Source organism: Streptomyces bugieae (assembly GCF_036352915.1).
GTDB classification, from domain to species: domain Bacteria; phylum Actinomycetota; class Actinomycetes; order Streptomycetales; family Streptomycetaceae; genus Streptomyces; species Streptomyces endophytica.
This window is the reverse complement of sequence record NZ_JAZBJP010000022.1, coordinates 55,732-137,413: the sequence shown is the minus strand read 5'-3', so window position 1 is coordinate 137,413 and position 81,682 is coordinate 55,732. Positions and strand designations below refer to the sequence as shown.

The 81,682-nt window shown below is 71.9% G+C and carries 69 protein-coding genes and 1 pseudogene (1 of these 70 cut by a window edge); 22 read left to right on the top strand and 48 right to left on the bottom strand.

The genetic code is table 11. The features are described from left to right. Positions 1–448 precede the first annotated feature (448 nt). On the top strand, positions 449–1,660 hold the full coding sequence (locus V2J85_RS27610) for an amino acid deaminase/aldolase (RefSeq protein ID WP_261957206.1): 1,212 nt from the start codon (positions 449–451) through the stop codon (positions 1,658–1,660). Positions 1,661–1,697: 37 nt separating this feature from the next. Here the strand turns inward: V2J85_RS27610 and V2J85_RS27605 are convergent, their stop codons facing one another. The 4 genes from V2J85_RS27605 to V2J85_RS27590 all read right to left on the bottom strand — a co-directional run bounded on the left by V2J85_RS27605 (position 1,698) and on the right by V2J85_RS27590 (position 6,619). Next, a complete protein-coding gene (locus V2J85_RS27605; RefSeq protein ID WP_261952471.1) occupies positions 1,698–2,966 on the bottom strand; it encodes an HAD family hydrolase in 1,269 nt (422 codons plus the stop codon). Positions 2,967–3,078: 112 nt separating this feature from the next. Beyond that, complete coding sequence (locus V2J85_RS27600; RefSeq protein ID WP_261952470.1) at positions 3,079–3,864, bottom strand: 3-oxoacyl-ACP reductase; 786 nt, start codon at positions 3,862–3,864, stop codon at positions 3,079–3,081. Then, positions 3,861–5,240 (bottom strand): aldehyde dehydrogenase family protein, encoded by a 1,380-nt coding sequence (locus tag V2J85_RS27595; RefSeq protein WP_261952469.1) that lies wholly within the window; start codon positions 5,238–5,240, stop codon positions 3,861–3,863. Before V2J85_RS27595 ends, V2J85_RS27600 begins: the two co-directional genes overlap by 4 nt. 11 nt (positions 5,241–5,251) lie before the next feature. After that, complete coding sequence (locus tag V2J85_RS27590; protein ID WP_261952468.1) at positions 5,252–6,619, bottom strand: glutamine synthetase family protein; 1,368 nt, start codon at positions 6,617–6,619, stop codon at positions 5,252–5,254. A gap of 73 nt (positions 6,620–6,692) precedes the next feature. On the opposite strand from V2J85_RS27590, the gene V2J85_RS27585 reads away from it, so the two are divergent. The 3 genes from V2J85_RS27585 (at position 6,693) to V2J85_RS27575 (ending at position 9,879) form a co-directional block, all read left to right on the top strand. Then, the gene (locus tag V2J85_RS27585) at positions 6,693–7,430 is read left to right on the top strand and encodes a FadR/GntR family transcriptional regulator (protein WP_261952467.1); all 738 of its coding nucleotides are present in this window, start codon (positions 6,693–6,695) and stop codon (positions 7,428–7,430) included. Positions 7,431–7,701: 271 nt separating this feature from the next. Next, the gene (locus tag V2J85_RS27580; protein WP_261957205.1) at positions 7,702–9,141 is read left to right on the top strand and encodes an amino acid permease; all 1,440 of its coding nucleotides are present in this window, start codon (positions 7,702–7,704) and stop codon (positions 9,139–9,141) included. A gap of 39 nt (positions 9,142–9,180) precedes the next feature. Then, entirely contained in the window at positions 9,181–9,879 is a 699-nt protein-coding gene (locus V2J85_RS27575) for a gamma-glutamyl-gamma-aminobutyrate hydrolase family protein (protein ID WP_261952466.1), read from the top strand. Between the two features lie 9 nt (positions 9,880–9,888). Here the strand turns inward: V2J85_RS27575 and V2J85_RS27570 are convergent, their stop codons facing one another. Both V2J85_RS27570 and V2J85_RS27565 read right to left on the bottom strand, forming a co-directional pair. Continuing rightward, positions 9,889–10,239 (bottom strand): SH3 domain-containing protein, encoded by a 351-nt coding sequence (locus V2J85_RS27570; RefSeq protein ID WP_330823065.1) that lies wholly within the window; start codon positions 10,237–10,239, stop codon positions 9,889–9,891. Between the two features lie 36 nt (positions 10,240–10,275). Then, positions 10,276–10,932 (bottom strand): helix-turn-helix transcriptional regulator, encoded by a 657-nt coding sequence (locus V2J85_RS27565; RefSeq protein ID WP_330823064.1) that lies wholly within the window; start codon positions 10,930–10,932, stop codon positions 10,276–10,278. A gap of 102 nt (positions 10,933–11,034) precedes the next feature. Here V2J85_RS27565 and V2J85_RS27560 point away from each other — a divergent pair, with 102 nt between their 5' ends. Both V2J85_RS27560 and V2J85_RS27555 read left to right on the top strand, forming a co-directional pair. Continuing rightward, on the top strand, positions 11,035–12,156 hold the full coding sequence (locus V2J85_RS27560) for an aryl-sulfate sulfotransferase (RefSeq protein ID WP_261952463.1): 1,122 nt from the start codon (positions 11,035–11,037) through the stop codon (positions 12,154–12,156). A gap of 3 nt (positions 12,157–12,159) precedes the next feature. Beyond that, positions 12,160–13,467 (top strand): uracil-xanthine permease family protein, encoded by a 1,308-nt coding sequence (locus tag V2J85_RS27555; protein WP_330823063.1) that lies wholly within the window; start codon positions 12,160–12,162, stop codon positions 13,465–13,467. On the opposite strand, the gene V2J85_RS27550 is transcribed toward V2J85_RS27555, so the two are convergent. Then, positions 13,434–14,390, bottom strand: coding sequence for a LysR family transcriptional regulator (locus V2J85_RS27550; RefSeq protein ID WP_261952461.1), 957 nt, complete (start codon positions 14,388–14,390; stop codon positions 13,434–13,436). The genes V2J85_RS27555 and V2J85_RS27550 overlap by 34 nt on opposite strands. An 86-nt stretch (positions 14,391–14,476) precedes the next feature. On the opposite strand from V2J85_RS27550, the gene V2J85_RS27545 reads away from it, so the two are divergent. Then, complete coding sequence (locus V2J85_RS27545) at positions 14,477–15,619, top strand: TDT family transporter (protein WP_330823062.1); 1,143 nt, start codon at positions 14,477–14,479, stop codon at positions 15,617–15,619. An 18-nt stretch (positions 15,620–15,637) separates the two neighbouring features. Here V2J85_RS27545 and V2J85_RS27540 read toward each other — a convergent pair whose 3' ends face one another. The 4 genes from V2J85_RS27540 to V2J85_RS27525 form a co-directional block, all read right to left on the bottom strand. Further along, the gene (locus V2J85_RS27540) at positions 15,638–16,360 is read right to left on the bottom strand and encodes a helical backbone metal receptor (protein WP_261952459.1); all 723 of its coding nucleotides are present in this window, start codon (positions 16,358–16,360) and stop codon (positions 15,638–15,640) included. A 46-nt stretch (positions 16,361–16,406) separates the two neighbouring features. Continuing rightward, positions 16,407–16,835 carry a hypothetical protein gene (locus V2J85_RS27535; protein WP_261952458.1) on the bottom strand — a complete coding sequence of 143 codons (429 nt, stop codon included), beginning with the start codon at positions 16,833–16,835 and terminating at the stop codon, positions 16,407–16,409. 135 nt (positions 16,836–16,970) lie between these two features. Then, positions 16,971–19,568, bottom strand: coding sequence for an ABC transporter permease/substrate binding protein (locus V2J85_RS27530; protein WP_330823061.1), 2,598 nt, complete (start codon positions 19,566–19,568; stop codon positions 16,971–16,973). Beyond that, positions 19,561–20,820, bottom strand: a complete 1,260-nt coding sequence (locus V2J85_RS27525; RefSeq protein WP_330823060.1) for a quaternary amine ABC transporter ATP-binding protein — start codon at positions 20,818–20,820, stop codon at positions 19,561–19,563. The genes V2J85_RS27530 and V2J85_RS27525 overlap by 8 nt, the downstream gene beginning before the upstream one ends. Positions 20,821–21,048: 228 nt before the next feature. Between V2J85_RS27525 and V2J85_RS27520 the strand changes: the two genes are divergently transcribed. Next, entirely contained in the window at positions 21,049–21,963 is a 915-nt protein-coding gene (locus V2J85_RS27520; RefSeq protein WP_330823069.1) for a 5'-3' exonuclease, read from the top strand. A gap of 83 nt (positions 21,964–22,046) precedes the next feature. Further along, positions 22,047–22,904, top strand: a complete 858-nt coding sequence (locus V2J85_RS27515; protein ID WP_261952455.1) for a siderophore-interacting protein — start codon at positions 22,047–22,049, stop codon at positions 22,902–22,904. A gap of 100 nt (positions 22,905–23,004) precedes the next feature. Here the strand turns inward: V2J85_RS27515 and V2J85_RS27510 are convergent, their stop codons facing one another. Further along, a complete protein-coding gene (locus V2J85_RS27510) occupies positions 23,005–23,640 on the bottom strand; it encodes a MerR family transcriptional regulator (protein WP_330823068.1) in 636 nt (211 codons plus the stop codon). Positions 23,641–23,886: 246 nt separating this feature from the next. On the opposite strand from V2J85_RS27510, the gene V2J85_RS27505 reads away from it, so the two are divergent. The 3 genes from V2J85_RS27505 to V2J85_RS27495 all read left to right on the top strand — a co-directional run bounded on the left by V2J85_RS27505 (position 23,887) and on the right by V2J85_RS27495 (position 26,900). Next, positions 23,887–24,807: a hypothetical protein gene (locus tag V2J85_RS27505; protein ID WP_419836841.1), complete on the top strand. Its 921-nt coding sequence runs from the start codon at positions 23,887–23,889 to the stop codon at positions 24,805–24,807. Next, complete coding sequence (locus V2J85_RS27500; protein ID WP_330823058.1) at positions 24,804–25,271, top strand: ABA4-like family protein; 468 nt, start codon at positions 24,804–24,806, stop codon at positions 25,269–25,271. The genes V2J85_RS27505 and V2J85_RS27500 overlap by 4 nt, the downstream gene beginning before the upstream one ends. 510 nt (positions 25,272–25,781) lie before the next feature. Continuing rightward, entirely contained in the window at positions 25,782–26,900 is a 1,119-nt protein-coding gene (locus tag V2J85_RS27495) for an LLM class flavin-dependent oxidoreductase (RefSeq protein WP_330823057.1), read from the top strand. A gap of 75 nt (positions 26,901–26,975) precedes the next feature. On the opposite strand, the gene V2J85_RS27490 is transcribed toward V2J85_RS27495, so the two are convergent. The 11 genes from V2J85_RS27490 to V2J85_RS27440 all read right to left on the bottom strand — a co-directional run bounded on the left by V2J85_RS27490 (position 26,976) and on the right by V2J85_RS27440 (position 38,463). Next, the gene (locus V2J85_RS27490) at positions 26,976–29,792 is read right to left on the bottom strand and encodes a DEAD/DEAH box helicase (protein ID WP_330823056.1); all 2,817 of its coding nucleotides are present in this window, start codon (positions 29,790–29,792) and stop codon (positions 26,976–26,978) included. Between the two features lie 156 nt (positions 29,793–29,948). Next, a complete protein-coding gene (tatC, locus tag V2J85_RS27485) occupies positions 29,949–30,911 on the bottom strand; it encodes a twin-arginine translocase subunit TatC (RefSeq protein WP_261952448.1) in 963 nt (320 codons plus the stop codon). A 78-nt stretch (positions 30,912–30,989) separates the two neighbouring features. Further along, the gene (gene tatA / locus V2J85_RS27480; RefSeq protein ID WP_261952447.1) at positions 30,990–31,286 is read right to left on the bottom strand and encodes a Sec-independent protein translocase subunit TatA; all 297 of its coding nucleotides are present in this window, start codon (positions 31,284–31,286) and stop codon (positions 30,990–30,992) included. A 247-nt stretch (positions 31,287–31,533) separates the two neighbouring features. Beyond that, positions 31,534–31,749, bottom strand: a complete 216-nt coding sequence (locus V2J85_RS27475) for a hypothetical protein (RefSeq protein ID WP_261952446.1) — start codon at positions 31,747–31,749, stop codon at positions 31,534–31,536. Positions 31,750–31,765: 16 nt separating this feature from the next. Further along, positions 31,766–32,038, bottom strand: coding sequence for a hypothetical protein (locus tag V2J85_RS27470; RefSeq protein ID WP_261952445.1), 273 nt, complete (start codon positions 32,036–32,038; stop codon positions 31,766–31,768). A 70-nt stretch (positions 32,039–32,108) separates the two neighbouring features. Beyond that, positions 32,109–33,059, bottom strand: coding sequence for a helix-turn-helix transcriptional regulator (locus V2J85_RS27465; protein WP_030801811.1), 951 nt, complete (start codon positions 33,057–33,059; stop codon positions 32,109–32,111). A gap of 21 nt (positions 33,060–33,080) precedes the next feature. Continuing rightward, complete coding sequence (locus V2J85_RS27460) at positions 33,081–34,073, bottom strand: helix-turn-helix transcriptional regulator (RefSeq protein WP_261952444.1); 993 nt, start codon at positions 34,071–34,073, stop codon at positions 33,081–33,083. 154 nt (positions 34,074–34,227) lie between these two features. Next, the gene (locus V2J85_RS27455) at positions 34,228–34,602 is read right to left on the bottom strand and encodes an FKBP-type peptidyl-prolyl cis-trans isomerase (protein ID WP_261952443.1); all 375 of its coding nucleotides are present in this window, start codon (positions 34,600–34,602) and stop codon (positions 34,228–34,230) included. 69 nt (positions 34,603–34,671) lie between these two features. After that, on the bottom strand, positions 34,672–35,697 hold the full coding sequence (locus V2J85_RS27450) for an FKBP-type peptidyl-prolyl cis-trans isomerase (protein ID WP_261952442.1): 1,026 nt from the start codon (positions 35,695–35,697) through the stop codon (positions 34,672–34,674). Positions 35,698–35,832: 135 nt separating this feature from the next. Continuing rightward, positions 35,833–37,194: a Pup--protein ligase gene (gene pafA / locus V2J85_RS27445; protein ID WP_030414300.1), complete on the bottom strand. Its 1,362-nt coding sequence runs from the start codon at positions 37,192–37,194 to the stop codon at positions 35,833–35,835. Between the two features lie 9 nt (positions 37,195–37,203). Beyond that, positions 37,204–38,463, bottom strand: a complete 1,260-nt coding sequence (locus V2J85_RS27440; RefSeq protein WP_261952441.1) for an MFS transporter — start codon at positions 38,461–38,463, stop codon at positions 37,204–37,206. 124 nt (positions 38,464–38,587) lie between these two features. On the opposite strand from V2J85_RS27440, the gene V2J85_RS27435 reads away from it, so the two are divergent. Beyond that, the gene (locus V2J85_RS27435; protein ID WP_261952440.1) at positions 38,588–39,664 is read left to right on the top strand and encodes a LacI family DNA-binding transcriptional regulator; all 1,077 of its coding nucleotides are present in this window, start codon (positions 38,588–38,590) and stop codon (positions 39,662–39,664) included. Between the two features lie 44 nt (positions 39,665–39,708). Here V2J85_RS27435 and prcA read toward each other — a convergent pair whose 3' ends face one another. The 6 genes from prcA to arc form a co-directional block, all read right to left on the bottom strand. After that, complete coding sequence (prcA, locus tag V2J85_RS27430) at positions 39,709–40,575, bottom strand: proteasome subunit alpha (protein WP_330823055.1); 867 nt, start codon at positions 40,573–40,575, stop codon at positions 39,709–39,711. Between the two features lie 63 nt (positions 40,576–40,638). Then, positions 40,639–41,484: a proteasome subunit beta gene (gene prcB / locus V2J85_RS27425; protein WP_261952438.1), complete on the bottom strand. Its 846-nt coding sequence runs from the start codon at positions 41,482–41,484 to the stop codon at positions 40,639–40,641. Continuing rightward, the gene (locus V2J85_RS27420) at positions 41,436–41,678 is read right to left on the bottom strand and encodes an endonuclease domain-containing protein (protein ID WP_410011172.1); all 243 of its coding nucleotides are present in this window, start codon (positions 41,676–41,678) and stop codon (positions 41,436–41,438) included. The genes prcB and V2J85_RS27420 overlap by 49 nt, the downstream gene beginning before the upstream one ends. A gap of 75 nt (positions 41,679–41,753) precedes the next feature. Next, the gene (locus tag V2J85_RS27415) at positions 41,754–41,972 is read right to left on the bottom strand and encodes a ubiquitin-like protein Pup (protein ID WP_030414306.1); all 219 of its coding nucleotides are present in this window, start codon (positions 41,970–41,972) and stop codon (positions 41,754–41,756) included. Between the two features lie 190 nt (positions 41,973–42,162). Then, positions 42,163–43,674, bottom strand: a complete 1,512-nt coding sequence (gene dop, locus V2J85_RS27410; protein WP_341483633.1) for a depupylase/deamidase Dop — start codon at positions 43,672–43,674, stop codon at positions 42,163–42,165. A gap of 274 nt (positions 43,675–43,948) precedes the next feature. Then, positions 43,949–45,715, bottom strand: a complete 1,767-nt coding sequence (gene arc, locus V2J85_RS27405) for a proteasome ATPase (RefSeq protein ID WP_261952436.1) — start codon at positions 45,713–45,715, stop codon at positions 43,949–43,951. Positions 45,716–45,964: 249 nt separating this feature from the next. Between arc and V2J85_RS27400 the strand changes: the two genes are divergently transcribed. Further along, positions 45,965–46,258, top strand: coding sequence for a ferredoxin (locus V2J85_RS27400; RefSeq protein WP_030801836.1), 294 nt, complete (start codon positions 45,965–45,967; stop codon positions 46,256–46,258). Between the two features lie 60 nt (positions 46,259–46,318). Here the strand turns inward: V2J85_RS27400 and V2J85_RS27395 are convergent, their stop codons facing one another. The 3 genes from V2J85_RS27395 to V2J85_RS27385 all read right to left on the bottom strand — a co-directional run bounded on the left by V2J85_RS27395 (position 46,319) and on the right by V2J85_RS27385 (position 49,592). After that, the gene (locus tag V2J85_RS27395; RefSeq protein WP_330823067.1) at positions 46,319–46,891 is read right to left on the bottom strand and encodes a hypothetical protein; all 573 of its coding nucleotides are present in this window, start codon (positions 46,889–46,891) and stop codon (positions 46,319–46,321) included. 417 nt (positions 46,892–47,308) lie between these two features. Next, on the bottom strand, positions 47,309–48,256 hold the full coding sequence (locus tag V2J85_RS27390; RefSeq protein ID WP_261952435.1) for a tRNA (adenine-N1)-methyltransferase: 948 nt from the start codon (positions 48,254–48,256) through the stop codon (positions 47,309–47,311). A gap of 82 nt (positions 48,257–48,338) precedes the next feature. Then, complete coding sequence (locus tag V2J85_RS27385) at positions 48,339–49,592, bottom strand: site-2 protease family protein (protein WP_261952434.1); 1,254 nt, start codon at positions 49,590–49,592, stop codon at positions 48,339–48,341. A gap of 176 nt (positions 49,593–49,768) precedes the next feature. Here V2J85_RS27385 and V2J85_RS27380 point away from each other — a divergent pair, with 176 nt between their 5' ends. Then, positions 49,769–50,722 carry a RecB family exonuclease gene (locus tag V2J85_RS27380; protein ID WP_330823054.1) on the top strand — a complete coding sequence of 318 codons (954 nt, stop codon included), beginning with the start codon at positions 49,769–49,771 and terminating at the stop codon, positions 50,720–50,722. A gap of 151 nt (positions 50,723–50,873) precedes the next feature. Then, on the top strand, positions 50,874–51,545 hold the full coding sequence (locus tag V2J85_RS27375) for a response regulator (protein WP_018087782.1): 672 nt from the start codon (positions 50,874–50,876) through the stop codon (positions 51,543–51,545). Between the two features lie 158 nt (positions 51,546–51,703). Here the strand turns inward: V2J85_RS27375 and V2J85_RS27370 are convergent, their stop codons facing one another. From V2J85_RS27370 to metH, 4 genes are all read right to left on the bottom strand, one after another. Next, complete coding sequence (locus tag V2J85_RS27370) at positions 51,704–53,302, bottom strand: ABC transporter substrate-binding protein (protein ID WP_261952433.1); 1,599 nt, start codon at positions 53,300–53,302, stop codon at positions 51,704–51,706. Positions 53,303–53,391: 89 nt separating this feature from the next. Then, entirely contained in the window at positions 53,392–54,999 is a 1,608-nt protein-coding gene (locus tag V2J85_RS27365) for an ABC transporter substrate-binding protein (protein WP_330823053.1), read from the bottom strand. Between the two features lie 374 nt (positions 55,000–55,373). Further along, positions 55,374–56,087, bottom strand: a complete 714-nt coding sequence (locus tag V2J85_RS27360; RefSeq protein ID WP_261952431.1) for an HAD family hydrolase — start codon at positions 56,085–56,087, stop codon at positions 55,374–55,376. Between the two features lie 222 nt (positions 56,088–56,309). Beyond that, positions 56,310–59,819, bottom strand: a complete 3,510-nt coding sequence (gene metH / locus V2J85_RS27355) for a methionine synthase (RefSeq protein ID WP_261952430.1) — start codon at positions 59,817–59,819, stop codon at positions 56,310–56,312. A 263-nt stretch (positions 59,820–60,082) separates the two neighbouring features. On the opposite strand from metH, the gene V2J85_RS27350 reads away from it, so the two are divergent. The 5 genes from V2J85_RS27350 (at position 60,083) to V2J85_RS27330 (ending at position 65,882) form a co-directional block, all read left to right on the top strand. Then, positions 60,083–60,847, top strand: coding sequence for an IclR family transcriptional regulator (locus tag V2J85_RS27350; RefSeq protein ID WP_261952429.1), 765 nt, complete (start codon positions 60,083–60,085; stop codon positions 60,845–60,847). Positions 60,848–61,071: 224 nt separating this feature from the next. Continuing rightward, positions 61,072–61,860 (top strand): MIP/aquaporin family protein, encoded by a 789-nt coding sequence (locus tag V2J85_RS27345; protein WP_030801859.1) that lies wholly within the window; start codon positions 61,072–61,074, stop codon positions 61,858–61,860. A 47-nt stretch (positions 61,861–61,907) separates the two neighbouring features. Then, complete coding sequence (gene glpK / locus V2J85_RS27340) at positions 61,908–63,449, top strand: glycerol kinase GlpK (RefSeq protein WP_261952428.1); 1,542 nt, start codon at positions 61,908–61,910, stop codon at positions 63,447–63,449. Between the two features lie 13 nt (positions 63,450–63,462). Then, positions 63,463–65,067, top strand: coding sequence for a glycerol-3-phosphate dehydrogenase/oxidase (locus tag V2J85_RS27335; RefSeq protein ID WP_330823052.1), 1,605 nt, complete (start codon positions 63,463–63,465; stop codon positions 65,065–65,067). A 143-nt stretch (positions 65,068–65,210) separates the two neighbouring features. Beyond that, entirely contained in the window at positions 65,211–65,882 is a 672-nt protein-coding gene (locus tag V2J85_RS27330) for a FadR/GntR family transcriptional regulator (protein ID WP_261957199.1), read from the top strand. 79 nt (positions 65,883–65,961) lie between these two features. Here the strand turns inward: V2J85_RS27330 and V2J85_RS27325 are convergent, their stop codons facing one another. The 8 genes from V2J85_RS27325 to V2J85_RS27290 form a co-directional block, all read right to left on the bottom strand. Further along, positions 65,962–66,750, bottom strand: coding sequence for an SDR family oxidoreductase (locus V2J85_RS27325; protein ID WP_330823066.1), 789 nt, complete (start codon positions 66,748–66,750; stop codon positions 65,962–65,964). Positions 66,751–66,945: 195 nt separating this feature from the next. Beyond that, entirely contained in the window at positions 66,946–67,779 is an 834-nt protein-coding gene (locus tag V2J85_RS27320) for an amidohydrolase family protein (RefSeq protein ID WP_330823051.1), read from the bottom strand. Continuing rightward, entirely contained in the window at positions 67,779–68,807 is a 1,029-nt protein-coding gene (locus tag V2J85_RS27315) for an aldo/keto reductase (protein WP_330823050.1), read from the bottom strand. The genes V2J85_RS27320 and V2J85_RS27315 overlap by 1 nt, the downstream gene beginning before the upstream one ends. A 12-nt stretch (positions 68,808–68,819) precedes the next feature. After that, positions 68,820–69,854: an ABC transporter permease gene (locus V2J85_RS27310; protein WP_261952424.1), complete on the bottom strand. Its 1,035-nt coding sequence runs from the start codon at positions 69,852–69,854 to the stop codon at positions 68,820–68,822. Continuing rightward, positions 69,851–71,416 carry a sugar ABC transporter ATP-binding protein gene (locus V2J85_RS27305; RefSeq protein WP_330823049.1) on the bottom strand — a complete coding sequence of 522 codons (1,566 nt, stop codon included), beginning with the start codon at positions 71,414–71,416 and terminating at the stop codon, positions 69,851–69,853. The genes V2J85_RS27310 and V2J85_RS27305 overlap by 4 nt, the downstream gene beginning before the upstream one ends. Next, on the bottom strand, positions 71,413–72,465 hold the full coding sequence (locus tag V2J85_RS27300) for a sugar ABC transporter substrate-binding protein (protein ID WP_330823048.1): 1,053 nt from the start codon (positions 72,463–72,465) through the stop codon (positions 71,413–71,415). Before V2J85_RS27300 ends, V2J85_RS27305 begins: the two co-directional genes overlap by 4 nt. Before the next feature lie 46 nt (positions 72,466–72,511). Then, positions 72,512–73,279 (bottom strand): SDR family NAD(P)-dependent oxidoreductase, encoded by a 768-nt coding sequence (locus V2J85_RS27295; protein WP_330823047.1) that lies wholly within the window; start codon positions 73,277–73,279, stop codon positions 72,512–72,514. Beyond that, the gene (locus tag V2J85_RS27290) at positions 73,276–74,601 is read right to left on the bottom strand and encodes an enolase C-terminal domain-like protein (RefSeq protein ID WP_261952420.1); all 1,326 of its coding nucleotides are present in this window, start codon (positions 74,599–74,601) and stop codon (positions 73,276–73,278) included. Before V2J85_RS27290 ends, V2J85_RS27295 begins: the two co-directional genes overlap by 4 nt. 306 nt (positions 74,602–74,907) lie before the next feature. Between V2J85_RS27290 and V2J85_RS27285 the strand changes: the two are divergent. Beyond that, positions 74,908–75,756: pseudogene (locus tag V2J85_RS27285) on the top strand (PAC2 family protein); the annotation flags it as partial. Positions 75,757–75,951: 195 nt separating this feature from the next. On the opposite strand, the gene V2J85_RS27280 reads toward V2J85_RS27285, so the two are convergent. From V2J85_RS27280 to V2J85_RS27265, 4 genes are all read right to left on the bottom strand, one after another. Beyond that, complete coding sequence (locus V2J85_RS27280) at positions 75,952–78,978, bottom strand: NPCBM/NEW2 domain-containing protein (protein WP_330823046.1); 3,027 nt, start codon at positions 78,976–78,978, stop codon at positions 75,952–75,954. A 170-nt stretch (positions 78,979–79,148) separates the two neighbouring features. After that, positions 79,149–80,378, bottom strand: a complete 1,230-nt coding sequence (mshC, locus tag V2J85_RS27275; protein WP_261952417.1) for a cysteine--1-D-myo-inosityl 2-amino-2-deoxy-alpha-D-glucopyranoside ligase — start codon at positions 80,376–80,378, stop codon at positions 79,149–79,151. Positions 80,379–80,509: 131 nt separating this feature from the next. Beyond that, positions 80,510–81,391 (bottom strand): SCO1664 family protein, encoded by an 882-nt coding sequence (locus V2J85_RS27270; RefSeq protein ID WP_410011333.1) that lies wholly within the window; start codon positions 81,389–81,391, stop codon positions 80,510–80,512. 5 nt (positions 81,392–81,396) lie between these two features. Beyond that, on the bottom strand, positions 81,397–81,682 hold the end of the coding sequence (locus V2J85_RS27265; protein ID WP_261952415.1) for a DUF3090 domain-containing protein. The gene runs 305 nt beyond the window's last position; the window shows 286 of its 591 coding nt (coding positions 306–591); the start codon falls outside the window, past its right edge — the gene reads right to left on this strand; the stop codon is at positions 81,397–81,399.

Below are 81,682 nucleotides of genomic sequence, written 5' to 3'. Positions count from 1 at the left end.
CGGGGGCGCCTGCGGGGGGACGGGCGGGTCGGCCGGGGACTGGCGGCGCAGGACGGTCGTGCGCGGGTCGTCGTCCGGCTCCGGTGTCGCGGCCGCCGCGGGCTGCCCGGGCGGCCGCGGGGGTATGGGCGGGACGTGCCGCGGATCGGCGAAATCTGCGTCGGTGCTCACCCGCGCTCCCCCTTGCGCCGTGGCCCCCGACCCCCGATCCGCAATCGGGGCAGGGGGGTTGCTATCCGGACAACACGCCGCTGACCTGCTGGTGGCGGTGTCGGGCCACTCTACGGGCTGGCGCCGCCGGTGCTCCAACCCTCCCCGAGCTCTGAAGGTACCCCCGATCGCTGCCGTGTCCGCTCTGTCGGGATCTCACCCCTTACCCGGCGAGGGGGTGCCTCTCACACCCTTTTGGCGGTGGGGGGCGGTCTGGCAGGCTGCGGCCATGTCCCAGCTGACAGCCGATGCGTATGGCGACAAAGCCTCTTATGACCGGGCAACCGCCCATCTCGACGCGCCGCTGGCCGTCGTCGACCTGCGGGCGTTCGACGCCAACGCGGCCGATCTGGTGCGCCGCGCGAAGGGGAAGCCGATCCGGGTGGCGAGCAAGTCGGTGCGCTGCCGGGCCCTGCTGGAGCGGGTGCTGGCGCGGGACGGCTTCGCCGGGATCATGAGCTTCACGCTGGCCGAGTCGCTGTGGCTGGCGCGCTCGGGCTTCGAGGACGTCCTGCTCGCGTACCCGTCGGCGGACCGGGCGGGGTTCGCCGAGCTGACCGCGGATCCGAAGCTCGCGGCCGCGGTGACGGTGATGGTCGACGATCCGGCGCAGCTGGCGCTGATCGACGCGGCCCGGCCCGCGGGGCGCGGCGGCGAGGAGGTCCGGGTGTGCCTGGAGCTGGACACCTCGTACCGGCTGCTGGGCGGGAAGGTGCGCTTCGGTGCCCGGCGGTCGCCGCTGCGGGAGCCGTCCCAACTGGCCGCGCTGGCCCGGACGGTGGCGCGCCGCCCCGGTTTCCGGCTGGTGGGGCTGATGGCGTACGAGGGGCATGTGGCGGGGGTGGGCGACGAGGTCGACGGCAAGCCGGTGTTCTCGCGCACGGTCCGGATGATGCAGGCGGCGGCGCGCAAGGAGCTGGCGCAGCGGCGCTGGGAGGCCGTACGGGCGGTGCGGGCGGTGGCGCCGCGGCTGGAGTTCGTCAACGGCGGCGGGACCGGCAGCGTGCAGCACACGGCCGCGGAGGCGGCGGTCACCGAGGTCGCGGCGGGTTCCGGGCTGTACGTGCCGCGGCTGTTCGACAACTTCCGCTCGTTCAGCGGGCGTCCGGCGGCGCTGTTCGCCCAGCCGGTGGTGCGCCGGCCGGGGCCCGGTGTGGTGACGGTGCTGGGCGGCGGCTATCCGGCGTCGGGGGTGGCGGGCGCGGACCGGCTGCCGGTGCCGTATCTGCCGGCCGGGCTGCGCTACGACCCGCAGGAGGGGCCGGGCGAGGTGCAGACGCCGCTGCTGGGGGCGGCCGCGGACGGGCTGGCGATCGGCGACAAGGTGTGGTTCCGGCACGCCAAGGCCGGGGAGATGTGCGAGCGGTTCGACGCGCTGCAACTGGTCGACGGGGACCGGGTGGTGGACACCGTGCCGACGTACCGCGGGGAGGGCCGCACCTTCCTCTGAGCGGTGCGGCCCTCCCGTTGCGGTGACGTCCGCCGGGTCAGTACACGGTGTCCTTCTGGTCCGGGATCACCGAGCCGTCGGCGCGGTGGATCGGGCCGAGGGTGCCGTCCGGCCGGGTGTAGCCGGCGCTCGCGCAGGGGTACGGGTCGGCCTTGCGCGGCTTGGGCTCGATGAACATCGGGTTGACGATCCAGCGGTGGTCCGCGTTGTCGTACGCCCGGCACATCAGCTCGGTCTTGTTGCGGTTGATGGCCAGGTGACCGGCGGTGGCGTCGCCGACGAAGGTCACGTCGGTCTCGGCGTCACCGGCCGAGAAGGCGGGGCGGTGCGCCCGGTCCTGCTGCTGCCAGGCCTTGGCGCCCTTGACGTGGAAGATCTCCTGGTTGATCCAGCAGCGCTTGCCGTCCATGTACGTCAGGACCTCGCCGTGGGTGTCCTTGACGTCGCCGCAGCCCTGCACGCCGGTGGTGAGCTTGCCGTCGCGGACGAGGTTGCGGATGCCGATGGTGTGGGCGCGGTCGATGCCCACTCCGGGGGCCCAGGCGCGGACCAGCGGCTCGGCGGAGGCGGAGACGATGTAGACGTCGAAGCCGGCCTTCTGGAGGGTGCCGATGAGGTCGCGCTGCTGGTCGTAGTAGCGGACGTAGCCGGCCCACTTGTGCGTGCCGACCGTCTGCTCCGTGCCGATCGGCGCGGCGAGGTTCTCCTTGCGCGCCTCGGCGGCGTACGAGGTCAGGGCCTGCGGAGTGTGCCCGGCGAAGAGCTGGGTGATCCAGACGTACGAGGGGACCGTGCGCCGGTGGTTCCACTCCCCCGCGAACGCCTCCTTGCCGCCGGAGGTCTTCTCGTCGCTGTAGACGTCGAGTATCTCGTCGGTGCAGTCGGTGTCGGTCGACGTGGGCAGCGGGTGGCCGGCGGGCACGGAGGTGCCGCAGGCCTTGGTGAGCGCGTCGGCGGCGTCGTCGGTCAGCCACTTGTTCGTGGCCTTCCAACTGGCCGGGCGCAGCACCTTGTCGTGGCGGAGCATCCAGGCCAGCGTGGCGTCGGAGATGTCGTTCTTGACGACGGTGTTGTCCCAGTCGAAGGTCGCGACCGGCCGCGCTCCGCCGGCTCCCGAGCAGCTGCCGCGCTCGTCGATCATCTTCTGCAACTTGGCGCGGTTGTCGCCGTACCAGCCCTTGGAGACCTGGAGGGTGGGACAGCGGTGCGGGGTCGGCGCTGCCGTGGCCGTCTGGGCGACCGCGACGCCGCCTCCGACGACCGCGAGGGCAGCACCGGCTGCCAGCCAGCGACGCTTGGTGAGCATGGACGTAACTCCTGTCGAACGAAGGATCGAAGGCGGACGCTAGCGTACGGCGGCCGGACGTCGCACGACATCCGGCCGCCGCGGCGCTTACGCGGAGGTGAACAACGAACGATCACACCGGCGTGACGTACGCCCCCGCGATCCCTCCGTCGACCAGGAATTCGGCCGCGTTGACGAATGACGAGTCGTCACTGGCCAGGAAGGCGACCGCGGATGCGATCTCCTCGGGCTCGGCGAACCGGCCGACCGGGACGTGCACCAGGCGGCGCGCGGCGCGCTCCGGGTCCTTGGCGAACAGCTCCTTGAGCAGCGGGGTGTTGACCGGCCCGGGGCACAGGGCGTTGACCCGGATGCCCTCGCGGGCGAACTGCACGCCCAGTTCGCGGGACATCGACAGCACGCCGCCCTTGGAGGCGGTGTAGCTGATCTGGGAGGTGGCCGCGCCCATGACGGCCACGAAGGAGGCGGTGTTGATGATGGAACCCTTGCCCTGCCGCTGCATGTAGGGCAGGGCGTGCTTGCAGCAGAGGTAGACCGAGGTGAGGTTGACCTCCTGGACGCGCTTCCAGGCGTCCAGGCCGGTGGTGAGGATGGAGTCGTCGTCGGGCGGCGAGATGCCGGCGTTGTTGAAGGCGATGTCGACCGAACCGTAGGTGTCGAAGGCGGTCTTGTAGAGCGCCTCGACCTGCTCGGAGTCGGTCACGTCGACCTGGACGAAGATGCCGCCGACCTCTTCGGCGGCGGCCTTGCCGGCCGCCTCGTCGATGTCGGCGCAGACGACGTGGGCGCCTTCGGAGGCCAGTCGGCGGGCGGTGGCCAGCCCGATGCCGCTGCCGGCTCCGGTGATCACGGCGGTACGGCCGACGAGGCGGCGGCACACTGCGGTCTGGTCGGTCACTTGCTCTCCTCGGTGCTGATGAAGATGTTCTTGGTCTCGGTGAAGGCGGTGAGCGCGTCCGGGCCGAGCTCGCGGCCGAGGCCGGACTGCTTGAACCCGCCGAAGGGGGTCCAATAGCGCACGCTGCTGTGGGAGTTGACGGAGAGGTTGCCGGCCGCGACGGCCCGCGAGACGCGCAGCGCCCGGCCGACGTCGCGGGTCCACAGGGAGCCGGAGAGGCCGTAGTCGGTGGCGTTGGCGATCCGGACCGCGTCGGCCTCGTCCTCGAAGGGGATGGCGACCGCGACCGGGCCGAAGATCTCCTCGACGGCGGTACGGTCCCCGGGGCGGCCCTCCAGGACGGTGGCCGGGTACCAGAAGCCCTTGCCCGCGGGGGCCTCGCCGCGGATGGCGGCCGGGGCGTCCTCGGGGACGTAGGACCGTACGCGCTCGCGCTGGGCGGCGGAGATCAGCGGGCCCATCTTGGTGGCCGGGTCGGCCGGGTCGCCGACGGTGAACGCCTTGACCGCGGGCTCCAGGAGTTCCAGGAAGCGGTCGTAGACGCTCCGCTGGACGAGGATGCGGCTGCGGGCGCAGCAGTCCTGGCCGGTGTTGTCGAGGAAGGAGCCGGGGGCGGCGGCCGCGGCGGCCTCGAGGTCGGCGTCGGCGAAGACGATGTTGGGGCTCTTGCCGCCGAGTTCGAGGGTGAGCCGCTTGGTCTGCGCGGCGCAGCGGGCGGCGATCTGCCGGCCGGTGGCGGTGGAGCCGGTGAAGACGACCTTGGCGACGCCGGGGTGGTCGACGAGTGCGGTGCCGGTGACCGGGCCCTCGCCGGGCAGGACCTGGAAGAGGTTCTCGGGGAGTCCGGCCTCCAGGGCGAGCGCGGCGAGCCTGAGCGCGGTGAGCGGGGTGGTCTCGGCGGGCTTCAGCAGCACCGCGTTGCCGGCCGCGAGGGCGGGGGCGGTGCCCCAGGCGGCGATCGGCATCGGGAAGTTCCAGGGGGCGATCACGGCGACCACGCCGAGCGGTTCCTGGACGGTGATGTTGAGGCCGCCGGCGACCGGGATCTGGGTGCCGGTGAGCCGCTCCACTCCCCCGGCGGCGTAGTGCAGCAGGTCGCGGACGTTGCCCGCCTCCCACTGCGCGTTGCCCAGGGGGTGGCCGGCCTCCTTCAGCTCCAGTTCCGCGAGCTCGGGAAGGTGGGCGTCGACGACGTCGGCGAAGCGGCGCAGGAGGCGGGCGCGGTCGCCGGGGGCCACCGCGGCCCAGGCCTCCTGGGCGCCGGCTGCCCGGCGGACCGCGGCGTCGACCTCTTCCGGGGAGGTGGTGGGGACGGTGGCCACCACTTCCTCGGTGGCCGGGTTGAGGATCTTCAGCTCGTGCGAACCATTGGACACAGCGTGGTTCCTTACATGCGCTCGAAGGAGCGGAAGCGCTCCCAGTCCGTGACGGCGGCGTCGTAGGCGTCCTGTTCGACGCGGGCCATGTGGCGGTAATGCGCGACGACCTCGTCGCCGAAGGCCTCCCGGGCGATCGGGCTGTGCTCCCACAGCTCGGCGGCCTCGCGCAGGGTGGTGGGGACGTGCGCGGCGTCGCCGGTGTAGGCGTTGCCGGTGGTGGCGTCGGGGAGCTCCAGCTCGTGCTCGATGCCGTAGAGACCGGCCGCGACCATGCCGGCGACCGCGAGGTAGGGGTTGACGTCACCGCCGGGGAGGCGGTTCTCCAGGCGGTGGGCGCGGCCGTGGCCGACGACGCGCAGCGCGCAGGTGCGGTTGTCCGGGCCCCAGGCGACGGCGGTGGGCGCGAAGGAGCCGGGGCGGAAGCGCTTGTAGGAGTTGATGTTGGGGGCGTAGAGGAGCGTGAAGTCGCGCATCGCGGCGAGCTGGCCGGCGAGGAAGTGGCGCATGGTCTGCGACATGCCGTACGGGCCGCTGTCGTCGGCGAGGACCGGCTGTCCCTGCTCGTCCTGGAGCGAGAGGTGGATGTGACAGGAGTTGCCCTCGCGCTCGTCGTACTTCGCCATGAAGGTGAGCGCCATGCCCTCCTGGGCGGCGATCTCCTTGGCGCCGGTCTTGTAGATCGAGTGCTGGTCGCAGGTGGTGAGCGCCTCGTCGTAGACGAACACGATCTCGTGCTGGCCGAGGTTGCACTCGCCCTTGGCGGACTCGACGGTCATCCCGGCGGCGCCCATCTCGTTGCGGATGCGCCGCAGCACGGGCTCGACCCGGCCGGTGCCGAGGACGGAGTAGTCGCCGTTCCACTGGTTGGCGGGGTTCATGTCGCGGTAGCCGCGTGACCAGGCGTCCTCGTAGGAGTCCTTGAAGAGCATGAACTCCAGCTCGGTCCCGGCGAAGGCGCGCCAACCGCGAGCGGCGAGGCGGTCCAGCTGGCGACGGAGGATCTGCCGGGGTGAGGCGACGACCGGGGAGCCGTCGTGCCAGGCGAGGTCGGCGGTGATCAGGGCGGTGCCGGGGTTCCAGGGGGTGCGGCGCAGGGTGCCGGTGTCGCCGTGCATGGCGAAGTCGCCGTAGCCGCGTTCCCAGGAGGACATCGCGTAGCCGTCGACGGTGTTGAGGTCGACGTCGACGGCGAGGAGGTAGTTGCAGCCCTCCGTGCCGTGTTCGAGGACGGTGTCGAGGAAGTATCGGGCCGCGAACCGCTTGCCCTGGAGCCTGCCTTGCATATCGGTGAAGGCGAGGACGACAGTGTCGATCTCCCCGGCGTCGACGAGGACCCTGAGCTCCTCGACGGAGAGCGGGGGCGTGCGGTCTGCCACGGTATTGCCTCCTGTCACTGCATCCGGAGGTCATAAGGTAGGCACACGAACCATTGATTGGGAAGAGGTGGCGATGGACGGGACGGACGACCGGCTGGCGCCGGTGCTGCGGCCGGTGCGCGCCGGCAACGGCTTCGAGGAGGCGCTGGAGCAGATACTCCAGATCGTCCGGCTCGGCCTGGTCCCGCAGGGCGAACGGCTGCCCGCGGAACGGGAGTTGGCCGAGCGGCTGCAGATCAGCCGGGTCACCCTGCGCGAGGTGCTCAAGGTGCTCCAGGACGAGGGCCTGGTGGAGAGCCGGCGCGGCCGGTACGGCGGCACGTTCGTCCGGGTGCGCACCGAGAACCACGGCGAGGCCGAGCTGCGCCGCCGGATCGAGAAGATCGACGTCGAGGACACCCTGCGGTTCCGGGAGGTGCTGGAGGTGGGCGCGGCCGGGCTGTGCGCGGCCCACGGGCTGGCCGACGAGCAGGCCGGACGGCTGCGCGAGGCGCTGGCCGCGACGCAGGACGCGCCGCTCGCCGACTACCGCCGGCGCGACACCCTCTTCCACCTCACCCTCGCCGAGCTGTCCGGCTCGCCGTCGCTGGCCGCGCAGTACGCCGCCGTCCGGGCGACCGTCAACGACCTGCTGGACTGCATCCCGCTGCTGGTGCGCAACCTGGAGCATTCGCAGACCCAGCACGCGGCGCTGGTGGAGGCGGTACTGGAGGGGGACGCGGACGGGGCGCGCGAGGTGATGCGGGAGCACTGCTGCGGGACCGCGGCGCTGCTGCGCGGCTTCCTTGCGGGGGGTTTGCGCCACCCGTGAGGTTCTCGAAACCCGCCCGTTACGAGATTTTCCCGCCGGGGTCTTGCGCTCAGCCGACCTGAAGACAAAGGTATCGCCCCATACCTTTATTGCGGGGCTGGTAGCGGTTCGCCGACGGCCGTACCCGCCGCGGATCATCGAGGCCCTCGGAGGCGTGGTGTCCATCAACGAGCACGCGACGAACGCAGACCAGGAACAGCAACCCCCTCAGCGCTCCAGCGACGAACAGCGCCTCCACGAGCTCGGATACGCCCAGGAGCTGGCCCGCTCGATGTCGGCGTTCTCGAACTTCGCCGTCTCTTTCACGATCATCTCGGTCCTCTCCGGCTGTCTGACGCTGTACGGCTTCGGCATGAACACGGGAGGGCCCGCCCTGATCACCTGGGGCTGGCCGCTGGTCGGCCTCATGACGCTGTTCGTGGGCCTGGCGATGGCCGAGGTCTGTTCCAGCTACCCGACGGCGGGCGGCCTGTACTACTGGGCGGCGAAGCTGGCCCCCTCGCACGGCCCGGCGTGGTCCTGGTTCACCGGCTGGTTCAACTTCCTCGGCCAGGTCGCGGTGACCGCGGGGGTCGACTTCGGTGCCGCATCCTTCACGAACGCGCTGCTGGACCTGCAGTTCGGCTTCACCGCCACCCCGGCGCACACGATCATGCTGTTCGGCATCGTGCTGCTGGTCCACGGCCTGCTGAACACCTTCGGCGTGAAGCTGGCCTCCCTCCTCAGCAACGTCAGCGTGTGGTGGCACATCCTCGGCGTACTGGCCATCGTGGGCGCCCTGGTCGTGGTGCCCTCGAAGCACCAGTCCGCCTCCTTCGTCTTCACCCACTTCACCAACAACACCGGCTGGCACTCCAGCCTCTACGTCGGACTGCTGGGACTGCTGCTCGCGCAGTACACCTTCACCGGCTACGACGCCTCGGCGCACATGACCGAGGAGACGCACGACGCGGCCAAGGCCGGCCCCCGCGGCATCGTGATGTCGATCCTGGTCTCCCTGGTCGCCGGCTGGGTGCTGCTGGTCGGCATCACCTTCGCCATCCAGGACTACGACGGCGCACTGGCCAGCAAGACCGGTGTGCCCCCGGCGCAGATCTTCATCGACGCGCTGGGCGCCACCGGCGGCAAGCTGCTCCTCCTGATCGCCATCGGCGCCCAGTTCTTCTGCGGCATGTCGTCGGTCACCGCCAACTCGCGCATGATCTACGCCTTCTCGCGGGACGGCGCGCTGCCCGGCTCGCAGCTGTGGCACCGCATCAACAAGCGGACGAAGACCCCGACCAACGCGGTGTGGCTGGCCGCCGGCGGCGCCTTCGTGCTGGGGCTGCCGTACCTGTGGAACGCCACGGCGTACGCGGCCGTCACCTCGATCGCCGTGATCGGCCTCTACATCGCCTACGTCCTGCCGGTCATCCTCCGCCTGCTGCAGGGCGACCGCTTCCAGCGCGGGCCCTGGCACCTGGGCCGCTGGAGCAAGCCCGTCGGCGTCATCGCCGTCGGCTGGACGCTGGTCATCTCCGTCCTCTTCATGCTCCCGACCACCAGCCCGGTGACGGCGGAGACCTTCAACTACACCCCGCTGGCCGTGCTCCTGGTCCTCGGCTTCGCCGGCACCTGGTGGCTGGTGTCGGCCCGCAAGTGGTTCACCGGCCCGAAGGTCCAGGGCACGGCGGAGGAACTGGCCGCCATCGAGAACGAACTGGAATTCTGACGGCCGAGCCGGAACGCACCAGCACCCATCGGAGGATCCGTGTCCCAGCCCCTCATCGGCATCAGCACCTACCAGCAGGAGGCCAGGTGGGGGGTGTGGACGCTGCCGGCCGCGCTGGTGCCCGCCGGGTACCCGCGGCTGGTGCAGCGCTCGGGCGGGCTGGCCGCGCTGCTGCCGCCGGGTGATCCGGCGACCGCGGCCGCGACCGTGGCCCGGCTGGACGGACTGGTGATCGCCGGCGGTGCGGACGTGCAGCCGGCGCGGTACGGCGCGGAGCCCGACCCGCGCACCGGGCCGCCCTCGCTCGACCGGGACGCCTGGGAACTGGCCCTGATCGAGGCGGCGTTGGCGGCCGGGGTGCCGCTGCTGGGGATCTGCCGCGGGCTGCAGCTGCTGAACGTGGCGCTGGGCGGCACGCTCGTCCAGCACCTCGACGGGCACGCCGGGCCGCCCGGGGTCTTCGAGAAGCACGAGATCACGCCGGTCCCCGGCACGCTGCTGGCCCGGGCGCTGCCCGAGCCGGTCTCCGTGCCGACCTACCACCACCAGGCCGTGGACCGGCTCGGGCGCGGGCTGCTGGTCTCGGCGCACGCGGCGGACGGCACCGTGGAGGCGCTGGAGCTGCCGGACGGGCCGGGCTTCGCGCTGGCGGTGCAGTGGCACCCGGAGGCGGGGGACGACCCGCGTGTCATGGACGCCTTGGTGGCGGCGGCACGCGGGACGTCCCCCCGGGAGTGACCGGCCGCGTCAGACCTCCCTGGTCCCGCAGGCGGCGGGGATCCAGCCGGTGTTGCCGCGGAACGTGATCTTGAGCCAGTCGTTGCCCGAGCGGCCGCAGAGGCTGTAGCTCTGGCCCGTGCCCCGGCCGGTGATGCAGGTGGTCGCGCCCTTGGTGAAGAGCCCCACGGCGGTGCTGTTCAGCTTCCGCTCCTTGCGGATCTTCACGTTCTCCTGGCCCTCCGCGTTGACGCACGCGGCCCGCGCGGTGGCGGTGGCGGGCGCCTTGGCGGGTGTGGCGGCGGTGGCGATCCCGCTGGTCAGTGCGGTGCCGAGCGCGGCCACGGCGATGACGGCGGGAGCCGTCAGCTTCAGCCTCATATGTCCCCCTCAAGATCGATGAAGCGTTCGCACAGATTATCGATGCGGAAAGTCGTCCGCCACCCCGACCAGGAGGACCCGGGTGCCGGAAGTCAGCGCGCGCCAGCGGTGGGTGACCCCGCCGGAGCAGTAGAGGGTGTCGCCGGGGCCGAGTTCATAGGCCTCGCCGGCCGCCTCGGCCTCCACCGCGCCCTCGACGACGTACATCAACTCGTCGTGCGGGTGCCGGAATTCGCGCTGCCAGTCGTGCCGGCCGGTGAACTCCAGGGCGTGCAGCTGCTGCCGGCCGCGGACCAGCGGGCGCACCCGGCCCGGACCGCCGGCCCCGCGCTCGCCACCGCCCCGGTCACCGCCGCCCGCTTCGTCGCCGCCGCCCTCGTCGCCGGCCCCCTCGTCGCCGGCCTCGGGCACCGCCGCGGAGCCGGCCCGGACCACGTCGACGGTGCGCGGGCCGTCGGCGGCGGCCAGCAGCCGGACCGCGGTGGTGTCCAGCGCGTCGGCGATCAGCTGCAGCGAGCGCATGCTGGGGCGGGCCCGGTCGTTCTCGACCTGGCTGAGGAAGGGCGCCGACAGCCCCGTCCGGCGGGCGAGTTCGGCCAGCGTCAGCTCGCGGGCCCGGCGTCGCCGCCGTACCCCCGCCCCCACCCTCGGCGCCTCCGCACCGCCCTGCCCGCCGTCCGTCGGCCCGCCCATCCGCCACTCCTTATCGCCGCGTTCACAGCCCTGCAACAGACCGCCCCTAGCGTCTACGCTGTTTGATCCCATCAAACAAAGTTTGACAAGGGGAATTTCTTCATGACCACGGTCGATCAAAACACACGCCGCCGCCGCGGCACCGGCCTGATCGCGCTCGACGCCCGTGCCGCCCACGACGGCTACACCCTCTACGCCCCGCTGACCGGCGGCGGGGAGGTGCTGCTCATCGATCTGCACGGCACCGTGGTGCACCGCTGGCAGCTGCCGCACCGCCCGGGACGGCACGCCCGCATCCTGCCGAACGGCAACCTCGCCTACAACGCCACCCTGCCGGACCAGGACGCGCTGTTCCCGATGTGGCACAAGTACCGCGGCGGGCTGATGCAGGAGATCGCCCCGGACGGCACCGTGCTGCGGGAGTTCACCGACCCGCTGCAGCACCACGACGCCCACCACCACGGCGACGGACGGATCCTGTACACCGCGCTCGAACCGCTCACCGGCGACCGGGCCGCGGCGGTGCGCGGCGGCGTCCCCGGCTCCGAACCGGGCGGAACCGTCTGGGCCGACACCATCCGGGAGGTCGACGCCGAGGGCCGGCCGCTGTGGTCCTGGCGGGTGGCCGACCACCTCGACCGGGACGCGTACGCACTGCACCCGGACTACTCGCGCGAACACTGGCCGCTGATCAACTCGGTGTACCCGCTCGCCGACGGGAACGTCCTCGCCAGCCTGCGCAGCGTCTCCGCGGTCGTGGTGATCAGCCGCGCGACGGGCGAGATCCTCTGGCGCACCGAACCCGGTCTGGTCTCCCAGCAGCACCACCCCACCGAGCTGCCGAACGGCAACTTCCTGATCTTCGACAACGGCGTCTTCCGCCCCGGGCGGGACGTCCCGTTCTCCCGGGTCATCGAGGTGGAACGGGCGACCGGGAAGATCGTGTGGGAGTACCACGACCCGGCCCGGGAGGCGTTCTTCGCGCCGTTCATGGGCAGCGCCCAGCGGCTGCCGAACGGCAACACCCTGATCACCGACTCGCCCGCCGGCCGGCTCTTCGAGGTGACCGCCGAGGGCCTGCTGTGCTGGGAGTACGTGGTCCCGGAGTTCGGCAGCTACCGCGAGCCGGAGGTCGGTGCGCTCTTCCCGTCACAGAACAACGCGGTCTTCCGCGCCTACCGCTACGACGCCGGCCAACTGCCCTGGCTGAAGCGGCGGGTGTGAGCGATGGCCGCCTCCGCACCGCCCGCCGTCGACGAACGGCTGCCGCTGGTCCGGCTGCTGCCGCTGGCCGCCCAGCACGTCCTGGCGATGATCGCGGCCCCGGTCTCCACGGTCTTCCTGATCGCGACCGGTCTGCGGCTGCCCGCCGACCGCACCGCCGCGCTGCTCAGCGCCACCCTGCTGCTGTGCGGGGCCGGCGCGCTGCTGCAGTCCTTCGGTGTGCTGCGGACCGGGGCCCGGCTGCCGTTCGTGATGCTGCCGGGCGGCGCGGCGGCCGCCCTCTTCCTCCGGACCGCCCAGGAGCACGGCGCGGCCACCGCGTCCGGCTCGGTCCTCCTGGCGGCCGCGCTGCTGCTGGCCGTACTGCCGCTGTACGGGCGGATCGTACGGTTCTTCCCGCCGCTGGTGATGGGCGCGACGGTGCTGGTCATCGGCGTCAACATGATCGACGTGGCGGCGCCGATGGCGGCCGGCGGCACCGGGCTCGCGGTGGTCACGATCGCCGCCACCGCCCTCGGCTTCCTGCTGCTGCGCGGGGTGTGGCGGCAGCTGTCGGTGCTGCTCGGGACGGCCGTGGGGACCCTGGCCGCCGTCCTGACCGGGGCGCCGTTCCACCACGTCCCGGGCGGCGGCGTGCTGGCCCTGCCCCGCCTCTTCCCGTACGGCGCCCCGCACTTCGACCTGCTCGCCGCCCTGCCGCTGATGGTCTTCGCGCTCGCCTCGCTGGCCGAGGCGACCGGGCAGACCCTCCTCAACAGCGAGGCGGTGGGCCGTACGCCCGACCCGGCGCGGGACGTCCCGCGCACCGCCCGCGCGGACGCGGTGACCTCCCTGGGGGCCGGGCTGCTCGGCGGGACCGTGATGGTGACCAGCGCCGAGAACATCGGGATCGTCCAACTCACCGGCGTCCGCAGCCGGTTCGTGACGGCCGGGGCGGGCGGGCTGCTGGTCCTGTGCGGGCTGTGCGCGCCGGTGACCCGGCTGCTGGCGGCGCTGCCCACGCCCGTGGTCGGCGGCGCGTCCCTGGTGATCTACGCGGTCATCGCGGCCATGGGCATCGGCCTGCTGCGCCGCACCGACCTCGCCGGCCGGGGCGCCACCACCGTCGTCGCGCTGACCCTGCTGGCCGGGCTGCTGCCCGTGCTGGCCCCGGAGTGGTACCGGCCGCTGCCCGGCTGGGCCCGGACGCTCTTCGGCAGCGGAGTGCCGGCCGCCGCCCTGACCGCGGTCGTGCTCTCCGCGCTGTTCGCCCGGTGGGGACCGGACCGGTGCCCGGCTCAGGACCCGCCGCGGGTCAGCCCCAGCAGCTGACGGGCCGGGCCGGCGGGCCGCTGCCCGGTCGGCCACACCGCCCGCAGATCACGGCCGAGCCGCAGGTCGCGCACCGGGACCGCCACCAGCCGGCGGGCGGTGAGCTCCTCGCCGACCGCCAGTTCGCTGACCACCGACGGCGCCGCCTCGCTGACCACGGCGGCCTTCAGGGCGGTGGTCGAGGCGAGTTCGAGCAGCGGCTCGGCCAGCCCGCCGTGCCCGGCGAGCGCGGCGTCCAGCACCTGGCGGGTGCCCGAGCCGCGTTCCCGGAGGATCAGCGGGGTCGCGGCCAGCTCGGCGGCGGTCAGTCCGCCGCGCCGCCGGGCCCACGGATGGGACGGGGCGGCGACGACCACCAGCCGGTCGTGCCCGATGACCGCGCCGTCCAGCCCGGCCGGGACGTCCAGCCCCTCGACGAACCCCAGGTCCGCCTCGCCCGCCAGCAGCCGCTCGGCCACCACCGTGGAGTTGCCCGTCAGCAGCGACACCGCGGTGCCGGGCAACTCGGCGCGCAGCGCGATCAGCCAGCCGGGCAGCAGGTACTCGGCGATCGTCATGCTCGCCGCGACCCGCAGCCGGGAATCGCGCCGGCCGCGCAGCGCCTGGGCCCCCGCGTCGAACGCCTCGGCCGCCTCGACGACCCGGCGCGCCCAGTCCGTCACCAGCACCCCGGCCTCGGTCAGCCGCGAACCGCGCGGCGACCGCTCGACCAGCGCCACACCCAACTGCCGCTCCATCGACCGGATCCGGCTGCTGGCCGCCGGCTGGCTGATGCCGCGGGCCCGGGCGGCCCGCCCCAGGCTCCCCAGCCGGGCGACCGCGAGCAGCAGCTCCAGCGCGCCGAGGTCGGGCACCCGGTGCGCCAGCGAGGCGGCCGGGACGTCATTCGTCCCGGCCCCGGAACCGGCCGCCGCGTCACTCATCGCTCCCCCTGCTCATAACCCCAGCTTATGCCCTCATAGACACGACGTCCCTGGTGGCGGCCGCGGCGACCACCGACGCTTCTTCCATGGCAACCCTCGCGCACGCACCTTCCCGCCCCGCCGCCCCACCCCGCCCCTCGGAGCCGGTCCGTCGCTCGGGCCCGTTCCGTCATCTCGGCCCGAACTGGTACGCCACGGTGATGGGCACGGCGATCGTCGCCAACGCCGGCGCGGCCCTGCCGCTCGCCGCCCCGGGGCTGCGCACCGCCTGCCGGTTCGTCTGGGCGCTGTCGGCCCTGCTGCTGGTCACCCTGCTGGCCGCCCGCGCCGTCCACTGGCTCCGCCACACCGACCAGGCCCGCCGGCATCTCCTCGACCCGGCCGTGGCGCCGTTCTACGGGTGCCTGTCGATGGCCCTGCTGGCGGTGGGCGGCGGCACGCTGACGGTGGGCCGGGACGTCATCGGCGGGCCGGCCGCGCTCGCCGCCGACGCCGTGCTGTGGAGCCTGGGCACCCTCGTCGGGGTGGCCGGGGCCGCCGCGATCCCGTACCTGATGGTGACCCGCCACCGCATCGAGCCGGGCAGTGCCACCCCGGTCTGGCTGCTGCCGCTGGTCGCGCCGATGGTCTCGGCGGCCCTCGGCCCGGGGCTGCTGCCCCATCTGCCGGCCGGCCAGTGGCAGCAGGCGATGCTGGTGGCCTGCTACGCGCTGTTCGGGATGTCGCTGCTCGCGACGCTGCTGGTGCTGCCCCTCGTGGTGTCCCGGCTGATCCACCACGGGCCGCTGCCGCTCGCCCTCACCCCCACGCTGTTCCTCGTCCTCGGCCCGCTCGGCCAGTCCACCACCGCGACCGGCAACCTGGCCGACGTGGCGCCGGGCGTCGTCGACGCCCCGACCGCCCATGCCATGGGCGCCTTCGCGGTCCTGTACGGCATCCCGGTGACGGGCTTCGCCCTGCTGTGGCTGGCGCTCGCGAGCGCGCTGGTGGTCCGCGCCGTGCGCAACGGCATGCCGTTCGCGATGACCTGGTGGGGCTTCACCTTCCCGCTCGGCACCTGCGTCACCGGGGCGGCGGGCCTGGCCCGGCACACCGGGCTGACCGCCTTCACCTGGCTGGCCGTGGCCCTCTACGCCCTCCTGGTGGCCGCGGTCGCGGTCGCCGCCGCCCGCACCGCGAGCGGTCTGGCCCACGGCCGGCTGCTCACGCCCCCGCCGCCGGCCCGGTAGCCCGTACCGCCGGACGGCTCAGCGCGCCCCGGCCAGCGCCGTCGCCAGGGCCGCCGGGGCGGTCACCAACGACGGGCCGTACCAGGTGAGATCGCGCCCGCTGACCAGCGCGGCGGGCAGCCCGGGGAACGCCTCGGGCCCGTCGTCGGCGGTGAAGCGGTAGGGCTCGTCGGGCAGCACGACGAGGTCGGCGCCGGCGGCGTTGAGCGCGTCGAGGGCGATCCGCGGATAGCGGTCGGGGTGGCCGGCGTAGCGGTTCCGCACGCCGAGGCGGGCCAGGAGGTCGCCGGCGAAGGTGTCCCGGCCCAGCACCATCCACGGCCGTCGCCAGATGGGCACCACCGCGGTCCGCTCCCCCACCGTGGGCGCCGGGTCCCGCCAGGCGGCCTCGGCGGCGTCCAGCCAGCCGGGCCGGGCCAGTCCGCAGCCGGTGACCAGCACCCGGTGCAGCTCCCGGAACCCCTGCTCCAGCGTCCGCACCTCGGTGACCCAGACGTCCAGCCCGGCGGCGCGCAGGGCGGCCAGATCGGCCGGGCGGTTCTCCTCCTCGTTGGCGAGCACCAGATCGGGCGCCAGCGCGGCGATCCGGGCGGTGTCGGGGTTCTTGGTGCCACCGATCCGCACCACGTCGAGGCCCGCCGGACGGCTGCACCAGTCGGTCGCCCCGACCAGCAGCCCGGGCGCGCTGACGGCCACGGCTTCGGTGAGGGACGGCACCAGGGACACCACACGACGGGTCATGCGCCCAGGCTATGGGTCGGCGGGGTGCGCGCCCCGGGTGGACCGGCTAACGGCGGACGCTGCGCCGCAGCAGATACGCCGCGCCCCCGGCGAGCAGCAGCAGGGCCAGCCCGCCCGCCGCCTGGGTCGCCGTCAGCCCCTCGACCCGCCCGGCCCGTACGGTCACCAGCTCGGTGAACCGCTCGCCGCCCGGCGTGCATTCGATGGTCACCCGGTAGCGTCCCGGGGCCGCGCCGTCGGCCACCCGGGCGTGGCCGGTCAGCCCGTCCGCGCCCGGCCGCAGCGCCACCGGCCCGAACAGCTTGGAGGCGGCCCGGGCGCCGTGCACCGCGCCGCACTCCTGCTCGTCGCTGATCCGCACCCGCTGCCCGGCCACCATCGGGTCCGGGTCGACCTCGGCCGCGGCGGCCGGCGCGGCGACGCCCAGGCCGGCGGCGCCGATCAGTGCGGCGGCGGCGATGTGCGCAGGGTTCACGTCCCCAGCGAACCATCCGGCACCGGGGTCCGCGACGCACCCGCCGCCGGTCAGGTGAACCGGACACGTCGCGGGCCCCGCCGCCCGGCGACTGCCGGGGGACGGGGCCCGCCGCGGTATGGGGAGAAGACCCGCCTACTTCACCGGCGCCATCTTGTCCACAATTCCCGGGTGGTCGTCGATCCACTTCTCGACGCCCTTGTTCTCATTTCCCTTGCCGGCGTCCTGGATGTCCTTCTCCAGGCTGCCGAGTTCCTCGGGGCTCATCTTCCAGTTCTTCAGCCAGCCGGCGAACTCCGGGAATTTCTTCGGGAAGCTCTTGTTGCCCAGCGTCTTGATCTGGTTGTTCGCTCCCCAGGTGCCCTTCGGGTCGGCGAGCTTGGTCAGGTGGTATTTGCTGTACGCCCAGTGCGGCGACCACAGCACCACCGCGATCGGCTCGTGCTTGTGGTAGGCGCGGTCCAGCTCGGCGAGCATGGCGCTGGTACCGGCCGAGGTGACCTCGAAGTCCTGCAGCCCGTACGCCGGTGCCACGGTGTCCTTGAGCCGCTTCATCTCACCCGTGCCGGGCTCGATCCCGATGATTTTGCCCTTGAATTCGTCCTTGTGCTCGCGCAGGTCGTCGAGGGTTTTCACGCCCTTGACGTACGACGGCACGGCGATTTCCAGGGACGTCTTGTCGTACCACGGGCCGACGTCGACGAGATCCTTCTGGTACTTGTCCCAGTACTGCTTCTGCGCCACCGGCAGCCAGCCGTCCGTCTCCACGTCGATCTGGCCGGTGGACAGTCCGGTCCACATCGGTCCGATGTCGAGGTTGCGGATGTTCGGCCGGTAGCCGCGCTTCTCCAGGATGTTCTTCCAGAGGTACGTGGTGGCGATGCCCTCGTCCCACGCCGGGTAGCCGATGTTGGGCGCCTTGCCCGCGTCCTTGCCCTTGGCGTAGGTGGCGTGGGCGGACGGCGCGATCTTCTCGACCAGGCCCGGGTTCTTCTTCAGCCAGCTGCGCACGCCGTCCTGCTCATGGCCCTCGCCGGCGTTCTTGACGTCGTTCTCCAGGCTGGTGAGCTGCTTCTCGTCCAGGTGGAAGTTCTTCATCCACTTGGCGACCTCGGGCTCGTCCTTGGCGAAGCCCTTGCGGCCCAGCAGGTGCAGGCTGTCACCGGAGCCGAACGATCCCTTGGGGTCCTTCAGCTTGGTGAGCGGGTACTTGTCGTACGCCCAGTGCGGCGACCAGAGCGTGACGGCGATCGGCTTCTTCTGGTGGACCGAGCGGTCCAGCTCGGTGAGCATGGACGAGGTGCTGGACTCCTGCACCTTGTACTCACCGCTCAGGCCGTAGTCCTTGAGGACCTTGTCCTTGAGGATCTTCATCTCGCCGGCGCCGGGCTCGATGCCGGTGATCTTGCCGCCGAACTCGCCGGCCTTGCCCTTGAGGTCGTCCAGGGTCTTGACGCCCTTGACGTACGAGGGCACCGCGATCTCCAGCGACGTCTTGTCGTACCAGGCGCCGAGGTCCTCCAGCTGGTCCTTGTACTTCTTCCAGTACGAGGCGTGGGTGGTCGGCAGCCAGGCGTTGGTCTGCACGTCGATGTCCCCGCGGGCCTGCCCGGCGAACAGCGGACCGGCCTCCAGCGCCTGGACCTTGGGCTTGTAGCCGCGCTCCTCCAGGATCTCCTTCCAGAGGTAGGTGGTGGCCTTGCCCTCGTCCCAGTTGACGTAGCCGAGGCTGATCGGACGGCCGTTGCCGCCGCCCTGGGCAGCGTTCTTGCCGAACATGCCCATGCCGCCGGCGATCAGCGCGAGCACGACCACGCCGACCACGGCCACGGACGTGGCGGGCCGCCACTGCAGGAACTTCAGGCTGCCCAGCGACGCCTGGGCCTTGGCCAGCGCACGCCGGCCGAGCGGCGAGACCCGCTGGTTGAGGGCGCCGGTCATCCGGTCCAGGTACATGGCGAGGATGACCACCGCGAGGCCGGCCTCGGCGCCCAGCGCCACGTTGACCGAGCTGATCGCGTTGTAGACGGACGCGCCGAGACCGCCGCCGCCGACCATGCCGGCGATGACGACCATGGACAGCGCGAGCATGATGACCTGGTTGATGCCGGCCATGATGGTGGGCAGCGCGAGCGGCAGCTGGACGCGGAAGAGGGTGCGCCGCGGGTGGGTGCCGAACGCCTCGGCGGCCTCGACCAGTTCCTCGTCGACCTGCCGGATGCCCAGCTCGGTCATGCGGACCGCGGGCGGCATGGAGAAGACGATGGTGGCGACGATGCCGGGGACGACACCGAGGCCGAAGAAGAGGATGCCGGGGATCAGGTAGACCATCGCCGGCATGGTCTGCATCAGGTCCAGGACCGGGCGCAGCGCCCCGCCGACGAGCCGGCTGCGGGCCGCCCAGATGCCGAGCGGCACCGCGACCACGACGGTGATCAGGCAGGCCACCAGGACCAGCGAGAGCGATTCGACGGTCGGGCCCCACTGCTCGACCGAGTCGATCAGGGCGAACCCGAGGAAGGTGAGCACGGCGGCCGGCAGTCCGCGCAGCCACCAGGCGAGCACCGCGAAGATGCCGGCCAGCAGCAGCGGTTCGGGCCCGGCGAGGACCGTGTGGATCGCGTCGTAGAGGCCGTTCAGCACCTTCGTGATGAGGGTGAAGAGCCAGTCGAGGTGGTCGCGCAGCCAGTTGACGGCGTCATTGGCCCAGCTGCCTATCTGGATCCTAGGCACCGGCGATCACCTTGCCCTCGGCGTCGCCGTCACCGGGTTCGTCGTCACCCGTCTCCGCGGCGGTCTTCGTCGTCTCCACAGTGGTCTTCGTCGATTCCGCGGTGGTCTCCGCCGTCTTCGCGAGGGTCTTCACCGCGGGCTGGGCGGGGACGCCGGGAGCCGCCGGCTCCTGCTCCGCGCCCTGTTCGGCGGGCTCGCCGAGCACCGCGAGCAGCCGCTCGGCCGGTACGGCACCGATCACGGCGCCCTTGGCGTCGGTCACCGCCACGGGGACGCTGCTGGCCGAGCAGGGGGTGAACAGCTCCACCAGCGGGGTGTCGACGTCCACGGTGGCGGGCGCCGCGGCGCGGAACTCCGCGGCCGTACCGAGCGTGCCGCCCTCCGGCGTGCTGCCGCCGAGCACCGTGCCGACCTCGGCCATCACCGCGCCGGCGGTCAGCACCCGGCTGCGGTCCACGTCCTGGATGAAGGACGCGACGTAGTCGTTGGCGGGGCGCACGAGGATGTCCTCGGCGCTGCCGGTCTGCACGATCCGGCCGTCCCGCATCACCGCGATCCGGTCGCCGAGGCGCATCGCCTCGTTGAGGTCGTGGGTGATGAAGACGATGGTCTTCTTGAGGGTCTTCTGCAGTTCCAGCAGCTGGTCCTGCATGTCGCGGCGGATCAGCGGGTCCAGCGCGCTGAACGACTCGTCCATCAGCAGCAGGTCGGCGTCGGTGGCCAGCGCCCGGGCCAGGCCCACGCGCTGCTGCATGCCGCCGGACAGCTCGTCGGGCCAGGACTTCTCCCAGCCCTTGAGGCCGGTGAGTTCCAGTGCCTCGGTGGCCCGCCGCTCGCGCTCGGCGCGCGGCACGCCCTGGACCTCCAGCCCGTAGGCGGCGTTCTCCAGGACGCTGCGGTGCGGGAAGAGCGCGAAGTGCTGGAAGACCATGGAGATCTTCCGGGAGCGGACCGCGCGCAGTTCCTTGTCGCTGAGGGAGGTGAGGTCCTGGCCGTCGATCCGCACGCTTCCGGCGGTCGGCTCCAGCAGGCCGTTGAGCATGCGCAGCAGCGTGGACTTGCCGGACCCGGACAGGCCCATGACGACGAAGATCTGCCCCTCGTCCACCTCGATCGACGCATCGATCACGGCGGCGGTGGTGCCTTCGGCCCGCAATTCGTCCCGGCTCGCGCCGGCTTCGAGTCGGCGTACCGCGTCCTCGGGTCGTCTGCCGAACACCTTGTACAGGTGCTCGGCTTGCAGCCTGGACACATATACCTCTCTTGTCGCACGAGAAACGACCTGCCACCCCCGCCGGCAGGTCGTGGTGCGGGACGGGTTCGGCCCGTCGTTAACCGCTGGAAATGTTGAATCTCCACCGGGTCCGCTCCGGCTGCGCGTCTGCCCGCCTTTATGCGGCGCAAACACATCGGTGTGCCAGATCACATCGCGGCGACGATTGGGGCATACGGCATCATGCGGGGTGTGACTCGACGCCTGATGCTCCTCGACACCGCCTCGCTGTACTTCCGCGCCTATTTCGGGGTACCGGAATCGGTCAGGGCCCCGGACGGCACGCCGGTGAACGCGGTGCGCGGTCTGCTGGACTTCATCGCCCGGCTCGTCCAGGACCACCACCCCGACGACCTGGTCGCCTGCATGGACTTCGACTGGCGTCCCCAGTGGCGGGTCGATCTGATCCCCTCCTACAAGGCGCACCGGGTCGCCGAGGAGGCCCCGGCCGGCTCCGCCGAGCCCGACGAGGAGCAGATCCCCGACACCCTCTCCCCCCAGGTCCCCGTCATCGAGGACGTGCTGGACGCGCTCGGCATCGCCCGGATCGGCGCGGCCGGCTACGAGGCCGACGACATCATCGGCACGCTCGCGGCGCGGGCGGCGGGCCCGGTGGACATCGTCACCGGCGACCGGGACCTCTACCAGCTCGTCGACGACCGGCGCGGCATCCGCGTCCTGTACCCCCTCAAGGGCGTCGGCACCCTCCAGGTCACCGACGAGGCGTGGCTGCGCGAGAAGTACGGCGTGGACGGCCCGGGGTACGCCGATCTGGCACTGCTGCGCGGCGACCCCAGCGACGGCCTGCCCGGCGTCCCGGGAATCGGCGAGAAGACCGCGGCGAAGCTGCTGGCCACCTACGGGGACCTCGCCGGGATCATGGCCGCCGCGGAGGACCCCGCCTCGAAGGTGACCCCGGCACAGCGCGCCCGCCTGCTGGAGGCCCGCCCGTACGTCGCGGTCGCCCCGAAGGTGATCAAGGTGGCCGCCGACGTGCCCGTCCCGGACGCGGACCTCGCGCTGCCGGCGGAGCCGGCCGATCCCGAGCGCCTGGAGGCGCTGGCCGCGCAGTGGGGCCTGGGCGGCGCCCTGCAGCGGCTGCTCGTCACGCTCCGCCGGTGAACTACTGTTAGGTTAGGTATACCTAACAAGGCGGGTCCGTTTCTCCGGGCCCGCCGGCCACCACCGCGTCAGGGGAGATTGCCGTGGCAGCGACACGACCGTCCCGCAAGAAGCCCGCACTGCACCGCGCCCGGGTGCGGCGCACCGAGCAGCTCACCCCGCACATGGTCCGGGTGGTGCTGGACGGCGCGGGACTGGCGGAGTTCGCCGCGGGCGAGTACTCCGACCACTACGTCAAGCTGGTCTTCCCGCTCCCCGGCGTGGACTACCCGGAGCCGTTCGACATCGCGCGGATCCGCGCCGAGTTCCCGCGCGACCGCTGGCCCCGGACCCGTACGTACACCGTGCGCGCCTGGGACGCGGAGAGCCGCGAGCTGACCGTGGACTTCGTGGTGCACGGCGACGAGGGCCTGGCGGGCCCCTGGGCGGCGGCCGCGCAACCGGGCGACGAGATCTTCCTGCTCGGCCCCGGCGGCGCCTACACCCCGGACCCGGCGGCCGACTGGCACCTCCTGGCCGGCGACGAGAGCGCACTGCCGGCCATCGCCGCGTCCCTGGCACGGATCCCGGACGGCACCCCGGTGCACGCATTCATCGAGGTCGCCGGGCCCGAGGAGCGCCAGGAGCTGACCGTTCCGGCCGGTGCGCGGATCACCTGGCTGCACCGCGGCGACGCCCCGGTCGGCCGCCAACTGGTCGCCGCGGTACGGGACCTGGCGTTCCCGGCCGGCCGGGTCCAGGCGTTCGTGCACGGCGAGGCGGGCTTCGTGAAGGAGCTGCGCCGGCTGCTCCGCGTCGAGCGCCAGATCCCGCGCGAGGACCTGTCCATCTCCGGCTACTGGCGCACCGGCCACGACGAGGACGGCTGGCAGGCGTCCAAGAGCGACTGGAACCAGCAGGTCGAGGCGGAGCAGGAGACCGCCCCCGCGGCCGCCTCCTGACGCCACGTCAGCCTCTCCGCGCCCCCCCCCGCTCCACCGGCGGGCCCGCGACCGGACGTCCGCCACCGGATCCTCCGCCCCCGGGCCTGCCGACCGCCCCTCAGACCGTCTCCCCGCCCTCGTACCTGCGGGCCGAGGCGTCCACATGCGCCAGCCGGCGCAGCGCGCTCAGGACCGCGTCCCCGACCACGGTCCCCACCACCACGCTCTCCACCAGGCGGTCGACCTCCGCGTTGCGCCCCACCCATGCCAGGTCGGCGTCGGCCACCCGCTCGCAGGCGTCGGCGTAGCCTTCGAGGAGCTCCTCGAAGTCACCGTGGCCGAGGCCCTGGAGGGTGGCCAGCGCGACCGCCAGCGCCTCGACGGACGGGTTCTGCGGGGCGACCCGCCAGCCGCGCCGGCGGATCAGCCCCTCGACCGTGCGCCGCGCCTCCTCGATGCCGTCCGGCGCTGCGGCCTGCGGCGGGGCGATCGCCTCCTGCGCCGCGCCGAGGACCTTGTGTACCGGCTCCTCGGGTGCGTCGACGGCGGCCAGCACCTCCCGCACGGCCGCGACGGACAGCCCGCCGACGTCCATCAGCCCCCGGATCAGCCGCAGTCTGCGGACGTGACCGTCGTCGTAACGGGCCTGATTGGGGCTGGTCAGCCGGCCCGCGGGCAGCAGTCCCTCGCGGACGTAGTACTTGATCGTCGGTATCGCGACCCCGGTCGCACGACTCAGCTCCCCGATGCGCATCCGCACCCGCCGCCCTTTCCCGCGCCGGGGTCCGCCCCGCCGCCCTGTCCCCGGGCCCCCGCACACCCGGCCTTGCCAATTCCGCCCCCATCATAGATAGTCCAGCTATCAGATAGCGGAAAGCGCCACTATCCATTCTGTGGCCGCCGCCGGCCCACGCCTGGGCACCCGTGCGCCCGCGCACCGGTGCCATCCCTGGGGGGACCCATGTCCAGATACCGTTCACTGCTCGCCTTCTCCTGGGCGATGGCCGCGCTCGCGGCCGTCACCGCGGTCGGCCTGATCGTCGACGAACGGGTCGTGCTCGGGGCTCCGGTCTGGTTCAAGCCGTTCAAGTTCGCGGTGTCGTTCGCCGCGTACGGGCTGACGCTGGCCTGGATGCTCTCCCGGCGCCCCGCGCCCGGCCGGCTGGGCGACCGGGCCGCCCATGTGGTCGTGGTGTCCGGGCTGATCGAGATGGCCGTCATCACCGGCCAGGCCCTGCGCGGCCGGCGCAGCCACTTCAACGTCGAAACCCCGCTGGACCGGGGCCTGTTCATCGTGATGGGGCTGACCATCGTGGCCCTGTGGACCGCCACCCTCGTCATCGCGGTCCTGCTCTTCCGGGCCCGGCTCGGCGACCGGGCCACCACCTGGGCGATCCGCCTCGGCCTGCTGATCGCACTGGCCGGACTCGCGCTCGGCGGGCTGATGCTGATGCCCACCCCGGAGCAGCAGGCCGACGGGCTGCGCACCGCCGTCGGCGCGCACAGCGTCGGCGTCCCCGACGGCGGTCCGGCCATGCCGGTGACCGGCTGGAACACCACCGGCGGCGATCTGCGCATCCCGCACTTCGTCGGCATGCACGCCCTCCAGGCGCTGCCGCTCCTCCTCTACGGGATCGAGGCGCTGGCCGGACGGTTCGCCCGGCTGCGGGACGCACGGGTGCGGCTGCGGCTGGTCCTGGTCGCGGCCGGCTTCCTCACCGGACTGCTGGCCGTGGTCACCTGGCAGGCCCTGCGCGGCCAGGCCCTCGTGCGCCCCGACGCCGCAACACTCACCGCGCTCGCCGCCCTCGCGGCGGCCACCGGCCTCGCGACGTACGCGGCACTCCGCCGCCGCACCGCGACCCCGGCCCCCGGCCTCACCGCCCCCTCCCCCACCCTCACCACGGAGTCCCCCGCATGACCCCCAGCACCCTTTTCGATCTGGCCTTCCTGCTCGCCGCGCCGTTCTGGGCACTGCTGATCCTGGCCCCCGGCTGGCGCTGGACCGACCGGATCGCCGCCTCACCGCTCCCCATGGTCCCGGTCCTGGTCGTCTACCTCGCCCTGGCCGTCCCGGTGTTCCCGCACCTCTGGGCGGCCGTCAGCCACCCCGACCTCACCGGCTTCCAGGACCTGCTGCGCCTCGGCGGCGGGGCCGGGGCGATCTGGGCCCAGGTGATCGCCTGGGACCTGTTCCTCGGCCAGTGGATGTACCGCGAGGCCCGCACCCTGCGCCTCCACCCCCTCCTGATGGGCCCCCTGCTCCTCCTGACCGTCCTCCTCTCCCCGATCGGCGTGCTGCTCTTCCTCGCGATACGGGCGACGGTGGTGCGGCTGAGGAAGGGCGAGGGCGGCGTGGCGGGCCGGGCCGGCGCGGCAGGCTGACGAACATCCGCGGACGGTGACAGGGCCCGGACCGGCACAGAGCACACGCCGAGCCCGGGCCCGGACGCCCCCGCCTGCGCTGCGCCTGCCCCGGGCCTCTGCGACCTGGCGCCCACCGTCCGGCTCCTGCGCTCCCTGCCTGTCACCTGAGGACTGCTCAGGCGAACCACACGTGGCGGTGCGTGCCGGACTCCGCCGGGCGCGGCACTCGACGCGGAGGGGTACGACGGCTTCGACTGGATCTACGTCGCCCGGCCGGCGGACGGAACACCGTCCCCGCAGGCGGGCCCAACACCCGCTCCCCGTCCGGCAATTGGTTGACGGTGCAGGTATCCGTCTGTTCCACTGACCCCATGCGTCCTCTCACGCGGCTGGTCACCCGCGACCACATCGACTTCGGTCGGGTGTGGTCCGCCTCCTGTTGCCGCTGACTTCTCCGTGGCGCGGACCTTCCCTCCGCGATTCCCGGCGCCCCGGCGCGCCCGCCTACGAGAAGACGAGGCCCTACCCATGCCTGTCGAGTTCCTCGGCATTGCCGCGACCAACGACGGTTCCGAAGTCACCCCCCGCTCCGGTGCGTCCTTCGACAAGGACTACACCCTCAAGCTCGCCCGCGCCCACGAGGAGTACGGCTGGGACCGGGTGCTGTTCGCCTACGGCTCCGGCTCCCCCGACCCCTCCCCGGCCGCCGCCTATGTCGCCGCCCGCACCGACACCCTGCAGATCCTGGTGGCGCACCGCCCCAACGTCTCGTACCCGACCTTCGCCGCGAAGACGTTCGCCACGCTCGACCGGATCAGCGACGGCCGGCTCGCGGTGCACTTCATCACCGGCGGCAACGACCACGAGCAGCGGCGCGAGGGCGACACCCTGACCAAGGACGAGCGCTACGACCGCACCCGGGAATACATCCGCATCGTCAAGAAGATCTGGACCACCCACGAGCCCTTCGACCACGAGGGCACCCACTACCGCTTCCACGACTTCGTCTCCGACACCTTCCCCCTCCAACAACCGCACCCGCAGGTGTCGTTCGGAGGCTCCTCACCGGCGGCGTACGCGGCGGGCGGTGCCGAGGCGGACATCTACTGCCTGTGGGGCGAGCCGCTGGCGCAGACCGCCGAGCAGATCGCCTCGGTGAAGGCGGCGGCCCGGGCGGCCGGCCGCAGTGACGTCCCCAGGATCCAGGTCGCCTTCCGGCCGATCATCGCGCCCACCGAGGACCTGGCCTGGGAGAAGGCGCACCGCACCCTGGACCGGATCAAGGCGCGCAAGGCGGGCGGCGCGCTCAGCCGCCGCCACCCGCTGACCGGCCCGCAGAACGCCGGCTCCCAGCGACTGCTCGCGGTGGCCGCCGAGGGCGAGCGGCACGACCGGGCCCTCTGGACGCCGACCGCGGCCGAGACCGGCGGCGCGGGGAATTCCACCGCCCTGGTCGGTACGCCGGAGACCGTCGCCCAGGCCCTGCTCGACTACTACGACCTCGGCGTGGACATCCTCTCCGCACGCGGCTACGACCTGCTCGACGACGCCATCGACTTCGGTCGGTACGTCATCCCGCTGGTGCGCGAGGAGGTCGCCAAGCGCGACGCCGAGCGGGCGGCGACGGGCGCACGGCAGGCCTCGTAACCCCGGCGGACCGGCCCACGACGACGGCGCCGCACCCCCTCGGCGGGGGCGCGGCGCCGTCGTCCGTACGGCCCGTCAGCCGACCGAGGAGTACGCGACCACGCCGCGCAGCACACCGTCCATGGCCCGGCGGGCGTTCTTCGCCACCGAGCTGCCGGCCGGGGCGGCGGCCGCGATCTGGCCGAGGATGTCGACCAGTTGCTTGCACCAGCGGACGAAGTCACCGGCGGGCATCTCCGCCTCCCGGAGCACCTCGTCCAGGCCGAAACCGGCCGCCCAGCGATAGGCGGCCCAGGCGAAGCCGAGGTCCGGTTCGCGCTGGCCGACGCCCTCGGCCTGGTTGATCCGGTGGTCCTCCTCCAGGGCGTCCAGCCGGCCCCAGATGCGGACCATCTCGCCCAGCGCGTCCCGCGCCTTGCCGGCCGGCAGCTTGGGGGCCACCGCGTCGTCCGCCTGCCGGGCCTCGTACACCAACGCGGAGGCGCAGGCGGCGAGTTCGGCCGGGCCGAGGTCCTCCCAGACGCCGTCCCGCAGGCACTCGCTGGCCAGCAGGTCCAGCTCGCCGTAGAGCCGGGCGAGCCGGCGGCCCTCGTCGGTGACCTCGTCGCCTTCGAGGTAGCCCAGCTCGGTCAGCAGCGCACAGATCCGGTCGAAGGTGCGGGCGATGGTGTTCGTCCGGCCCTCGATGCGGCGCTCCAGCTGGCGGGTGTCCCGCTTGAGGCGGTGGTAGCGCTCCGCCCAGCGCGCGTGGTCCTCGCGCTCGTCACAGCCGTGGCAGGGGTGCGCACGGATCGCGGTGCGCAGCCGGGAGATCTCGCCGTCGTCGACCGCCGCGGACCGGGGCTTGCGGTGGCGCGACGGCACGATGTGCCCGGCCTTCGTGCGCAGCGCGGACGCCAGATCGCGGCGGGACTGCGGGCTGCGGGCGTTGAACGACTTGGGGATCCGCATCCGGTCCAGCGCCGTCACCGGCACCGGGAAGTCGATCGAGCCGAGCCGCTTGACCTGCCGCTCGGCGGTCAGCACCAGCGGTCGCGGGCCGTCCTGCGAGTCGAAGCCACGGTGGCCGTTGGTCCGGCCCGACGGCATACCGGGGTCGAGGACCAGCGCCAGGCCGGCGTACTTGCCGGTCGGCACATGGATCACATCGCCCGGCTTCAGCTTCTCCAGGGCCGCCGCGGCCGCCACCCGGCGCTGCGCGGCGCCCTGCTTGGCCAGCTCGGTCTCACGGTCCTTCAACTCCCGCCGCAGCCGTGAGTACTCCTCGAAGTCGCCGAGGTGGCAGGTCATCGAGGCGCGGTAGCCGTCCAGGCCCTCCTCGTTGCGCTGCACCTGCCGGGAGATGCCGACCACCGACTTGTCGGCCTGGAACTGCGCGAACGACATCTCCAGCAGCTCGCGCGAACGGTGCCGGCCGAACTGCGAGACGAGGTTGACCGCCATGTTGTACGACGGCTTGAACGACGACCGCAGCGGGTACGTCCGGGTGCCGGCGAGCCCGGCCAGCGCGGCCGGGTTCATCCCGCGCTGCCACAGCACCACCGCATGGCCCTCGATGTCGATGCCGCGGCGCCCGGCCCGGCCGGTCAACTGGGTGTACTCGCCGGGGGTGATGTCGGCGTGCTGCTCGCCGTTCCACTTCACGAGCTTTTCCAACACCACCGAACGGGCCGGCATGTTGATGCCCAGCGCCAGGGTCTCGGTGGCGAAGACGGCCTTCACCAGGCCCTTGACGAAGAGTTCCTCGACGACTTCCTTGAAGGTCGGCAGCATGCCGGCGTGGTGCGCCGCGATGCCCCGCTCCAGGCCCTCCAGCCATTCGTAATAGCCCAGCACATGGAGGTCGTCGTCCGGGATCCCGGCTGTCCGGGCCTCCACTATGCGGCGGACCTGTTCGCGGCCCTCCGCGTCGTTGAGCCGCAGCCCCGAATACAGGCACTGCTGGACGGCGGCCTCGCAGCCGGCCCGGCTGAAGATGAACGTGATCGCGGGCAGCAGGCCCTCGTTGTCGAGGCGGTCGATGACCTCGGGCCGGCTCGGCGTCCAGATCCGCGCCCGCTGCCGCCGCTCGCGCTCGCGGTCCGCCTCCCGCATCGTGCGGCCCCGGCGCTTGTCCCGGCCGAAGGTCGGCCGGCTGTTCTCCATCCGTGCGAGTCGTTCGAGGTCGGGATTGACCTCCCGGCGGCCGCCGTTGCCGCCGTCCCGCTCCTCGAAGAGGTCGTATATCCGGCGGCCGGCGAGGACGTGCTGCCACAGCGGGACGGGGCGGTGCTCGGAGACGATCACGGCGGTGTCACCACGCACCGTGTCGAGCCAGTCACCGAACTCCTCGGCATTGGAGACCGTCGCGGACAGCGAGACCAGGGTCACCGATTCGGGGAGGTGGATGATCACCTCTTCCCAGACGGCGCCGCGGAAGCGGTCGGAGAGGTAGTGCACCTCGTCCATGACGACGTACGCCAGGCCGATCAGCGACTGGGAGCCGGCGTAGAGCATGTTCCGCAGGACCTCGGTGGTCATCACGATCACCGGCGCCTCGGAGTTGACGCTGTTGTCGCCGGTCAGCAGGCCGACCTTCGCCGCGCCGTACCGCTTGACCAGGTCCTGGTACTTCTGGTTGGACAGTGCCTTGATCGGCGTGGTGTAGAAGCATTTGCGGCCCTGCTCCAGGGCCAGGTGGACGGCGAATTCGCCGACGATCGTCTTGCCGGATCCGGTGGGGGCGGCGACCAGCACGCCCTGACCGGCCTCCAGGGCCTGGCAGGCGTCGACCTGGAACGGGTCCAGCTCGAAGTCGTACAGCTCCCGGAAACCGGTGAGTGCGGTGGCCTGCTCGGCCGCCCGGAGCTTGGCGGCGGCATAGCGCTCAGCAGGGGACATGTCCTCGGTCATCGTGCTTACGAGCCTACCGGCCACCTCTGACAACGACCCGATCTTTATGTGCGGCCTTTACCGAGCGGGGACCCGGCGAGGAACGTTCCCGGCATGCGAAACGGCCCCGGCTCGAACCGAGCCCGGGGCCGTCACGGCATGTGAGGGGCCGTCACCTCACGTCACGTCGTCGAAACCACCGCGTCGTGGCCCTGCGCCGTCGTCCGGTTCGCCGCTCGCCTGCTCCGGCAGCATCCGCCCCGAGGACACCGACTCGATCTCCCCGACGTCCGACGGCGTCAGATCCAGCCGGGACGCCTCGTCGTCGCTCAGCCCCGCGTCCGGGTTGCCCAGCCGGCGGCGGCGGTCGTTGAAGAGGCAGATGCCGGCGGCGCCGAAGTACAGCACCACGATCGGGGCGGCCAGCAGGCTCATGGTCAGCGGGTCACCGGTCGGGGTGGCGATGGCCGCGAAGATCGTGATGCCGAGGACCATGAACCGCCACCAGCTCATGATCCGTCGCCCGGTGACCACCCCGCCGAAGTTGAGCAGCACCAGCAGCAGCGGAAGTTCGAAGGCGAGGCCGAAGACCACGATCATGCGCGTGACGATGTCGAAGAACTCGTCGGCCGGGAAGAGGTTGGCCCAGTCGTCCGGCGTCAGCCCGACCAGGGCGCCCGCCGTGGTCGGCAGCACCGCGTAGGCGAGGTAGGCACCGGCCAGGAAGAGCGGTACGCCGGCGCCGACGAAGCTCAGCGCGTACTTCTTCTCGTGCCGGTGCAGGCCCGGTGCGAGGAAGGCCCAGAGCTGGTAGAGCCAGATCGGGCTGGCACCGACGACGCCCACCGTGAGGGACAGCTTGAGCAGGATGGTGAACGGCGCCAGCAGACCGTTGGCGGTGACCTCGGCACACGGATGCGTCCGCGGAGCGGTCACGCTGCCGCGCCCGCAGCCGACCGCGTCGATGACCGGCCCCGTGATGAAGTGGGCGATGGCGTCGTACTGCCACATCGCGACGACGGTGACCACACCGATCGCCAGCACCGACTTCAGCAGCCGGTTGCGCAGCTCACGCAGATGCGCCGCGAGGGGCATCCGTCCCTCGGGGTCCTTCTCCTGCTTGCGGGCAGACTTGAGCAACCCACTTCCTCGTCTCGTGCATCAGCCGTTGCCGACCGGTTCGGTACGACTGGATCGTCCGTCGGGGGGCGGTGCGGGTCAGCCCTGCTTGGTCGTGTGGTTCGGCTCGGCGACCGGGCGCGAGCTGCTCACATCGCCCGGGGCGGCCTGGATCGTACGGGGCGCCTGCTGGGCGGCGTCGGTGGACGCCTCGGACGAGGTGGCCGCGGCACCGTCCGCCTCGCCGTCCTTCTTCATCGCCTTGGCCTCGCTCTTGAGGATCCGCGCGGACTTGCCGAGCGAACGCGCCATGTCCGGGAGCTTCTTCGCGCCGAACAGCAGCACGATAACGACGAGGATCAGGATGATCTCGGGGGCCCTCAGGTTGCTGAGCATGTGCGACTACCTTCTCGCCGGGGCGGCGTCTGCTGTGGTGCCTGCCGATGGGGTCGGACTGGCGTCCTGGTGCTCGATCGATCGTAACGTTCGGTGGTGAACGTCCGGCAATCCCCGTGCAACCTCCGGATTGCCACGACCGCCGCGCTCTTCGAACCGCGGAGGGAAGCCTACCTCTCCGCCCTGCCGTGCAGCAGGGCGCCGGCGTCCCGGGCGACGTCCGGGCGCCGGGCCCGCGGCCCCGGTGTCAGTCCCGGACCCGGTCCCGGCCGGTCTCGTACATCCGGGAGGCCAGCGGCACCGCCGCCCGTTCCAGGTCCTGGGCGGCCCGCTGGATCCGCTCCGACGCCGTGCCGACCTGGCGGGCCAGCCGGCGCACCTCGATGAAGACACGGACGGCGAGCACGCCCAGTACGGCGATCCCTAGGAAGCCGAGGGCGATGGCGATCATGGGCCAGAGCATGGGGCGAGCCTATCGGTCAGCCCGAGTGCAGCCGCAGCGTGCGCACCCCGCCGCCGGTCAGCAGCTCGACGATCCGCTCGCCGGCCGGCCGGCGCACCGCGCGCCGGCAGTCCGGGCAGGTGAAGGAGTAGAAGGTGGTGCGGCGGCTGCCGCCGATGGCCAGCCGGAACGCGTCCGAGGCCAGCTCGAAGCGGCCCCGGCAGTCCGGGCAGGCCGCCTTGAACAGCACCGGAGCGGTCACGTCCGCCGGGCCGGCGGTCGCCGTCCCGGTCGCCATAGTGGTCGTCATCCCTCGCTGCCTCCTCCTACTGGCCACGGCCCGCTCCCTCGGTCGCCGCGCGCGGTGGCCGGGCCGCCGCTCACTCGCCGTACGCCGCGAGCGCCTGCTCGGCGGCGCGCCGGGCACTGTCCGCCAGCGCCTGCGGCGCCACGATCCGGCCGTCCCGGCCCAGCCGCAGCGCCAGCCGCCGCAGCGAGGCCGGGTCGGGGGTGCGCAGGGTGATGCGCAGCCCGCCGTCGGGCAGCTCCTCGGCGCTGTCGTGCGGGTAGTACTCGGCGACCCAGCGGCCGCCCGGCCCGACCTCGATGGACACCTCGGGGTCCTCGGCGGCCGGCTGCACCAGGCCCTCGGACAGATCGCGCAGCTCGACCGGGGGCGGGTCGGCGGGCGCGTCCAGCAGCTTGATCTCGGCGACCCGGTCGAGCCGGAAGGTGCGCCGGGCCTCCGAGAGCCGGCACCAGGCCTCCATGTAGGTGTGGCCGACGGCGAACAGCCGGATCGGGTCCACCTCGCGCTCGGTCAGCTCGTCGCGGGCCGGGGAGTAGTAGCGCAGCCACAGCCGGCGCCGTTCGGCGATCGCCCGGTCGACGTCGGCGAACACCCCGCCCTCGGACTCGAAGGTCACCGAGAGCCGGGAGCTGGCGCCGGCCGCCTCACCGGCCGCCGCCTCCAGCTTGGCGGTGGCCCGCAGCAGCGCCTGCCGGTCGCCCTCCCGCAGCCCCGGGAGGGTGGCGACCGCGCGGGCCGCGACCAGCAGGGCGGTGGCCTCGTCGGCGGCCAGCCGCAGCGGTTCGGCGACGTCGTCGGGGTTGTGCCACCAGATGCGGTCGCCGTCGGTGTCGATGTCCAGCAGGTCGCCGCCGCGGAAGCTCGTGCCGCACATGGGCAGCACGTCGAGGTCGGCGATGAGCTCGTCCTCGGTGATGCCGAAGGCGCGCGCGACGTCGCCGACGCGGGCGCCGGGGCGCTCGCGCAGATACGTCACCAGCGACAGCATCCGGCGGGTCTGGTCGATCGCGTTCGTGGCCATGAGTGAAGCTCCCCGTCCCTCTCAGCCCTTGGCCACGGCGCGCAGCCGGTCGACGACGTCGGCGCGCAGTTCCGCGGGTTCCAGTACGACCACGTCGGGCCCGAACTCCACCAGCCAGGCGTCGAGTCCGTGGCCGTTGGGGATCTCCAGCTCGTCCCAGCCGTCGCCCAGGTCCCGGACACTCAGCGCGCGGGCCCGCAGCGGATAGCCGTGCTCGGCGCGGAGCTTGATCCGGGCGGTGCCGGTGGCGGTCTCGCCGGCCCAGCTCTCGACGGTCTCGCGGACGGTGACGTGGTCGGGCACCGGCGCGGTGAACTTCCCTTGCCGGGAACGGACCTTGCCGGTGATCCGGGAGAGCCGGAAGACCCGCTCGGCCTTGCGCTCGCGGTCCCAGCCGGCGACGTACCAGTGGCCGCGCCAGCACTCCAGGATCCACGGCTCGACCTGGCGCTGCTCGGGGCGGGCGGCATTGGACTTGCGGTAGTCGAAGACGACCGGGCGGCGGTCGCGGCAGGCCAGCATCAGCGGTTCGAAGGCGGCCTCGTGGGTGGGGATGCGGGGTTCGAGCGCGCTGTGCGGCTGCCCGGCGTCGTAGTCCTCGCCGTCCCCGGCCAGCGGCATCCCGGCCGCCCGCAGCTTCTGCAGCGCACCGCTGGCGGCGCCGGCCAGCCGGGCCTGCTGCCAGACCTTGGCGGCCAGCCCGAGGGCGGCGGCCTCCTCGGCGTCCAGGGTGATCGGGGGCAGCCGGTTGCTGTCGCGGCGGGCGAGGTAGCCGACCTCGCCGTCGATGCCCTCGACGGTCTCGATGACCAGGCCCAGCTCGCGCAGGTCGTCCTTGTCCCGCTCGAACATCCGGTTGAAGGCTTCGTCGCCGCTCGGGGTGCCGTTACCGGCCCCGAAGGCCTCGCGGTAGGCCTCGATGGACGAGCGGAGCTCGCGCTTGGTCAGCGGGCGTCGCGTCCCCAGCAGGCACAGCGCCAGATTCATCAGCCGCTCGGCCTTGGCAATCGCCATCGACGCCCTTTCTCGTTGAACTCCCGATCGTTGACCGTACCGCTCGGGGTGGTCAAGGTAAAAGCCGAGGGCCCATGGCCGAGGGCCCGCGCCATCAGGTGGCGCGGGCCCTCGGGTGCGTCGGCGGCCGTCCCGTCCGGGAGCGGCGGCGGTGTCAGACCGAGACCAGGTCGCAGACGAAGATCAGGGTCTCGTTGGGGGCGATCCGGCCGCCCCCGGCGCCGTGCGCGCCGTACGCCAGGTGCGGCGGGATGGTCAGCCGGCGGCGGCCGCCGACCTTCATGCCCTGGACGCCCTGGTCCCAGCCGGCGATGACCTGGCCGGCGCCGAGCTGGAACTGCAGCGGCTTGCCGCGGTTCCAGCTGGCGTCGAACTCCTCGCCGGTGCTGAAGGACACGCCGACGTAGTGGACGGAGACGGTGTCCCCGGCCTTGGCGACCGGCCCGTCGCCCTCCGTCAGGTCCACGATCTCGAGCTCGGTGGGAGCCGGGCCCTCAGGAAAGTCGATCTCGGGCTTGTCGATGCTCACTGATGTGCTCCTACTTGCGAATCTTTACGATTACCGGGCCAGTCTGGCAGATCTTGACGTCGCCGCTGGTCAGACGGTGCCGACGATGTCCACCGAGAAGACCAGGGTGTTCTTGGCCAGCTCGTGCTGCGGGCTCGCGCCGTAGCCCAGCTTCGGCGGGATGACGATCTCCACCCGGTCACCGACGTGCTTGCCGACCAGCGCCTTGTCCCAGCCCTGGACGACCTGCCCGGTGCCGATCTGGAACGCGGTCGCACCCCCGTGGTCCCAGGAGGAGTCGAACTTCTTGCCGTCCTCCCACTTCACACCGGTGTACTGCGCGATCAGGCCGTCGCCGGCCTTCACCTCGGGACCCTTGCCCTTGATCAGCACCTGCTGCTCCAGGCCCTTGGGCGCCTTCTCCCCCTTGGGGATGGTGATCTTCGCGGCCTTCTCGTCCGCCGCGGTCACCTCCGGCATCCCGCTCTCGGGGTCGGCCTGCTTGCCCTCGGCCTTCGCCTTCTTGTCGACCTTCTTCGCGCCGACCACGTCGACGACCCACACCAGGCCGTCCCCCGGCTTGATCCCGGACTGCGGGTTCAGGCCCGCGCCGATCAGCGCCTTGGCGGTGCCCTCGACCTCGAACCGGCTGCCGACCTTCTGCCCGGCGACCGCCGACATCACCTTCGGCGGCAGCATCTGCTGCGTCATCTGGTCGGTGACCTCGCTGACCACCTGGGTGCGCGGCGCGCCCGGCTTGGCGCCGGGCTGCGGCGTCCAGCTGCTGCCGAGGTTCTGGCCCTTCATGGTCTGCGCCGCGAAGTCCAGGCGGACCAGGTCGCCCTTCTTGACGGTCGCGCCCTTCCCCTGGACGAGGGTCTTGGTGACGGCCGTGTCGGACGGCTTGGCACCCTTCGGCACCGTGATCTTGGGCTGCGCCCCCGGCTTGCCCGTGACCTTCACGACGGCTTCGCCCGACGAGCCCTTGCCGTCGTCGGACCCGCAGGCGGCGGTGATCAGCAGCAGGGGCACGGTCAGCGCGGCGACGGCGGCGCGACGGGTGTGCTTCGGGAACGAGCGGGGGTGCGGGGTCCGTGCCCCGGAGAGATTCAGCATCAGTCCAACTCGGGCTCGTGGGGTGGTGGGCAATGCCCGCCACTCTACGACCTGATCCCGTGGACCTTTCCCGGCACAACACAGCAATGTGCCGGGAGCACTCGGCTCCCGGCACATCTCCGCATTCCCCGCGGGTCACATCCCGGCGATCAGCTTCTCCACCCGGTCGTCCACCGAACGGAACGGGTCCTTGCACAGGACCGTACGCTGCGCCTGGTCATTGAGCTTGAGGTGCACCCAGTCGACGGTGAAATCCCGGCGCTGTTCCTGCGCCCGGCGGATGAAGTCACCGCGCAGCCGGGCCCGAGTCGTCTGCGGGGGCACCGACTTGCCCTCGAAGATCTTCAAGTCATTGCAGATCCGCGCGGCTTGACCCTTCCGCTCCAGGAGGTAGTAAAGCCCCCGGCGGCGGTGAATGTCGTGATACGCGAGGTCTATCTGCGCCACTCGTGGGTGGGACATCGTGATGTTGTTCTTCGTGCGGTACCGCTCGATCAGCTGATGTTTCATCACCCAGTCGATCTCGGTCGAGATGCGGTCCAGTTCCTGGTCCCGGATCGCCTCCAGGGTGCGGCCCCACAGTTCCAGTACGCGCTCCACGAGACCGGTGCGGATTCCGCGGCGGTCGCAGAAATCCACCGCCTTTTCGTAGTACTCCTGCTGGACTTCGAGCGCCGAGGCCTCCCGCCCGCTGGCCAGCCGCACCTTGCGCTGTCCGGTGGTGTCGTGGCTGACCTCGCGGATCGCGCGGATCGGATTCTCCAGCGTCAGATCGCGCATGACCGTGCCCGCCTCGATCATCCGCAGAACGAGGTCCGTGGCGCCCACCTTGAGCATCATCGTCGTCTCGGACATGTTCGAGTCGCCGACGATGACGTGCAGCCGGCGGTAGCGCTCGGCGTCCGCATGCGGTTCGTCACGGGTGTTGATGATCGGGCGGGAGCGGGTGGTCGCCGAGGAGACGCCCTCCCAGATGTGCTCCGCGCGCTGGCTGACGCAGTAGACGGCGCCCCGCGGCGTCTGCAGGACCTTGCCCGCGCCGCACAGCAGCTGGCGGGTGACCAGGAACGGAATGAGGATGTCCGCGAGCCGGGAGAACTCGCCGTGGCGGGCGACGAGGTAATTCTCGTGACAGCCGTAGGAGTTTCCCGCCGAATCGGTGTTGTTCTTGAACAGATAGACGTCGCCCGCGATTCCCTCCTCATGCAGGCGGCGCTCGGCGTCGACGAGCAGGCCTTCGAGAATGCGCTCACCGGCCTTGTCGTGAGTGACCAGCTCGGTCACGTTGTCGCACTCGGGAGTTGCGTATTCCGGGTGCGAGCCCACGTCCAAGTACAGGCGGGCGCCGTTCCGCAGGAAGACATTGCTGCTGCGGCCCCATGACACGACACGGCGGAAGAGGTACCGCGCCACTTCGTCAGGCGACAGTCGGCGCTGTCCCCTGAACGTGCACGTGACGCCGTACTCGTTCTCCAGCCCGAAAATGCGGCGGTCCATGACTGAACATTACGCCTGATGGCCTGCTCTGAAACCGGGTTCGGCGGCCCCGTTTCGATCATTTTCCGCCGGGGTCGCACCCGCCGTAGGCCGCCCGGGCTCCCCGAGAAATCGCTTCGTCGACAAAAGGACGAGCAGCGCGGCGAGTCCGCCCGCCCCGGCCACCGCGAAGCCGGCCTGCGCGCCGCCGCCCTCCACGGCCGGGCCCGCCACCGACGCACCCACCGCCGAACCGACCCCGAAGGTCGTCACCAGCCACGAAAACGCCTCCGTGACCGTGCCTTTGGGCGCATGCCGGTCCACCACCACGAACGCACAGGCCAGCGCCGGCGCCAGGAACACCCCGGCGACACCGGTCAGCGCGGTCATCCCGGCCACGCCGGGGACCAGGACCAGCGGCAGATACCCCAGCGCCAGCAGGCCGATCAGCAGCCGCAGCCGGTTCTCCGGGTGCCCCGGCCAGTCCCGCGCCCCGTAGACCAGCCCGCCGGCCAGCGCCCCGGCGCCCAGCGCGGAGAGCAGATAGCTGGAGACCATCCCGCCGCCGTGCTCGTCCGCGTACGCCACCGCCGCGACCGCGATCGACCCCAGCGCCAGGCCCACGAAGAAGAACGCCCCGATCAGGACCAGCATCCCGGCCGACCGCAGCGCGCCCAGCCAGTGCGCCTCGCGCGGGCCGCTGCGCCACTGCCGGGAGGGCGGTGAGACGACGACCGAGAGCGCGCCGAGCACCCCCATCGCGTTGATGACCAGCAGTGCGGCCCCCGCCGACCACGCCGCCACGCACAGCGTCACCAGCAACGGACCCACCGCGAACATGACTTCCTGCGCCACCGCGTCCAGCGCGTAGGCGGCGTGCACCCGGTCCGCGCGCTTCAGGACGCCCGGCCACAGCGCCCGCAGCCCGCCCTCCAGAGGGGGCGTGAAGAAACCGGCGATCACCATGGCCGCGTAGGCGAGCCACAGCACGTCCAGGCCGACGGCCGCCAGCAACGCCATGCCGAGGGCGGAGAGCACCGACGCGGGCAGCATCACCCGCGGCTGCCCGTAGAGGTCCACGGCCCGGCCGAGCAGCGGCTGGCCGATCGCGTTGCACACGCCGTAGACCGCCGAGAGTGCGCCGGCCAGGGCGTAGCTGCCGCCCTCGGCCCGGGCGAACAGCACCACCGCCAGCGCGGCGGTGGCGTTCGGCAGCCGGCCGACCAGCGTCCCGGCCAGCAGCCGGGCCGCATGCCGGGTTCTCAGCAGCTCCGCATACCCCGCGGCCATTCCCGCCCCTTCCTGTCAGGTCCGGCCCGGACGGCCGTGTTACGTATAACTTCCACCGTCATACGTACCATGGCGGCAACCCGCGGTCCACCCCGCAGCGCCCGAGTGAGGAGCGAGACACCCCGTGACCAGCCAGAAGGCCACGACCCCCGGCCGGCGCCCGGCCGCCGCCCGCACCACCAGCCGCGATGTGGCCCGGGCCGCCGGTGTCTCCCAGGCCGCCGTCTCGCTCGTCCTCGGTGACAAATGGCGCGGCCGGGTCTCCCCCGGGAAGGCCGAGGCGGTCCGCGCGGCCGCCCGCGAGCTGGGCTACCGCCCCAACCTCGCCGCCCGCAGCCTCCGCATGGGCCGCACCCGCACCGTGCTCCTCGTCGTCCCCGCCCTCACCACCGAATTCTTCGCCCGGGTCTACACCGGGGCCGCCCGGATCGCCGCCGACCACGGCTTCGGCGTCGTCCTCTACCCCTCCCCCGAGGGCATCGGCCCCGCCCGCGACCCCTTCGACTCCGCGGCCGCCACCCTCGACGGAGTGATCGCCTCCTCCATGGCCGCCGAGGCCCTCACCCCCCTGCGCGCCGCCGACCTCCCCCTGGTGATGCTCGACAGCGACCCCGACGACGCGCGCGCGACCGCCACCGTCAACCTCGACATCGCCGCCGGCGCACGGCAGTTGACCGGCCATCTGACCGCGCTCGGGCACCGCCGCATCACCCACCTCGCCGCCGACGTCCGCTCCTGGACCTTCGAGGTACGCGCCCGGGCCGTCACCGAGGCCCTCGACGCGGTCCCCGGCACGCTGCTGCGCCGGCAACCCACCGCCCTCGGCGTCGACGCCGGTCTGCGGGCCGCACACGCCGCGCTGGCCGGCCCCGGCCCCCGCCCCACCGCCCTGCTCTGCGACGACGACATCATCGCCGCCGGCGCCTGCAAGGCCGTCCGCCGCCTCGGCCTGCGCGTCCCCGAGGACGTCTCGGTGACCGGCTTCGACGACCTCGCCCTCGCGGTCGCCGTGGAACCCGAGCTGACCACCGTACGGCTGCCCGCCGAGGAGTTCGGCGAGGCCGGGATGCGCGCCCTGATGGCCGTGCTCGACGGCCGCCCCGCGCAGGAACCCACCCTGCCGGTCGAACTGGTCCCCCGCGGCTCCACCGCCCCGCCGCCGGCCGGCGCCGGAAACGCGGCGCGCCCCGGCGGGGAGTGACCCCACCGGGGCGCGCACACCGGGCAGCCGCCCGGAAACCGTCCTTACAGCAGCGGTTCGCCGTCCGGACCGTCCTTGCCCTTGACGTTCTTGACGTCCTTGTCCGTGGCACCGCCCTTGGTGCCCTTGCCGCCGGCGTCCTCCGCGGTGGCCCCGGACTCCCCGGCACCGGCGTCCGCGTCCGCCGCCGGCTCCTCGGCGCCCGCCGGACCGCTCTCCTCCAGGAGGCGGGACAACTGGCGGCCCAGGATCCGCTTGAACTTGCGCTGCTGCGGCCGCGTACGGTCCAGCGTCGCCACCTCCAGCTGCTCCGCGGTCAGCCGGCGCTCGCCGCCGTTGTTGTCCCGCGACAGGGACTCCACGGCCAGCTTCAGCGCCTCCGACAGCGTCATGCCGTCGCGGTGCCGCTGGTCCAGATAGCTGCTGATCTGGTCCGCGTTGCCGCCGACCGCCACCGAGCCGTGCTCGTCGACGATCGAGCCGTCGTGCGGCAGCCGGTAGATCTGGTCCTCCTCGGGGGCACTGCCCACCTCGGCGACGATCAGCTCGACCTCGTACGGCTTCTCGGCGGCGCTGGAGAAGATCGTGCCGAGCGTCTGGGCGTAGACATTGGCGAGACCGCGCGCGGTCACGTCCTCGCGGTCGTAGGTGTAACCCCGCAGATCGGCATAGCGCACCCCGCCGATCCGCAGATTCTCGAACTCGTTGTATTTCCCGACCGCCGCAAAGGCGATCCGGTCATAGATCTCGCTGACCTTGTGCAGGGCCCGGGAGGGATTCTCGGCGACGAAAACCACGCCGTCGGTGTACTGCAGCACCACGACGCTGCGGCCGCGCGCAATGCCCTTGCGGGCGTATTCGGCGCGGTCGGCCATGGCCTGCTGGGGTGAGACATAGAACGGCGTCGACACCGGCTATCCGTCCCTTCCTGTCAAAAGCTCTCTCAGTGGCGGCATTGCGGAACGTCCGTCCCGTCAGAGCAGCGCGGCCCGCGGGCCGTCGGGCTGCTGGAGGCGGCGCTCGTGAATGGCACGGGCGATGTCCGCGACCTCCCCGTCGGCCAGCTTCCGGAAGCCCTCGTCGGTGATCACCGTGACGATCGGGTAGATCCGCCGCGCCATGTCGGGCCCACCGGTCGCCGAGTCGTCGTCCGCCGCGTCGTACAGGGCCTGGACGACCGCGGTGGCGGCCTGACTCTCCGTGAAGTCCTCCTGGTAGAGCTTCTTCAGCGCGCTGCGCGCGAAGACCGAGCCGGAGCCGGTCGCGGCGAAGCCCTGCTCCTCGGAGCGACCGCCGGTGACGTCGTACGAGAAGATCCGGCCCTTCTCGCGGTCGAGGTCGTAACCGGCGAAGAGCGGCACCACGGCCAGTCCCTGCATCGCCATGCCGAGATTGCTGCGGATCATCGTCGACAGGCGGTTCGCCTTGCCCTCCAGGGAGAGTTGGGCGCCTTCGACCTTTTCGAAGTGCTCCAGCTCCAGCTGGAACAGCTTGACCATTTCGACGGCGAGACCGGCGGTGCCGGCGATACCGACCGCGCTGTATTCGTCGGCCGGGAAAACCTTCTCGATATCACGCTGCGCAATGACATTGCCCATCGTCGCCCGCCGGTCGCCGGCCAGCACCACTCCCCCGGGGAAGGTCGCCGCCACGATCGTCGTGCCGTGCGGCGCCTCGATGGCCCCCTGCACCGGCGGCAACGGGCGGTTGCCCGGCAGCAGATCGGGTGCGTGCGCACCGAGAAAGTCCATGAACGACGAGGATCCAGGCGTCAGGAAGGCAGCTGGTAGACGCCCGGTGCTTCGAGTATTGGCTTCCACACGTTTCCTTCCGGATATGCGATGGCCCTGCGGAGTGCGCCCGGGTCATCCCTCAACTTGCCGAGTGCCGAGTTGCAGTTGATGCACGGTACGTCCCGGACCTTACCCGGCTCGTGGGTGTGATCCACATGCTGATCGTTCTGCCGCGGGCCGGGACCGGGGCGAAGCGTGCGCGCGGTCCGGCCGGGCCGCACCGCGCGCAGCGCTTCGCACGCTGTTCATCCGTCGCTCACCCACCCCGCCACCTTCGATGCGAAGGCTAAGGTGGTCTACTCTCCGCCCTTTTGCACGAAGGAACGCACGAAGTCCTCAGCATTCTCCTCGAGGACGTCGTCGATCTCGTCCAGGACGGAGTCCACGTCGTCGCTCAGCTTCTCCTGCCGTTCCTTGAGGTCCTCGGAGACCTGCGCGTCCTGCGCCTGCTCCTCGACCTCCTCGGTGGAACGGGTGGCCTTTGCCTGTCCGCCGCCGCTGTCCTTGGTCGCCATATCCCTCACCCCGCTCGGTTTGCCCCGCTCGATGTGACCTTCAAGATCCGACCCTACAAGCAGGGTCCGACATCGGCCCTGCTGTTTGCTGCAACGCCCGGTGGTCACCTCGATGATTCCCGTACCGCGACGATTTCAGCCGTGAATCGGCCGGCGATCGCCGCGGATTCTGTCGTGCACCTGCCGTTCCTCAGCGGCCGGACAGCGTCCTCACCAGCTCCTCCGCGGTCCGGCAGCGGTCGAGCAGCTCCTTGACGTGCTTACGGGTGCCGCGCAGCGGCTCCAGGGTGGGGACCCGCTGCAGGGAGTCGCGGCCGGGGAGGTCGAAGATGACCGAATCCCACGAGGCGGCGGCGACGTCGTCGGCGTACTGGTCCAGGCAGCGGCCCCGGAAGTAGGCCCTGGTGTCCTCCGGAGGCTTCTGCTGGGCCCGCTGGACCTCGGGCTCGTCCAGGAGGCGCTTCATCTTGCCGCGGGCCGCCAGACGGTTGTACAGGCCCTTCTCGGGCCGTACGTCGGCGTACTGCAGGTCGATGAGGTGCAGCCGGGCGGCGTCCCAGTCCAGACCGTCACGGCGGCGGTAGCCCTCCATGAGCTCCCGCTTGGCCACCCAGTCCAGCTCGCCCGAGAGGCTCATCGGGTCGTTCTCCAGCCGGCCCAGCACGTCCTCCCACCTGGTCAGGACGTCCTTGGTCTGCTCGTCCGCATCCGCTCCGTAACGGTCCTCCACGTATTTGCGGGCCAGCTCGAAGTACTCCATCTGGAGCTGGACGGCGGTGAGCGTGCGGCCGCTGCGGAGGGTGATCAGGCGCTGCAGTGTGGGGTCGTGCGAGACCTGGTGGAGGGTGCGGACGGGCTGCTCGACGGCCAGGTCGACGGCGATGAAGCCGTCTTCGATCATGGACAGGACGAGGGAGGTGGTGCCCAGCTTGAGGTACGTCGAGATCTCGGAGAGGTTCGCGTCGCCGATGATCACGTGCAGCCGGCGGTATTTCTCGGCGTCGGCGTGCGGCTCGTCGCGGGTGTTGATGATGGGCCGCTTGAGGGTCGTCTCCAGGCCGACCTCCACCTCGAAGTAGTCGGCGCGCTGGCTGAGCTGGAAGCCGTGCTCGTGGCCGTCCTGGCCGATACCGACCCGTCCGGCGCCGGTGACGACCTGGCGGGAGACGAAGAACGGGGTCAGGTGGCGCACGATGTCCGAGAACGGGGTCTCCCGTTTCATCAGGTAGTTCTCGTGCGTGCCGTAGGAGGCGCCCTTGTTGTCGGTGTTGTTCTTGTAGAGGTGGATGGGCTGGGCGCCGGGTACCTGGGCGGCCCGCTCGGCGGCCTCGGCCATGATCCGTTCGCCGGCCTTGTCCCACAGGACGGCGTCGCGGGGGTTGGTGACCTCGGGGGCGCTGTATTCGGGGTGTGCGTGGTCGACGTAGAGCCTGGCACCGTTCGTGAGGATCACATTGGCCAGGCCGATGTCCTCGTCCGTGAGCTGGCTGGCGTCGGCGTTCTCGCGTGCGAGGTCGAAGCCGCGGGCGTCCCGCAGCGGGTTCTCCTCCTCGAAATCCCAGCGGGCACGGCGTGCCCGGTGCATCGCGGCCGCGTAGGCGTTGACGACCTGGGATGAGGTGAGCATGGCATTGGCGTTCGGGTGGCCGGGGACGGAGATCCCGTACTCCGTCTCGATTCCCATTACTCGCCGTACGGTCATGCGGCCCTCCTTGCCCGGCGGCGCCCCCGGATGGGGTCGGCGCTCAAGTACCGCTGCGCTTCCGTTCCGCGTGCGTGCCCCACGCCCGCACAGCGTGACGCAGCGGTACCGAAGAGCCTAGAACGCCTTTGCGGCGCTGGGGAGATCATTACAGTCATTGCTCCAGTCCGGTTTTCCCTGGTCCATCGCTCTGAAATGGGGCGGCTGCGGCGTCCCCGGAAATGCGTCCGGCTGCGGACGCCCCGTGCAGGACATCCGCAGCCGGAGAGCGGTGTTACAGGTATTGGCCGGTATTCGCCACCGTGTCGATGGAGCGACCGGTGTCGGCGCCTTGTTTTCCGGTGACCAGAGTGCGGATGTATACGATCCGCTCGCCCTTCTTTCCGGAGATCCGGGCCCAGTCGTCCGGGTTCGTGGTGTTGGGCAGGTCCTCGTTCTCCTTGAACTCGTCCACGCAAGCCTGGAGGAGGTGGGAGACCCGTAGACCCTTCTGATTGTGTTCGAGGAAGGCCTTGATGGCCATCTTCTTTGCTCGTCCTACGATGTTTTCGATCATCGCACCGGAGTTGAAGTCCTTGAAGTAGAGGACTTCCTTGTCACCATTGGCATAGGTGACCTCCAGGAAGCGGTTTTCCTCGGATTCCGCGTACATCTGCTCGACGACCGACTGGATCATCCCGCTGACCGCGGCCTTGCGCGAGTCGCCGTGCTCGGCGAGGTCGTCGGAGTGCAGCGGGAGGTTTTCCGTGAGGTACTTCGAGAAGATGTCCTTGGCGGCTTCCGCGTCCGGGCGCTCGATCTTGATTTTCACGTCGAGACGGCCGGGCCGCAGAATCGCCGGGTCGATCATGTCCTCCCGGTTGGAGGCGCCGATCACGATCACGTTCTCCAGGCCCTCGACGCCGTCGATCTCCGAGAGCAGCTGGGGGACGATGGTGTTCTCCACGTCCGAGCTGACGCCGGAGCCGCGGGTGCGGAAGAGCGAGTCCATCTCGTCGAAGAAGACGATGACGGGCGTGCCCTCGCTCGCCTTCTCCCGGGCCCGCTGGAAGACCAGCCGGATGTGCCGCTCGGTCTCACCGACGTACTTGTTGAGCAGCTCGGGGCCCTTGATGTTGAGGAAGAAGCTCTTCCCCGCGGGCTGCCCGGTCACCTCGGCGACCTTCTTGGCAAGGGAGTTGGCGACCGCCTTGGCGATGAGCGTCTTGCCGCAGCCGGGCGGGCCGTAGAGCAACACGCCCTTGGGCGGGCGGAGTTCGTGCTCCTTGAAGAGGTCGGGGTAGAGGTACGGAAGCTCGACCGCGTCCCGGATCAGCTCGATCTGGCCGCCCAGACCGCCGATCTTGGTGTAGTCGATGTCCGGGACCTCTTCGAGGACGAGTTCCTCGACCTCGCTCTTCGGGATGACTTCGTAGACGTAGCCGGAGCGCGGTTCGAGAAGCAGGGCGTCGCCGGGGCGGATGGTGGTGTCCAGCAGCGGCTCGGCGAGCCTCACCACCCGCTCCTCGTCGGTGTGCCCGATGACCAGGGCGCGCACGCCGTCCTCAAGGATCTCCTTGAGGGTGACGATGTCGCCGGCGCTCTCGAACTCCATGGCCTCGACCACATTGAGCGCTTCGTTGAGCATGACCTCTTGGCCGCGCCTGAGGTCCTCGGTCTCCACGCTCGGGCTGACATTGACCCGGAGTTTTCTGCCTCCGGTGAAAATGTCGACCGTGCCGTCCTCGTTCGCCTGCAGGAAGACACCGAAGCCGGCCGGCGGCTGTGCGAGCCGGTCGACCTCTTCCTTGAGGGCGACGATCTGGTCGCGGGCCTCGCGGAGCGTATTGGCGAGACGCTCGTTCTGCGCCGAGACGCCGGCCAGGTTGGTCTGCAGCTCGACGATCCGCTCTTCGAGAATCCTCGTGTGACGCGGAGAGTCGGCGAGCTTGCGTCGCAGGACGGCGATCTCCTGCTCGAGATAGGCAACCTGGCCGGCGGGATCTTCAGACCCCCGCCCCGGCCGGATGCCGCGGTTGATGTCGTCGTCGTGGGCTGCCACGGTCCTCACCTCCTCCAAGGAGCTGGACGCTTCCTGACCCTACCTGGGCCGGTGCAGGTTGAAACCCCTAGATCGAAAAGACTGTCGGGGTGTGTCCGATCTTCACCCTTGCGCACGTCCTCCCGCCAAGGGAATACCCACCCATCAACATCGGAAAGCGAGCGGTTGTATCGTCGAGTCGGTCAACACCCGTCAGGGCTGGCGCCACTTAGACAAAAACGGTTCACGTACGCAGGAACGGCAGGCGAGATGACCGCGCAGGACGAAGCCCCAGAGCTGGAAGTCTGGATCGACCAGGATCTCTGCACCGGGGACGGCATCTGTGCGCAGTACGCGCCGGAGGTCTTCGAGCTGGACATCGACGGCCTGGCCTATGTGAAGAGCGCCGATGACGAGCTCCTCCAGGAGGAGGGCGCCACAACGCCCGTCCCGCTGAAGCTGCTCGCCGACGTCCGGGACTCGGCGAAGGAGTGCCCCGGGGACTGCATCCACGTGCGCCGGGTCAGCGACCGCGTCGAGGTCTACGGCCCGGACGCCGAGTGAACCGACGCTGAGTGAACCGGAGGAAGCGGAAAGCTCCCTCCGCATACCTGCTGTAGCGGCTCAGGCACCCTTGGTGCCCGCCGCGGCGGGCAGTTCGGTCTGGATGAACTTCCCGTCCCGCCATTGCCATTTGACGCTCTTGTGCACGTCGGGGCAGCAGCGCGGCACGTTCAGGTCGGAGTAGCCCAGCAGCCCCGCCGCGATCACCTCGTCCTTCACCACCAGGGACTGGACGCTGAGCTGCTGGGCGGGGGCGACCAGGGTCGCCACGATGCGCGGGGCGGCCTGCGGGTCGGTGGGGTGGGCGAGGACGTAGACGCCACTGGGCGGGGTGCCGGTGTCGCTGTGGCAGCGGACCACGGCGACCGTCTCGGACGTGCCGTCGCCGTCGAGGTCGCCGGACGCCTTCTTGACCACCTCGGAGCGGTTGGGGCCGCAGGTGACGGGGAACGTGACCTTGCCGGGATCGGGGGCGGAGGAGTGCCGGCCGGCCTGGGCGTTGCGGGAGGTGGTGGCCGTGGCGTCGGGGGGCTGGACGAAGGACGCGGCCGCGACGACCGCCGAGAGGGCGGTGGCGGTGGCGAGCCAGTGCATGGGGCGCGGCTGGGTGTGCAAGAGGTCCTGGCCTGCCATGGGCTGCACGCGGGGTAACTCCTGTGAAGTGCTGTGCCGGTGGGAGTGCCCAGCATCGTTCCACAGGACAGGGCGGCAAGGAACCAGCGGGACCGGAGTTTTCCGGGTTTCCCGTAGGGGTTCCGTAGGGGATCCGTAACGGTTGCCGTAGGGGGGTCCCTTAGGGGTCGCGCGAGCCCCTGACCGGTGAACGGAGGGGGGACGGTGGGGGTTCCCGGGGGTGCCGTGGCCGGGGACGGGAGGCGGCGGTGCCAGCGGTTCCCCGGGGGCGGGGCGGTCGTTCCTGGGGGGTGGGGAACGGGAGGCGCCGCCGGCGGGTTCCGGTGGGGAACTCGGCGGCGGCGCCCAGGGGTTCGGTGGCCGGTTGCGGGCGGCCGGTGACGGTGTGTGGAGGTTGTCGGCGGGGCCGGCGGCGGGTCAGGCGCCGTCGGTGGGCTCGTCCGTGGCGGCCGGGCCCTTGTCCTTGCCGGCTGCCTTCTCGCGGCCGCCCGGGCCGGTGTAGTCCTCACCGTACGCGCCCTTGGCCGGGCGGCGGCGGCGGAGCGGGGGCTCCACGCCGTCGGCGAGGCGGCGGGCGGTGAGCAGGAAGCCGGTGTGGCCGATCATGCGGTGGTCGGGGCGGACCGCGAGGCCCTCGACGTGCCAGGTGCGGACCATGGTTTCCCAGGCCGACGGCTCGTTGAAGGTGCCGTGCTCGCGGATCGCCTCGACGGTGCGGGCCAGCTGGGTGGTGGTCGCGACGTAGGCGCAGAGGATGCCGCCGGGCACCAGGGCCTTGGAGACGGCCTCCAGGCACTCCCAGGGGGCGAGCATGTCCAGGATGACGCGGTCGACGTCGGTGTCGGAGAGATTGTCCTGGAGGTCACCGACGGTGAGCGTCCACGCCGGGTGCGGGCCGCCGAAGTAGCGCTCGACGTTCTGCGTGGCGATCTCGGCGAAGTCGGCGCGGCGCTCGTAGGAGTGCAGCATGCCGTCGTCGCCGATGGCGCGCAGCAGGAAGCTGCTGAGCGAGCCGGAACCCACCCCCGCCTCGACGACGCGGGCGCCGGGGAAGATGTCGGCCATCGCCAGGATCTGCCCCGCGTCCTTGGGGTAGACCACGGCGGCGCCGCGGGGCATGGACAGGACGTAGTCGGGGAGCAGCGGGCGCAGCGCGAGGTAGGCGACGTTCCCGGTGGTACGGACAACGCTGCCCTCGGGAGCACCGATCAGCTCGTCGTGGGGGAAGGCTCCCTTGTGGGTGTGGAAGCTCTTGCCCTCTTCGAGCGTGAAGGTGTAGTGGCGTCCCTTGGGGTCGGTGAGCTGGACCTGGTCCCCGACCTTGAAGGGCCCGCGACGGCGGGCGGCACCGGTCGGTTCGGACATGTGACCAGCCTACCGGGCCGTGGGGCCGCCACTGACCACGGGCGAGTGGGGCACCGGCCGCGGCTCGGGGGCGGGCGGAGCCCTAGTTGGGGCGCGCCATCGCCGAGACGAAGGCGCGCTCGACGTCGGCGGTGGAGAGGACGCCGTAGATCTCGCCGGTCCGCTCGACGACGAGGTATTCGGTGGCGGGGGTGGCGCGGAGGTATTCCAGCAGGTCCTCCCCGGCGAGCTCGGCGGAGACCCGCATGCCGTCCTTGAGGTCCTGGGCGAGGGTGCCGACGGGGACCCAGGGGCGGCGGTGGTCCGGGACGCCGACGATGGCGGCCTCGCGGACGAGGGCGGTGGGCATGCCCTGGGGGTCGACGACGACCAGGGCGCGGGCTCCCGCGTCGTTGGCACGGCGCAGGGCCTCGGAGAGCGGGGTGGCGGTCTCGACGGGCACCGCGCGCCGGGTGAGGGTGCGGGCGGTGAGCTCGGGGAGGCGTTCGCGGAGCCGGGCCATGCGCAGGCTGTTGCCGGCGCCGGTCCAGATGATGGCGGCGAGGATCGCGGCGAGCAGGGCGTCGGTGAGGGAGTCGGCGTCGCCGATCTCGGGGCGGGCGTTGCCGAGGGCGCCGGTGTGGGTGAGCAGCGGCAGGCCGATGAGGACGGTGACGGCGAGGGCGCGGCCGACCCAGGCGGCGGCGATGGTGCCGCTCATCGGCCTGCCGGTGATCTTCCAGACGACGGCGCGGAGCATCCGGCCGCCGTCCAGGGGCAGGCCGGGCAGCAGGTTGAAGAGCGCGACGATGAGGTTGGAGATCATCAGGCCGGCGAGCAGGACGCCCGGGACCGTGCCCGGTTCGACCAGCTGCATCCCGGCGTAGAAGACGGCGGCGAGGACGAGGGAGAGCAGCGGGCCGACGAAGGCGAGGACGAATTCCCGGCCGGGGCTCTCGCTCTCCTTCTCGATCTCCGAGACGCCGCCGAAGAACTGGAGCTGGATGCGGCGGACGGGGAGCTTGAAGCGGAGCGCGGCGACCGTGTGGGCCAGCTCGTGGACGAGGACCGAGGCGTAGAAGGCGACGGCGAAGAAGAGCGAGACGAGGTAGCGGGCGGCGCCGAGCTCGGGCAGTACGCGCTCCAGTTGCCCGCCGAAGACCCAGGTGATCAGGGCGGCGACCAGGAACCAGCTGGGGGCCACGTAGACGGGCACGCCGAAGGGACGACCCATCAGGATGCCACCGCCGCGCTTCCCGGACGGCGGGGGCGCCTTGGGGCCCTCGCCCTTGGGCGGCTCGGGCGGCTGGGGCCGCACGGACTCCTCGGGGTCCTGCGGCTTCCCGCTCTCGTCCACGGTGTCCCCTCATCGAATACGGCTTTCGCCCCTGCTCGGCCTGATATCCCGATCATGCAGGGCGCAGGGGTCCGGCGTCGATGGTATGCGGAGTGGCGTGCGCCGGTCCGTTGCGGGGCGCCTGAGGGTGCAGGCCCGTCCGCGCCTGTCGGTGGCGGGCCGTAGGGTTTTGTGCCATGGGATGGAGCACGGAGCAGGACGGGGCGGGCACGCAGGGTGTGCAGGACGCCCAGGAGGGGTCCGGCGCGGGGGCCGCCGGGGAGCGGGGCGGGGAGCCGGCGCGGCCGCCGGCGGCGCTGTCGCCGTCGCGGGCGAGCGATTTCATGCAGTGCCCGTTGCTCTACCGCTTCCGGGTGATCGACCGGCTGCCGGAGAAGCCGAGCCCGGCGGCGACCCGGGGCACGGTGGTCCATGCGGTGCTGGAGCGGCTCTTCGACGCCCCGGCGGCGGCGCGTACGGTGGCGGGGGCGCGCGCCATGGTGCCGGGCGAGTGGGAGCGGCTGCTGGCCAAGCGGCCGGAGCTGGCGGAGCTGTTCGCGGACGATCCGGAGGGTGAGCGGCTGGCGGCGTGGCTGGCGGAGGCCGAGGCGCTGGTGGAGCGGTGGTTCTCGCTGGAGGATCCGCAGCGGCTGGAGCCGGCCGACCGTGAGCTGTACGTCGAGACGGAGCTCGCGTCGGGGCTGCGGCTGCGGGGCTTCATCGACCGGGTGGACGTCGCGCCGACGGGCGAGGTGCGGATCGTCGACTACAAGACGGGGAAGGCGCCGCGGCCGGAGTTCGCCGAGGGCGCGCTGTTCCAGATGAAGTTCTACGCGCTGGTGGTGTGGCGGCTGCGGGGTGTGGTGCCGCGGCGGCTCCAGCTGGTCTATCTGGGCAGCGGCGAGGTGCGGACGTACGACCCGGGTGAGGCCGATCTGCTCGCGGTGGAGCGGAAGTTGCTGGCGCTGTGGGAGGCGATCCGGCTGGCGACGGAGACCGGCGACTGGCGGCCGCGGCCGACGAAGCTGTGCGGCTGGTGCGACCACCGGGCGCACTGCCCGGAATTCGGCGGTACTCCCCCGGTGTATCCGTTGCCGGTGAGGGCGGCGGGCGGGTCTTCGGCCGGGGGTCCGGGGGTTGTCCCCCGGTAAGCACAGTCGTTGCCGGTGAGGACGGCCGGCGGGTCTTCGGCCGGGGGCTCGGGGGTCGGCTCCCGGTAAGCACGGTCGCTGCCCGTGCGCCCGGGGGACGGCGGCGGGGTGCCGCAGGGCAGAATGGAGCCGATCTAACGAAGGAGAGCTCGTGGCCATCCGCGTCCTGCTGGTCGACGACCAGCCCCTGCTGCGTACGGGATTCCGGATGATTCTGGAGGCGGAGCAGGACCTGGCCGTCGTCGGTGAGGCCGGTGACGGCCTGCAGGCGCTGGAGCAGGTGCGCGCGCTGCAGCCCGATGTGGTGCTGATGGACATCCGGATGCCCCGGATGGACGGGGTCGAGGCGACCCGGCAGATCACCGGTCCGGCGAAGGACGGGCCGGCGAAGGTGCTGGTGCTGACGACCTTCGACCTGGACGAGTACGTCGTCGAGGCGCTGCGGGCGGGGGCCAGCGGGTTCCTGCTGAAGGACGCGCCGGCGAACGAGCTGGTGCAGGCGATCCGGGTGGTGGCGGCGGGCGAGGCGATGCTGGCGCCGAGCATCACCCGCCGGCTGCTGGACAAGTACGCCGGTCATCTGCCGTCGGGTGAGGAGCCGGTGCCGGACACCCTGCACACCCTCACCGAGCGGGAGGTGGAGGTGCTCAAGCTGGTCGCGCGCGGGTTGTCGAACGCGGAGATCGCGGCGGACCTGTTCGTCAGCGAGACGACGGTCAAGACGCATGTGGGCCACGTGCTGACGAAGCTGGGGCTGCGCGACCGGGTGCAGGCGGCGGTGTACGCGTACGAGAGCGGCCTGGTGCGCCCGGGAGCGCAGTAGCCGGGCCCGCGGGACCCAGGAGCCGCGCGGCGGCGGCTCGTACGGCACAGCGGGCGTTCACGGCGCTCGTGGGGCCGGGTACGGCGGCGGGGCCGGTCCGGGAGGAAGTCCTCCCGGACCGGCCCCGCTGTCGTGCGGAGTGTCCGTCAGGGCGTGCGTCAGGCGTCGGACGCCTTGCTGATCTCCCAGAACCGGAAGACGGTCGAGGCGTCCAGGGTCCACTCCAGTCCGGTGACGCCGTTGCGGGCCACCGCGTACTGCTTGCCCTGCCATATCGGGATGATCGGCACGTCGCGGGCGACGATGTCCTGCAGCTCGCGGAACGTCCCCTTGGTGGCGGCGCGGTTCTGCTCGTCGGCCGTCTTGGGCAGCAGCCGGCCGGTGATGGCGGGCGAGTTGTAGTGGTTGGACAGCACGCTGTCCTTGCCGAAGAACGGCTGGGTGAAGTTGTCCGGGTCCGGATAGTCGGGGATCCAGCCCTTGACGTAGACGCCGAACCGGCCGTCGGCCACGCCCTTTTCGTACTCGTCGGTGGGCACGGAGCGCACCTTGGCGTCGAACAGGCCGCTGGCGTTGAGCTGTTGGGCGATCTCCTGGAAGGCCGGGACGGTGCCGGGGCCGAACCGGTCGGGGGTGGCCCACAGGGTCAGCGGCACCTTGCCGGACAGGCCGGAGGCGCGCAGCGCGGCCTTGGCCTTGTCGGGCTGCGGGCGGTCGCCGTAGGTGTTGAAGAACGAGGTGCTGTGGCCGGTGATGCCGGCCGGGACGACCGAGTAGAGCGGTTCGGCGGTGCGCTGGTAGACGTCCCGGACGAGGGTGGAGCGGTCCAGGAGGTAGGCGATCGCCTTGCGGACGCCGGCCTGCTTGGCGACCGGGTCCTTCATGTTGAAGACCATGTACATGGCCTCGGCGCTGCCGCCCTCGATGACCTGGGTGCCGTGCTGCTGGTTCAGGGAGGCGTTGTCCAGGTGCGCGATGTCCTTCATGGCCAGGCCGCGGTAGGCGAGGTCCACGTCGCCGCTCTCGACGGCCTTCTTGAGCTTGCCGGGCTCGTCGAAGAACTTCACGGTCATACCGGAGTTCTTGACCTTGGCGGGGCCCTTGTAGGAGCCGTTGACGCCGAAGACGGCCCGGTCCTTGCCGTACGACTTGAGGGTGTAGACGCCGGAGCCGGTGGCCTTGTTGTCGGTGCGCAGCCGGTCGGCCGGGTAGGCGGTGTGGTCGACGATGGAGCCGGCGCCCGAGGCGATCTTCATGGGGAAGGTGGCGTCGGGCGTCTTGAGGTGGAAGACCACGGTCTTGGCGTCCGGCGTCTCGACCTTGTCGAGGGCCGCGAACATCACGGCGGGGCCGTTCTTGTCCTTGATCCGCTTGGTGCGGTCGAAGGAGTACTTGACGTCCTTCGAGGTCAGCGCGTCACCGTTGCTGAAGTGGAGGCCGTCCTTCAGGGTGCAGCGGTAGACCTTGCTGTCCGCGTCGGTGAAGCCGCAGCGCTGGGCGGCCTCCGGCTCGGGGGTGGTGCCGCCCTTGGGGAAGCTCAGCAGGGACTGGAAGACGTTGTTGAACAGCAGCCAGGACCCCGGGTCGTAGCCGGCCGCCGGGTCGGTGGCCACGACCTTGTCCGTCATTCCCATGACGACCGGCTCGCCGTGGCCGGCCGCCGCCGAGTCGTCGGTGCCGCACCCGGCGAGCGCGAGCAGGGCTGTCGCCAGCCCCGCTCCGATCGGGGCGGCCAGCCGCGGGTCACGCTTCCTCACTAAAGGTCCTCACGTTCTGGGTGGTGCCTGTCGGGCCGCGGCGGGGACACCGCGGCGGGTGTGCCGCATCCGGGCGGATGCGGCGGGGGTCAGTCGGAGACGCCTCGGCCGAGCTCCCAGATCTGGAGGCCCGAGGCGGAGTTGAGGGCCCAGCCGATGCCGGTGATGTCGTCGCGGGCGGCGACGTACTGCTTGCCCTGCCACAGCGGGAGCAGCGGGACGTCGTCGGCGATGATGTCCTGGGCCTGCTTGAAGTCGGCGCCCGCGGCGTTGCGGTCGGTCTCCTGGCGGCTGGCCGGGATCAGCTGCGACTCGATCTTGGCGTTGCGGTAGGGGATGCCGAGGAAGTTCCGCTTGCCGATGAACGGCGCGATGTAGTTGTCGGCGTCCGGAATGTCGGCGAACCAACCCATGTGGTAGACGGTGTACTTACCGCTCAGGGCGTTGGTGCGGTACTGCTGCCAGCTGTCGACTCCCTTGAGGCTGACGTCGAACAGCTTGGAGTCGTTGAGCTGCTTCTGCAGCGCCCGGACTTCCTGGCCGCTGCTGGGACCGTAGTGGTTCGTGGTGTAGGCGAGGGTGAACTTCACCGGGGTGGTGATGTTCGCCTGCTGCAGCGTCTTCCGGGCCGCGGCGACGCCGGGGTTCCCGTACTTGGTGAAGAACGAGTTGATGTGCCCGGTGAGGCCGGTGGGCACCATCGAGTAGAGCGGGTCGCTGGTGTAGGAGTAGACGTTGCGCACCAGCTCGGAGCGGTTGACGAGCTGTGCCATCGCCTGACGCACGGCCTTGTTGGAGACGGCCGGGGCCTTGGTGTTGAAGGCCAGGTAGCGGATCTCCTGGCCCGGCATCTCCTGGAGGGCGATGTGCTGGTCGCGGGCGTTCTCCAGACCGCGGATCTGGTCGGACGCGAGCCCGCGGTTCATCAGGTCGACGTCGCCCTTGCGCAGCGCCTTCTCCGTGGACGCCGAGTCGGCGAAGAACCGCATCTCCACCTTGTCGTTCTTCACGCCCATCCCGCCCTTGTAGTCGGGGTTCTTGGTGAAGACGGCCTTGGTGATGTGGTTGCCGCTGCGCTCGGTCTTGAGGGTGTACGGGCCGGAGCCGACCACGTCGAAGCCGTTGTACAGGCGGTTCTTGGGGTACACCTGGCTGTCGACGATGGCCGCGGCCGGGGTGGCGAGCTTCTGCGAGAAGGTGGCGTCCGGCTTGGTGAGGTGGAAGACCACCGTCTTGGCGTCCGGCGTCTCGACGGTGTCGATGTCGTCGAGCAGCGCCACCGGGCCGTTGCTGTTGTTGATGGTCCGCATGCGGTCGATGGAGAACTTGACGTCCTCGGCCGTCAGGGCATGACCGTTCGAAAACTTCAGGCCACTGCGCAGGGTGCAGCGGTACTGCTCGTTCTGGGTGTCGCGGAACCCGCAGGACTCGGCCGCGTCGGGCACCGGCGTGGTGCCGGAGCGGGGCAGCCGCATCAGCGTCTGCAGGGCGCTGCGCAGCACGTTCCACGCGTCGACGTCGTAGGCCTGCGCCGGGTCGAGCGGGGCCGGCGCGGCCTTCGTCGCCTCGATCTGGGCGGCGACGCCCACCACGATCGGATCGCCGCCATCGCCCGCACCGTCCGTGCTGCCACAGGCTGCGAGTACGGGGGCAAGGAGACCGGCCAGCGCCGGCAGCACCAGGGTCTTGCGATTCATCGTCGGCAGGTTCCTTATCAGCGCAGAGGTGTTGCTCGCGTCGACATTAGTAGGAACGGCCAGCCGCGCCGGGACACAAAGGAGTTGAAGGGATAAGGCTCCCGGATAACGTCGGCGGGGTGATCGATATCCGGACGGCGGAACGATCCGCGCGTTGCTCCACCAATCCGGACACTTACCCCCGTAGAAACCTCCGAACAGGGCCCGTGGAGCACCTGTCGGGTCCACTGTCGACGCCCCGGCACGTGAGAAACGTCACGCATTCACGGCTCTGCGACGATGTATCAATTCAGTCAGGACGGCCCCCGTCCTTTCGTCACGGAAAATGAGCGGGCCGCTCCCCTGAGTTCTTCCGGGCATTTGGCGGGACACGCTCAGTGCACGGCGCCGCGGCTTTCCGTGATGAGCGAGCGGAGAAATGCGAGATCCACTTCTTCCAGCGAGCGGACGACGCTGCGGCCCGGGGCGACCGGGATCGGGGTCACCGAGGGGACCGCGACGACCGGGCAGCCGGCCGCCTCCCCCGCCCGGACCCCGGTCAGGGTGTCCTCGACGACCACGCAGCGTGCCGGGTCCACCCCGAGCCGCGCGGCGGCCGTGACGTACGGGTCCGGGTGCGGCTTGGTGCGGGGCAGGTCGTCGCCCGCCAGCGTCAGCCGGAAGTGTTCCGCCCCGAGGGACGCGAGCATCCGGTCGACGATGGAGCGGTGCGAGGCGGAGACCAGCGCGGCGGGCACCTCGTGGGCGGCCAGCTCGGCCAGCAGCCGGTGGGCGCCCGGCATCAGCGGGACACCGCGGGCGATCCGGTCCAGGAAGGCGGCGTTGAGCAGCACGCTCAGCTCGGTCAGGCCGATGTCGGCGCCGGTGGCCTGAATCAGATACCCGGCACTGCGGGTCATCGGCCCGCCGACGACCACCTCGCGGTGGGCGTCGTCGAGGACGTGGCCGAGCTCGGCGAACACCTGCGCCTCCGCCTCCCACCAGAATCCCTCCGTGTCGACGAGCGTGCCGTCGAGGTCGAGGAAGACGGCCTGGAGGGTCGCGGCGCCGCCCGTCCGGGTGCCGACTGCGGGGATGCTGCTGGTCATCCATCCACCTCCGTTACGCGTCCCACAAGGGACGAAGAGGCCGGTCGCCATCCCCGGCTGGGGGAAACGACCGGCCACTACCGGATCGATAAGTGTACGACGGTGTGCGCCGGAATGCGTGCCGGCGGCGGGACCGCGGCGGCCGGGGCCGCCCGGTGCGACTCCGGACGGCCCCGGCCGCTCACACTGCGTCACGCCGGGCGGACCCCGGCGGTACGGACATCACCTGGCGTTGAAGTACTTCGCCTCGGGGTGGTGGATCACGATGGCGTCCGTGGACTGCTCCGGGTGCAGCTGGAACTCCTCGGACAGCTGGACCCCGATCCGCTCGGGCTCCAGCAGGTCGGCGATCTTGGCGCGGTCCTCCAGGTCGGGGCAGGCGCCGTAGCCCAGCGAGAAGCGGGCGCCGCGGTACTTGAGCGCGAACATGTCCTCGATGTCGTTCGGGTCCTCGCCGCCGAAGCCCAGTTCGGCGCGGACCCGGGCGTGCCAGTACTCGGCCAGCGCCTCGGCCAACTGGACGGACAGGCCGTGCAGTTCGAGGTAGTCGCGGTAGGAGTTGGCCTCGAAGAGCTCGGCGGTTGCGGCGCCGATCCTGGAGCCGACGGTGACGACCTGGAGGCCGACGACGTCGGTCTCGCCGGACTCCTCCGGGCGGAAGTAGTCCGCCAGGCACAGCCGGCGGCCGCGGCGCTGGCGCGGGAAGGTGAAGCGGGTGCGCTCGGTGCCGTCCTCGTGCAGCAGGATCAGGTCCTCGCCCTTGGAGACGCAGGGGAAGTAGCCGTGGACGACCGCGGCCTCCAGGAGGTTCTCGGTCTGCAGCTTGTCGAGCCAGCCGCGCAGCCGCGGGCGGCCCTCGGTCTCCACCAGCTCCTCGTACGTCGGGCCCTCGCCGGTGCGGGCCTGCTTGAGGCCCCACTGGCCCTTGAAGAGGGCCCCCTCGTCCAGCCAGGAGGCGTAGTCGGCGAGCTGGATGCCCTTGACGACCCGGGTGCCCCAGAACGGCGGGGCGGGGACCGGGTTGTCGGTGGCGACGTCGGAGCGCACCGCGCCCTCGGGCTCCTCGACCTCCAGGACGGCCGTGTCGCGCTTGGGGACCCGGCGCTGCTTGAGCTCGGGGAGGGCCGCGCCGGGCACCCCGCGCTTGACGGCGATCAGGGCGTCCATCAGCCGCAGGCCCTCGAACGCGTCGCGGGCGTAGCGGACCTCGCCCTCGTAGATCTCGTGCAGGTCCTGCTCGACGTAGGCACGGGTGAGGGCGGCGCCGCCGAGGATGACGGGGTAGTCGGCCGCCATCTTGCGCTGGTTGAGCTCCTCCAGGTTCTCCTTCATGATCACCGTGGACTTGACCAGGAGCCCGGACATGCCGATGACGTCGGCCCGGTGCTCCTCGGCGGCCTCCAGGATCGCCGAGACCGGCTGCTTGATGCCGAGGTTGACGACGTTGTAGCCGTTGTTGGACAGGATGATGTCGACGAGGTTCTTGCCGATGTCGTGGACGTCGCCGCGGACGGTGGCCAGGACGATGGTGCCCTTGCCCTCGTCGTCGGACTTCTCCATGTGCGGCTCCAGGTAGGCCACCGCGGTCTTCATGACCTCGGCGGACTGCAGCACGAACGGCAGCTGCATCTGGCCGGAGCCGAAGAGCTCGCCGACGACCTTCATGCCGTCCAGGAGGGTGTCGTTGACGATGTCGAGGGCGGGGCGGTCCTGCAGGGCCGCGTCGAGGTCGGCCTCCAGGCCGTTCTTCTCGCCGTCGATGATGCGCCGCTTGAGGCGCTCCTCCAGCGGCAGCGCGGCCAGTTCCTCGGCCTTGCCGGCCTTCAGCGACTTGGCGGTGGCGCCCTCGAAGAGCTCCATCAGCTTCTGCAGCGGGTCGTAGCCCTCGCTGCGCCGGTCGTGGATCAGGTCGAGGGCGGCCTTGACCTGCTCCTCCTCCAGCCGGGCGATCGGCAGGATCTTGGAGGCGTGCACGATGGCCGAGTCCAGGCCGGCCTTGACGCACTCGTCGAGGAAGACGGAGTTCAGCACGATCCGGGCGGCCGGGTTGAGGCCGAAGGAGATGTTGGACAGGCCCAGGGTGGTCTGCACCTCGGGGTGGCGCCTCTTGAGCTCGCGGATGGCCTCGATCGTGGCGATGCCGTCCTTGCGGGACTCCTCCTGACCGGTGCAGATCGTGAACGTCAGACAGTCGATGAGGATGTCGCTCTCGTGGATGCCCCAGTTGCCGGTCAGGTCGTCGATCAGCCGCTCGGCGATCTCCACCTTCTTCTCGGCGGTGCGGGCCTGGCCCTCCTCGTCGATGGTCAGCGCGATCAGCGCCGCGCCGTGCTCGGCGGCGAGCGCGGTGACCTTGGCGAAGCGCGACTCGGGGCCGTCACCGTCCTCGTAGTTGACGGAGTTGATCACCGCGCGGCCGCCCAGCTTCTCCAGGCCGGCCTGGATGACCGGTACTTCGGTGGAGTCCAGGACGATGGGCAGGGTGGAGGCGGTGGCGAAGCGGCCGGCCAGCTCCTCCATGTCGGCGACGCCGTCCCGGCCCACGTAGTCGACGCACAGGTCGAGCATGTGGGCGCCCTCGCGGATCTGGTCGCGGGCCATCTCCACGCAGTCGTCCCAGCGGCCGTCCAGCATCGCCTCGCGGAACTTCTTCGAGCCGTTGGCGTTGGTCCGCTCGCCGATCGCCAGGTAGGAGGTGTCCTGGCGGAACGGCACGGTCTGGTACAGGGACGCGGCGCCCGGCTCGGGGCGCGGCCGGCGCTCGGGCGGGGTGAGGTCGCGGACCCGCTCCACGACCTGCCGCAGGTGCTCGGGGGTCGTCCCGCAGCAGCCGCCGACCAGCGACAGGCCGTACTCGGCGACGAAGGTCTCCTGGGCGTCGGCCAGCTCCTGGGGCGTGAGCGGGTAGTGGGCGCCGTCCTTGCCGAGCACCGGCAGGCCCGCGTTGGGCATGCAGGACAGCGGGATGCGGGAGTGCCGGGCGAGGTAGCGCAGGTGCTCGCTCATCTCGGCCGGGCCGGTGGCGCAGTTCAGGCCGATCATGTCGATGCCGAGCGGTTCCAGCGCGGTCAGCGCCGCGCCGATCTCGGAGCCCAGCAGCATGGTGCCGGTGGTCTCGACGGTGACCGAGCAGATCACCGGGAGGTCGGTGCCGGTGGCCTTCAGGGCGCGGCGGGCGCCCAGGATGGCGGCCTTGGTCTGCAGCAGGTCCTGGGTGGTCTCGACGAGCAGGGCGTCCGCGCCGCCGGCGATCATGCCCTCGGCGTTCTGCTGGTAGGCGTCGCGGAGGGTGACGTAGGGGGCGTGGCCGAGGGTGGGCAGCTTGGTGCCGGGGCCCATGGAGCCCAGGACGTAGCGCTGCTGGCCGGTGGAGGCGGTGAACTCGTCGGCGACCTCGCGGGCGATCCGGGCGCCGGCCTCGGACAGCTCGTGGACCCGCTCGGGGATGTCGTACTCGGCGAGGGCGGCGTGGTTCGCGCCGAACGTGTTGGTCTCGACGCAGTCGACGCCGACCGCGAAGTACTCCTCGTGCACCGAGCGGACGATGTCGGGCCGGGTGAGGTTGAGGATCTCGTTGCAGCCCTCCAGCTGCTGGAAGTCCTCCATGGTCGGGTCCTGGGCCTGCAGCATGGTGCCCATCGCCCCGTCGGCGACCACCACCCGCGAGGCCAGCGCCTCACGCAGGGATTCGATGCGGGCGGTGTGGGTGGACGATGGCGTGTTCGAGGCCATGGAGATGCTCCCGTGGTTGCGACGGCTGTCGGCTTTGCACCCCCCTTCAGGGGGCGCACCCGGCCAGCGTAGCTGCCGGTCCGGTACACGTGTTCCCCGTTCCACGGCGTGGACAGCACCCCTCCACCCCCGTGGGTGGGCCGTTCGTGATCGTTGGCAGACTCCGGTGCACCCACACCCAGTAGTCACGGTTCTCTGCCCTCAGTCGGCATGGGCCGATATCGTTCAGCATTGTCGAACTGCTCATTCTCGGAGGTTGCCCGATGGCACGCACCATCCAGTCGCTGGAGCGCGCAGCCGCGATGTTGCGGCTGCTCGCGGGAGGTGAGCGGCGACTGGGCCTCTCCGACATCTCCTCGTCCCTCGGGCTGGCCAAGGGCACCGCGCACGGCATCCTGCGCACCCTGCAGCAGGAGGGCTTCGTCGAGCAGGAAGCGGTCTCGGGCCGCTATCAGCTGGGCGCGGAGCTGCTGCGGCTGGGCAACAGCTACCTGGACGTGCACGAGCTGCGCGCCCGCGCCCTGGTGTGGACCGACGACCTGGCGCGTTCCAGTGGCGAGGCGGTCTATCTGGGCGTCCTGCACCAGCAGGGGGTGCTGGTGGTGCACCACGTCTTCCGGCCGGACGACAGCCGGCAGGTGCTGGAGGTGGGGGCGATGCAGCCGCTGCACAGCACGGCGCTGGGCAAGGTGCTCTGCGCGTACGACCCGGTGGCGCACAGCGAGGTCGTCGAGGCGGACCGGGAGGCGTTCACGCCGCGCACGGTGACCGGCCTGGGGGACTTCGAGGGGCTGCTGGACCTGATCCGGGCCCGGGGCTGGGCCGCGGACGTGGAGGAGACCTGGGACGGCGTGGCGTCGGTGGCGACGCCGATCCACGACCGGCGGCGGATGCCGGTGGGCGCGGTGGGGATCACGGGTGCGGTGGAGCGGGTCTGCCGGGACGGCGAACTGCGGCCGGAAATCGTCGCTGCTGTGCGCGATTGTGCACGCGCGGTGTCTCGTGATCTTGGCGCAGGGCGATTCTGACCCTTTCGCCCGTTAAGTTCACCTAAGTTTTTGGCCAAGTACCCCTTGACGGGGTTCTGACGCTGAACAAAACTGCCGTGCATCGGTCGGCATTGTCGAACACCACACGGCAATATTCGCTATGGTGTGCAGTGCCGGGCCGACCACCGCCCTCACGGAGGGCGCGAACCACCGGAGGGACCCGGGGTTCGCCTTCCCCTGGACGAAGGACAAAGGAGTCGCCGGTGTCCAGCTCCGACATCTTCCTCAGCGAGACCATCGGTACCGCTGTACTGCTTCTTATGGGTGGCGGCGTCTGCGCCGCCGTCACGTTCAAGCGCTCCAAGGCGCACAACGCCGGATGGGTGGCCATCACCTTCGGGTGGGGCTTCGCCGTCCTCACGGGCGCGTACATCGCCGCGAAGTCCGGCGCGCACCTCAACCCGGCGGTCACGATCGGGCTCGCCATCAAGGGCGCCGTCGCCTGGAGCCAGGTGCCGGTGTACCTGGCCGGCGAGATGCTCGGCGCCATGATCGGCGCCGTACTGGTCTGGGTCGTGTACTACGGACAGTTCCGTGCGCATCTGACCGATCCCGAGGTGCTCGCGGACCACACGAGCGAGGAGGGCATGGTCGACCAGGCCGCCGCTCCGAAGGCCGGCCCGGTCCTGGGCATCTTCTCCACCGGCCCCGAGATCCGCAATGCCGTGCAGAACCTCGCCACCGAGATCATCGCCACCACCGTGCTCGTGCTGTCGATCCTCACGCTCGGTCTGAGCGACAACGGCAAGGGCGTCGGCGTCATCGGCACCCTGCTGGTGGCACTGGTCGTCGTCGGCATCGGCCTGTCGCTCGGCGGTCCGACGGGATACGCCATCAACCCGGTCCGCGACCTCGGTCCGCGCATCGTGCACGCGCTGCTGCCGCTGCCGAACAAGGGCGGTTCAGACTGGGGTTACGCCTGGATCCCGGTCGTCGGCCCGCTCATCGGCGGCGCCCTCGCCGGGGGCATCTACCAGGTGGCGTTCGCCTGATCCGCCCGACCGCCCCGCCGCCCGCACAGACTTCCTTGGAGCACACCATGAGCGACACCCACAGCACCTCCTCCCACGGCCACGGCCCGTTCATCGCGGCGATCGACCAGGGGACGACCTCCAGCCGCTGCATCGTCTTCGACAAGGACGGCCGGATCGTCTCGGTCGACCAGAAGGAGCACGAGCAGATCTTCCCGAAGCCGGGCTGGGTCGAGCACGACGCCGCCGAGATCTGGACCAACGTCCAGCAGGTCGTCGACGGCGCCGTGCAGAAGGCCGGCATCACCGCCGACGACGTGCGCGCCATCGGCATCACCAACCAGCGCGAGACCACCGTCCTCTGGGACAAGAACACCGGTGAGCCGGTCCACAACGCCATCGTCTGGCAGGACACCCGCACCGACGCGCTCTGCAAGGAGCTCGGCCGCAACGTCGGCCAGGACCGCTTCCGCCGGGAGACCGGCCTGCCGCTGGCCTCCTACTTCGCCGGCCCGAAGATCCGCTGGCTGCTCGACAACGTCGAGGGCCTGCGCGAGCGCGCCGAGCGCGGCGAGATCCTCTTCGGCACGATGGACTCCTGGGTCATCTGGAACCTCACCGGCGGCGTCAACGGCGGCCACCACGTCACCGACGTCACCAACGCGTCCCGCACCATGCTGATGAACCTCCACAGCCTGGAGTGGGACGACAAGATCCTCGCGTCGATGGACATCCCGGCGGCCGTGCTGCCGGAGATCAAGTCGTCCGCCGAGGTCTACGGCCACACCGCCGGCGGTGTGCTGGCCGGCGTCCCGGTCGCCTCGGCGCTCGGCGACCAGCAGGCCGCGCTCTTCGGCCAGACCTGCTTCGCCCAGGGTGAGGCCAAGTCCACGTACGGCACCGGCACCTTCATGCTGATGAACACCGGCCACGAGCCGGTCAACTCGTACAACGGGCTGCTGACCACGGTCGGCTACCGGATCGGCGACCAGCAGACGGTCTACGCCCTGGAGGGCTCGATCGCCGTCACCGGTTCGCTGGTCCAGTGGATGCGCGACCAGATGGGCCTGATCAACAGCGCGGCCGAGATCGAGACCCTCGCCAGCACGGTCGAGGACAACGGCGGCGCGTACTTCGTGCCGGCCTTCTCCGGCCTGTTCGCCCCGTACTGGCGCTCCGACGCGCGCGGTGTCATCGCGGGCCTGACCCGTTACGTCACCAAGGCGCACATCGCCCGTGCCGTTCTCGAGGCCACCGCCTGGCAGACCCGTGAGATCACCGACGCCATGACCAAGGACTCCGGCGTCGACCTGACCGCGCTCAAGGTCGACGGCGGCATGACCTCCAACAACCTGCTGATGCAGACCATCTCGGACTTCCTGGACGCGCCCGTGGTGCGCCCGATGGTCGCCGAGACCACCTGCCTCGGCGCTGCCTATGCGGCCGGACTGGCCGTCGGCTTCTGGTCCAGCACCGACGAACTGCGCGCCAACTGGCGTCGGGCCGCCGAATGGACCCCCCGCATGGACGCGGCCACCCGTGACCGCGAGTACAAGAACTGGCTCAAGGCCGTGGAGCGGACCATGGGCTGGCTCGACGACGAGAGCTGACGAGGAGCACAACATGAGCACCCTGCAGAGCGTCCCGGCCCTCGGGACGCACCCGGCCAACGGTTCGAACCCGAGCCGCGCCGAGACTCGGGAGCAGCTTTCCAAGGCGACCTATGACCTCCTGGTGATCGGTGGCGGCATCCTGGGCATCTCCACCGCCTGGCACGCCGCACAGGCCGGACTGCGGGTGGCCCTGGTGGACGCCGGCGACTTCGCCGGCGCCACCTCCTCCGCCTCCTCCAAGCTGCTGCACGGCGGTCTGCGCTACCTGCAGACCGGTGCGGTCAAGCTGGTGGCGGAGAACCACTTCGAGCGGCGTGCGGTGTCCCGCGACGTCGCACCGCACCTCTCCAACCCCCTCACCTTCTACCTGCCGGTGTACAAGGGCGGCCCGCACGGCGCGGCCAAGCTCGGCGCGGGCGTCTTCGCCTACTCCGCGCTGTCCGCGTTCGGCGACGGCGTCGGCCACGTGATATCCGCGGCCAAGGCACAGCGGGACGTGCCGGAGCTGCGCACGGAGAACCTCAAGGCCGTGGCCGTGTACGGCGACGACCAGATGAACGACTCCCGGATGGCGCTGATGACCGTCCGCGCGGCGGTCGCGGCCGGCGCCACGGTCCTCAACCACGCCGAGGTCACCGGGCTGCGCTTCACCCAGGGCCGGGTCACCGGCGCCGAGCTCAAGGACCGTACGGACGGCCAGGAGTTCGGGGTCAACGCGCGCCTGGTGCTCAACGCCACCGGGCCGTGGGTGGACCACCTGCGCAAGATGGAGGACCCGAACGCGGCCCCGTCCATCCGGCTGTCGAAGGGCGCCCACCTGGTCCTCAAGCGCACCTCCCCCTGGAAGGCGGCGCTGGCCACCCCGATCGACAAGTACCGCATCACCTTCGCCCTCCCCTGGGAGGACATGCTGCTGCTGGGCACCACGGACGAGGAGTTCGAGGGCGACCCGGCGGACGTCTCGGTCAACGAGAAGGACGTCACCCAGATCCTGGACGAGGCCGCCTTCTCCATCCGCGACCAGCAGCTGTCCCGGGATCTGATCACGTACTCCTTCGCGGGTCTGCGGGTGCTGCCGGGCGGCCCCGGTGACACCTCCAAGGCCAAGCGCGAGACGGTCGTCACCGAGGGCAGCGGCGGCATGCTGTCGGTGGCCGGCGGCAAGTGGACGACCTTCCGGCACATCGGCCGGACGGTGATGAACAAGCTCGCCGCGCTGCCCGGTCAGCCGCTGGCCGACGACATGGAGCCGATCGCGCAGCTGCCGAAGAAGCTCCCGCTGCCCGGTATCGCCAACCCGAACGCGGTCGCCCACCGGCTGCTCGTCGACGGCGGCACCCCCGGTCCCCGGATGGCCCCGGAGACCGCGCGCCACCTCGCCACCCACTACGGTTCGCTGTCCTTCGACATCGTCCGGCTGGCGAACGAGAACCCGGCGCTGGCCGAGCGGATCCACCCGGACGCCCCGGAGATCTGGGCGCAGGTCGCCTACGCCCGGGACAACGAGTGGGCCGAGACCGTCGACGACGTGCTGCGCCGCCGCACCACGCTGACCATCCGCGGGCTGGACACCGAGGACGTCCGGGCCAAGGTCAAGGACATGCTGGAGGGCTGACGCCACGTCAGCATCCCGGCACCTGCTGAAGCGCGGAGGGGCGGCCCCGGGGGCCGCCCCTTCGTCGTACCCGGCCACCGGGGCGGTCGGGGGCGGCCCGGCGGGCCATAATGACCCAGACATCGGATGTCTGGGAGGTCGGCATGGCGGTCACCGACGAGGCCATCGAGAAGATCAAGGGCATGATCGTCTCCGGCGCGCTGCGGCCGGGGGACCGGCTGCCGAAGGAGAGCGAGCTGGCGGCCGAGCTCGGGCTGTCCCGCAACTCGCTGCGCGAGGCGGTCCGGGCGCTGTCCCTCATCCGCATCCTGGACGTCCGCCAGGGCGACGGCACCTACGTCACCAGTCTCGATCCGCAGGTGCTGCTGGAGGCGATGAGCTTCGTGGTGGACTTCCACCGCGACGACACGGTGCTGGAGTTCCTCGCCGTCCGCCGGATCCTGGAGCCCGCCGCCACGGCGATGGCGGCCGGCCGGATCGGCGGCGACGAACTCGACGCCCTTCAGGCCCGGTTGGACGCCCTGGGCCCGAGCCCGTCCGTGGAGGACCTGGTCGCCTCCGACCTGGAGTTCCACCGCGGGATCGTCGCGGCGTCCGGCAACTCCGTGCTCTGCTCACTGCTGGACGGGCTGTCCGGGCCGACCACCCGGGCCAGGATCTGGCGCGGGCTGACCCAGAAGGACGCGGTGGCCCGCACCCTCACCGAGCACCGGGCGATCCTCGGCGCGCTGCGCGACCGGGACGCGGAGGCGGCGCGGGCCTGGGCGACGGTGCACATCGCCAGCGTGGAGCAGTGGCTGCGCACCTCGCTGTGAACGCTCCGCCGTCCGCGACCCGGTCCCCCGCCGCAGCCCGCCGACCGCAGCCCGTCGCCGCGGGCCGGCGTCCCCCGGTTCAGACCGCGAACCCGCCGTCCACCGCGATCGAGGCGCCCGTGATGTAGCGCCCGCCGTCGCCCGCCAGATGGGCCACGGTCTCCGCGACGTCCGTGCCCTGGCCGAAGGCGCCGAGGGAGGTCAGCCCGGCCTGGAACTCCGCGCTCTCGCCGTCGGCCGGGTTCATGTCGGTGTCGATCGGGCCCGGGTGGACGAGGTTGGCGGTGATCCCGCGCGGCCCCAGTTCCCTGGCCAGGGTCCTGGTGAGGCCGGTCAGCGCGGCCTTGCTGGTGGCGTAGAGGGTGCCGCCGGGGAAGGCGACCCGCTCGGCCATGCAGCTGCCGATCGAGATGATCCGCCCACCCTCGGTCAGATGCGCGGCCGCGGCCTGCGCCGCGAGGAACGGCCCGCGGACGTTGGTGCGCAGCACCCGGTCCACGTCGTCCAGGGAGATGCCCTCGAACGGCCCGAGGACGCCGGTCCCGGCGTTGTTCACCAGGATGTCCAGCCGCCCGAAGCGCTCCACGGCGCCGGCCACCGAGGCCCACACCTGCTCGGCGTCGGCCACGTCGGCCCGGACCGCCCAGCCCTGCCCGCCGGCCTGCTCGATCTCCTTGACCACCTGGTCGGCCAGGTCCTGCCGGCTGTGGTAGGTCAGGGCCACCGCCGCGCCCCCGGCGGCCAGCCGGCGCGCGATCGCCGCCCCGATCCCGCGGCTGCCGCCGGTCACCAGGGCCACCTTGCCCGCCAGCGGCCGGTCGCCGCCCTCCCCCGCCGCGGTCGCCGTCTTGGGGGTCGTGGGAGCCATCACCGTCGCGGTCATCGTCGTCACCGTCGCCTTCATGCGTGTTCGTTCGTCCCTGCGGACGAGCACCGCGTCGCTCCGCGGTACGCCTCGATCCTCGGGCGCGGACGGCCGCGGGGCCGGCGGAAACCGGACGCCGACACGGCGGCCCGGCGCGGGGCCCGGCCCGCTGCGGCCGCCGCGCCGCGCCCCGTTCGGCTACCGCGCCCCGAGCCCGTAGACCCGCGCCGCCGTCCCGCCGAAGACCGCCGTGCGCTCGGCCGCGGTGAGTCCGGTGGTGGCGGCCTCCGCGAGCGCGAGGACGTCGCCGTAGCCGGCGGCGAGGGTGCAGACCGGCCAGTCGGAGCCGAACATCACCCGGCCCGGGCCGAAGGCGTCCAGCACGTGCCGGGCGTAGGGGAGGATCTGCGGCGGCCGCCAGGCGTCCCGGTCGGCCTCGGTGACCAGCCCGGACAGCTTGCAGCTGACGTTCGGCAGCCCGGCGAGCGCGTCGACCGCGCCGGCCCAGGGCTGCCACTCCCCGGTCGCCACCGCGGGTTTGGCGGCGTGGTCCAGGACGAACGACAGCTGGGGCAGGGCCCGGGCCGCGGTGAGTGCGGCGGGCAGTTCGCGCGGGGTGACCAGCAGGTCGTAGACGAGACCGGCGGCGGCCAGGGCGGCCAGTCCGCCGAGGACCGCGGGGCGGGTGAGCCAGTCCGGGTCGGGTTCGTCCTGGACCTGGTGGCGGAGGCCGACCAGTTCGGCCGGCTGTGCCGCCAGGTGGCCGGGGAGCGCCGGGTCGGTGAGGTCGGCCCAGCCGACGACGCCGGCGACCGGGTCCTCCCCCGCCGCGAGCGCCAGCAGTTCGGCGGTCTCGTCGTACGAGGACGACGACTGGACCAGCACCGTGCGGTCGATGCCGTGGGCGGTCAGGTGCGGGACGAGGTCGGCGAGCGCGTAGCTGCGGCGGATCGGATCGGCCCAGGGCCCGTCCATCCACGGCTGGTCGCGCCGGGTGAGGTCCCACAGGTGGTGGTGGGCGTCGATGCGCATCAGGGGCGTGCTCCGGGGTCGTCGGGGCGGTGGGCGAGGGGCAGTGGCAGGTCGGGGTCGAGCAGCCCGCGGGCGACGAGCGTGTGCCACAGGGCGTCGGGGATCTCCTGGGTGAAGAGCCGGGCGTTCTCCGCCATTTCGCCGGGGGTGGCGGCGCCCACGACGGCGGCGGCCACGGCCGGGTGGCCGAACGGGAAGCGCAGCGCCGCGGCCTTCAGCGGCACCCCGAACTCCGCGCACACCGCGGCGAGTCGGCGGGCGCGGTGCAGCAGGGCGGGCGGGGCCGGGGCGTAGTCGTAGCGGGCGCCGGGTGACGGGTCGGCGAGCAGCCCGGAGTTGTAGACCCCGCCGACGACGACGGAGGTGCCGCGGCGGGCGCAGACCGGCAGCAGGTCGTCGAGGGCGGTGCGCTCCAGCAGCGTCCAGCGGCCGGCGCAGAGCACCACGTCCACGTCGAGGTCGTCGACGAGCCGGGCCAGGACGTCGCTGTGGTTCATCCCGAAGCCGATGGCGCGCACGATCCCTTGGGCGCGCAGTTCGGCGAGGGCCGGGAAGCCGGTGTCGTACACCTCGCGCAGGTGGTGCTCGACGTCGTGCAGGTAGACGATGTCGACGCGGTCGACGCCGAGCCGCTCCAGGGACGCCTGGAGGGTGGCGTGGATGCCGTCGCGGGAGAGGTCGCGGACGCGGGCCCGGGCGGGGGTGTCGACGAAGCCCTCACCGGCCGCCTCCTCCCCCGGTGCGAGCGGGCGGAGCCGGCGGCCCACTTTGGTGGAGAGGGTGTAGCCGTCCCGGTCCCGGCCGCGCAGCGCCCGGCCGAGCCGCTCCTCGGAGAGGCCGAGGCCGTAGTGCGGTGCGGTGTCGAAGTGGCCGGCGCCGGCCGCGAGGGCGGTGTGGACGACGGCCCGGGCCTGCTCCTCGGGGACGGCGCGGTAGAGGTTGCCGAGCGGGGCGCAGCCCAGGCCCAGGGGCGGGACGGTGACCCCGCTGCACCCCAACTCGCGGTATGCGCTTGGCTGTTGGCGCATCTGCGGCGGCCCTCAGTCCTGCTTCTCGCCGCTGGCGAAGCGGGAGATGACCAGGGCGATGATGATGATCGCGCCGTTGAGGAACTGGGTCCACAGCGGCGGCACCCCGCCCAGCGTCATGACGTTGATGACCAGTTGGAGGGTCAGCACGCCGGTGAGCGCGCCGAAGAGGGTGCCGCGGCCGCCCTTGAGGCTGATGCCGCCGATCACCGCGGCGGCGAAGACCTGGAAGATCCAGCCGTTGCCCTGGCTCGCGGAGACCGCGCCGTAGTGGCCGGTGTAGAGGATGCCGGCGAAGGCGGCGAGCACCCCGGCGAGGGTGAGGACGGTCCAGGTGAGCCGGTCCACGCGGATGCCGGCGGCGCGGGCGGCCTCCGGGTTGCCGCCGATCGCGTACAGCGCCCGCCCGTGCCGGAGGTAGCCCAGGGCCGCGCCGCCGAGCGCGAACAGCGCCAGGCAGATCCAGACGGCGGCCGGGACGCCCAGCCAGTCGGCCTTGCCCAGATAGGCGAAGGACTCCGGGACGTCGCCGATGGATTGGCCCTCGGAGAGGCCCACCTGGAGGCCGCGCAGCATGGTGAGCATGCCGAGGGTGGCGATGAAGCCGTTGACCCTGAGCCCCAGGATCAGCAGGCCGTTGACCGCGCCGACCGCCGCGCCCACCGCCAGGCACAGCGGGATCGCGGTCCAGGCGGGGAAGAGCCCGAGGCCGGCGAACCGGCCGCCGTGCGCGGGCATCACCAGCCACAGCGCCACCACCGGCGCCAGCCCGATGGTCGATTCCAGTGACAGGTCCATCCGGCCGCTGATCAGGACGAGCGCCTCGCCGAGCACCAGCAGCCCGAGTTCGGTGGACTGCTGGACGACCCCGATGAGGTTGTCCTGGGTGAGGAAGGCGGGCGAGACGATGAAGCCGATGACGCCCAGGACGAGGATCACCGGCACCAGGGAGAGGTCCCGCCAGCGGGCCGGGTCGATCCGGGGCCGGCGCCGGACGGTCGGGGTGGCGCCCAGGTCGGTGGCCGGCGGCGAGGCGGTCTCGGTCATGGCGCGGTCCCTTCCGTTCCGTGCGGGTCGTCGCTGCGGTCGCCCGCCGGCCGCTCGTCGGCGCGGCCGTCCGTCAGGCCCTCCATGGCGGCGACCAGGTCGTGGTCGCGCCAGCCGCGTGGGAAGTGGGCGGTCACCCGGCCGTGGAAGACGGCCAGCACCCGGTCGCAGACCCGGAGGTCGTCGAGTTCGTCGGAGACGATCAGGGCGCCGCTGCCGTCGTCCGCGACCTGGCGCACGACGCCGAGCAGGGCCTCCTTGGACCGGACGTCGACGCCGTTGGTGGGCCGGACGGCGACCAGGACGGCGGGCCGGCGGGCCAGCGCGCGGGCGATCACGACCTTCTGCTGGTTGCCGCCGGAGAGCCCGGAGACCGGCTGGCCGGGCCCGCTGGTCCGGATGTCCAGATCGCTGATCATCCGCCGGGCGAACGCGCGGGTCCGGGCGGGCAGTACGGTCCCCAGCGGGCCCAGCTGGTCGGCGACGGTGAGGGTGGCGTTCTCGGCGACGCTGCGGCCGGGGACGAGGCCCTCGCGGTGCCGGTCCTCGGGGACGTAGCCGATGCCGGCGGCGAGGGCGTGCGGCACGCTGCCGGTGCGGACCGGGCGGCCGCGCACCGAGATCCGGCCGGCGTCCGGGGCCCGCAGCCCGGCCAGCGTCTCGCCGACGGCGGTGGTCCCGCTGGCCGTGGCGCCCGCGAGGCCCACCACCTCCCCGGCCCGTACGGTCAGGTCGAGCGGGCCGAACCGGCCGTGCAGCGCCAGCCCTTCGGCCCGCAGCACCGGTGCGCCCGTGGTGCGGGCGACCGGCCGGGGGCGCCGCGCGGCACCCGCCGCCTCCCCCGTCATGGCCGCGACCAGCTCGTCCCTGGGGAGGTCCGGGACGGGCGCGGTCAGTACGGGGCGGGCGTCGCGGAGGACGGTGACGGTGTCGCACAGCTCGTAGACCTCTTGGAGGTGGTGCGAGATGAACACGAAGGCCACGCCCTGGGCGCGCAGGGCCCGCAGTTTGCCGAAGAGCCGCTCGATGCCGGCCGCGTCGAGGCGGGCGGTGGGCTCGTCCAGGATGATCAGCCGGGCGCCGTGCGAGAGGGCGCGTGCGATCTCCACGAACTGCCGCTGCTCCACGCCGAGTTCGCGGATCCGGGCGGCCGGGTCGACCGCCACGCCGTAGGTGGCGAGCAGTTCGCCGGCCCGCGCCCGCAGGGCGCCCCAGCGCAGCGTGCGGCCGCCCGGGAGGCGGCCCAGGAAGAGGTTCTCGGCGACGGTCAGTTCGGGCACCGTCATCGACTTCTGGTGGACGCAGGCGACCGTGCGCTGCCAGCCGGCCGGGTCGCCGAAGCGGGGTGCGGGCCGTCCGGCGAAGGTGACCCGGCCGGCGTCCGGGCGGGTCAGGCCGGTCAGCACGGAGACCAGGGTGGACTTGCCGGCACCGTTGCGGCCGACGAGGGCGTGGGCCTCGGCGGGCCGTACGGTCAGCCGGGCGCCGTCGAGGGCGAGGGTGGGGCCGTAGCGTTTGACGATTCCCTCGGCGTGCACCGCCGGCGGTTCGTGGGCCGTCATCGCCGCTGCTTCTTCCCGGGCCGGTCGAGCTGGTTGGCCCAGAGCGTGGCGTCGTCGACGTTGGCCTTGGTGACCAGGGGTGCCGGGAGCTGGTCCTCCAGACCGTTCTTGATCTTCACGATGGTGGAGTGGTGGTCGGTGGGGCCGGGCCGGAAGGTCTTGCCGTCCAGCGCGGCCCGCGCGTAGAAGAGCGCGTACTTGGCGTAGAGGTCGGCCGGCTGGGAGAGGGTGGCGTCGATCGTGCCGGCGCGGATCGCGGCCAGTTCGTCCGGTATGCCGTCGTTGGAGATGATGGTGAGGTGCCCGGCGGAGCCGGCCGGTACGAGCCGTTTCCGCTGCTCCAGCAGGGCGAGCGTGGGCTGCAGGAAGGCGCCGCCGGCCTGCAGGTAGAGGCCGTCGAGATCGGGGTGCTGGGCGAGCAGGCTCTGCAGCTTGGCGGAGGCGACCTCGCCCTTCCAGTCGGTGGCCAGCTCGTGCACGGTGATCTTCGGGTACTTCTTCTTCATGCAGGCCGCGAACGCCTCGGAGCGGTCCCGCCCGTTGACCGAGCTGAGGTCGCCCTGGAGTTCGGCGACCCGGCCCCGGCCGCCGAGCTTGTGGCCGAGGTAGTCACAGGACTTCTCACCGTAGGCGCGGTTGTCGGCGCGGACGACCATGTAGACGGTGCCGTCGTCGGGCCGGGTGTCCACGCTGACGACAGGGATCTTCTTCGCCGCGAGCCGCTGCAGCTCGGCGCTGATGGCCCCGGTGTCCTGCGGGGCCATCACGATCGCCTTGGCGCCCTGGCCGGTCAGCGCCTGCACATCGGCGACGACCTTGGCGATGTCGTTCTGGGAGTTGGACAGCGGGAGGGCCGCCGGGCCGCCGTGGTCCAGGTCCTTTTGGAGGTACTGCTCGTAGGAGTTCCAGAAGTCGGTGTCCGTGCGGGGCAGGTCGATGCCGATCCGGCCGGCGGCGTCGCTGCCGCGGTTGCAGCCGGTGAGCGCGGCGAGGGCGGCGAGGACGGACACCGCGGCACCCGCCGCCGCGCCGGTCGTACGCAGTCTCATGGGAGTCCCTTGGTCGGTCGGGTGGGCTTTTCCGTCCGCGGCCGGGTCAGGTCGCGGGGCGCAGGCGCAGGCCCTGCATGCCGCCGTCGACGGCGAGCGCGGTGCCGGTGATGCCGGCGGCGGCCGGGGACGCCAACGAGGCGATGGCGGCGGCCACTTCGCCGGCCGTGACCATCCGGCCCATCGGCTGGCGGGCGTCGAGGGCGGCGCGTTCGGCCGCCGGGTCGTCGGCCCGGGCCAGCAGCCGGCCGATCCACGGGGTGTCGGCGGTGCCCGGGTTGACGCAGTTGACCCGGATGCCCTCGCGGACGTGGTCGGCGGCCATGGCGAGCGTCAGCGACAGCACCGCGCCCTTGCTGGCGCCGTACAGGGCCCGTTGCGGCAGTCCGGCGGTGGCGGCGATGGAGCAGGTGTGGGTGATCGACACGGCTCCGGGGCGGTCCCGGGCCGCCCGGCGCAGGTGGGGCAGGGCGGCGCGGGCGGTGCGGACCAGGCCGAGGAGGTTGACGTCCAGGACGTGCCGCCACTCCTCGTCGTCGTTGTCCTCGACGGTGCCGATCGCGCCGATGCCGGCGTTGCCGACGAGGGTGTGCAGGGCGCCGAGTTCGGCCGCCGCCTCGTCGACGGCGGCGCGTACGGCGGCGGCGGAGGTGAGGTCGGCGGTGAGCGCGAGGGTGCCGGGCGGGGCGCCGGCCGGGTCGCGGTCCAGTACGGCCACCTGGGCGCCGCGTTCGAGGAGCAGCGCGGCGGTGGCGGCGCCGATGCCGGAGGCACCGCCGGTGACGAGGGCGGCCAGGCCGTCGAAGTCCGTCATGCGAGGGCCTCCTCGGTGGTCCGGCGGGCCCGCCACACGGGCCCGTCGGGGTAGCGGTGGGCGGCGAGGGACGCCGGGTGCATCTCGGCGGAGAAGCCGGGGGCGGCCGGGGCCCGGTAGCGGCCGTGCTCGATCACGACCGGGTGGACGAAGTGCTCGTGGAGGTGGTCGACGTACTCGATGACGCGGTCGTCCCGGCTGCCCGAGACGGCCACGTAGTCGAACATCGCCAGGTGCTGCACCAGCTCGCACAGGCCCACGCCGCCCGCGTGCGGGCACACCGGGACGCCGTATTTGGCGGCGAGCAGCAGGATGGCCAGGTTCTCGTTGACCCCGGCCACCCGTGCCGCGTCGATCTGGACGAAGTCCACCGCGCCGGCCTGCAGCAGCTGTTTGAACACCACCCGGTTGGCGACGTGTTCACCGGTGGCGACCTTCACCGGCTGCCCGGAGCGCACCGCGGCGTGCCCCAGCACGTCGTCCGGGCTGGTCGGTTCCTCGATCCAGTACGGGGTGTACGGCGCCAGCGCGGTCATCCAGCGGACCGCCTCGGCCACGTCCCAGCGCTGGTTGGCGTCGACCGCGATCCGTACGCCGGGGCCGACCGCGGCGCGGGCCAGCCGCAACCGCCGCTTGTCGTCGTCGAGGTCGGCGCCCACCTTCAGTTTGATCTGCCCGAAGCCGTCGGCCACCGCCTCCTTGGCGAGCCGGACCAGCTTGCCGTCGTCGTAGCCGAGCCAGCCGGGCGAGGTGGTGTAGGCGGGGTAGCCCTCGGCCTTCAGGCGGGCGGCGCGGGCGGCCCGGCCGGGCTCGGCGGCGCGCAGCAGGGCCAGCGCCTCGCCGGGTGTGAGGGCGTCGGAGAGGTAGCGGAAGTCGACAAGCGAGACGAGGTCCTCGGGGGTCATCGCGGCGAGGAACTCCCACACCGGCAGGCCGGCCCGGCGGGCGGCCAGGTCCCAGGCGGCGTTGAGGACCGCGCCGGCCGCCATCTGCATCACGCCCTTCTCGGGGCCGAGCCAGCGCAGCTGGGAGTCGTGGGTGAGGTCGCGGTGCAGGGCGGCGAGGTCGGCGGCGGTGGCGGGCACCGGGCGGCCGACGAGGTACGGCGCGAGGGACCGGATCGCGGCGGCCATCACGTCGTTGCCGCGGCCGAGGGTGAAGCACAGGCCGTGGCCGCGCGGTCCGCCGGCGGTGTGCAGGACGAGGTAGGCGGCGGAGTAGTCGGGGTCGGGGTGCATGGCGTCCGAGCCGTCGAGCCGCTCCGAGGTGGGGAAGCGGACGTCGTGGATCTCGAACGCGGTGACGGTGCCGGTCGCGGCCATGCGCACGCCCCTGGGGAGTAGCGGAGGAACATCGTTCCTGCCGGCGGAGCTAACATCGGACCTTTCCGGGTCATCCGATGTATAGACCCGTCCCTGAGGCGCCGTCCAGACCCCGTACCGAATGTCGGGCGGAAGTTGAGGAAGCAAGGACGCATGACCTCGGCCACAGATCGGATGACTCGGGACGTGTTCGTGCACAGGGGCTGCGGACCGGGCCCACACAAGCCGTAGGCTTGGTGGCGCACGTAATGGAACTGCTGCCGGCCGCCGTCCCCGACGGCCGGGCCGGTCGGAAGGAGGCGCTGGGTGATCGAGCTGGAGGGGGTGCCCGAGCTGATCGACCCGGTCATGGTGGCCGCGTTCGAAGGCTGGAACGACGCCGGCGACGCCGCCTCCGCCGCGGTCGCCCATCTGGACCGGGAGTGGAAGGGCGAGGTCTTCGCCGCGCTGGACGCCGAGGACTACTACGACTTCCAGGTGAACCGTCCCACCGTCTTCCTCGACGGCGGCGTACGCAAGATCACCTGGCCGACCACCCGGCTCTCCGTGGTCCGGGTCAGCGATGCGAACGGCAAGGGCCGGGCGCGCGACCTGGTGCTGGTCCGCGGCATCGAGCCGAGCATGCGCTGGCGCTCGTTCTGCAACGAAATCCTCGGTTTCGCCCATGAGTTGGGCGTGGAGATGCTGGTGGTGCTGGGCTCGCTGCTCGGGGACACCCCGCACACCCGCCCGGTCCCGGTCAGCGGGGTCACCTCGGACGCGGACCTGGCCCGCCGGCTGGACCTGGAGGAGTCGCGCTACGAGGGCCCGACCGGCATCGTCGGGATCCTCCAGGAGGCGTGCACCCACGCGGGCGTGCCGGCGGTGAGCCTGTGGGCGGCGGTGCCGCACTACGTCTCCCAGCCGCCCAACCCGAAGGCCAGCCTCGCGCTGCTCAACCGCCTGGAGGACCTCCTCGACATCAGCATCCCGCTGGGCGAGCTGAGCGAGGACGCACGGGCCTGGCAGCTGGGCGTGGACCAGCTGGCGGCGGAGGACAGCGAGGTCGCCGAGTACGTGCAGTCGCTGGAGGAGGCGCGGGACACCGCGGACCTGCCGGAGGCGTCCGGTGAGGCGATCGCCCGCGAGTTCGAGCGCTATCTGCGCCGCCGCGACCCGCAGTCCGGCCCCGGCGTGGCCACCGAGGGCGGGCTCGCGGAGGGCCGGGACAGCTCCTACCTCCGCGACACGACCAGCGGCCGCACCCGGCCGCCCCGCCCGGCCTCCAAGGAACCGCGCGAGCCCGGCACCGGCCCGAAGGACGCCGGCCCGTCCGACTCCTCCCGGCGGCCCGACGAGGACGGCCCGGGGTCAGTCGCCGTGGTCACCGGACTTCTTGCCGTCGGTGTCGGTCACCTTCAGCCGTACGTGCCGGGCGCCGCGCAGCGGTACGTCCACCGCCACCGGCGCCGACTTCCCGGTCAGCTTCGGCGAGGTCCACAGCACCTTGCCGTCCGCCTCCACGGAGAAGGCGACCTCCCCGTAGTCGGCGATCTCGTCGTCGATCCCGGCGTCCGCGGTGAACGAGGTGCAGCGGCCCCCGGTGAAGAACTCCAGGTCCGCGTTGGCGTGCGCGCCGATGCCCTTGGCGTACGTCTTCCCGGCGAGGGTGAGCGGATGGCCGTCCGCCGGGCCCGACTCGCCGTTGCTGCGGTCCCGTTCGGCCGGGCCGTAGCCATTGGTGGCGGTCAGCCATTCCATGTCGCTCGCCCAGGTGTCGGCGGCCGGCGCGGGCGGTACCGGCCGTACCTCGAAGCGGTGCACGGTGGTGCGCGGTGCCCCCGCCGCCCGGTAGCGGACGGTGGCGGTGACGGTCACCGGGTCGGCGCTGCCGGCGTCCTTGGGCGCGGTCACGGTCAGCGCGTCGCGGGCGGTGCCGCCGGCCGCGAGCCGGCCGTGGTGTGCCGGCGCGGAGACCCGCCAGCCCTCGGGCGCGGACAGCGACACCGACACGTCCGTGGCGTCCCGGGTCCCGGCCGTCACCGCGGTCCGTACGGTCGTCGGCGCGCCCTTGGTGACCTCCTGGCCGCCGGGGGTGGTGACCGTGACGCCCGCGCCCGGGGTCCGGCCGCCGACCGCGCTGGCGCCCTTGAGCGTCAGGCCGAAGGCCCGGTCGGTGGGGCGGGCGGCGGTCGTGACGTGGACGACTCCGCCGCGGTCGGCCGGGTCGTAGTACCAGCCCTGCCCGGCCGCTTCGAGGGCGCGCGCGGACGGCAGCCGCTTCAGCGGCCGGCCGGCCAGCTCCACCCCGCGCGGTGCGTCCCCGGTGTGCACGGTGAACTCGTACGGCCGGCTGGTCTGCTTGCCGTGGAAGGAGCCCTTCGAGGGCCCGACGTCGAGATGTACGTCACCGGCGCCGGAGCGGGGTGCCGTGACGTCGACCCGCTGGGTGGCGCCGGCGCCCGTCCGGTGGGCGCGGGTCACCCCGTCGTCCTCGTAGAGCGTGAACGACGAGCGGCCCTGCGGGTAGACGTCCCAGGCGAGCGGTGAACCGGCGGTCCGGTCCTGGTAGGACCTGATGCCGGGCCACATCGGCACGGCGGCGCCGGCCTTGACGAACAGCGGCAGGGTGTCCAGCGGCGCGCTGTAGCCGTCGAGGGTCACCGGTCCCCGGTAGGTGCGTCCGGACCAGTAGTCGATCCAGGTGCCCTTGGGCAGGTAGATGCCGTCGCGGGTGTCGGTGTCCTGGTAGACGGGGGCGACCAGGAAGTCCTGGCCGGAGAGGAATTCGTACTTCGCGGCGTCCGTGGCGGCCTTCGGGTCGTCGGGGTATTCCAGCGACAGCGGACGCACCGGCCCGACCCCGGTCCGGGTCGCCTCGGCCGCGTAGGAGTACATGTACGGCAGCAGCGATTCCTTCAGCTTCAGGTATTTCCGGTTGACGGCCGTGTACGGATCGCCGTAGCGGTAGGGCTGTTTGTCGCTGGCGGCCCAGCCGTCCATCGTCATGACCGCCGGGAGGAAGGCCTTCCACTGCAGATCGCGGACGTACGTCTTGGGACTGCCGCCGAAGATGCCGTCCACGTCACCGGTCGTGTAGGCGAGCCCGGACATCGTCGCGCCGGCGTAGGTCGGTATCTGCCAGCGGATGTATTCCCAGCTTCCGCTCTGGTCGCCGGACCACTGGACGCCGCACCGCTGCGCGCCCGCCCAGCTTTCCGGGGCCCAGGTGAATCCCCGTGCGTCGCTGTTGTCCTCGATCCCCTGGTAGGCGTCCTTGCAGCCGTCCAGGGCGAATTTGTAGCCGTCGCCGACCCAGGCCACGTCGAGTTTGGCGATCCGCTGGCCGGCCGTGACCTGGTCGGCGAGTTTGGCGATGCCGTCCTCGGTCCACAGCCCGAGTTTCATCTTGCGGTCGCCGAGCCCCTGGGAGGTCCGGCCGAGGTCTTCGTATCCGCAGCCGTAGCCGTCGTTCACCAGCATCCAGCCGTTGGGCATGTCGTGCTGCACATATCCGTCGGCGACCTTCAGGGAATCCAGGGTGTGCCGTTCCCCGCGGTTCGCATTGTGCAGATAGCAGTCCGAATCGCCGATCTCCAGGCCGTACACGGGCGGCAGGAAGGGCTTTCCGGTCAGTGCGGTGTACTGGCCGATGACGTCCTTCGTGCGCGGCCCGGCGAAGTAATAGGCGTCGAAGCGCTGTTCCTTCGCGGTGGTCGTCACCGGATCGCCGAAGGCGTAGGTGTTGGGGGCGTAGGTGTTGCGGAAGACGCCGTATCCGGCGGTGGAGAGGTAGAAGGGGACGGAGTTGGGGTGGCCGCCGTCGTCCCAGTTGTAGTCGACGCCCACCTCGACGGTGTGGCCGCGGTGGGAGGTGTTGCCGCGGCCGTTCTGCATGCCGGCGCCGTAGAACTGCTCGGTGGCGCCGCGCGCGAGGGTCTGCGTGGTGGTCTTGTCGTCCCAGCTCAGGCCCTTGGTCTCGGACCAGACCAGCGAGCCGTCGGCCCGGCGCAGCTCGAAGCGCAGCGGTGCCTTGTACGCCGTCAACGTGACCTCGGCCGTGCTGAGTTCGTAGGCGTCGCCGGCGTCGCGCCAGTGGGTGGCCGGCGGGGTGCCCTGGGGGAGCACGATGTCCTTGCCGGTGGGGTCGGAGAAGGTGCCGTCCGGGGCGAGTTCGAGGCGGAAGGTACGGTCCGTCACGAAGCTGACGCGGGCCTCGGCCCGGCCCGCGTGCAGGTGGTAGACGGGCCCGTCGGCCTCGAAGCCGGTGACGTCCCCGACGGTGTGGGCGGGCGCGGGGCCGGCGGCCGGTGCGCTGCCGGCCGGGCCGGCGACCGCCACCACGAGCCCGAGCAGCGCGGCAACGACCGCCGCCCGCAGTCCTGTTGGTTTCCTCATGCCGGAAAGCTCTAGCCCGCCGGCGGGGCGGCCCACCATGGATTCTTGCGCCGGATTCCTGGATTTCCGGTCGCCCGGCCCGGGCGCGGGCGCGGGGCGGGCGCGGAAAAGGGGCGCCCGCACCGGCCGGTACGGGCGCCCCTCGCGGGACGGGGGTCAGGCGAGGGCCGTCAGAGGGCCACGCCCAGGAGCGCGTCGACGGCGCGGGAGACGAGGCCGGGGGCGCCCTCGTCGGTGCCGCCGTCGGCCTGCTGCGCGGCGGCCCAGCGGTCCACGGCCGCCAGCGCGGCCGGGGAGTCCAGGTCGTCGGCGAGCGCGGTGCGGATCTCCTCCAGGAGGGCCTCGGCGGGCGGGCCGTCGGGGCGGGAGACCGCGGCGCGCCAGCGCGCCAGCCGCTCGACGGCCTCGTCGAGCACCGCGTCGGTCCACTCCCAGTCGGCGCGGTAGTGGTGCGCGAGCAGCGCCAGGCGGATCGCCGCCGGGTCGGTGCCGTCGCGCCGCACCTTCGAGACGAAGACGAGGTTGCCCTTGGACTTGGACATCTTCTCGCCGTTCAGCGCCACCATCCCGGCGTGCACGTACGCCTTGGCGAACGGGTGCTCGCCGGTGAGCGCCTGGGCGTGCGAGGCGCCCATCTCGTGGTGCGGGAAGGCGAGGTCGGAGCCGCCGCCCTGGACGTCGAAGCCCATGCCGAGGTGGTCCAGGGCGATCGCGACGCACTCGATGTGCCAGCCGGGCCGGCCGGGGCCCAGCGAACCGCCGTCCCAACTCGGCTCGCCGTCGCGGGCGGCCATCCACAGCATCGGGTCGAGCGGGTTCTTCTTGCCCTCGCGCTCGGGGTCGCCGCCGCGCTCGGCGGACAGCAGCCGCATCGCCTCGGCGTCGAGTCCGGAGACCTCGCCGAAGTGCGGGTCGGAGGCGACGGAGAAGTAGATGTCGCCGTCCAGCTCGTAGGCGGCGCCGGCGTCGCGCAGCCGCTCCACCAGCGGGACGATGCCGGGTATCGACTCGACGGCGCCTATGTAGTGCTGCGGCGGCAGCATCCGCAGCGCCGTCATGTCCTCGCGGAACAGGGCGGTCTCGCGCTCGGCGAGCGCGGTCCAGTCGTCGCCGGTCTTCTGCGCCCGCTCCAGCAGCGGATCGTCGACGTCGGTGACGTTCTGCACGTAGTGCACCTGGCGCTTCGTGTCGAGCCACACGCGCTGAACCAGGTCGAACGCGTTGTAGGTCGCCGCGTGCCCCATGTGGGTGGCGTCGTACGGCGTGATGCCGCAGACATAGATACGGGCGACGGGACCGGGGGCGAGGGTCACCCGTCCGCCGGTCGCGGTGTCGTGGATCCTCAGGTCGCGGCCCTGACCGGGCAGGGCGGGGACCTCAGAAGCGGGCCATGCATGCATGCCATGAGCGTAACCGGATGCATGTTCCGCATACGAACCGGACCAGGGGTCTTGGCCGGAAAGGCGGTCTTGCGGTTCGCGGCCGGACGTGCATACGCGCCTCAGCGGTCCGGAAGGGGTCCCGGGCGGGCTCAGACCGGCGGCCAGGGGATGGCGGGCCACTCCCCGCTCGGCTCGGGGTGCCGGCCGCCCTCCAGCAGCCCGGCCACCCGCGCCCGCAGCGCGTCGATCTCGGCGGCCGTGAGCAGTTCGGCCAGTCGGGCGGCGAGCGGCGCGGAGTCCGCCAGGGCGTCCCCGAGCCCCCGCAGCACCTCCTGCGCCTCCTCGGTCAGCGGCTCGCCCGCCCAGCCCCACAGCAGCGTGCGCAGCTTGTCCTCGGTGTGGAAGGTCACGCCGTGGTCGATGGCGAAGAACTCGCCGTCGGCGCCGGGCAGCAGATGGCCGCCCTTGCGGTCACCGTTGTTGATCACCGCGTCGAGGACCGCGAGCCGCCGCAGCCGCGGGTGGTCGGCGTGCACCAGCAGCGCGGTGCGGCCCTCCCCGAGCTCGGCGAAGCCGACCGCCTTCCAGCCGGGCCCGGGCTCGGCGTCCTCCACCAGCGCCAGCAGTTCGGGCACCTCGTCGCTGCTCTCCGGCGGGTCGATCCACTCCTGGACCATGCCGGTGCCGTAGGGGCCGTCGCGCAGCACGGTCGGCGGGATCAGGTCCCAGCCGCAGGCGCGGGAGATCTCGTACGCGGCGACCTCGCGCTGGGCGAGCGTGCCGTCGGGGAAGTCCCACAGCGGGCGCTCGCCGGCGACGGGCTTGTAGACGCACGAGGCGGTGCGGCCGTCGTGGGTGACCGTGCAGTAGAGCACGGCGTTGGACGCCTCCCGGATGCGGCCGCGCACGGTCAGCTCGCCTTCGGTGAGGAAGGAGTCCGTCAGCCCGCCGGCGGGCTCCGCCACTACCGGCGGGTCCTGCGGTCCGGTGGGGCCGGGCAGCTGCCCGGCCGGTTCGACGGCGGGCTCCATGGCGCTCAGGCGCCCCGCCGGTATCCGTTCTGGCGCGGACATACGTGTCCCTCCGGGTCGAGCGGCAGGCTGCACAGCGGGCACGGCGGGCGGCCGGCGTTCACGACCTCCAGGGCCCGCTTGGCGAACGCCCTGGCCATCGTCCCGGTCAGGCGCACCCGCAGCATCGGCGGGCCGTTCTCGTCGTCCTGGAGCAGCCGTTCCTCGGCGTCCGCGAGGTCCTCCTCGCTGTCCGCCTCCAGTTCCACCAACGCCTGGGCCTCGACGATCATCCGCTCGTCCTCGCCGTCC

Coding starts and splice junctions, on each gene's coding strand:
- V2J85_RS27605 (WP_261952471.1), bottom strand. CDS start 2,966: ATGCTCACCAAGCGTCGCTGGCTGGCAGCCGGTGCTGCCCTCGCGGTC.
- V2J85_RS27585 (WP_261952467.1), top strand. CDS start 6,693: ATGGACGGGACGGACGACCGGCTGGCGCCGGTGCTGCGGCCGGTGCGC.
- V2J85_RS27580 (WP_261957205.1), top strand. CDS start 7,702: ATGTCGGCGTTCTCGAACTTCGCCGTCTCTTTCACGATCATCTCGGTC.
- V2J85_RS27570 (WP_330823065.1), bottom strand. CDS start 10,239: ATGAGGCTGAAGCTGACGGCTCCCGCCGTCATCGCCGTGGCCGCGCTC.
- V2J85_RS27565 (WP_330823064.1), bottom strand. CDS start 10,932: ATGGGCGGGCCGACGGACGGCGGGCAGGGCGGTGCGGAGGCGCCGAGG.
- V2J85_RS27560 (WP_261952463.1), top strand. CDS start 11,035: ATGACCACGGTCGATCAAAACACACGCCGCCGCCGCGGCACCGGCCTG.
- V2J85_RS27555 (WP_330823063.1), top strand. CDS start 12,160: ATGGCCGCCTCCGCACCGCCCGCCGTCGACGAACGGCTGCCGCTGGTC.
- V2J85_RS27550 (WP_261952461.1), bottom strand. CDS start 14,390: ATGAGTGACGCGGCGGCCGGTTCCGGGGCCGGGACGAATGACGTCCCG.
- V2J85_RS27545 (WP_330823062.1), top strand. CDS start 14,477: ATGGCAACCCTCGCGCACGCACCTTCCCGCCCCGCCGCCCCACCCCGC.
- V2J85_RS27540 (WP_261952459.1), bottom strand. CDS start 16,360: ATGACCCGTCGTGTGGTGTCCCTGGTGCCGTCCCTCACCGAAGCCGTG.
- V2J85_RS27520 (WP_330823069.1), top strand. CDS start 21,049: ATGCTCCTCGACACCGCCTCGCTGTACTTCCGCGCCTATTTCGGGGTA.
- V2J85_RS27510 (WP_330823068.1), bottom strand. CDS start 23,640: ATGCGCATCGGGGAGCTGAGTCGTGCGACCGGGGTCGCGATACCGACG.
- V2J85_RS27505 (WP_419836841.1), top strand. CDS start 23,887: ATGGCCGCGCTCGCGGCCGTCACCGCGGTCGGCCTGATCGTCGACGAA.
- V2J85_RS27500 (WP_330823058.1), top strand. CDS start 24,804: ATGACCCCCAGCACCCTTTTCGATCTGGCCTTCCTGCTCGCCGCGCCG.
- V2J85_RS27495 (WP_330823057.1), top strand. CDS start 25,782: ATGCCTGTCGAGTTCCTCGGCATTGCCGCGACCAACGACGGTTCCGAA.
- V2J85_RS27490 (WP_330823056.1), bottom strand. CDS start 29,792: ATGACCGAGGACATGTCCCCTGCTGAGCGCTATGCCGCCGCCAAGCTC.
- tatA (WP_261952447.1), bottom strand. CDS start 31,286: ATGCTCAGCAACCTGAGGGCCCCCGAGATCATCCTGATCCTCGTCGTT.
- V2J85_RS27475 (WP_261952446.1), bottom strand. CDS start 31,749: ATGCTCTGGCCCATGATCGCCATCGCCCTCGGCTTCCTAGGGATCGCC.
- V2J85_RS27470 (WP_261952445.1), bottom strand. CDS start 32,038: ATGACGACCACTATGGCGACCGGGACGGCGACCGCCGGCCCGGCGGAC.
- V2J85_RS27465 (WP_030801811.1), bottom strand. CDS start 33,059: ATGGCCACGAACGCGATCGACCAGACCCGCCGGATGCTGTCGCTGGTG.
- V2J85_RS27460 (WP_261952444.1), bottom strand. CDS start 34,073: ATGGCGATTGCCAAGGCCGAGCGGCTGATGAATCTGGCGCTGTGCCTG.
- V2J85_RS27450 (WP_261952442.1), bottom strand. CDS start 35,697: ATGCTGAATCTCTCCGGGGCACGGACCCCGCACCCCCGCTCGTTCCCG.
- pafA (WP_030414300.1), bottom strand. CDS start 37,194: ATGGACCGCCGCATTTTCGGGCTGGAGAACGAGTACGGCGTCACGTGC.
- V2J85_RS27440 (WP_261952441.1), bottom strand. CDS start 38,463: ATGGCCGCGGGGTATGCGGAGCTGCTGAGAACCCGGCATGCGGCCCGG.
- V2J85_RS27415 (WP_030414306.1), bottom strand. CDS start 41,972: ATGGCGACCAAGGACAGCGGCGGCGGACAGGCAAAGGCCACCCGTTCC.
- dop (WP_341483633.1), bottom strand. CDS start 43,674: ATGACCGTACGGCGAGTAATGGGAATCGAGACGGAGTACGGGATCTCC.
- V2J85_RS27400 (WP_030801836.1), top strand. CDS start 45,965: ATGACCGCGCAGGACGAAGCCCCAGAGCTGGAAGTCTGGATCGACCAG.
- V2J85_RS27395 (WP_330823067.1), bottom strand. CDS start 46,891: ATGGCAGGCCAGGACCTCTTGCACACCCAGCCGCGCCCCATGCACTGG.
- V2J85_RS27390 (WP_261952435.1), bottom strand. CDS start 48,256: ATGTCCGAACCGACCGGTGCCGCCCGCCGTCGCGGGCCCTTCAAGGTC.
- V2J85_RS27380 (WP_330823054.1), top strand. CDS start 49,769: ATGGGATGGAGCACGGAGCAGGACGGGGCGGGCACGCAGGGTGTGCAG.
- V2J85_RS27365 (WP_330823053.1), bottom strand. CDS start 54,999: ATGAATCGCAAGACCCTGGTGCTGCCGGCGCTGGCCGGTCTCCTTGCC.
- V2J85_RS27360 (WP_261952431.1), bottom strand. CDS start 56,087: ATGACCAGCAGCATCCCCGCAGTCGGCACCCGGACGGGCGGCGCCGCG.
- metH (WP_261952430.1), bottom strand. CDS start 59,819: ATGGCCTCGAACACGCCATCGTCCACCCACACCGCCCGCATCGAATCC.
- V2J85_RS27350 (WP_261952429.1), top strand. CDS start 60,083: ATGGCACGCACCATCCAGTCGCTGGAGCGCGCAGCCGCGATGTTGCGG.
- glpK (WP_261952428.1), top strand. CDS start 61,908: ATGAGCGACACCCACAGCACCTCCTCCCACGGCCACGGCCCGTTCATC.
- V2J85_RS27335 (WP_330823052.1), top strand. CDS start 63,463: ATGAGCACCCTGCAGAGCGTCCCGGCCCTCGGGACGCACCCGGCCAAC.
- V2J85_RS27330 (WP_261957199.1), top strand. CDS start 65,211: ATGGCGGTCACCGACGAGGCCATCGAGAAGATCAAGGGCATGATCGTC.
- V2J85_RS27325 (WP_330823066.1), bottom strand. CDS start 66,750: ATGGCTCCCACGACCCCCAAGACGGCGACCGCGGCGGGGGAGGGCGGC.
- V2J85_RS27320 (WP_330823051.1), bottom strand. CDS start 67,779: ATGCGCATCGACGCCCACCACCACCTGTGGGACCTCACCCGGCGCGAC.
- V2J85_RS27315 (WP_330823050.1), bottom strand. CDS start 68,807: ATGCGCCAACAGCCAAGCGCATACCGCGAGTTGGGGTGCAGCGGGGTC.
- V2J85_RS27310 (WP_261952424.1), bottom strand. CDS start 69,854: ATGACCGAGACCGCCTCGCCGCCGGCCACCGACCTGGGCGCCACCCCG.
- V2J85_RS27305 (WP_330823049.1), bottom strand. CDS start 71,416: ATGACGGCCCACGAACCGCCGGCGGTGCACGCCGAGGGAATCGTCAAA.
- V2J85_RS27300 (WP_330823048.1), bottom strand. CDS start 72,465: ATGAGACTGCGTACGACCGGCGCGGCGGCGGGTGCCGCGGTGTCCGTC.
- V2J85_RS27295 (WP_330823047.1), bottom strand. CDS start 73,279: ATGACGGACTTCGACGGCCTGGCCGCCCTCGTCACCGGCGGTGCCTCC.
- V2J85_RS27290 (WP_261952420.1), bottom strand. CDS start 74,601: ATGGCCGCGACCGGCACCGTCACCGCGTTCGAGATCCACGACGTCCGC.
- V2J85_RS27280 (WP_330823046.1), bottom strand. CDS start 78,978: ATGAGGAAACCAACAGGACTGCGGGCGGCGGTCGTTGCCGCGCTGCTC.
- mshC (WP_261952417.1), bottom strand. CDS start 80,378: ATGCATGCATGGCCCGCTTCTGAGGTCCCCGCCCTGCCCGGTCAGGGC.
- V2J85_RS27270 (WP_410011333.1), bottom strand. CDS start 81,391: ATGGAGCCCGCCGTCGAACCGGCCGGGCAGCTGCCCGGCCCCACCGGA.